87 protein-coding genes, 1 tRNA gene and 1 pseudogene are annotated in these 99,134 nt (G+C 40.6%); 50 read left to right on the top strand and 39 right to left on the bottom strand.

What is annotated here, in order from left to right:
• Positions 1-781: 781 nt before the first annotated feature.
• Positions 782-1,045 carry a helix-turn-helix domain-containing protein gene (locus tag ABIB39_RS20105; protein ID WP_354431971.1) on the top strand — a complete coding sequence of 88 codons (264 nt, stop codon included), beginning with the start codon at positions 782-784 and terminating at the stop codon, positions 1,043-1,045.
• Here ABIB39_RS20105 and ABIB39_RS20100 read toward each other — a convergent pair.
• Positions 1,004-1,174, bottom strand: coding sequence for a hypothetical protein (locus tag ABIB39_RS20100; RefSeq protein ID WP_354431973.1), 171 nt, complete (start codon positions 1,172-1,174; stop codon positions 1,004-1,006). The two genes, ABIB39_RS20105 and ABIB39_RS20100, sit on opposite strands and share 42 nt — an antisense overlap.
• Before the next feature lie 251 nt (positions 1,175-1,425).
• Between ABIB39_RS20100 and ABIB39_RS20095 the strand changes: the two genes are divergently transcribed.
• Entirely contained in the window at positions 1,426-1,656 is a 231-nt protein-coding gene (locus ABIB39_RS20095) for a hypothetical protein (protein WP_354431970.1), read from the top strand.
• A 434-nt stretch (positions 1,657-2,090) separates the two neighbouring features.
• Here the strand turns inward: ABIB39_RS20095 and ABIB39_RS20090 are convergent, their stop codons facing one another.
• The 7 genes from ABIB39_RS20090 to ABIB39_RS20060 form a co-directional block, all read right to left on the bottom strand.
• Complete coding sequence (locus ABIB39_RS20090; RefSeq protein WP_354431969.1) at positions 2,091-3,326, bottom strand: phage integrase SAM-like domain-containing protein; 1,236 nt, start codon at positions 3,324-3,326, stop codon at positions 2,091-2,093.
• A 363-nt stretch (positions 3,327-3,689) separates the two neighbouring features.
• Positions 3,690-3,777: transfer RNA gene (locus tag ABIB39_RS20085), tRNA-Ser, on the bottom strand.
• Between the two features lie 87 nt (positions 3,778-3,864).
• A complete protein-coding gene (locus tag ABIB39_RS20080; RefSeq protein ID WP_354431968.1) occupies positions 3,865-4,845 on the bottom strand; it encodes a YihY/virulence factor BrkB family protein in 981 nt (326 codons plus the stop codon).
• A gap of 11 nt (positions 4,846-4,856) precedes the next feature.
• Complete coding sequence (locus ABIB39_RS20075) at positions 4,857-5,264, bottom strand: acyl-CoA thioesterase (RefSeq protein ID WP_354431966.1); 408 nt, start codon at positions 5,262-5,264, stop codon at positions 4,857-4,859.
• Positions 5,264-6,283 (bottom strand): endolytic transglycosylase MltG, encoded by a 1,020-nt coding sequence (gene mltG / locus ABIB39_RS20070; protein WP_354431965.1) that lies wholly within the window; start codon positions 6,281-6,283, stop codon positions 5,264-5,266. Before mltG ends, ABIB39_RS20075 begins: the two co-directional genes overlap by 1 nt.
• A 7-nt stretch (positions 6,284-6,290) precedes the next feature.
• Complete coding sequence (locus tag ABIB39_RS20065) at positions 6,291-6,611, bottom strand: rhodanese-like domain-containing protein (protein ID WP_354431964.1); 321 nt, start codon at positions 6,609-6,611, stop codon at positions 6,291-6,293.
• Positions 6,595-7,389, bottom strand: coding sequence for a PASTA domain-containing protein (locus ABIB39_RS20060; protein ID WP_354431963.1), 795 nt, complete (start codon positions 7,387-7,389; stop codon positions 6,595-6,597). Before ABIB39_RS20060 ends, ABIB39_RS20065 begins: the two co-directional genes overlap by 17 nt.
• Before the next feature lie 199 nt (positions 7,390-7,588).
• On the opposite strand from ABIB39_RS20060, the gene ABIB39_RS20055 reads away from it, so the two are divergent.
• From ABIB39_RS20055 to ABIB39_RS20010, 10 genes are all read left to right on the top strand, one after another.
• Entirely contained in the window at positions 7,589-10,177 is a 2,589-nt protein-coding gene (locus ABIB39_RS20055) for an ATP-binding protein (protein WP_354431962.1), read from the top strand.
• 127 nt (positions 10,178-10,304) lie between these two features.
• Positions 10,305-11,294 (top strand): D-alanine--D-alanine ligase, encoded by a 990-nt coding sequence (locus ABIB39_RS20050; protein WP_354431961.1) that lies wholly within the window; start codon positions 10,305-10,307, stop codon positions 11,292-11,294.
• A 254-nt stretch (positions 11,295-11,548) separates the two neighbouring features.
• Complete coding sequence (locus tag ABIB39_RS20045) at positions 11,549-12,451, top strand: helix-turn-helix domain-containing protein (RefSeq protein ID WP_354431960.1); 903 nt, start codon at positions 11,549-11,551, stop codon at positions 12,449-12,451.
• Between the two features lie 81 nt (positions 12,452-12,532).
• Positions 12,533-13,375, top strand: a complete 843-nt coding sequence (locus tag ABIB39_RS20040) for an SDR family NAD(P)-dependent oxidoreductase (RefSeq protein WP_354431959.1) — start codon at positions 12,533-12,535, stop codon at positions 13,373-13,375.
• A 100-nt stretch (positions 13,376-13,475) separates the two neighbouring features.
• Entirely contained in the window at positions 13,476-14,312 is an 837-nt protein-coding gene (locus tag ABIB39_RS20035) for an SDR family NAD(P)-dependent oxidoreductase (RefSeq protein WP_354431958.1), read from the top strand.
• Between the two features lie 141 nt (positions 14,313-14,453).
• On the top strand, positions 14,454-15,500 hold the full coding sequence (locus ABIB39_RS20030) for an NAD(P)-dependent alcohol dehydrogenase (RefSeq protein ID WP_354431957.1): 1,047 nt from the start codon (positions 14,454-14,456) through the stop codon (positions 15,498-15,500).
• A gap of 209 nt (positions 15,501-15,709) precedes the next feature.
• Positions 15,710-16,048 carry a toxin-antitoxin system YwqK family antitoxin gene (locus ABIB39_RS20025; protein WP_354431956.1) on the top strand — a complete coding sequence of 113 codons (339 nt, stop codon included), beginning with the start codon at positions 15,710-15,712 and terminating at the stop codon, positions 16,046-16,048.
• Positions 16,049-16,256: 208 nt separating this feature from the next.
• Positions 16,257-16,838 (top strand): C40 family peptidase, encoded by a 582-nt coding sequence (locus ABIB39_RS20020; RefSeq protein WP_354431955.1) that lies wholly within the window; start codon positions 16,257-16,259, stop codon positions 16,836-16,838.
• 377 nt (positions 16,839-17,215) lie between these two features.
• Positions 17,216-18,688 (top strand): PAS domain S-box protein, encoded by a 1,473-nt coding sequence (locus ABIB39_RS20015; RefSeq protein ID WP_354431954.1) that lies wholly within the window; start codon positions 17,216-17,218, stop codon positions 18,686-18,688.
• A gap of 316 nt (positions 18,689-19,004) precedes the next feature.
• Positions 19,005-21,863 carry a M16 family metallopeptidase gene (locus ABIB39_RS20010; protein ID WP_354431953.1) on the top strand — a complete coding sequence of 953 codons (2,859 nt, stop codon included), beginning with the start codon at positions 19,005-19,007 and terminating at the stop codon, positions 21,861-21,863.
• Between the two features lie 213 nt (positions 21,864-22,076).
• Here the strand turns inward: ABIB39_RS20010 and ABIB39_RS20005 are convergent, their stop codons facing one another.
• The 4 genes from ABIB39_RS20005 to ABIB39_RS19990 form a co-directional block, all read right to left on the bottom strand.
• Positions 22,077-22,967, bottom strand: coding sequence for a helix-turn-helix domain-containing protein (locus tag ABIB39_RS20005; protein ID WP_354431972.1), 891 nt, complete (start codon positions 22,965-22,967; stop codon positions 22,077-22,079).
• An 8-nt stretch (positions 22,968-22,975) separates the two neighbouring features.
• Positions 22,976-23,980: an aldo/keto reductase gene (locus ABIB39_RS20000; RefSeq protein ID WP_354431952.1), complete on the bottom strand. Its 1,005-nt coding sequence runs from the start codon at positions 23,978-23,980 to the stop codon at positions 22,976-22,978.
• Between the two features lie 197 nt (positions 23,981-24,177).
• A complete protein-coding gene (locus ABIB39_RS19995; RefSeq protein ID WP_354431951.1) occupies positions 24,178-24,828 on the bottom strand; it encodes an START domain-containing protein in 651 nt (216 codons plus the stop codon).
• An 86-nt stretch (positions 24,829-24,914) separates the two neighbouring features.
• The gene (locus tag ABIB39_RS19990) at positions 24,915-25,364 is read right to left on the bottom strand and encodes a KTSC domain-containing protein (RefSeq protein ID WP_354431950.1); all 450 of its coding nucleotides are present in this window, start codon (positions 25,362-25,364) and stop codon (positions 24,915-24,917) included.
• Positions 25,365-25,678: 314 nt separating this feature from the next.
• Here ABIB39_RS19990 and ABIB39_RS19985 point away from each other — a divergent pair, with 314 nt between their 5' ends.
• From ABIB39_RS19985 to map, 3 genes are all read left to right on the top strand, one after another.
• Positions 25,679-25,915: a sensor histidine kinase gene (locus tag ABIB39_RS19985; protein WP_354431949.1), complete on the top strand. Its 237-nt coding sequence runs from the start codon at positions 25,679-25,681 to the stop codon at positions 25,913-25,915.
• A 97-nt stretch (positions 25,916-26,012) separates the two neighbouring features.
• Complete coding sequence (locus ABIB39_RS19980) at positions 26,013-27,533, top strand: PAS domain-containing sensor histidine kinase (protein WP_354431948.1); 1,521 nt, start codon at positions 26,013-26,015, stop codon at positions 27,531-27,533.
• 110 nt (positions 27,534-27,643) lie between these two features.
• On the top strand, positions 27,644-28,408 hold the full coding sequence (gene map, locus ABIB39_RS19975; RefSeq protein ID WP_354431947.1) for a type I methionyl aminopeptidase: 765 nt from the start codon (positions 27,644-27,646) through the stop codon (positions 28,406-28,408).
• Here map and ABIB39_RS19970 read toward each other — a convergent pair.
• A complete protein-coding gene (locus ABIB39_RS19970; RefSeq protein ID WP_354431946.1) occupies positions 28,405-30,228 on the bottom strand; it encodes a PAS domain-containing sensor histidine kinase in 1,824 nt (607 codons plus the stop codon). The two genes, map and ABIB39_RS19970, sit on opposite strands and share 4 nt — an antisense overlap.
• 235 nt (positions 30,229-30,463) lie before the next feature.
• On the opposite strand from ABIB39_RS19970, the gene ABIB39_RS19965 reads away from it, so the two are divergent.
• A complete protein-coding gene (locus ABIB39_RS19965; protein ID WP_354431945.1) occupies positions 30,464-31,903 on the top strand; it encodes a DUF3943 domain-containing protein in 1,440 nt (479 codons plus the stop codon).
• 26 nt (positions 31,904-31,929) lie between these two features.
• On the opposite strand, the gene ABIB39_RS19960 is transcribed toward ABIB39_RS19965, so the two are convergent.
• Genes ABIB39_RS19960 through ABIB39_RS19940 form a run of 5 tightly spaced genes read right to left on the bottom strand, consistent with a single transcriptional unit; the run spans position 31,930 to position 34,794 of the window.
• The gene (locus tag ABIB39_RS19960) at positions 31,930-32,322 is read right to left on the bottom strand and encodes a hypothetical protein (RefSeq protein WP_354431944.1); all 393 of its coding nucleotides are present in this window, start codon (positions 32,320-32,322) and stop codon (positions 31,930-31,932) included.
• Positions 32,323-32,382: 60 nt separating this feature from the next.
• Positions 32,383-32,793, bottom strand: a complete 411-nt coding sequence (locus ABIB39_RS19955) for an acyl-CoA thioesterase (protein WP_354431943.1) — start codon at positions 32,791-32,793, stop codon at positions 32,383-32,385.
• 36 nt (positions 32,794-32,829) lie between these two features.
• On the bottom strand, positions 32,830-33,111 hold the full coding sequence (locus ABIB39_RS19950) for a type II toxin-antitoxin system YafQ family toxin (protein WP_354431942.1): 282 nt from the start codon (positions 33,109-33,111) through the stop codon (positions 32,830-32,832).
• 7 nt (positions 33,112-33,118) lie between these two features.
• Positions 33,119-33,316 (bottom strand): hypothetical protein, encoded by a 198-nt coding sequence (locus ABIB39_RS19945; RefSeq protein WP_354431941.1) that lies wholly within the window; start codon positions 33,314-33,316, stop codon positions 33,119-33,121.
• A 53-nt stretch (positions 33,317-33,369) separates the two neighbouring features.
• Positions 33,370-34,794 carry an MATE family efflux transporter gene (locus tag ABIB39_RS19940; protein ID WP_354431940.1) on the bottom strand — a complete coding sequence of 475 codons (1,425 nt, stop codon included), beginning with the start codon at positions 34,792-34,794 and terminating at the stop codon, positions 33,370-33,372.
• Positions 34,795-35,286: 492 nt separating this feature from the next.
• Between ABIB39_RS19940 and rpsO the strand changes: the two genes are divergently transcribed.
• The 3 genes from rpsO (at position 35,287) to ABIB39_RS19925 (ending at position 38,266) form a co-directional block, all read left to right on the top strand.
• Complete coding sequence (gene rpsO, locus ABIB39_RS19935) at positions 35,287-35,565, top strand: 30S ribosomal protein S15 (RefSeq protein ID WP_322227586.1); 279 nt, start codon at positions 35,287-35,289, stop codon at positions 35,563-35,565.
• A 132-nt stretch (positions 35,566-35,697) separates the two neighbouring features.
• On the top strand, positions 35,698-37,839 hold the full coding sequence (locus ABIB39_RS19930; RefSeq protein ID WP_354431939.1) for a polyribonucleotide nucleotidyltransferase: 2,142 nt from the start codon (positions 35,698-35,700) through the stop codon (positions 37,837-37,839).
• Positions 37,840-37,996: 157 nt separating this feature from the next.
• Positions 37,997-38,266, top strand: coding sequence for a hypothetical protein (locus tag ABIB39_RS19925; RefSeq protein ID WP_354431938.1), 270 nt, complete (start codon positions 37,997-37,999; stop codon positions 38,264-38,266).
• 35 nt (positions 38,267-38,301) lie between these two features.
• Here ABIB39_RS19925 and ABIB39_RS19920 read toward each other — a convergent pair whose 3' ends face one another.
• From ABIB39_RS19920 to ABIB39_RS19910, 3 genes are read right to left on the bottom strand one after another with little or no spacing between them, the layout of a single operon-like run.
• Positions 38,302-38,937 (bottom strand): uridine kinase family protein, encoded by a 636-nt coding sequence (locus ABIB39_RS19920; protein ID WP_354431937.1) that lies wholly within the window; start codon positions 38,935-38,937, stop codon positions 38,302-38,304.
• Positions 38,930-39,943 carry a LysM peptidoglycan-binding domain-containing protein gene (locus ABIB39_RS19915; protein ID WP_354431936.1) on the bottom strand — a complete coding sequence of 338 codons (1,014 nt, stop codon included), beginning with the start codon at positions 39,941-39,943 and terminating at the stop codon, positions 38,930-38,932. The genes ABIB39_RS19920 and ABIB39_RS19915 overlap by 8 nt, the downstream gene beginning before the upstream one ends.
• A 21-nt stretch (positions 39,944-39,964) precedes the next feature.
• On the bottom strand, positions 39,965-40,720 hold the full coding sequence (locus ABIB39_RS19910) for a DUF4905 domain-containing protein (RefSeq protein ID WP_354431935.1): 756 nt from the start codon (positions 40,718-40,720) through the stop codon (positions 39,965-39,967).
• Between the two features lie 102 nt (positions 40,721-40,822).
• On the opposite strand from ABIB39_RS19910, the gene ABIB39_RS19905 reads away from it, so the two are divergent.
• A complete protein-coding gene (locus ABIB39_RS19905) occupies positions 40,823-41,302 on the top strand; it encodes a Dps family protein (RefSeq protein ID WP_354431934.1) in 480 nt (159 codons plus the stop codon).
• A gap of 117 nt (positions 41,303-41,419) precedes the next feature.
• On the opposite strand, the gene ABIB39_RS19900 is transcribed toward ABIB39_RS19905, so the two are convergent.
• The gene (locus tag ABIB39_RS19900) at positions 41,420-42,898 is read right to left on the bottom strand and encodes a hypothetical protein (protein ID WP_354431933.1); all 1,479 of its coding nucleotides are present in this window, start codon (positions 42,896-42,898) and stop codon (positions 41,420-41,422) included.
• A 26-nt stretch (positions 42,899-42,924) separates the two neighbouring features.
• Positions 42,925-43,785: a hypothetical protein gene (locus tag ABIB39_RS19895; protein WP_354431932.1), complete on the bottom strand. Its 861-nt coding sequence runs from the start codon at positions 43,783-43,785 to the stop codon at positions 42,925-42,927.
• A 106-nt stretch (positions 43,786-43,891) separates the two neighbouring features.
• Here ABIB39_RS19895 and proS point away from each other — a divergent pair, with 106 nt between their 5' ends.
• The 4 genes from proS to ABIB39_RS19875 all read left to right on the top strand — a co-directional run bounded on the left by proS (position 43,892) and on the right by ABIB39_RS19875 (position 48,050).
• On the top strand, positions 43,892-45,364 hold the full coding sequence (proS, locus tag ABIB39_RS19890) for a proline--tRNA ligase (protein WP_354431931.1): 1,473 nt from the start codon (positions 43,892-43,894) through the stop codon (positions 45,362-45,364).
• An 86-nt stretch (positions 45,365-45,450) separates the two neighbouring features.
• Entirely contained in the window at positions 45,451-46,590 is a 1,140-nt protein-coding gene (locus tag ABIB39_RS19885) for a cystathionine gamma-synthase (RefSeq protein ID WP_354431930.1), read from the top strand.
• Between the two features lie 80 nt (positions 46,591-46,670).
• Positions 46,671-47,525: a TIGR02757 family protein gene (locus ABIB39_RS19880; protein ID WP_354431929.1), complete on the top strand. Its 855-nt coding sequence runs from the start codon at positions 46,671-46,673 to the stop codon at positions 47,523-47,525.
• Between the two features lie 156 nt (positions 47,526-47,681).
• On the top strand, positions 47,682-48,050 hold the full coding sequence (locus tag ABIB39_RS19875; RefSeq protein WP_354431928.1) for a DUF5655 domain-containing protein: 369 nt from the start codon (positions 47,682-47,684) through the stop codon (positions 48,048-48,050).
• Positions 48,051-48,108: 58 nt separating this feature from the next.
• Here ABIB39_RS19875 and ABIB39_RS19870 read toward each other — a convergent pair whose 3' ends face one another.
• The 5 genes from ABIB39_RS19870 to ABIB39_RS19850 form a co-directional block, all read right to left on the bottom strand.
• A complete protein-coding gene (locus ABIB39_RS19870; RefSeq protein WP_354431927.1) occupies positions 48,109-49,644 on the bottom strand; it encodes a DUF4394 domain-containing protein in 1,536 nt (511 codons plus the stop codon).
• A 62-nt stretch (positions 49,645-49,706) separates the two neighbouring features.
• Positions 49,707-50,039: a hypothetical protein gene (locus tag ABIB39_RS19865; RefSeq protein WP_354431926.1), complete on the bottom strand. Its 333-nt coding sequence runs from the start codon at positions 50,037-50,039 to the stop codon at positions 49,707-49,709.
• Between the two features lie 74 nt (positions 50,040-50,113).
• The gene (locus ABIB39_RS19860) at positions 50,114-50,404 is read right to left on the bottom strand and encodes a hypothetical protein (RefSeq protein ID WP_354431925.1); all 291 of its coding nucleotides are present in this window, start codon (positions 50,402-50,404) and stop codon (positions 50,114-50,116) included.
• 82 nt (positions 50,405-50,486) lie between these two features.
• Positions 50,487-50,765 carry a hypothetical protein gene (locus ABIB39_RS19855; RefSeq protein WP_354431924.1) on the bottom strand — a complete coding sequence of 93 codons (279 nt, stop codon included), beginning with the start codon at positions 50,763-50,765 and terminating at the stop codon, positions 50,487-50,489.
• A gap of 2 nt (positions 50,766-50,767) precedes the next feature.
• The gene (locus ABIB39_RS19850; RefSeq protein ID WP_354431923.1) at positions 50,768-51,826 is read right to left on the bottom strand and encodes a nucleoid-associated protein; all 1,059 of its coding nucleotides are present in this window, start codon (positions 51,824-51,826) and stop codon (positions 50,768-50,770) included.
• A gap of 143 nt (positions 51,827-51,969) precedes the next feature.
• Between ABIB39_RS19850 and mnmE the strand changes: the two genes are divergently transcribed.
• Positions 51,970-53,355 (top strand): tRNA uridine-5-carboxymethylaminomethyl(34) synthesis GTPase MnmE, encoded by a 1,386-nt coding sequence (gene mnmE / locus ABIB39_RS19845; RefSeq protein WP_354431922.1) that lies wholly within the window; start codon positions 51,970-51,972, stop codon positions 53,353-53,355.
• Positions 53,356-53,635: 280 nt separating this feature from the next.
• On the opposite strand, the gene ABIB39_RS19840 is transcribed toward mnmE, so the two are convergent.
• Positions 53,636-54,334 carry a hypothetical protein gene (locus ABIB39_RS19840; RefSeq protein WP_354431921.1) on the bottom strand — a complete coding sequence of 233 codons (699 nt, stop codon included), beginning with the start codon at positions 54,332-54,334 and terminating at the stop codon, positions 53,636-53,638.
• 841 nt (positions 54,335-55,175) lie between these two features.
• A protein-coding gene (locus ABIB39_RS19835; RefSeq protein WP_354431920.1) for an IS630 family transposase occupies positions 55,176-56,308 on the bottom strand; the annotation gives its coding sequence in 2 pieces (ribosomal slippage) (positions 55,176-55,882 and positions 55,882-56,308; 1,134 coding nt in all).
• A 124-nt stretch (positions 56,309-56,432) separates the two neighbouring features.
• On the opposite strand from ABIB39_RS19835, the gene ABIB39_RS19830 reads away from it, so the two are divergent.
• Positions 56,433-60,434, top strand: coding sequence for a hybrid sensor histidine kinase/response regulator (locus ABIB39_RS19830; protein WP_354431919.1), 4,002 nt, complete (start codon positions 56,433-56,435; stop codon positions 60,432-60,434).
• 462 nt (positions 60,435-60,896) lie between these two features.
• Here ABIB39_RS19830 and ABIB39_RS19825 read toward each other — a convergent pair whose 3' ends face one another.
• Together ABIB39_RS19825 and ABIB39_RS19820 are read right to left on the bottom strand one after the other, a co-directional pair.
• Positions 60,897-62,282 (bottom strand): undecaprenyl-phosphate glucose phosphotransferase, encoded by a 1,386-nt coding sequence (locus tag ABIB39_RS19825; protein ID WP_354431918.1) that lies wholly within the window; start codon positions 62,280-62,282, stop codon positions 60,897-60,899.
• 118 nt (positions 62,283-62,400) lie between these two features.
• The gene (locus ABIB39_RS19820) at positions 62,401-63,720 is read right to left on the bottom strand and encodes a choice-of-anchor Q domain-containing protein (protein ID WP_354431917.1); all 1,320 of its coding nucleotides are present in this window, start codon (positions 63,718-63,720) and stop codon (positions 62,401-62,403) included.
• A 193-nt stretch (positions 63,721-63,913) separates the two neighbouring features.
• Between ABIB39_RS19820 and ABIB39_RS19815 the strand changes: the two genes are divergently transcribed.
• The 6 genes from ABIB39_RS19815 to ABIB39_RS19790 all read left to right on the top strand — a co-directional run bounded on the left by ABIB39_RS19815 (position 63,914) and on the right by ABIB39_RS19790 (position 71,127).
• Positions 63,914-64,708 carry a polysaccharide biosynthesis/export family protein gene (locus ABIB39_RS19815; protein WP_354431916.1) on the top strand — a complete coding sequence of 265 codons (795 nt, stop codon included), beginning with the start codon at positions 63,914-63,916 and terminating at the stop codon, positions 64,706-64,708.
• A gap of 3 nt (positions 64,709-64,711) precedes the next feature.
• Entirely contained in the window at positions 64,712-67,060 is a 2,349-nt protein-coding gene (locus ABIB39_RS19810) for a GumC family protein (RefSeq protein WP_354431915.1), read from the top strand.
• A 171-nt stretch (positions 67,061-67,231) separates the two neighbouring features.
• Positions 67,232-68,428 (top strand): O-antigen ligase family protein, encoded by a 1,197-nt coding sequence (locus ABIB39_RS19805; RefSeq protein ID WP_354431914.1) that lies wholly within the window; start codon positions 67,232-67,234, stop codon positions 68,426-68,428.
• 4 nt (positions 68,429-68,432) lie between these two features.
• Positions 68,433-69,416 (top strand): glycosyltransferase family 2 protein, encoded by a 984-nt coding sequence (locus ABIB39_RS19800; protein ID WP_354431913.1) that lies wholly within the window; start codon positions 68,433-68,435, stop codon positions 69,414-69,416.
• A gap of 60 nt (positions 69,417-69,476) precedes the next feature.
• A complete protein-coding gene (locus ABIB39_RS19795; RefSeq protein WP_354431912.1) occupies positions 69,477-70,589 on the top strand; it encodes a glycosyltransferase family 4 protein in 1,113 nt (370 codons plus the stop codon).
• The gene (locus tag ABIB39_RS19790) at positions 70,582-71,127 is read left to right on the top strand and encodes an acyltransferase (RefSeq protein WP_354431911.1); all 546 of its coding nucleotides are present in this window, start codon (positions 70,582-70,584) and stop codon (positions 71,125-71,127) included. Before ABIB39_RS19795 ends, ABIB39_RS19790 begins: the two co-directional genes overlap by 8 nt.
• 6 nt (positions 71,128-71,133) lie before the next feature.
• Here the strand turns inward: ABIB39_RS19790 and ABIB39_RS19785 are convergent, their stop codons facing one another.
• On the bottom strand, positions 71,134-73,167 hold the full coding sequence (locus tag ABIB39_RS19785; protein WP_354431910.1) for a right-handed parallel beta-helix repeat-containing protein: 2,034 nt from the start codon (positions 73,165-73,167) through the stop codon (positions 71,134-71,136).
• 294 nt (positions 73,168-73,461) lie between these two features.
• Here ABIB39_RS19785 and ABIB39_RS19780 point away from each other — a divergent pair, with 294 nt between their 5' ends.
• The 13 genes and pseudogenes from ABIB39_RS19780 to ABIB39_RS19720 all read left to right on the top strand — a co-directional run bounded on the left by ABIB39_RS19780 (position 73,462) and on the right by ABIB39_RS19720 (position 87,487).
• Positions 73,462-74,199 (top strand): WecB/TagA/CpsF family glycosyltransferase, encoded by a 738-nt coding sequence (locus ABIB39_RS19780; protein ID WP_354431909.1) that lies wholly within the window; start codon positions 73,462-73,464, stop codon positions 74,197-74,199.
• Between the two features lie 622 nt (positions 74,200-74,821).
• Positions 74,822-75,331 carry an oligosaccharide biosynthesis protein Alg14 gene (locus ABIB39_RS19775; RefSeq protein ID WP_354431908.1) on the top strand — a complete coding sequence of 170 codons (510 nt, stop codon included), beginning with the start codon at positions 74,822-74,824 and terminating at the stop codon, positions 75,329-75,331.
• Positions 75,328-75,810, top strand: coding sequence for a glycosyltransferase (locus ABIB39_RS19770; protein ID WP_354431907.1), 483 nt, complete (start codon positions 75,328-75,330; stop codon positions 75,808-75,810). The genes ABIB39_RS19775 and ABIB39_RS19770 overlap by 4 nt, the downstream gene beginning before the upstream one ends.
• 2 nt (positions 75,811-75,812) lie before the next feature.
• A complete protein-coding gene (locus tag ABIB39_RS19765; RefSeq protein ID WP_354431906.1) occupies positions 75,813-76,580 on the top strand; it encodes a polysaccharide biosynthesis/export family protein in 768 nt (255 codons plus the stop codon).
• Positions 76,581-76,592: 12 nt separating this feature from the next.
• On the top strand, positions 76,593-78,956 hold the full coding sequence (locus ABIB39_RS19760; RefSeq protein WP_354431905.1) for a GumC family protein: 2,364 nt from the start codon (positions 76,593-76,595) through the stop codon (positions 78,954-78,956).
• A gap of 177 nt (positions 78,957-79,133) precedes the next feature.
• The gene (locus ABIB39_RS19755; RefSeq protein ID WP_354431904.1) at positions 79,134-80,393 is read left to right on the top strand and encodes an O-antigen ligase family protein; all 1,260 of its coding nucleotides are present in this window, start codon (positions 79,134-79,136) and stop codon (positions 80,391-80,393) included.
• Positions 80,374-81,831, top strand: a complete 1,458-nt coding sequence (locus ABIB39_RS19750; protein WP_354431903.1) for a lipopolysaccharide biosynthesis protein — start codon at positions 80,374-80,376, stop codon at positions 81,829-81,831. Before ABIB39_RS19755 ends, ABIB39_RS19750 begins: the two co-directional genes overlap by 20 nt.
• Positions 81,832-81,895: 64 nt before the next feature.
• Positions 81,896-82,876, top strand: coding sequence for a glycosyltransferase (locus tag ABIB39_RS19745; protein ID WP_354431902.1), 981 nt, complete (start codon positions 81,896-81,898; stop codon positions 82,874-82,876).
• A gap of 216 nt (positions 82,877-83,092) precedes the next feature.
• Positions 83,093-84,376 carry an MBOAT family O-acyltransferase gene (locus ABIB39_RS19740; protein ID WP_354431901.1) on the top strand — a complete coding sequence of 428 codons (1,284 nt, stop codon included), beginning with the start codon at positions 83,093-83,095 and terminating at the stop codon, positions 84,374-84,376.
• Between the two features lie 2 nt (positions 84,377-84,378).
• Complete coding sequence (locus tag ABIB39_RS19735) at positions 84,379-85,428, top strand: SGNH/GDSL hydrolase family protein (RefSeq protein WP_354431900.1); 1,050 nt, start codon at positions 84,379-84,381, stop codon at positions 85,426-85,428.
• Positions 85,429-85,506: 78 nt separating this feature from the next.
• Positions 85,507-86,463 carry a glycosyltransferase family 4 protein gene (locus tag ABIB39_RS19730; protein WP_354431899.1) on the top strand — a complete coding sequence of 319 codons (957 nt, stop codon included), beginning with the start codon at positions 85,507-85,509 and terminating at the stop codon, positions 86,461-86,463.
• Positions 86,464-86,804: 341 nt separating this feature from the next.
• Positions 86,805-86,963: pseudogene (locus ABIB39_RS23310) on the top strand (DapH/DapD/GlmU-related protein); the annotation flags it as partial.
• 26 nt (positions 86,964-86,989) lie between these two features.
• A complete protein-coding gene (locus ABIB39_RS19720; protein ID WP_354431897.1) occupies positions 86,990-87,487 on the top strand; it encodes a serine O-acetyltransferase in 498 nt (165 codons plus the stop codon).
• A 24-nt stretch (positions 87,488-87,511) separates the two neighbouring features.
• On the opposite strand, the gene ABIB39_RS19715 is transcribed toward ABIB39_RS19720, so the two are convergent.
• Positions 87,512-87,715, bottom strand: coding sequence for a hypothetical protein (locus tag ABIB39_RS19715; protein ID WP_354431896.1), 204 nt, complete (start codon positions 87,713-87,715; stop codon positions 87,512-87,514).
• Positions 87,712-88,737, bottom strand: a complete 1,026-nt coding sequence (locus ABIB39_RS19710) for a polysaccharide lyase family 20 protein (RefSeq protein WP_354431895.1) — start codon at positions 88,735-88,737, stop codon at positions 87,712-87,714. The genes ABIB39_RS19715 and ABIB39_RS19710 overlap by 4 nt, the downstream gene beginning before the upstream one ends.
• Positions 88,738-89,156: 419 nt before the next feature.
• Between ABIB39_RS19710 and ABIB39_RS19705 the strand changes: the two genes are divergently transcribed.
• Together ABIB39_RS19705 and ABIB39_RS19700 are read left to right on the top strand one after the other, a co-directional pair.
• Complete coding sequence (locus tag ABIB39_RS19705; RefSeq protein WP_354431894.1) at positions 89,157-90,638, top strand: sensor histidine kinase; 1,482 nt, start codon at positions 89,157-89,159, stop codon at positions 90,636-90,638.
• A gap of 33 nt (positions 90,639-90,671) precedes the next feature.
• The gene (locus ABIB39_RS19700; RefSeq protein ID WP_354431893.1) at positions 90,672-91,097 is read left to right on the top strand and encodes a response regulator; all 426 of its coding nucleotides are present in this window, start codon (positions 90,672-90,674) and stop codon (positions 91,095-91,097) included.
• Positions 91,098-91,148: 51 nt separating this feature from the next.
• Here the strand turns inward: ABIB39_RS19700 and ABIB39_RS19695 are convergent, their stop codons facing one another.
• The 4 genes from ABIB39_RS19695 to ABIB39_RS19680 form a co-directional block, all read right to left on the bottom strand.
• Positions 91,149-92,453 carry a hypothetical protein gene (locus ABIB39_RS19695; protein WP_354431892.1) on the bottom strand — a complete coding sequence of 435 codons (1,305 nt, stop codon included), beginning with the start codon at positions 92,451-92,453 and terminating at the stop codon, positions 91,149-91,151.
• 93 nt (positions 92,454-92,546) lie between these two features.
• Positions 92,547-92,954: a response regulator gene (locus tag ABIB39_RS19690; RefSeq protein ID WP_354431891.1), complete on the bottom strand. Its 408-nt coding sequence runs from the start codon at positions 92,952-92,954 to the stop codon at positions 92,547-92,549.
• A 128-nt stretch (positions 92,955-93,082) separates the two neighbouring features.
• Positions 93,083-94,114, bottom strand: coding sequence for a polysaccharide deacetylase family protein (locus ABIB39_RS19685; protein WP_354431890.1), 1,032 nt, complete (start codon positions 94,112-94,114; stop codon positions 93,083-93,085).
• A 152-nt stretch (positions 94,115-94,266) separates the two neighbouring features.
• Positions 94,267-94,920, bottom strand: a complete 654-nt coding sequence (locus ABIB39_RS19680) for a class I SAM-dependent methyltransferase (RefSeq protein ID WP_354431889.1) — start codon at positions 94,918-94,920, stop codon at positions 94,267-94,269.
• Positions 94,921-95,458: 538 nt separating this feature from the next.
• On the opposite strand from ABIB39_RS19680, the gene ABIB39_RS19675 reads away from it, so the two are divergent.
• From ABIB39_RS19675 to mnmH, 3 genes are all read left to right on the top strand, one after another.
• Positions 95,459-95,671: a hypothetical protein gene (locus tag ABIB39_RS19675; RefSeq protein WP_354431888.1), complete on the top strand. Its 213-nt coding sequence runs from the start codon at positions 95,459-95,461 to the stop codon at positions 95,669-95,671.
• A 212-nt stretch (positions 95,672-95,883) separates the two neighbouring features.
• A complete protein-coding gene (locus tag ABIB39_RS19670; RefSeq protein ID WP_354431887.1) occupies positions 95,884-97,908 on the top strand; it encodes a copper-translocating P-type ATPase in 2,025 nt (674 codons plus the stop codon).
• Positions 97,909-98,016: 108 nt separating this feature from the next.
• Positions 98,017-99,057, top strand: coding sequence for a tRNA 2-selenouridine(34) synthase MnmH (mnmH, locus tag ABIB39_RS19665; RefSeq protein ID WP_354431886.1), 1,041 nt, complete (start codon positions 98,017-98,019; stop codon positions 99,055-99,057).
• Positions 99,058-99,134 lie beyond the last annotated feature (77 nt).

The raw sequence follows: 99,134 nt of genomic DNA, 5'->3' as shown, positions 1-99,134 counted from the left end.
CGTATACGCTGGAAGGTGTACGTACGGTTCGGGGGCGAGTACATGGAAACCTACTATAGTGATATAGCAAGGCGCTGGGTGCTTAGCCTACATTATATCATTACCCAGTCGATTATCCTGCAAATTTGCAAGCTGATGTGTCTAACCTTAAAAAGTACGGATGCTGAAAATGCGACGATCCGGTTCCTGGGAATAGCTAGATCCGACATCATAGAAACGATTAGGGGACGGGTTTTAGCAGCACGGAAAAGGAACCATATTTACGAATTAAATTAAGTAAGTGTTTTGTAAGTTACTAATTTAATTAGTAATTTTATTGATAAGAATAACTATGAAAGCGATCGTACGAAGCATTTTATTGGCCTGTTTAATCTCCATGTTCGCCTTTTTTGGGGCGGTTGGAAGGAAGCATACGAAGGATAAAATGACTGAAGCTCAAAAGGCGGAGGCAAGGAAGGAAACATTAACCTGTTTAGCAGTTGCCTTCATAGCCTGCGGTGCCTGTGCCTGGCGGTGTAACGTGCTTTATAAAAGATTAAACGAAGAGCGGGAGTACCGGCGCAGGTTCAATGACTATAGTCGTAATACTGCGTACAACAGGCATTATTGAATTTAATTATTAATTTGCAAACTCAAGACACCGGCGATCCACCGGTTAATTGTGATAAGGTTTAGACTGAAAATCCCCGGCACGAGTGTTTGGGGGCTTTTATTTTTAGAGCTAATCACTAATATACTGACCTCGATTAGGTCAGTACCAATACGTATTATAATTCACGCAATGTCTTTAGAAATGGTAACCAAAGATGACCTGGAGGTTTTCCGCAGGTCCCTGCTCAACGATATACAGGATTTAATTTCAACGGATAAAAGTGAAAATAGAGAATGGCTAAGGTGTAGCGATGTACGGAAAATACTCAAAATTTCCACCGGAACGCTTCAAAATCTTAGGGTCTCCGGCAAACTTAAGTCCCATAAGGTAGGTGGGATCCACTTTTACAAATCAACCGATATTGATCAAATGATAATCGGTAAACCCAAATAGCATATGTATCCTGAAACATCCCACGTTGGCATGCTGTGTGCCCATATCAGAAATGACTCCAGAATTACCGTCTGGCACATCAGCTTGTACACCTGCCTCATAGACCTTTGGATTGAAAGTGATTTCCAAAGGCAAATAATAGTTAGCCGAAAAATACTAATGGCGAAAGCTCATTTCCGAAGCACAACAACATATCATAAATGTTTAAATCAATTGGTGGAGCATGGTTACATTATCTATCGACCAACTTACGATTCCTATACAGGCAGTAAAATTGAAATATTGCCAAAGAAAGGTTAAAAAATTTGCAGGTATTCAACACGCCAATTGTTCATAAAATTGGCTTTCGTAGTTTACTGTCTGTTATATCTTTGCAATGCATGAGTCTACCGTTACGAATAACATTTGAAAAGAAAGATTATACCTATATCGTGCTAACCCGTAAAATTGATAAACACACCGAAACAATAAAAATTGACTTTTTAGGTGAGGAGTTTACTTTAGTACGTAATCAGCGGAATGAATGGTACGTTTTTGAAAATAGTATTGGCGATCCCCCCGGCTTATTACAGGCCATCGCCAAAAACGTGGCGCTGAGATATCGTTTGTGAACTCTGGGGATTTCCTACAGGCTAAACTATTAATCTTTGATGAATTACGTATAGGATAATCACAATAGTACCCAATAAATGCGGTTAAAAAGTGAAGCAATTATGCGCCCTGCAACTTAACGTTATGATTATAATAGTGGATAGAAACATTATCACCATGTTAATCAATTGGCCGAATGCCAAATCCTCTATAAAGTTAGGCCGCTCTTGAGGTTTCTTCTCCCGAACCAAACGATCTCAGGCAATAACTTTACCAACTATTTTTTTTTACAATCTCTTCCAATGTAGCAAGTCCTTGCTCATCCTTCAATCCTTCGTTATAATACAATTGTGCGTTGCATCGTATGCCTTGCGTGTATAAATGTTTCTACATATCCAGACTTTTCTAATAACATAGGGTAGGATCGTTTAATGCCAACGATCCTACCCGTACATCAATTATGATGGTAGTTTTTCTCTATCAAAGCATCTTCCAGTAAAAGCATGTCTTTACTTACTTTGTAATTTTGCATTTTAGCATAATGTTGCGTTTGCCTTATTGAGGAATGTCCAAGCATTTTGGACACCGATTCCATAGGTACCCCGTTGTTGAGGGTAACTGTCGTTGCAAAAGTATGGCGGGCAATGTGAAAGGTAAGTTCTTCTTTTATTCCGCAGGTATCTGCAATTTCCTTTAAATAAGCATTCATTTTTTGGTTTGTCAAAACAGGCAGAACATTGTCCGTATCAATGCACCTAATGTGTTCTTTGTACCGCATCATAATGTTTCTTGCCTGGGCCAAAAGTGGCAGGTGAGAGGCTGAATTTGTTTTTTGGCGATTAATAAATATCCATTCTTTCCCGTCGATACCAGCTTTGATGGATGACTTTTTTAAATTCTTTACGTCCGAATAAGCGAGTCCTGTGTAACAGCTGAAAACAAAAATGTCTCTTACTAAACTGAGCCGTTCCGAATCGAAATTCTTTTCAATGACTCGCTTTAATTCCGATTCCGTCAACGCAACTTTCTCAACCGCTTTTTTAGTTAATTTAAAGTTTGCAAAAGGATCACCCGGCAACCACCGATTTTTTACACAGATCAACACAACCTTTTTAAAGTTTGCCAGATATTTCATTGTTGAATTATGATTGCACTTTCTCACAGTTTTTAACCAAAAAGCATATTGGGAAATAAATTCATGATCTAATTCTTTAATTGGCTTATCGTCCAACTTATACATCCATTTAATGAAATCCCTGGTATGCTGCCTGGAGATCTCGTACCGGCCAATCGTTCCAGGAGCGAAGTCGATACCCTCCAAAGCTTTCATTTGATCATTATGGTGTTTAAATACATCCAGAATCATCCTGGGTTTTTCAGTTGTACCATTCATGACATCTTTAATGGCTTGCGCAGATACCTGCTTGTCGGAATCATTCAATGACCGTTTAGCCTGATAGACCATTTGCTCTAAAGTATCCAGATAATAGTTGAGTTCCTTCGTCGATTCTTTATTTCCAATTTCTCTACCAGCGGAGGTATTCCACCGCGATAATTCACATTTTCGCTTCGTTGACAGTTCAGTAGCCTTACCGTCAACTGTGATCTTTAGATAGATAGATCTGAGCGTTTCATTTTGATTTTTAGGTTGTTTTAAGAAAAACATTAATCCAAAGCTTTTTTCCAACATGATACATTAATAAAAGTTAACAAAATTACGTTTGTGTATGCTGTATCACAAGATGTCCACCTCGTAAACATGCTGTTATACAGTTTGTTACAAGCCATTCGTAGAGTCTTTTTATTTTTTAGGTCAATTTTGAAAAGACTCTACGAATGACGCAATTGAGTTTTGCGATTGTATGCGAGTTTTGGTAGTTTTTGGAAAAGAAAAAGCCCTTTAATCTTTCAATTAAAGGGCTTAAATCACTTTTTAAATGCTTCTGCGAAAGGTTAGTCTAGAACTAAAGTGCCTTTACGCTTAACTGACGCTGTTTTTGGCAAGTTTTGAACAAATACGCTACGAATCACGTAATTTTTCTTGTTTGCCTTTTGGCGGAGAGCTAGGGATTCGAACCCCAGGACCTGTTACAGTCAACAGTTTTCAAGACTGCCGCAATCGACCACTCTGCCAGCTCTCCGGGGACAAAAGTACAAATCCGGGGCGAATTGCCAAACTTGATGTTAATTTTTTTTTAATTAATTGTAATGGATTGACAGCCATTAGGTTATTGCCTCAAATCCTCTGCTTTTTTGATGCGGAAGGTGTTAAATCGCGGTTTTTCGATACGGATAGTGCGCTTGGAAAGGTCAACGCTGGCGTTTAATTCGAAGCCGATGAGTAAAATCATCGAGTTTAGATACAGATATATCATCACTACGATAAGGGTACCAATGGCGCCGTAAACCGTATTGTAGGATGAAAAATTATTGGTGTAGTAGGTAAATCCTATCGATGTTACTATGGCCAGCGATGTTGCCAGTACCGAGCCGGGGTTGATAAACTTCCATTTGCGCTTGTTTGAAGGCCCGTAACGGTACAATATGCAAATGCTGGTGAAGAATATCACCATAATAATTAACCAGCGTGACAGGGCTATCAGCCATGTCCAAAAGGCTGCTTTACTATCCAGTTCATGCTTAATGAAAAATATTACCGACTGCCCGGCCGTCATGATAACGATAGCTATGAGGAGGGATATACTTATTACTACAGTAAGCAACAGGGCTACGAAGCGACGTTTTAACCAGGTGCGGGTTTCCAGTATCAGTGACGATTTGTTAAACGCCTGCATCAGGTTGCTCACTCCGTTAGTTGCAAAGTATAATGCCGTTAAAAACCCTACAGAAAGTAATTTCCCGTTTTGCCTGGAAACAATATCTACAATGGTGCTTTCAAAAACATTATAAGCATTTGTTGGCATGATCAAAGCGAAAAGATCTAACAAGTTTTTCTGAAACCCCTTAATTGGTATGTAGGCTATCAGCGTAAATAAAAATATTATGGCCGGGAACAGCGCCAGCATAAAGTTATAGGCCAACGCAGCTGCACGGTTAGCTAACGACGTTTTTTGGATCTCAAGGATAAAAAACACAACAACCGTGTATAAAGGCAAAGGCCTAAAGCCGGGAATGTAAACGGTTTTGGCCCAGTCGGTAAGGTATTGGTAAAACTTAAAGTGCAGTAAAAATTTGTGGGCCCATTTCATTAAGGCTAAAATTACTTAAAAAAAGGCTTTAGTTTTTCAATAAAATCGGTAGGGGGCAGGCAGGGACGGTTGCTGTTCATATTTATGAAGGCCAGCAATGTTTCGCCAAGATGTATCAGTTCTTCGCGGTCGTTAAATAATTCGTAACGGAAATGGATCTTTACGCCGGGCATCTTATCCATAATTACGTTTATGGTGATCTCTTCGTCGTAACGGGCAGGTTTAAGGTATTTGCATTTCAGTTCCAGCACGGGCATCATAATACCAGATGCTTCCATGCCGCTATAGGTTAAGCCCAGGCTGCGCAACATCTCTACACGGCCCACCTCAAAAAACTCGGCATAGTTACCGTAATACATATAGCCCATTTGATCGGTTTCGCCGTAGCGAACCCTCAATTTAGTAGCGTTCTGGAACATTAGCGTTTAATATTCCTGTCGTTAAGGGCCTGCTGGAATGCCTTGGCATTAACCTTGTGCTCGGCTTCGTTAGTAGCAAAAGCATGATTGCCGCTAAAATCTGCCTTGGCGCACATGTATAAATAATCAGTCTTCTTATTATCTAAAACCGAGTTTATAGCATTTATCGATGGCATCATGATAGGGCCGGGCGGCAAACCTTTATACATGTAAGTATTATATGGCGAATTAGTAAGTAAATCACGATAAAGCACACGCTTAATAGTATAATCGTTCACCGCGAAGATGACGGTAGGATCGGACTGCAGTTTCATGCCTTTGTTAAGGCGATTAAGATAAAGGCCTGCAATGGTTGGCATCTCGTCATCACGCAAAGCCTCGGCATCAACTACTGATGCTAAAACCGAAACCTCCTGCGGTGTAAGTTTAAGGGCTGCTGCTTTTTGCTTCCGTTCCGCCGTCCAAAATTTTTGGTAGTTGGCATACATCTTATCAAATAATTTCTCTGCCGATGTATTCCAGTATAACTGGTAAGAATTTGGAATAAAAACGGTATAAATATTATCCGTAGTAAAGCCGTGTTGCTCGGCAAATTTGGCCGAATCTAACAGGCGCAATACCGAAACTGAGTCAGCCTCTATTTTCTTAGATACAAAACCTGCAAATTGATCCTTAAGCCTGATGTTATGGAAGGCAAGCGTAACCGGCTCTTGGTTGCCAGATTTTAGCATATTGATTAAGTTACGGTTACTCATGCCGCTTTTTAAACGGTACTTGCCTGGCTTAACCTTTATAAATTTCATACTCTGGGCCGATTGTAAAAACGAAGTGGTGTCTTTCACAATGCCCTGTTGGGTTATCGATCGGTAAACGTCATCAAGCGTAGATCCTGTTTTTATGTACAGGTATTCCTGCTTATCGGTAACGTTTGGCCCAAAAAAACGGAGGTAATAAAATATGCCTGTACCGGCTAATGATAATACGATGATGACCACCAGTGCTATCCAGAATTTTTTCATGCTATGTTTAGGAAGATGTGTTGTTAATATTTAGTTTTTGCAGAGCTTTAAGGCCGCCTGTAAGATTTAGCACGTTGTTAAACCCGTTTTCGGTTAAAATGGCTTGCGCTGTTTGGCTCCTGATACCTGCACTGCAAATAACGATTATCTCGTCGGTTTTGTTGTAGCCTGTGCTATTAATGTTCTGTTCTAACTTGTTTACCGGGATATTTTGCCCGCCAATATTAAAGGTATGGTATTCCATAGCTTCCCTAACATCAAGCAGGTTTAAAGTTTCGCCGGCCCGTAAACGCTCCTGTAATTGTGCCGCGTTAATTTGTTGGGGCATTGTCTGCTTTACCTTGCGATACGGTTAAATTGATTCGTGTGCCGATGCTGGTTTTACTTAACGAATCGCTGTGCATTGGCGATTGCGAAACTACCAATACGTTGGTAGAGTCGCTTATAGAGCCCTCGTAAGTGATGGTACCGATAGTTAACCCCGCGCCCTTGATAGCGAATTTCGCCGCATCAAGGTCAAGGTTCAGCAATTCCGGTATCTCAACCTCGCTTGCGCCTTCGCCGTTACCCAGCACCAGGTCAAGCTTAGAGCCTTTTGGTATTTTGGTGCCCGGTTTTATGATCTGCCCGCCAAAACGTACCTCCAGTACACGGTCGCGCGCAATGTCAGACCGATAGGTGGTGTCGCCAACTTTTAAGCCGTAATTAGATAATATAGCCACCGCCTCGCGGTAAATGCTTTGTTCGGTAGTCAGATCCGGCAGGGACACAGGTGGCGCCAGTTGGGTAACCATCGTAAGATATATGGTGCGGTTCTCTTTAACGTTGGTGCCGGCATCAGGGTCTTGTTCCACAATAGTACCGGGGGCTTGGTCGGGCACGTAAACCGAATCGATCTTAAAGCTGAACCCCTGCTCTTTAAGCAGCTCCATAGCCCTATCAACATTAAGCCCTTTAAGCTTTGGGACAGGGATGCCCTGGCCGTGTCGGGTGTACGAGCTAAGGCTGAAAAAGGCGATCAGCACGATGCTGATAACCGTGGCTATAACCAATAATATAGTGTTTCTGAATTGCCTGGTTTTTAAATAAGCCCAAAAATTACTCATGTTTTTCTGTAGGAAAATTAACTTCAAACATAGCTAATAATTTCCGATTTCGGATTTTCGATTTCGGATTTAGGTAAGATAGATGCCTTTGGTATGTGCTGTTCATTCACTTTTCGGCAAACTAATTCGCATTAACATTGTTTTTCATATTATCAATGTTAAACTGCATAAATTAGCGGTTCCTAATTAATATATATCGATGGAAAATACGTTTGGGAAGAATATAATTCCCGACAATGATGAACAGCGTATTTCTGCGCTAAGGCGTTACCAGATCCTGGATACTCCACCCGAAAATGCATTTGACAATGTAGCACGGTTAGCAGCCCAGATTTTTAAGGTACCCATATCTTTGGTTTCATTGGTAGATGCCAATCAGGTTTATTTTAAAGCCAATATCGGTATGGGCAAAGCAAAATTAACCTCAAGGGGGATTAGCCTTTGTTCCCTTGCGGTTTTAAAACAAGATGTAACCGTTTTTGAAAACGCGCCCGATGAACCCTGCCTGTTAACTAACCCCAACGTAGCAGGCTCGTTCGGCCTTAAATTTTACGCGGGTGCGCCCCTAATCACTCATGACGGTTTCAGGATAGGCACTTTATGTGTAATTGATAAAACACCACGCCCGTTCACAACAGAGGATGAAAAGGTTTTAGAAGGATTGGCTAAAATTGTAATGGACGAGATAGAGCTCAGGCTCTCTGCTATCCAAGAAACAGCTAAGCTGCAAACCGCGATTGAGGAAGCGGCTGCCATTAATGAAGAATTGCTAACCGCTAACGAGCAGTTGGTAAATACACAAGCCAGCCTGCAAGAAAATGTAAAAAAGATTATTGTTAGCGAAGCCAAGCTGAAATATATGATAGCCGATGCGCCCGTAGGCATTGGTGTTTTAAAAGGCCCTCAATTTATTGTAGAATCTGCCAATAACAAGTTAATTGAACTTTGGGGTAAAACAGATGAGCTGATTGGTAAGGCATTGCATATAGCCCTGCCCGAACTGGAAGGGCAGCCTTTTTTAGAGATCCTGAATGGTGTTTTGAGCAGCGGCCAGCCATTTTATGGGAATGATTTTTATGCAAGGCTGGTTAGAAACGGTGAGCCAGCAGATGCTTATTTCGACCTGGTGTATCACCCGTTAAAAGATAACTCGGGCCAGGCTACAGCTATAATGGTTGTTGCCACCGAAGTTACTGACAGGGTACTTGCCCGCCATAAAATAAACGCTGCCGAAGAAAGGTTGCGCCTTGCTGTAGATGCAGCAAATTTAGGATCGTGGTTTATTGACCCGGTGACCAAAGGCCTGGAATATAACAACAAGGTAAAAATTATTTTTGGTTACAACGGCCCCCAAAAAATGACTTATGAGCAAGCTATAGGGCAGGTAACGGAGGAATACAGAGAAAAAATCACTGTGGAGATCAACAAAGCGATCTCAAGCGGTGATGATTATGATATTACTTATACCCAGCGGCGGTTTAATGATAATGAGGTGATATGGCTAAGATCTATAGGTAAGATTGCGCAGGATGAAAAAGGAAATTACACCATGTTTTCTGGAGTGGTTATGGATGTTACCGAGCAGGTGAACATTCGCAGGGAGATAGAGGACCTAAATCAGCAGCTGTCTGCCACTAATGAAGAAATTATGGCTTCAAATGAAGAATTAATTTCAACAAATGACGAATTGAAAGAAATTCAGGATAGCCTGGTATTAGCTAAGACGAAACTCGAAGAAAGTGAAGAATTGAAAGATATCGCTATTGAACAGGCAAAACTTGGCATTTGGTATATGGATGCGGTTACAAGGGATTTTGTACCATCGGTGCGTTTAAAAGAATTTTTTGGCTATGGGCCTGATGAAGAAATGCCTTACGAAGCTGCGGTTAATCAAATACAGGAAGACTATCGCGAACGGGTAACGACGGAAGTAGATATAGCCATCGCCAACGGTAAACCCTATGACATAACGTATCCCATCATAGAATTTAGAACCAATAAGTTACGGTGGGTAAGGGCGACGGGAAAACTTAACCCGGCCCGGAATAGCAGGGCGTCATATTTTTCGGGTACGATTATGGATGTTACCGAGCAGAAAGAGGACGACCAGCGTAAAAATGATTTTATAAGCATGGTAAGCCACGAACTTAAAACTCCGCTAACGTCCATGAACGGCTATATCCAAATGCTGCACATGGTTGCCAAGAAGAAAGACGACACATTTGCCACAGGGGTTTTGGACAAAGCGAACAAGCAAGTCTGGAAAATGAATACGATGATAGACGGGTTCTTGAATATGAAGCGCCTCGAAACCGGCAAGATCCCATTGGACAAACAACCTTTTGATATGGCCGATCTAATCAGGGAAATGGAGGAGGAATCTACCGCGACTATTTCAACCCATAACATAGTTTTTGCACCTGTAGAGCCAACGCAAACCGAGGCAGACCAAGATAAGATAGGCCAGGTGATTAATAATTTGATTGGTAATGCGGTTAAATACTCACCAATTGGGAGCACTATAAATATAGCCTGCGTATCTATTGGTAATGATGTACAAGTGAGCGTTAAAGACCGGGGGATGGGTATTAGTGAGGAGGATCAAAAGCATTTGTTCGGCCGCTTTTATCGCGTGGAAAGTAAGGCAATGGCGCATATAAACGGCTTTGGTATTGGCTTATATCTTTGCGACGAGATAATTACCCGCCATGGCGGTAAGATTTGGGTGCAAAGTGAGATAGGTAACGGCGCAACTTTTTATTTTAGCATTCCAACGCGTTTGCACTAGTAGGTTATTGATGTGCGGGTAATGTAGGTTTGCGATTGTGATAGCTGTAAATAAGCCAAGTGAGCACCGCACAAAATTTTTGCGGGCATATCCTCACATTCAAATTCAAAAACTATCTTTGGCTATCATGAAAACCATAAACGTAGCCCTTTTGGCCGGTGGCTTTACCGGCGAGTACGAAGTATCTATCAACAGCGCCAAAAACATTGCCGCCAGCTTAGATGCCACCAAATACAGGGTTTATACCATACTGATAAACCGCCATAACTGGGTTTACGAAACCGATGGCCGGGCCATCGATATTGATAAAAACGATTTTAGCCTTACCCTAAACGGGGAAAAAATAAAGTTCGGTTTCGCGTTTATTACCGTGCACGGTACGCCGGGCGAAGATGGCAAGCTGCAAAGCTATTTTGACCTTGTGAGTATCCCGTATAACACCTGCGATGCTACCACATCGGCCATCACCATGAACAAGGCCTACACCAAGGCTATTGTGAACGGCATTCACGGTTTGCACACCGCCAAATCTATCCAATTGCATCAAAAGGACGACCATGATACGGCAACCATCGCTTCTGCACTGAAGTTCCCGCTGTTCATCAAGCCAAATAATGGCGGGAGCAGCGTGGGCATGAGCAAGGTTTATAATGTTGGCGGCCTGCACGAGGCTATCCAAAAGGCCTTTAAGGAAGACCCGCAAGTATTAATTGAAGAATTTATTAAAGGCCGAGAGTTTAGCATTGGGATTGCCAGGCTACACGGCAAAATAGTGGTGCTGCCCGCTACAGAGATCATCAGTTCTAAAGACTTTTTTGATTACGAAGCCAAATACACGCCCGGTGTGTCCGAAGAAATTACCCCTGCCGACCTGCCCGAGTCCAAGAACCACGAGATAGCCGAAATAGTTACCCAGGTCTATCTTCGCTTGAATTGCCGTGGTATGGTACGTGTAGACTTTATATTGCTGGAGGGTACGCAAGAGTTCTACTTCATTGAAGTGAACACCACGCCGGGCCAAAGCGCCAACAGCCTGATACCGCAACAGGTAAGGGCTATGGGCATGAGCGTTACAGACTTTTACGGCACGCTAATAGAAGGAACTATGCACGCGTAGTATCAGGTGTCCCACTTTTTTATTCATGTGTAATTTCTAAATTACAAGTATCTGTATATAAGCATTTTGTGTTTTTTGATGCACGAAGGTTTTATCAGCTAATACTTTAAATAAACGCTACGATCATTTGTTATAAAGTTACTTATGTGTTTTCACATGGATGTCGCATTTGTTAAAAAACGGTACAGAGTGGGACAGGGTGAGACACCTCCGATAAAAGTTTGCATTTGGTTTGAATTGTGTAACTTTGCCTTATGGCAACTACAGAAACAATAGAAGATTTCTACAAACAGAAGTTTAATTACCTGCCGGATAACCTGGGCCAGGATATCGGCCACTTCAATGTTTTCCGTTTAGAGGATTGTTATGCCCCCGGCGCCAAGCCAATTGTGTACACCCGCCGCGATTTTTATAAGATCAGCCTTATCCGCGGTAAGCACGTGGTGCACTATGCCGATAAGAGTATTGAGGTAGATGGCACTACGCTCATCTTTTTTAATCCTAACGTGCCCTATACCTTCGAGCATAAAAGTAACGACCAAACCGGGTCCTTCTGTATTTTTAAAGAATCGTTTTTTACAGAAACCCTGCGCACTAATGTGCACGAACTGCCTATGTTTGGCTTAAATGGCAAACCCACCTACACCCTTAACAGTGAGCAGGACGAGTACGCTACCCAGATCTTTAAAAAGATGCTTGACGAGATCAATTCAGATTACCGCTTTAAGTACGACCTGTTGCGCAACTATGTTACCGAACTGATGCACTATGCCCTTAAGCTACAACCACAGGAAACCATTTACCAGCACCCGGATGCCAACTCGCGCATAACATCTATATTCACCGAACTGCTGGAGCGCCAGTTCCCGATAGAAACGCCGTCGCAGCGTTTTAACTTGCGGTCGGCTAAGGATTTTGCCGATAGGTTATCTGTGCACGTAAACCACCTCAACAGGGCTATCCGGGTAACCACGGGTAAAACCACTACCGACCATATTTTTGAACGCCTAACCAGCGAAGCAAAGGCCTTATTAAGGCACACCAACTGGAATGTATCAGAAATTAGCTACAGCCTGGGCTTTGAAGAACCCGCCCATTTCAATAATTTTTTTAAAAAACAAACCAGTTCAACCCCATCTTCTTACCGGGTTGTTTGAATTTTGTAAGTATTGGTTTGAATGATGTAAACGCTTGCCTGTTTTGCTGATGTACTTTTGTTTTATCAAATCATCATCAAAATGGAAAACAAAATTAAAACATGGTTCATCACCGGCGCTTCAAAGGGTTTAGGCCTTAGCCTGGTAAAGCAACTGCTGGCAGCAGGGCAAAATGTTGCCGCAACATCCCGCCACCTTGCCGAACTGGTAATTGCTGTCGGCTCAACCGCCGACAATTTTTTGCCCATTGAGGTTGACCTTGCCAATGAAGATAGCGTGGGCTGCGCTATGCATCAAACTAAAAAAGCTTTTGGCCGCATAGATGTGGTGATCAACAATGCAGGTTACGGCATTGGCGGTAGCATCGAAGAACTGACCGACCAGGAGAGCCGTAGCAGTTTCGACGTAAACGTATTTGGTACGCTAAACGTAATCCGCATGGTTATGCCTTATATGCGTTACCAGCAATCGGGCCACATCATTAACATCTCATCTATCGCGGGTTTTGCTCCGGGCATCGGCTGGTCGGTTTATGCTGCTACTAAGTTCGCTGTGGAAGGCCTTTCAGCAGTATTGGCTGAGGATGTGCGTGAATTTGGGGTAAAGGTAACCGTGGTAGCCCCCGGCGCTTTCCGCACCAGCTTTTTAACGCAGGACTCGCTTACTATCGCTAAAAACCGCATTGAAGATTACAAGGTGGTTGGTCAATCATTAGACCGTTACCTGGGTTACCACGGCCAGCAGGCAGGCGACCCGGAAAAAGCTGCTACAGCCATCATTAACGTAGCTTATGATGAAAGCCCGCCCCTGCATTTATTATTGGGTGCCGATGCATACGACCGCGCCATGGCGCAATTGGAAAAGTTGGAAAAAGAGTTCCGCTTTAACGAAGAGCTTAGCAGATCAATGGCGTACAGCGCTTAATTTTTTAAAGTATTTTTTAAAATGACAAATGCTTCCCAAAAGGGGACAGGGGATGCCTTTGCCACAATTTTATCAACATCTAACATTAAAACATAAAACAATGAGCAATCAAAAAGTATGGTTTGTAACCGGCGCCTCAAAGGGCCTGGGGTTAAGCCTTGTAAAACAATTATTAAACAATGGTTATAACGTGGCTGCCACATCGCGCAGCGTAACCGATCTTGAAAACGCTGTAGGTAAGTCTGAAAGCTTTTTACCGCTGGCTGTAAATATTACAGATGAAAAAAGCGTAAACGATGCCATCAGCCAAACCATTAGTTTGTTTGGTAAGATAGATGTTGTAGTAAACAATGCGGGTTACGGCATAATAGGTGCTTTAGAAGAACTGAGCGATGCCGAAGCGCGTGCTAACTTTGATGTAAACGTATTTGGGTCGTTAAATGTGATCCGCGCGGCGATGCCGCATCTGCGCAGGCAGCAATCCGGGCATGTGTTTAATATTTCATCTATAGGTGGTTTTAGCGGCAACTATCCGGGTTTTGGTATTTATTGCGCAACCAAATTCGCGGTGCAGGGCTTTACAGAGTCGTTAGCTGCCGAGGTTAAATCATTCGGGATAAAAGCTACAATCGTTTCTCCGGGGTACTTCCGCACAAACTTTTTAGCCCCCGATGCCCTGAGCGTACCAAAAAACGAGATTGAAGATTACAAAGCCGTACGCGATGTACAGGCGGCCCACCAAAGCGACATTAACGGACAGCAAGCCGGCGACCCTGAAAAAGGTGTTGCTGCCATCATTACCGTAGCCGAAGCTGCAGAAGCGCCAATGCACTTGTTTCTTGGTCAGGATGCCTATGACCTTGCCTATCAAAAAATGAACGACGTTAAGCAAGACCTGGAAACGTGGAAAGAGTTAACGGTTAATACGGGGTATTAAGAGCCCCTCCCGGCCCTCTTTGAAAGAGAGAGAGCCGAACTCAGCTTTCTAAGTCCCGGCTATAATTATTTACAACAATATTACACGAATAGCTGCATAATGTGCCCATATTCGTATTACGAAAAACAAAAACCAAAAAACATGATACCAGTAAAAGGATACGCGGCACAAGACCCGCAAACCGATCTTGCACCCTGGAGCTTTGAGCGCCGCGACGTTGGCCCTCATGATGTGCAATTCGACATTTTGTTCTGTGGCGTATGCCACTCAGATCTTCACCAGATAAAAAATGACTGGTTCCCTGGCATTTTTCCTATGGTTCCCGGTCACGAAATTGTTGGGCGTGTTACCGCGGTTGGCGCGCACGTAAAAAACTTTAAGGTAGGCGACCTTGCCGGTACCGGCTGTATGGTTGATTCTTGCCAGGTTTGCGAAAACTGCAAGCAGGACCTTGAACAATACTGCCTTGATGGCGGCAATACCCAAACTTACAACAGCTACGAGCGCGATGGCAAAACCCCAACTTATGGTGGTTACAGCAACAGCATTGTTGTGCGCGAGGAGTTTGTACTGCACATTTCAGATAAGCTTGACCTTGCAGCAACCGCGCCATTATTGTGCGCTGGTATTACCACCTACTCGCCGCTTAGGCACTGGGGTGTTGGCAAAGGCCACAAATTAGCCGTATTAGGTTTAGGCGGCCTGGGCCACATGGCAGTTAAATTTGGTGTTGCCTTTGGGGCTGAAGTTACGGTATTAAGTACTTCGCCAAAGAAAGAAGAAGACGCAAAAAAATTGGGCGCCCACCACTTTGTGGTAACTTCAGACCCTGAACAGATCAAAGCCGCAACCGGTACGTTCGATTTTATATTGGACACCGTATCCGCCGAGCACGACTTTAACATGTACTTAAGCTTGTTACGTACAAACGGTACCATGATCTGCGTGGGTGTACCATCCGAGCCTGCCAAGGTAGCCGCGTTTAGCTTGTTGGGTGGCCGTAAAAGCCTTGCCGGTTCGGGCATCGGCGGTATTGCCGAAACTCAGGAAATGCTTGATTTTTGCGCCGAGAACGGCATCGTTTCAGATATTGAAATGATAGACATTAAAGACATTTCTAAAGCTTACGAACGTATGGTTAAAGGCGATGTACGCTACCGTTTTGTAATTGATATTGCAACGTTGTAATGAGCGATAAATAGCATTTTTAAAGGCGGGTAATTCTTTCGAATTATCCGCTTTTGTTTTAGATAAGAACTTAATACTTTACATTTACTGGCCGAAATTAAAAACTTTGATTGAAGTGGGAGATGTTGTTACCAAAAGTTCAAGTGATATAATTATGAAGACTTGTGCCGATTGTTTTTATTTAACAGATTTAGTAACCTTCATAAATAATGGAAATCATAAGAGTGAATTTTGACGATGATGACTTACAATACGCCGGGATTGATGCGGGTGGAGGGAATATGTATGATTATAAAAATCAGCCTTTTACGGGCATTATTGAAGAGTTTTATGCTAATGGGAATTTGGCAGGCGAAATAGAGTGTAAAAATGGATATACTGACGGCCGACATATGGAATATTATGAAAATGGGCATATGAAAGAAGAACTGTATTTAAAATATAATAGATTTTATGGCGCTCATAAATATTGGGATGGAAATGGTAATCTCATACTCCATGTAGAGTATGATAACAATGGGAATGAAATTAACAGGATTGTTGGATAATATGTAAAGTAATTTTTATGGTATTAGCGACCCATCACTGGTCGAAGTTTAGCGATAGCGTAACCTTGGCCAATAATGTTATAAGCTTTCAGCTTGCGTGTATGGCAAGAAGAATTCTTGCGGCATTTTGAGTCGAAGTTAAATGCTTCAACCAGTATCTAACGGAATAACAAAAACTTATTGCCCAATACAATGTAGTGTGTTGTATATGCGCAACATCCCGATGCTTATTGTTTTGGCCGCTCTCGCAATTTCTTGCTCGGACGCCCGCAAGCCAACCTATGTAATTACCGGTACCGGTGTTGCTGTAGCCAAACAAGATAACCTGCCGCCACCTGCGCCGGATAGCGCAGGGCTATTCACCAGAATTAATACGGGCAGCACTACCCCAGAGGAATTACTTGCTTTTGCCAATACATTACGCGGCATTCCATATAAGTATGCATCTATAGACCCGGCTGTAGGTTTCGATTGCTCGGGCTTTATCACATTTGTGTTTAACCATTTCAAGATTGCCGTGCCCCGCCGCTCGGTCGATTTTACTTATATGGACAAACCTGTAAACCTGAAGGATGCCAAAACCGGCGACCTGATCCTTTTTACCGGTACCGATAGCACCATTAGGGTAGTTGGCCACATGGGCATTATTATCAGATCACCGGGCCGGGAGTTGACTTTTATTCACTCCACGTCCGGTAAAGCCAATGGCGTAACAGAAACGCCCTTTAATAGCTATTACCAGGGGCGCTATGTAAAAACAGTGCGCATATTTCCGCAGAATGGCAGATAATAGTATATTTGTAAAGCCTTAATCAATAGGATATTAATACGAAATACGATGAGATTATTTGCTGCACCAATTATGGCTGTCATTTTTTTAGGCTGGGTGTGCTACATTGCCTTTTTACCAAAACTTACAAGCAATATAAGAACGAAGTTTTTGCCGGGTTTTTCTTCATCGCCATATGGGTGGTGTTCCTGGCAGTTATAATTTATTGATCCGATCAACATACAATCAAAAGGCTACTCCTTTTAAGTTTACCTGCCTTTTTGTTACAATGCTATCCTTGCCGCTACAACTATTTTGAGTTTTAAAAACTTATATTGCTCAAAAATTATTATTTAGCAGTTAATAACGGGCTTGTGCTGTTATTGCAAATCTACCTTATGCACGATAAATTAACGCAAGGCGACATTAAGGATATTTTAACCAGGCTTAAACAATCTGAAGCCCGGTTAAATATGGTTATTAACTCAACCAAATTAGGTACCTGGGATTTTAACCCGGTTACACATGAACTTACGTGGTCTAAAGAATGCAAAGAAATTTACGGCCTGCCGTTAGATGCAAAAGTTGATTTTGAGTTTTTTACAGATCACATTCACCCGGATGATAAAGAATTTGCGCTACAGCAAATTCAAGACGCGTTAAACCCGGCGGGCGATGGTACCTACGATGTAACGATCAGGATCATTCGGTTTGATGATAAGACCGAGCGTTGGATCAGGTCGCAGGGCAAGGTTACGTTTGATGTTTTGCGCCAGCCCAATATGTTTATTGGTACTGTACTTGATGTTACGGAACAGCGGGCAGCTGGCGAGCAAAGCGCACGGCTTGCCTCTATAATCGATTCGTCTGAGGATGTAATTATCAGCAAAACGCTTGATAGTATTGTCACCAGTTGGAATGGGTCGGCAGAGCGGACGTTTGGCTACACCGCCGATGAAATGATAGGGCAATCCATCCTTAAACTAATTCCGGCCGACAGGCAGGAGGAGGAACCACAAATATTGGCGCGGCTTAAAAACGGCGAACGTGTGGAGCATTTCGAAACCGTTAGGGTAACCAAGTACAACCAACTGATAAATGTGTCGTTAACTATTTCGCCCATCAAAAATGCGGAGGGGAAGATCATCGGCCTATCAAAAATAGCCCGTGATATAACCGAAAAGAAGCAGGAAGAATTAAGGAAGAACGATTTTATAGCCATGGTAAGCCACGAGCTTAAAACGCCTTTAACATCTATCCGCACCTATATTCAAGTTTTACTTGCCCAGGCTAAAAAAGATGAGACCGGCTTTAGTATGAACGCGCTGACACGTGCAGATGTGCAGGCAAAAAAAATGACCTCCATGATCCACGATTTCCTGAGCCTGGCAAGGTTGGAAGAGGGCAAGATCCGCATCACCAAAGAGGAGTTTGAACTTCACACCCTGATAGAAGAAATAGCCGAAGATGCGCAGTTTTTAACTACAACTCATAAGGTTACAGTTGTTGATTGTAAAGGAATAAATTTAACAGCAGATAGGGATAAAATAGGGCAGGTGCTCATCAACCTGTTAAGCAACGCCATCAAGTACTCACCAAAAGGGGGCGCAATCACGATAGGCTGCAGCAAAACCGGCGATGACGTAAAAATATTTGTAAAGGACGAGGGCGTTGGTATAAACAATACCGACAAAAAACGCCTGTTCGAAAAGTTTTACCGGGTAAAGGACGAAGAAATTAAAATGGTATCAGGTTTTGGTATCGGGCTTTACCTTGTATCCGAGATATTGAGGTACCACGGTAGTGAGATAAAGGTAGATAGTACAGAGGGCGCAGGCTCAACCTTTTATTTCACATTAAAAGCTTCTTAAACAAAAAGCGGATAACTTTTAAGGTTATCCGATTTGCATATTCCATTGCCTGTGGTAGGTGTTGTTGGTGTTTAGCGCCAACAATTTTTACGGTAATATTTTGAAATCCTAAAATGGTAGCTCTTTGTAATCGTGATAGGCGCAGGCGTCATTAAAAACATCCCGGTTAAGCGGTAATTAATTGTCACAAATCTGTTACAGTGTTTCAAAATCTACAGCTATAATATCAACTCATACGTTAATTCATTAATATTATATTTTCCTGCCGGATGCTTCAAACATCAGGAGAAAATAATACTGACTAAACATTAATCATATGAACAAAACTTTAAAATGTGCTTTGCTGGCACAAGTTTTTGTGGTAGCGGCCCTAACTACCAACGCCCAAACTGCTGTACAGCCTAAACTGATCGAAAAGGTTACCCGCAAGGGCACCGAACTGGTTATTCCTTACGAGAAGTATGTGCTTCCTAACGGGTTAACTGTTATTTTGGCCGAAGACCACTCAGACCCATTAGTACACGTGGATATTACCTACCACGTAGGTTCGGCGCGAGAAGAAATTGGTAAATCGGGTTTTGCCCACTTCTTTGAGCACATGATGTTCCAGGGAAGCGACCATGTTGCCAATGGCGACCACTTTAAAATTATTACCGAAGCAGGCGGTACATTAAACGGATCTACCACCCGCGACCGTACCAACTACTACGAAACCGTACCTGCCAATCAATTAGAAAAAATGCTGTGGCTGGAGAGCGACCGCATGGGCTTTTTGCTTGATGCCGTTACCCAGCAAAAATTTGAGGTGCAGCGCGCAACCGTTAAAAACGAACGCGGCCAAAACTACGATAACCGCCCTTACGGTTTAGTTGGTGAGTATGCAGCAAGGGCTATGTACCCCTATGGCCACCCATATTCGTGGTTAACTATTGGGTACATCGAGGAATTGAACAAAGTAAATGTAAGCGATCTTAAAAATTTCTTTTTGAGATGGTACGGCCCAAATAACGCAACCATCACCATCGGCGGCGATCTTAATCCCACGCAGACACTGACATGGGTAAGCAAATATTTCGGCAGCATCCCGCGCGGGCCTATTGTTAATAAAGCAGCATTCCCTATCCCGGTGTTAACCGCGGACAGGTATGTGTCATACACTGATAATTACGCGAAACTGCCGTTATTATCAATTAGTTATCCGGGCGTTAAAGCTTACGATAAAGACGGAGCAGCTTTAGATGCGCTATCAGAGATAATCGGCCAGGGCCGTAACTCTATCCTTTACAAAAACTTTGTAAAAACGCGTAAGGCAGCACAAGCGTCCATGAATTCGGCAAGTCCCGAATTGTCTGGCGAGATCAGCATCCGTGTAGTTCCGTTCCCTGGGCAAACCTTAGCTGATGCTAAAAAACTGGTAGATGAGTCGTTAGTTGAGTTTGAAAAGACAGGCGTGAGCGATGAGGCACTTGTCCGTTTCAAAGGCAGCGCCGAGGCAAACGCCGTAAATGGTTTATCAAGTGTTAACGGCAAGGTATCTGAACTTGCAGAAGCCCAATACTTAACCGGCAACCCTAATCAGATAGGCCGTGAATTGGCCGATATAAGGGCAGTTACCAAGGATGATGTAATGCGCGTGTACAACAAATACATCAAAGGCAAACCGGCCGTTATATTAAGTGTGTTGCCTAAAGGCGGTACTTTAACAGCTGCTGCGCCAGACAACTATACCGTAAATACCGCGGGGTACAAAGCCCCTGATTATGGTTACAACGGCTTAACCTATAAAAAAGCCACCGATAACTTTAACCGCGCCGCTAAACCGGCTACAGGTGCAAACCCTGTAATTAAAGTGCCGGTAATGTGGTCGTCTGTTACACCGAACGGTATCAAAATGATCGGTACCAAAAACAGTGAGATCCCAACGGTATCTATCTCTATGTCGATCAAAGGCGGTGGTTTAGATGCCATCAGCAACCCTGCTAAAGCCGGATTAGCAGGCATTGTGGGCCGTATGATGAACGAGGAAACCCAAAAGTACACTGCCGAGCAATTTAACTCCGAGTTGGATAAACTGGGTAGCAACATCAGCATTGGCGCAGGTGCCGAAGAAATGTTCGTTAGCGTATCAACCCTAACTAAAAACCTGCCTGCAACCATGAACTTGCTGCAGGAGCGTTTGTTTACCCCTAAGTTTACGCAAGATGCATTGGACCGGATCAAGAAGCAGACGATAGAAGGCCTTAAACAAGCCAAAACCCAACCCGCAGGTGTGGCATCAACCGTTTACAGCAAAATACTTTACGGAACGGATAATGTGCGTACCTACTCTACAGGTGGTAATGAAGAAACCGTTGCGGGTATCACGTTACAGGATGTGCAGGCTTATTACGACAAATACTTCACCCCGTCGCAAACATCAATTGTTGTTGTGGGCGATGTTAACCAGGGCACAGCACGTGGTAACCTGGCGTTCCTGAACAACTGGGCTGATAAAAAAGTAAGCATACCAACCCCAACCGAAGGTAAAGGTTTCGACAAAACCACTTTATATATAGTTGATGTGCCTGGTGCTGCCCAGTCAGAGATCCGCATAGGGTATTTGGATAAGCTAAACTACGATGCTACCGGCGATTACTACAAATTGGGTATAGCCAACTATATTTTGGGTGGCGCATTCAATAGCCATATCAACCTTAACCTGCGCGAGAAAAAAGGCTGGACCTACGGCGCGCGTTCGGGTTTTAACTCCGGTAAATTTGGCGGCACTTTTACGGCATCAGCAGGTGTCCTGGCTACGGCTACCGATAGCTCGGTGTACGAATTTATCAAGGAGATTAAGGATTACCAAAAAGCAGGTATCACGCCCGAGGAATTGAAGTTTACCCAAACCTCAATAGGCCAGAGCGATGCCCGTAATTATGAAACGAACAGGCAAAAGGCGGTGTTTCTTTCAGAGATCCAAGAGTATAACCTGAAGCCAACATATGTTGACGAGCAAAGCAAGATTTTGCAAACCATTACCCCGGCCCAGCTTAAACAGCTTACCGACAAATACCTGAACACTGACAATATGGTGATACTGGTAGTGGGCGATAAGGCAAAAGTATTGCCCGGCCTGCAAAAGTTAGGTTACCCAATTGTTGAATTAGACAGCGACGGTAAACCGAAGATGTAAACATCCGCATAAAAATAAAAAGAGGCCGTATCATTGATGAAATGATACGGCCTCTTTTTATTATAGGTTGCCTTTGATTGATGGCAGACCCCAATTAGGGGCAGTTGTTAAAGTGTTGGGCTTGGTGCCTGTTAATATTTGCGTAAAGCTTACGCTGGTTTTACCTTGGTTTCCGCTATATAACGCATTTGCCGGCCCATTTTACAGATGTATTCAGTTAAAAGCCTGACGAAACTCAAGCGGCGATAAATTAGTCTTCTTTTTGAAAAGCGTGCTAAAAGATTGCGCGTGCTCAAAGCCCAGGGCATAGGCGATCTCGCTGACCGAAAGACTGGTCGTAGAAAGTTTTTCTTTGGCTTTCGCGATCAGTTTTTCATGAATGTGCTGCTGTGTGTTTTGACCGGTATGAACCCGAAGCAGGTCACTTAGGTAGTTCGGCGATAGGTTCATCTGCGCAGCAATATAGTGTACCGTGAGCAAACCCTGCACGTCGTTGTTAAAGTAGTAGTCATCTATCAACTGCTCGAACCTGGTCAGTAATGCTGAATTATTATTCTTACGGGTCAAAAACTGCCGCTCATAAAAGCGGTTGGAGTATTTTAGCAGGCTCTCGATCTGTGTCAGAATGATCTCCTGGGTGTGCTTATCGATATGCCGGCACTCATTATCGATTCTATGGAGAATCGTGATCAGGTCATCTTCTTCCCCGGCCGACAGGTGCAGCGCTTCGTTAACCGCGTAATCAAAAAAACCGTACTGATGAATGCTGTTCGCCAGAGCATGCTGTAATAGGAAGTCCGGGTGAAAGATCAGGAGATAACCGGACCCGCATTCCATATTTTGCAGGTCCAGTTGTTGCACCTGGTTAGGCGCGGTAAAACTCAATACTCCTTTATCATAATCATAATGTTGCTGCCCGTACCTGATCTTGCCTTTGGCTTCGCGTTTGAGCGCCACGCAATAAAAGCGGTTTACAAAACCTTTCCAGATCTCATCTTCCAAAAAAACACTTTCCGCCAAATTGATCACGCTTACCAGCGGGTGGCGGGGTTCGGGCAATGACAGCAGCCGGTGAAATTCTGATAAAGAGTTAATAGCGTTCATAAACAAAATTAATCAATTAAGCCCATACTAAACTCATCATAAGCTGCGCCCGTGTCCGTACCCAAAGGTACAATGCTTTCCAGTTGTGAAAGATCCGTCTCCGTTAGCTCAATATTAGTCGCTGCAAAGTTTTGCTCCAGGTACTTTCTGCGTTTCGTTCCCGGGATCGGTAAAATACCCTTGCTCATGATCCAGGCCAAAGCCAGCTGCGAAGAAGTGACGTTCTTCGCTTCAGCCATGGCTTCAATTGCCTTAACCAATTCAATATTTTTATTAAACATCTCGCCCTGGAAACGCGGGATCGCTCTGCGGAAATCGTTCTCCGGCAGGTCATCGATGATTTTGATCTGTCCAGATAAGAACCCACGGCCCAATGGTGAGTAAGCTACAAACCCTATACCCAACTCATTTAATGTTGCTAACACGCCGCGTTCTTCCACCGTTCGTTCAAATAAAGAAAACTCGCTTTGTACTGCGGTGATCGGGTGCACGGCATGCGCCCGCTTAACCGTTTCAGACGATACTTCCGACAGGCCGATGTAACCCACCTTACCTTCTTTAACCAGCTCGGCCATGGCTTCGACCGTTTCTTCGATCGGCGTATTTTTGTCCAGCCGGTGCAGGTAATACAGATCGATGTAATCGGTATCAAGATTCTTTAGCGAACGCTCTAAAGATTTTTTTACATAGTCCTTTTTACCATTGATGGCCCAGGTAACTTTATGGTTGTCATCTATTTCCCAGCCAAACTTGGTGGCCAAAATATATTTATCGCGTTTACCGCTGATGGCCTTCGCAATGAGCTGCTCATTTTTCAGCGGGCCATACAGATCTGCAGTATCCAAAAAATTACCACCCAACTCAAGCGAACGGTGAATCGTCGCAATGGCTTCCTGCTCATCCGCAGGGCCATACATGTGTGCTTCTTCAAAACCCGTCATACCCATACAGCCCAGGCCCATCACCGGCACAACCAAACCTTGGCTGCCCAATTCAATTTGTTTTATTTCCATGATCCAAAGGTCGGTAAGCCAAATCGCGCGTATGTATGCAAACCCCTGAAACTTGTAAGCAAATCAAGGAATGTTTTTTAACGTCTATAAACGTTTTGGTTATGGCGTTACATGCCGATTGCAGGAGCGAAAAATAGCAATGCTCTATATCTCCATAGATAAAGATCCATTGACATTGCCTGGAGAAAGGATATTTATTAGTAGTTCTTAATAAACGGCAAGCGGGCGGTTTTATATTCCGTTTTTTTAAGTTGCTGCCTTAGCGCTTTAAAACTTTCGGTAGGCCCATCGGAAGCAAACATATTGCTTAACCAGGCAGGTATAGCGCCACCCGGATCCAACTGTATGGTATATTCAACTTTAACCTCGTTTTTATTGACAGGGACAATAAGCCATTTGCTGATGGAGTTTTTTACCCTCACAATCCCATCACGCTCGGGCACCATGGTAGGGGCAATGGGGCCATCCAAAGTTACTATTTTGGTTTCTTCGTTTTGCGTAGTTATCAGGTGGGCCACAAAGTCGCGGTTTTGTGCCGGCCATGGTATGCTTATTTCCGAATAATAAAAAAGCTCGGAAGGGGAAACCTGTTTAACCAGGCGGATCGATTTTGTATGATAGATCCACTGCGGGCGGGTTTTAAGGTCAAGCAGTACGGCTACCATCTGTGTAAGGGTACTTTGGTAGCTGCATTCTATCTTTAAAGCCCTAAGCTTTGAATTAGTTACAGTGCTGGTGTATATTTTAATGCCGTCCTTATCGCTCTTTAAAGCCCAGGTATATTGGGCCGATGAACTTTCAGATACGATAAAAAGCAACAGTAAGGCGAAAGCTATTTTTTTAAACATAAATGCAGCAGAAAATTATCCAACAAATTTAAATTATCCGGATTATACTGCATGTCATCCATACAACACAATTACTAAAAAAATAATTAGGCTGTGGCTACCAGTTTGCTTGTGCTGCGGTAAACGTATTCGGTATAAATATGCCTGCGTGCAAACCTGCCCGGCGAATCTGCATTAACCAGTTTTACATAAACGGCTTTTGGCACGTCAAAGTATTCGTAAGAGTTACCGTCAGTAAAATCAACACGTAACACTTGTGATTTGTATTCAAAATCTACAATGGCAGATGTGCCTGTGGTAGCGGTATATTCCGCTATAGATTGCGCGCGGGTTTCGGGCGCTATGCTTACTAAAAAGTGGTAAGCCTCAATAATGGTCTTGCTTTTTTCTTCGGCCTGGTGCTTGCTGTCTTCGCTATCCTGAAATTTATCCGGGTGCCATTCTTTCATCAAACTGCGGTAGGTTGATTTTAATTCGGCCAGCTCGGCAGCTTCGGTAACGTTTAAAAGTTTGCGGTAATCGACGATCTTTTTCATTGTATTGCTATTGTATTGGTTATCGCCGATGGACTTTATCCATTGAAAATAATTTTGCAAAGGTACGCTTTATTAACCATGTGCGCTACTGTGGCGCAAAAATTATAAATGTCGTTGCAGTTGTGCGGAAATACTTTCATTTGCAACAAAAAACCACCCACCCTTTTTGGAGAATATACAGGCAGATATTGATGCAATAGGCAGCATTGAAGCAATAACATCTATATCAGAAGTAGTTTGCCGCACTACGGGCATGGGGTTTTTGGGGGTTGCCCGGGTCACCGACGATAAGTGGATAACCTGCGCAGCGCGCGATGAGATCGCTTTTGGACTTGTTCCCGGCAACTGTAACAAACGCGGGCAAACCAACCCCCGATGCTATTAGAGAAAAGCTGTTCAGGCCGTTTTTACGTGGTAATGAGTGTGGTAATGAAGGGCTTGGGCTGGGCCTTTATATCGCTTCAGAAATCGCACGCGCCCATGGTGGTATGTTAGGGGTACACTCGCGAGAAGAAGAAACTACCTTCACCTTTACTATGCCGATAAAATAATTTCTGGCCGGTCATCTTTTAGCAAATAATGCCTTGCTTATGTTCTTAAAAGTAAATGTTATTATAAGTGGTATTATAAAGGTAATTTAGAAGACCAATGAAAGATGCCTCAAATCCTACTATCAATATCGCCCACTACCAACAAAGAGAAAGGGAACTGCAAAGCAAGTTAGATGAACTGATCGATTTTGTAGAAAACGCATCTTTGCCACTACACTGGGTGGACGGCAACGGCATTATAATATGGGCTAACCAGGCCGAGCTTGATTTGTTAGGCTATACCAAAGATGAATATATAGGTTTCTCCATAACTGATTTTCATACCGATGAGAACGTGATATCTGATATTTTAACCCGCCTCACCAATAACGAAACGCTTCAAAATTACGCTTCAAAACTTAGATGTAAAAATGGCAGTATTAAGCATGTACTTATTAACTCCAATGTATTAACTAAAAACGGCGAGTTTGTGCATACCCGTTGCTTTACGCGCGATATTACTGAGCTTAATGAAGCAAGTATCCGCAGGGATATTATTTTACAGGAACTTGAAAAAAGCGAAGCCAAATTGAAAATGGTGATTGCATCCGTTAATTTAGGTACGTGGGAATGGGAACCTAAAACTGGTCTTTTGACGTGGAGCGATGAATGTAAAAAGATTTATGGGTTGCCACTAGACAAGGAAATAACTTTTGAAATATACGTGCAACACTTGCACCCGGACGATAAAGAGCGTGTGGTGCAGGCGATACAGGATTGTCTGGACGGGGCATACGGCGGGGAGTACGATATAGTTTTACGGATCATCCGTTTTGATGATGGCAGCACACGGTGGGTTAGGGCACAGGGTAAAGTTTATTTTGAAGCGGGCGGTAAGGCAGAACGATTCATTGGAACTGTGGTTGATATTACCGAGAAAAAGCAGGAGGATTTACGAAAGAATGATTTTATAGCGATGGTTAGCCACGAACTTAAAACGCCTTTAACTGCCGTAAAATCATATATCCAGATCTTGTTGGCAAAAGAGAAAATGGAAGGCAACGCTTTTAAACTGAATGCCCTGACCAGGGCGGAGGTACAAACCCAAAAGATGACATTGATGATACAGGATTTCCTGAGCCTTGCACGTTTGGAGGAAGGGAAAATCCGGCTGAATAAAGAGGTGTTTGAGTTGCACAACCTGATAGAGGAAATTGCCGGCGATGCCCAATTTTTAGCTTCGAGCCATACGGTTAAATTACAGGACTGCGAGGATATTATTATACGGGCAGACAGGGATAAAATAGGGCAGGTACTGATGAATTTACTTAGTAATGCTATCAAATATTCGCCTAAAGGTGGCTCAATTGTTATTGGCTGTGTAAAGCTTGGCAATAAGGTAAAGGTTTTTGTGAAAGATGATGGTATTGGTATAAGCCTGGCAGATCAGCAAAAGTTATTTGATAAATTTTATCGGGTTAAAAACGAAAAGATAAAGACAGTATCGGGCTTCGGCATAGGGCTATACCTGGTATCAGAACTATTACGCTACCACAAAACTAAAATTGAAGTGGAAAGCCGCGAAGACGAAGGCTCCACTTTTTATTTTACGATGAATATGCAGCAAGCCCAATTATAAACCAGCGGTACGGTCATTTATATCGGTTTTATAAGGATAGCCAATGCATCGCTAATTTACCTTGTTATGTTGTAAGGCTAAATGTTAATCAGGATTAGTAATTTTGTACCATGTCAATATCAACAGAAGCCGAACGTTTGGGGATGGAAAAAGTAAGTAATGCCGTGGCCAATACGCTTAAGCAAATGCGCCAATATGCCAAACCCGGCATGAGCGCTAAGCAACTTGATGATTTTGGTGGCGAAGTACTTAACGGGCTTGGTGCGAAATCGGCCCCAAAGCTTACTTACGGTTTCCCGGGGTGGACGTGCATCAGCATGAATAATGAGGTTGCGCACGGGATACCATCCGCAGAAAAAATACTACAAGAAGGCGACCTGGTGAACATTGATGTATCCGCGGAATTGAATGGCTACTGGTCTGACAATGGCGGTTCTTTTGTTTTGGGCAAGGACATCCACGGCCACGGTAAACTGGTAGAAGCATCAAAAGCAATTTTGCAGAAAGCTATCAGCAGTATTAAAGGAGGCGTTAAGATCAACGAAATTGGCCGTTTGATAGAAACTGAAGCAAAAAAAGCAGGTTATACAGTTATCAAAAATTTGACAGGCCATGGCGTAGGCCGCAGCCTGCACGAAGAACCACACGAAATTGCTAATTATTGCGATAAGTGGAATGTGACCCGTTTTAAGAAAAACTCGGTTGTAGCTATCGAAACTTTTATATCTACCGCATCGACCATTGCGAATACCCAGGCCGATAAATGGACCCTGGTAGGTAATAAAGGTGGTTTTGTTGCACAACACGAGCATACCATTATGGTAACAGGCGGGCAACCCGTTATACTTACTGCTGCAAACGGCATCTGGGATTAATTTTCAGGAACGGGGATGCTAAACCAAAAGGTGCTGCCTTTGCCGGCTTCGCTGTTAACGCCTATTTTGCCGCCATGGCGCTCCACAATTTCGGCACTAATATATAGCCCTAACCCAAGGCCCGAGTATTGCAGGCCGGTAGCATCTACCCGGTAATAGCGTTCAAACAAGTGGGGGATCTTATCATAGGCTATACCTTCGCCAAAATCTTGTACGGATATTTTTATAGAGCGTTCGCGCTTTTTGATTTCAACAATTATTTTGTTGGATAATGGCGCGTATTTAACCGCGTTGTTAACAAAGTTTACTATAACCTGCTCTATTTTGCTCTTGTCGGCAAAAACATTAACAGTTGTATCGCCTTTTAAAACAAGTTCGTGTTCGCCGGCAAGTCGGATATGGTCGCAGCTTTCCGTAACCATTTCAGCAACATTAAAGTTGGTTTTATTGAGTGCCAGTTGGCCGGCGCTTATTTTAGATACATTAAGCAAGGTTTCTATCAAGTGCTGCATTTTAGACAGGCTGGTATTTGCCTTGCTTATAAACTGGGTCACCTTTTCGGGGTTGCCGTTGGTTTTTATCAGCTTATCCAGGATCTGGATAGATGCCTTTAGTGACGTCATGGGGGTTTTAAGCTCGTGGCTGGCAACACTTATAAAATCGTCTTTCTGCTGTTGCAGGCGTTTAAACTCGGTAATGTCTAACACAGTGCCAAGCATTCGTACAGGCGTTTCGTCGGTATCATAGTAAATTTTCCCCTGTACCCGGATCCAGCGGGTGGTTTCGTCGGGGTTTGATATTCGCGCTTCGTAAAATAGTATGCCGGTCTTCAGGGCTTCTTCATGCGCCTTGCTGCGAATCTCCCTGTCCCCGGGAATAAAAGCGTCTATCAACTTTCGGCGGCCAACAGCTTTCTCAAATCCAAATATGGTGTTGAAACGCTCGGAGGTTACCATGTTTTGAGTAAGTAGATTCAAATCGAAAGTGCCTATCTCGGCGGCCTCAATAGCCAGGCGACCACGTTCTTCAGTATCTTCAATGCTACGGCGGGCCAATACCTTATCGGTAACATCAATGGCTATAACTAATATCGAATTTATGCTGCCATCAAAGTGGCGTACCGGCTCGTACACAAAATCTATATAAATCACCTCTGGTTTTCCGTTGCGGATCATTGTAACCTCGGCCTCTGTTGCCGTGTAAGCCATGCCAGTTGTAATAACCTGGTTCATGACCGGGGCATAGGCGGGCGCGGCCTCGGGCACGGCATCCCAAATGGTGCGGCGTTCCAGTTCCTTGCGTTTTTTACCAACCAGCTCAAGGTAGGTATCGTTCACCACCTCAATCATCAAGTCCTCGGCACGGATGATGCAGATGCCTATAGGTGCCTGCCTCACCAGGTTATAAAGCGTCATCTCGCTTTCTTCTACCGCTTGTTTAGCGCGCTCAAGTTCAGTAACATCGGTATTAAAGGCCGCTACACCATATACATTGCCATCTGCATTGCGCAGGGGCATATAGGTGAATTTGTAGTAAAAGGTTTGTAGTTTGCCTGCCACTAAAAGATCGACCCGCTCACTGCCACTATCAAATGTTTGGCCGGTGCGGTAAACGCTTTGCAGGTAGCCCAAAAATGGTTGATCTTCCAGTTCGGGCAGGGCATCAAAAAAAGTTTTCCCGATAACGGATGCGTCCCTGTCCCAGGCTTTCAGGGTAGCGGCATTGGCAACCGTGATGGTCATATCTTCGCCCGTGCATACATACACCGGGAAAGGTGACATTTCAACAATATCGCGAAAAATATTTCTGGTTGGTTCCAATTGCTTTAGTGTATTACTAATTAAATAATTTGCCCTCTTCAAAAATAAAAAACTTTCGCATACTTAAAATAGCTATTGCAGAATAATCGCCAGAAAGCTACGGGCACGATATTGGCCTTAAAATATTTTTTTTGCAAACCATTTACACCAAAATGCATTATAGTTCACATAACCTTAACCTTAACATTTGCGTAATACAATCTTGTTGATGACTTAACCCTTTAATGCACGCGTATTGAAATTTTTACCTTACCAGTTCACCATGCTGGCTTTAGCCGTGGTGTTATGTTTCCCCGTAACCCTGATTGCTCAAACCGCCCAGGATGCCAACAAGTTGATTGTTGATACATTGCCGAAGCCCATACCAAGGCGTGCACGTACGCCATTTTTTGGACCCGCACCACCCGAGACAAAACGCTTTGGCCGCGCCGCCATCGAGTGGGGGCTTGCGCAAGCCATACCCTTTAGTTATGGTAAGTTTGTAGTGCATGCACCATACTCTAACGTAACCACCTCAACCATTTGGCGCAACTTAAACCCCGGCAGCTGGCAATGGGATAAAGATATTTTTCGTACCAACCAATTTGGACACCCGTACCAGGGGAGTTTATACTTCAGTTCATTTCGTAGCAATGGGTATAACTTTTGGCAATCGGCACCGGCGGCTGTTGCGGGCAGTTATTTTTGGGAAACCTTTGGCGAGAACGAGCACCCGTCGCCCAACGATTTTGTGAACACAAGCTTCGGCGGGATCGTGTTGGGCGAGATGAGTTACCGCCTCTCCAACAAAATAGTAAACAACCGCCACCGTGGCTTTGGCAGGCAGATGGAAGAGTTTGTCGCCTTTTTAGCCAACCCAATGAATGGCCTGAACCGTTTGCTTGATGGTAGATGGGGCAAAGTGTATGGTAACCCTAAGGACAGGGATTCATCGCAAGTATCTGCCGAGTTTGACCTGGGCGCCCGTACTTTCAATAGCATTACAGGTGCAGAAGGCGGCAATAAAAAGGCAGGTATATTTGGCCGTGCCAAGCTCTTTTATGGTAACCGTTATAAAGATTACCATACTCCATTCAGTAATATCATGATCAACCTGGAGGTTGGTAAGGATGATAGTTCGGTAGTGAACGCGATAAATGTGTACGGTTCGCTGGCAGGGTGGGAGCTGGAATCAAACCGAGACTTTAAACACCTGGCTATCCTGAGCGCAAATTATGATTACATTAGTAATGAGTCGTTCTTTTATGGTGGCCAAAGCGTTAAGCTAAACCTTTTCTCTCAATATGACTTGGGTACAAAAGTGAAGGTCAACACCAATATAGGCACCGGCCCCGTGTTGCTGGCGGCGGTGCCCAGCACTTACTCATCAAACGGCCGAAATTATGATTATACGTCGGGCTTTAGCTTTAATGGCGGGGCCGGGATAATTGTAAAAGACAGGTTTTTTGCAAGTTTTGATTACCGCGGCGCATTTCTTTATACAGTAAACGGGAATAAATCTCATTACTATTTGCATACCGTTAACAGCGAATTGCGGTACGCCTTGTCTAAAAAGCTATCGGTTGTTGGCGAATCGGGTTATTTCTTTTTACGTGGAAAATATGACGAACATGGAGATGTGAACAAGCGATACCCGTTTGCAAGGCTATCTATGCGGTATAGCGTGGATTTTTAGGGGGCAAATCGCGCTGTTATCTTACGTTAGGAAAAGGTAATCGGCAAGGAAAGTGAGAATTTTTGACCGTTTATTTCTACTGCTTGCTTTTCCTTTAATGAAGATAGCATTTTGATAAAATTCTTCATAGGTTTTTTGTCGAGATAAATACTGTAAAAATTTTCACCTCGTTTAATTGTTGCAGCGTTTTTAAGGTCGGGCCAATTTTTGGGCCATATCAATGATTTTTCGGGTGCATAACTATACCCGTTGGCCATAATTTCAATGCTATCGGGAAGCCAGACAGTCGCCTTAATGTTTTTATAGGCTACCAAACTATCATAAATAGTAAGAAACGGCTTGGGCGTTTGCAATCTTGCTTTTTCGTCTCCCCGTAGATTGCCATATCCTCTGATATCTGTTAGTGTATCAAAATTCATTAATAGTTCATTTGTAGGCTGGTCTGTACTTGTTGATGCCACAATTTGCTTAGGTAGTTTCTATATCTGGTATTGCTCAATAACATCATCAGGCACTTTTGCGCCGCGGCCGGTAGCCATGTCAATCATCACGTAATCGAAGTAACCGTCGCAGCACACTTTGTTAGTGGCCTTATTGGTTAACGTAAAGGCCACGCGGCAGCCTTTGTCATTTATGGTTTCGATGCCTGTTTTTACGATGAAGTAGTCGCCCATGGTGAGTGCGCGTTTATAGTCAACATGTGCAATGCGCACTACCCAGCCAAAGCCACGCTCCATAAATTTTTCCATAGCCATGCCGTAGCAGCGTTCCATCTGGTCGTAACGGGCGGCAAGTACGTAATCAAAATACTTGCTGTTGTGCACGTGGTGAAACATGTCTATATCATCGGGGCGTACCCGCAGTTCGGTTTCGAAGGTAGCGTAGGGCATTTAAGTAGAAAGTTGAATTCAAAAGTAAAAGTAATATTAGAATAGGTCAGAATGTGAGCCTGTGCGCACCAATTCCAGTAGGTTTATTTCTTCATTTTCATCCCAAATTAATAATAGGTCGGGTTTTACATGGCACTCCCAGTAACCGGAGTAATTGCCGCTTAACTTATGCGGCTTATGCTTCTTAGCTAAACCGGAATGGCCTTTTTCTGCAAGGGTTTCGATGAGTAGTTGCAGTAAATGGAAATCTTTTGCCGAGCGTTTCTTAAGGAGTTTTAGGTCTTTTAAAAACTTTGTAGAGGTAACTATTTGAAACATGATGCAATTAAATGCTATTAAACAGTTCTGCTACATTGTTGAATTTTTTACCTTTCCCGGCCTTTAGCTCGTTTATCGCATCAATTGTATCGGCATTAGGAGTAGTGCTTTGTTTTTTTACTTTCACAGTAATGTTCAATTCTTTTAAAAATTGTTTAACCTGTTGGGTTTTATCGTCCGGTACCTGAATTTCAATCGTCTGCATATACAAATTTACTTATTTGATATTATACCAACAAGTTTGCTGAATCTTGTTTTTTACACCAACGTCTTCTTCCACTTACCTTTCTTAAATAATATATAAGCTGCTATTGTCAGGCCTATTTCAGCTACGGGGATGGAGATGAACACGCCTGTTGGGCCCATTTGAAAGTGTTTAGCCATAAGGTAAGCAAACGGGATTTGGAAGAGCCAAAACGTGCAGAAGTTTATTTTGGTGGGTGTCCAGGTATCGCCGGCACCGTTAAAGGCACTGGTGAATATCATGCCTATCCCAAAAATGATAAAGCCCCCGCTCAGGATCTTTAAGGATCGTGTGGCGACTTGTTTTACCACTTCATCCTCCGTAAAAAACGACGCGAATAAATGGCCGCAGGTTAAAAACAATACACTCACCACACCCAGGAAAACAACGGTGTATTTGATAGTTTGATATACTGACTGCTCGGCCCTGTCAATATTGCCAGCGCCGAGGTTTTGCCCAACAAGGGTAGCGGCGGCGTTGCTTAGCCCCCAGGCGGGCAGTAAAAAGAACATCATTAAACGTAGCGAGGTTTGGTAACCAGCCGACCCTTGGTCGCCGCCGGTGGTGGCAACAAGTTCTGCCAGGAATATCCAGCTGCAACTGGCTATTACAAATTGCAGAATGCCCGGTGCCGCTACTTTGATGATGGCCTTAATCTGTTTCCCGTCGGGCACAAAATAGCTCAGGCGTATTTTTAAGGCGTTTTTGTTGTTGAATAAATTATAAACCTGGTATGATACCCCCAAACTGCGACCAATGGTTGTTGCTATTGCCGCGCCCGTTAAACCAAACGCCGGGATAGGGCCAAAGCCCCTAATAAAGATAGGGCACAAAATAATATTGGCGATGTTAGCTATCCACAGGCTGCGCATGGCAACGGCCGCATTGCCTGCCCCACGGAAGATCCCGTTTATTAGAAATAGCAGTACGATTATCAGGCTGCCACCCATCATGATCTGGACGAAGCGCGTGCCATGGTTGGCCGTTGCTGTTGAAGCGCCCATTAAAAGCAAAAGGTCGCGGGCATAAATTAAGCCCGCAATGCTGATAATTACGTTTATTATTACAGCTATAACAATAGTTTGCATGCCTGCTTTTGACGCAGCTTCGGGGTTTTTCTCTCCAATGCGGCGGGCAACAACCGCGGTTGCCGCCATACTTAGGCCTATTGCTAAAGAATATATTACGGTGAGTACAGATTCGGTTAAGCCAACAGTTTGGATGGCGTTGCTGCTATTGGGCAAGTGGCCCACAAAATACAGATCTACCAAAGCAAAAACAGATTCCATAGCCATCTCCAGCATCATGGGGATAGCTAATAATACAATAGCCCGTTTAATGGTGATCGATGTAAGGTCTACCTGTTCGCCTTTTAAGGATTGCTTTAAAACGCTGAAAAATGATTTTACGGTAGCTTTTGACTTGGCGACTTGTGACATAACAGGTTATTAACAGGTTTTTAAATATACAGTCTTTAAGATATATTGTATAAAGGTATAACTGGTACAAAGTTATACTTAACCTTTGTATCCATACTGTGTAATTATGCCATAATAGCGGGCAGATTGCGACATTGTTGCGATGTGTTTAGCTAAGCGCTTTGTTGCGTTAGTGATTGCAGCGGAAAGCCCACAGCGTGTGTTGGCTTGTGATGGGGCAAAGCGAGGACTTGAAACGGAAAGCACGGGCCGTGGGCAACGCCATGTTTGGTGAATAGTTGATGGATTAAGTGGTGAATAGTTCTTGTATGCTTACAACCTATAAACAACCAATCAATGCTCTCTACTCAATATTCTCTATATTAAAACCACGCACTACTTAACTTAATTAACTACTCACCAACCTCTTAAAATTCATTTTTACTTTTCAATTAAAACCGTATCTTTGCACCCAATTAATTAAGTTATTAACGCTTTAATATTATTCACGTAATGTATTTAGGTAAAGAAGCAAAGGCAGAGATCTTTGCAAAACATGGTAAAAGTGTAACCGACACAGGTTCAACCGAAGGTCAGGTAGCATTATTCACTTACCGCATCGCGCATTTAACCGGTCACTTGAAAAAGAACAAACATGATTTTTCAACCCAGTTATCGCTTCAAAAATTAGTAGGTAAACGCCGCGGTTTGTTGGCATACCTGTTCAAAAAAGACATTGAAAGATATCGTGCTATTATCAAAGCGTTAGCGCTTAGGGATATCATCAAATAACTTTTCTTATTTTTTTAAAAGAAGCCGTCCGCATTTGCAGGATGGCTTTTTTACTTTTGAAACATTATTACACACACACATAAAAAACCGGTGCGCTCCGAAAGATGAAAAGTGCACTACAAAACAAACAAGATGAGTTTAAACGTAATTAAAAAGGTTATTGATTTAGGTGACGGCCGCACCATTGAGATCGAAACCGGTAAACTGGCCAAACAAGCCGATGGTTCGGTAGTGATTAAAATGGGTGATACCATGTTATTAGCTACAGTAGTATCATCGCAGGAAGCAAAAGAAGGTATCGATTTTTTACCTCTTTCTGTAGATTATCAAGAAAAATACGCTGCCACCGGTCGTATCCCGGGTGGTTTTTTACGCCGCGAGGCACGCTTGTCAGACTATGAGGTTTTGATCTCTCGTTTGGTTGACCGTGCATTGCGCCCGATGTTCCCTGACGATTATCATGCTGATACACAGGTAATGATATCATTGATATCTGCCGATAAAGATATTATGCCTGATTGCCTTGCTGGTTTAGCAGCATCAGCCGCTTTGGCTTGTTCTGATATCCCTTTCAACGGCCCTATATCTGAAGTGCGCGTTGCTAAAGTTAACGGCCAATTGGTTATCAACCCAACTGTAACACAGCTGCAATCTGCAACTTTAGAGTTTATTGTTGCCGGTAGCGAGCACGATATCAACATGGTTGAAGGTGAATCTGCAGAGATACAGGAAGCAGAACTTGTTGAAGCAATTAAATTTGCACATACTGCCATTAAAGTACAATGTTTAGCTCAGAAAGAACTAACTGCCGAGCTTAACAAAACTGTTAAACGTGTTTACAGCCACGAGCACAGCAACGACGAGCTTGAAAAAGCCATCTATGCTGCTACTTATGACCAGGTTTACGCTATTGCAGGTGCAGCATCAGGTAAAGATGAGCGTACCGCTAAGTTTAAAGAAGTTAGAGATGCTTATATCGCTACTTTAGGCGAGATTGACGACATCACCAAATCATTAGCTAAAAAATACTACCACGATGTTGAGTATGACGCTATCCGTAACCTTGTATTAGACGAAGGCAAACGTTTAGACGGCCGTACTACTACCCAGATCCGCCCGATATGGAGCGAAGTTGGTTATTTGCCATCTGCACACGGTAGCGCGGTATTTACCCGTGGCGAAACACAATCATTAACCACAGTTACATTAGGTGCTAAGGATGATGAGCAAATGATTGATGGCGCGTTCATCAATGGTTACCAGAAATTCTTGTTACACTACAATTTTCCTGGTTTTTCAACAGGTGAGGTTCGCCCTAACAGGGGTGCAGGCCGTCGCGAGATTGGTCACGGTAACCTGGCAATGCGTTCGTTAAAACGTGTATTACCTGCCGAGGCAGAAAACCCATATACTATCCGTATCGTTTCTGATATCTTAGAATCTAACGGTTCATCATCAATGGCTACGGTTTGTGCCGGTACATTGGCTTTGATGGATGCCGGTATCAAGATCAGCAACCCGGTATCTGGTATTGCAATGGGTCTTATCACTAACGAGATGGGTACCAAATATGCTATCCTTTCTGATATCCTTGGTGATGAAGATCACTTGGGTGATATGGACTTTAAAGTAACGGGTACTAAAAACGGTATCGTTGCTGTACAAATGGACTTGAAAATAAACGGTTTATCATACGAAGTTTTAACCAACGCGTTAAACCAGGCTAAAGATGGCCGTTTACATATCCTTGGCGAAATGGCCAAAACGCTTACCGCACCACGTGAGGACTACAAACCACACGCTCCGCGTATCGTAATGATCAAGATAGATAAAGAATTTATTGGCGCGGTTATTGGACCCGGCGGTAAAATTATCCAGGAAATGCAACGCGAAACTGGTGCTACCATCTCTATCGAAGAAAAAGACGGACAAGGTATCGTTCAGATCTTTGGTGATAACAAAGACGCTATCGACGCGGCTTTATCACGTATCCGCGCTATTGCTTCTAAACCGGAAGTAGGCGAGATATACGAAGGTAAAGTGAAATCAATTATGCCGTTTGGTGCATTTGTTGAGATCATGCCGGGTAAAGATGGTTTGTTACACATCTCTGAAATTGACCACCGACGTATCGAGACCATGGATGGTATCTTTAACGTAGGCGACGAAGTACGTGTAAAACTACTTGATGTTGATAAGCAAGGTAAATTGAAACTTTCCCGCAAGGCTTTATTGCCCCGCCCGGACGGCAACAAACCTGTTGAAAACAACTAAGCAGCACTTTATTTATAATAGCAAAACCCTCTTTTAGAGGGTTTTGCTATTTAATTTAAAAACTTTTAAAAAGTTAAAACAAAAGCCGAACTTTTTAGGTTTGATTGAGTTAAGGATAATACAAAGAGAACACCATCATGCCGGTACTAATTTGCTCATGACATCTACTACTAACGATCCTTTAGATTTTCTTAATAATTCTCAAGGGATACAGACCGGCAACCAGGCAGATCTGATCCAGAAATTATTGTACGAAATTATCAGGGTTAAGGAGCTTATTACCTATTACGATTCCATCCCCAACGGGGCAGGGCAGCTCGGCTCTTCTATTTTGAACGAGCTGGTCACCGAAGCCTACAATTCTCTCGTAAACTACGATACCATCCTCATGAGGAAGTATTATGATCTGCTGCTTAACTGCGATTGATACTTTTTTATCGACTTACCGATTTTTACTTACTCTTAACTTAAAACTTTCTCGCGCAGTTCTTTTGAGATCTCGTCAGTTACCATGATGATGTCGGCAGCTTCCTGGGTGTTGTTGATGATGATCTTATCGCACACTTCGCGGTAGGGTAGTAAGTACTCTTTATAAGTCGGTACAACATGGTTTACCCATTTGTAGTACGCATCTTCGTTAGAGTATCCGCGTTCTTCCAGGTCGCGTTTAAGGCGGCGTTGTAGGGCTATGTGTTCGTCGGCCTCTATAAATATGGTCATATCAAGTACTTCCTTAATTTTACCGAAGTGCATAATAAAAAGGCCTTCCACAATAATTATAGGTGCGGGCTTTATCTCCAGCATCTTGGGGACAGCATTTTGGTTATTAAAGGTGTACTCCTGCTTCATAAAAGATTCGCCCTTTAATAGCTTGAAAATATCATTTTCAAAGTGGTCATGATCTATAGTAGATGGTAGATCGAAGTTATAATCACGGTTCTCCAGTTTGGTCATGTTATGCGCCACGGAGAAGTAGTAATCATCTTGTGATACCAGGCACACTTCGTCATCGCTGAAGTGTTTAAGGAAGGATTTTAAAAAGAAGGTTTTGCCGCTTCCGCTGCCACCGGCAACGCCAATTACATAAGGTTTATTCATTAGGAGTACCGTAGCTGATATTTACATGAAAACGTTTATCAAGTGCGCCTAATGCTTCAGCAACATTTTTGGTCATCACCACTACCGCATCCTTGGTAGACTGGCTATCTGTAAAACGGCCAACTACTTTGGCAAAGGTGGTGCGGTTATTCATAGGGTTAGTTATGCGCATAACGGTGCCTATAGGGGCGGTGCGATGTAAAACGAGTTTCTTGTTAGGGTCAAGGCTGGCATCGTCTATCCATGTAGCTACGCCTTTTTCATTTTTTTCAAACAGGCCGTATTTGTTGCTTCCCGGTTTGCGTGATGCGCTATCAATAGGCGAGGCAACGTAAGTTGAGTCGCGCTTAACGGTATCAACGTGCGCCTGGGCTGTTACAACAGGCTGCACCTGCACTTGCGGGGCAGGTGTACCATTAGGCACAATTAAAATCTGGCCCGGTGTAAGGGTGGTCGATTTTAATTTGTTTAGGGTAGTAAGGACCTCAACAGTAGTATTAAAACGTTTAGCTATGGCATAAAGCGTTTCGTGTGCCGATACTTTGTACTCTTGCGTGTTTGGCGTTGTAGCAGGAACAATTGCAGGCGGTTGAACAGTCTTTTGTTCAGCTTTTTGTACCTGCTGTTGCTGGGTTACTACGGGAGTTTTAAAAGGTGCCTGCTCAACAGGTTTAGCAATAATAGGTGCTTGTTGTACCGGTTTGGTTTGTGGCTGTGATACAGCTGCTGTTGGCTTATCGTTTTCAACTATCGAACGCTCGGTAGGTACTTTAATGATCTGGCCAATTTGCATTTTGGCGTTATTATTAAAAGTTTGGATAACCTTTGGGCTAACACCATATTTACGGCCAAGCGAGTAGTAATTATCTTTTGGGTCGAGTTTATGCAGGATAACTTTTTTGCCGTTTAGGTTCTCAACACCAACAGAATCGGGCAGGGCCGATGCAAAAAGGATAGAAGTGGAGCTGAGCAAAACAGTGGATAATAGTAATATTTTAAATTTCATAATAAATTCTTATTCAGTAATTTATATTTTTAAAACCTTTATTTCGGCCTTGTTTTTAATATAAACCAGTGCGTTTTTATGTAATACAAACGCCTCGGGTTGCAATTTTTGTATGTTTTGGCTTAATAAATCGTGGTACACCATATCATTACCTTGCATCACATACAGGTGCTGTTGTAAAGCCTCGTTTTTTAAAGTGTGCAAAGATACAATTCTGTACCTATTATGGTTTAGGTAATGCACCATATTTCCGTACGGCTCTTCGGGCAAACTGCCGGGCACCATATCAGAAGCAGGCACCATTACAGGTATGACTATATTATTCTCCAAAGGTTTATCCTCCGCAGTATCGTATGGTCTTATAGTTTGCCCGGTAAGCACATCTATCAGCATTAATTTTTTTGGCTGAAAGCTGGTATTATAAACCACCGGGCCGTTTTTAGATAGATGATCGAACGCCAAACTGTAATTGCTCCAAAGCTCTTTTGATGTAATGGCATCAATAGCTATGATGGCCTTGTGCTCGGGGCCGCTTTCGTGCTTATAGTAATGTAAAAGTATAACGCCGTTGTAAATGGCTTCGATGCCCGTAAGCCAGCGTTCGGGTAATGTAAAGTTTGTGAAGTGTACTTCGCCGGTGGCTAAACTGAGCGATGCGATAGTGGTTTGCTTGTCCGCTTCGTTGCGGATCTCGATAGCCATCGTATCTGTAAGCCCGTCTGTTTGCAAGCGCCAAATTGTGCCGGTGAAGGGTTGGGAGATGAATGGTTGTAGCATTGTCATTAAGTGTGCAAATATGGCTATTTATATCAAAACATATTAACTTTGATAAACAAGCCAACCAAAAGGCTGTTATCACATCAAAACTACACACATATCATGGACGCTGAAAAAATTAGCTTAGAAGAAACAAAAGTAAAACCCGTAGTTGACCACTTGAACGAGTTGTTGGCCAACTATCATATCCACTACCAAAAATTACGCGGCTGCCATTGGAACGTTAAAGGCAAAAGCTTTTTTACCCTGCACGTTAAATTTGAGGAGCTATACACCGTAGCTTTAACTACTATAGATGAATTGGCCGAGCGTATCCTTACATTGGGTAAACCGCCGTATAGCACTTTTAACGATTACATCAGCCAATCAACTTTAAAAGAAATCCAAACTATCGGACTAAAAGATACAGATATGGTGAACGCGCTTATCGAAGATATGGCTGCCCTGATAGAAATGGAACGCCAGATCTTGGATATTACTGCCGATGCCGGCGATGATGGCACCAACGACATGGTGAACCGTTTTATGCAGTTTAAAGAGAAAAATACCTGGATGCTACGATCTTTTGTGAACGAAGATTAAGTTGGAGAGATTAGAAATTAAGTCTAATCAATTCAATAAAAAAGGCGATGAGTTTAACTCATCCTTTTTGCTTTATGCAAGATTTTGTCTCAAATCTCACATCCAATACCTCAAATTTTAGAAGCGGTATCCAAAAGTTAAGTAACCGTTATTAGCGGTATTTCTTAACATAGCTGCAGGGCTGCCCGCACCAATATCATAAGGAAAAATGTTTTGTGTGCCGGTAGAGTGAGCGTAGGTAGCATCAACATAATATGCACCAAAACGAAGGCCTACACCGCCGCTTGTGGTTTTAATATCGCTGCCGTTTTCGTTACGGGTATCACCCTGTATGCCGTATCCGCCACGTAATAAAAAGAAGCTGTTTATACGTGCCTCGGCACCTATGTGTGCATTAACGGCCGATTTATATAGGCCTTTAATTTCGGGGTTATCCCTTAAATCTGCATCATAATTATCGTTGCTGCTTAAATGCGCGGTACCATAGTCAACATATTCCACATCGCCGGTTATAAAACCAAAGTTTTTAATAAATACTGCTGCACCACCCGCTAATCTTAGTGGTGTGCGCAGGTTGTAATTTAATTGATAATCCTGAGACTCGTTGTTGTTGGTAGCATTGTTACCAACTTTTGACGATAGGCTTTCGTAGTAAATATCATCTATATTATAAAAAGTCGGAGAAGTAATTGTTGCACCAAGGCGCACAGCTTCAACAGGTTTGTAAATAACACCAACCTTTGCGCTAAAACCTGTACCGGTGGTAGCCTGGTTTTGTGAGTATGCCGAATTATAAGCGCGGTTCACAGATGCACCACCTTCTAAAACTGATACATTTCCATCCTCATAAAACGTGTTATAAGAATTATACTTAATATCTGTAAAGCTTAAACCAAAACCTAAGTATAGCTTGTTACTATAGTTAGCGCCTACCGAAAAATCTACGGACGACTGGCTGCCAGAACGGTTGTAAACAGCTTCCTGGGCAGTTGAGCCAACGTTGTTTGGCCTGTACTCAGATGTGGTTGGCGTGATATTATAAAGGTCGATCAATTGATGATGATATGCCCAGCCTGCCAGGCTACCCTCATCAATACCAAATTGGTTTGCTTGCGATGCGTAATAATTGTTGATAGAATTTGATCCATTGTTGCCGCTGTAGCGGATATTTTGGTTGAAATTGTTGGTACGGCTAAAGCTTACACCATAGTTGGCGCTCAACCAGCCTTTATTTTTATCGGCACCGGCCGGTTTGGATAGCTGGTTATAAATTACAATCGCCGCGTTGTTTAAGTTAAAGTTGTTGCGGGTTGTTGTAGTCTTATTATTAAAATAATTAGCCTCTGTTTTGTTGTTATCATAACCGGGGGTGATGCTAAACTCCGAACGGGTAAAAAAGCCCAGGCCGGCAGGGTTGCCACTTACATTGCTTAAGTCGCCGCCAACCGCGGTACCTGCGCCGCCAACTGCTTTAATGCGCGATGTTGTACCTGTTGTAGTTTGCGAAAACCTTACGGCATCTTGCGAGTATTGGGCAAAAGTATTTTGGGTAAATGCTACTATAGCAATTACACTTAGTATGTATTTAAATTTCATAAAATGAGTTGGGTTGATGTTAATAGTTAGTTCCTTGCAGGCCTGCCGCCACCGCCGCCGCCACCAGAGCTACGGCCACCGCCGCCGCCATATGATGATGTAGATGGTGCAGAACGTTCAACGCTTGGTGTATAAGTAGGCCTGTCGGTACGTACACCACGTGTTGCACGCGCATCTCCGGAAACATTCCTGCCATCGGCAGAGCTAACGCCACGGGAGCCCCTGTTTGGGATATAACCTATACCGTTGGTATTGGTACCACCGCGGCCGCCAAATGCCGTACGGCCCTGGTTGCCGAAAGAACTACCCGGGCTGCCGTTACCCCTGTAAGGGCGCGGGTTGCTGCGGTATGCAGAGTAACCGCCCCAAAAGCCGCCACCATAACCGTAACCTGTTCCCCAGAACGAGTATGGAGAGTATCCGCCGTACCCATAACCACCCCAAGGGTAGCCATAACCAAAACCGCCACCATAACCTAAGCCACCGTAGTATGGTGAACCGTAGCCAAAGCCACCATAACCACCGCCGTAACCAAAGCCTAAGCCAATGTTCCAGCCGCCGCCGTAACCGTAGCCAAGGCCGCCGTAACCGCCATAGCCATAATATAAGTTGTCGTAATAGCCAAAAGGGGAGTAATAGCCAAAACGGTTTATGCGCGATGCATAATCGTCATAGTAAAAGTAATCGTCTTCATCGGTTTCATCGTCGCCGTCCTGGTTGTACTGCTGGTCCCGGGTAATGTACACCGGCTCTTCGGCAGATGTCGCGTGCGAGAAATAAACGTCGTCGTTGTTATTTTTAGAAGTGGATGCGGTTTTGTTAACGGAGCAGGAACTCAGCGCCACCGCGCCGATCAAAATCATTCCTTTAATAAGGTTCCTATTCATTTTTGTAAGGATGTAAAGTTCTAAGGTCAAATAAACGTATAAATTTATAAATTTGGGCGTTATTAATATTAATAACAAAGTCAATTTCTATTTCAAAATCCAATATATGAGCAAAGGTGTTATAAGTAAAGACGAAGATTATTCGAAATGGTTTAACGAGTTAGTAATTAAATCTGACATGGCCGAATATTCGCCTGTCAAAGGTTGTATGATCATTAAACCTTACGGGTATTCTATCTGGGAAAAGATCCAGGCTGTGCTCGATAAAATGTTTAAAGAGACGGGGCATGTTAACGCATATTTTCCGTTGCTTATACCAAAATCATTCTTCTCTAAAGAAGCCGCACACGTAGAGGGTTTCGCTAAAGAATGTGCCGTGGTTACTCACTACAGGCTAAAGAACGATGGAACAGGTAATATTGTTGTGGATGAAGATGCAAAATTAGAGGAAGAATTAATCATCCGCCCTACATCAGAGACCATCATCTGGAACACCTACCGCGGGTGGATCCAAAGCTACCGCGATCTGCCTATCCTGGTAAACCAATGGGCCAACGTAATGCGCTGGGAAATGCGTACCCGTTTGTTCTTGCGTACCAGCGAATTTTTATGGCAAGAGGGTCACACCGCCCACGCAACATCACAAGAAGCCATAGCAGAAACCGAACAAATGCTGGAAGTTTATGCAGATTTCGCCGAAAACTGGATGGCATTACCGGTAGTTAAAGGCCGTAAAACGCCAAACGAACGTTTTGCAGGCGCGTTAGATACTTATTGCATCGAGGCTTTGATGCAGGACGGTAAGGCATTGCAGGCAGGCACATCGCACTTTTTAGGGCAAAACTTTGCCAAGGCATTTGATGTAAAATTCACCAATAAAGGAAACGTACAGGATTTTGTCTGGGCGACTTCATGGGGGGTGTCGACCCGTTTAATAGGTGCGTTGATCATGGCCCATTCTGATGATGCTGGTTTGGTATTGCCGCCAAAACTGGCGCCTATACAGGTTGTTGTTGTACCGATATACAAGCACGACGAAGAACTTGAGAACATTACAACGTTTGTAAATGCATTAACAAAAGAGTTGCGTGCAAAAGATATCAGCATAAAATTTGATAAACGCGATACCCACCGCCCGGGTGCCAAGTTTGCCGAGTACGAATTAAAAGGTGTGCCTCTGCGCGTTGCCATTGGCAGCCGCGATATGCAGAACGGTACGGTTGAATTGGCGCGTAGAGATACCAAAACCAAAGAAACTGTAAATCAAGAAGGCCTTGCCGCACACATCGAAGCATTGTTGGAAGAGATCCAGGCGAATATCTACAAAAAGGCCTCAGATTTCCGTGCAGAAAACACTACTGAGGTGGATAGCTATGATGAATTTAAACGCTTGTTAGATGAGCAACCTGGCTTTATATCTGCCCATTGGGACGGCACATCAGAAACCGAGCAAAAGATAAAAGATGAAACTAAGGCTACAATCCGTTGCATACCTTTGAACAATAAACAAGAAGAAGGAAAATGCATCCTAACAGGTAACCCGTCTACACAGAGGGTGTTATTTGCGAGGGCGTATTAATTTTTAGTGCGGAGTGCGGGGAATAAGGAGCGGGATAAACGCACTTCGTTCCCCCGCACCCCGCACAGTTAACCACTCACCAACCTATGAAATTCGGAACTAAAGCAATACACGCAGGGCAGGAGCCCGACCCAACTACCGGCGCTATCATGACGCCGATATACCAAACGTCAACCTACTGGCAAAAATCGCCGGGCGATAATAAGGGTTATGAGTACTCGCGCGGTACAAACCCAACCCGCAAGGCATTAGAGGATTGTTTGGCTGCCTTGGAAAATGCTCAATACGGACTGGCCTTCTCAAGCGGTATGGGCGCTACTGATGCGGTGATGAAACTGCTGGCCCCCGGCGATGAGGTAATAACAGGTAACGACCTTTACGGGGGATCGTACCGGATTTTTACTAAGATCTACGCTAACTATGGTATCAAATTCCATTTCCTTGATCTGTCGAACCCAGACATTATCAACGAGTATGTGAATGACAAAACCAAACTGGTTTGGATAGAAACCCCAACCAACCCAACCATGCAGGTGGTAGATATCGAGGCGGTGGGCAAAATAACCAAAGCCAAAAATTTGCTGTTTGTGGTGGATAATACATTTGCATCGCCTTACCTGCAAAACCCTATCGATATGGGTGCAGACGTGGTGATGCATTCGGTTACCAAGTATATTGGCGGCCACAGCGATGTGGTGATGGGTGCCCTGATGCTTAATGACGAAGAACTTTACAAAAAACTTTGGTTTATCTATAATGCGTGTGGTGCTACACCGGGGCCGATGGATAGCTTTTTGGTATTGCGCGGTATAAAAACCCTGCACCTGCGTATGAAAGCCCATTGCGAAAACGGCCGCCAGGTTGCCGAGTTTTTGAAAGATCACCCACGGGTAGAAAAAATTTATTGGCCCGGTTTCCCCGATTCTAAAAATCATGATGTTGCCAAAAAGCAAATGCGTGATTTTGGCGGTATGATCTCCATCGTATTGAAAGATGCGACTTTAGAAGATACCTACCGTATTGCCGGCTCATTCAAAGTGTTCGCGCTGGCAGAATCTTTAGGCGGTGTAGAGTCACTGATAAACCACCCCGTAAGCATGACTCACGGCAGCATCCCCAAAGCCGAACGCGATAAAGCCGGTGTGGTAGATAACTTGCTACGCCTGAGTGTAGGGGTAGAGGATATTGAAGACCTGTTAGAAGATTTGAAACAGGCATTGGCTTAATAAGTATCAAGTAGTTAGTATCACGTATCAAAATTTGTTTTGGTCTCGATACTAACTACTTGATACTCGATACTGAAAGAATGAACGATAACCTCAAAGCCTTCCTCGACGCCAAGGTGGCCCAATATAACCGCCCCGAGTTTATCGCAAACGACCCTGTGAGCATCCCGCACATTTTTAGCAAGAAGCAGGATGTCGAGATCATGGGCTTTTGGGCGGCTACGCTGGCATGGGGGCAAAGGGTTACCATCATCAATAAATGCAAGGAACTTATTACCCTGATGGATGGTGCGCCCTATGATTTCATCATCAACCACGAAGACCCCGACCTTAAGAAACTACTTCATTTTAAACACCGCACCTTTAATGATATAGATACGCTGTATTTTATTTCGTTTTTTAGGTGGCATTACGAGCATTTTGAAAGCTTAGAGGACGCGTTTGTGCCCTCAAATAAATTTGTCATCCTAAACGATAGCGAAGGATCCATCAGCACTACAGGTCTCCGCCAGGCTCAGACTAATGTAGGTGCCGAAGTTGCACTTAACCATTTTCGTTCCTATTTCTTTTCCCTGCCCGATTTTCCGCACCGTACAAAAAAGCATGTGTCGTCGCCCTCGCAGAAATCTACTTGCAAGCGGCTTAACATGTTTCTGCGCTGGATGGTGCGTAAGGATGATAACGGCGTTGATTTCGGCATCTGGACCAAACTGAAACCTGCAGACCTCATTTGCCCTTGTGATCTGCATGTAGACCGTGTAGCCCGCAAGCTAAAACTCATTAACCGCAAACAAACCGACTGGCAAACCGCACTCGAACTAACCGAACGCCTCAAAGAATTTGATCCTACCGATCCCGTTAAATATGATTTTGCCCTGTTTGGATTAGGTATCGAAGAGCGCTGGGGGATAGAGGGGATATTGCCGGAGTTTTAGAATAAAGCCTCGTTACCCTGTCATTTCGATGGAAGCGCAGCGACGAGAAATCTTCTACGCCCTATCACTCAAGCAAAAATATTCTATCGAACAAGATTTCTCCTCATACCTCGTTCGAAATGACGATAGTTTTTTATTTTAGTAAAAACTAACGACGTGATATCATCCCAAGAGCAGAACTTATCCGATTTCCTGAACGGAAAAAGCGAGCATACACTTGCATTGTTCAATCATTTCGTGAGCAGCATTAATGCCTTAGGGCCAATTGAAGCAGTGCCGCTTAAAAGTATGATAGGGTTGTATAACGGTTCAAAACGCGTTGCTTACATCACACAGTTGGGTAAAAACTTTATACATGTTGTATTCCCTTTTAAGCAAGAATACCCGGATAATCTATGTTTTCAAAAAATAGCTCAGGTACCGGGGCAGCGGCAGTTCAATCACCATTTCAGGATGCTTATGCCTGAAGATTTAAATGAAGAGGTGTTGACCTTTATGAAATTAGCCTTCGACGAAAAGCCCTAATAAAAGAAAATCCCTGCATTTTTGATGCAGGGATTTTCTTAAAAAGTGCCGGCCAAAATTAAAATCCTAAGCCTAATGTAAATGCCTTAACCGTACCGGTAAGTGTTGCGCCTGCAGTTGCTGCGCCTGTAGTTAAATTAATGGTGTAAACCTTGGTTACGCCACTAACAGTTAGCAAAGCATAAGCTGTACCACTGGTACTGCCAATGTCAAAACCGTTGGCCGCCGCTGCGGTAACTCCCAATGCACCTATAGCGGTAAGTGTACCGTTATTTGGAGGGTCTTGTTTATAAAGCATATTGTTTTGGGTATCTATATCAAACAACAAAGTTGTGGTTGCGCCCGCGAAGTTGTTAGTGTACGCCGCGCCTGTTATAGATGATCCAGCTGTTAAAATGCCGTCTGTAGCGGCCAGGGTGCCATCGTTAGGGTTAAGCCTTAAGTTTTGGCCCAGGTTACTCACCAAACGGATACGATCTACAGTAGGGTTAAAATCAAAACCAAAAGCCGTTCCCAACAGGGGTGCCTGTGCTGTACCTACCTGCGCTGCAACGCCTGATGATGCGTTAATGGTGTACAATCTGCCGGTGCTGCCTATGGCGTAAAGCTGTCCGTTAACGGGGCGCATGTCCATCCCCAGGATGTTCTCGCCCGCTTGTATTCCAGTTATCGCTTTTGCAACAGGGACAGGGTTTGTTGGGTTAAATATCACCAGATCGTTAGCCGCGCTGATGGCGTAAGCCACCGGTTGTGTAGGGATAGCGATTGAAGTAACCACGCTGGTGAAATCGTTCTTGATCTTTGTAGCTTTACCGGTTTCCAAATTAATGCTATATAAACTCGACTTATTATCTTTATTTAATACCGCCAAAGCAGTTGCACCATCGGGGCTAATGTCAAAGCCGCCAACACTTTGTACATCAAAACCCAGTTTGCCTATCTCTACCAGCATGCCGTTGTTTGGCGGGTCTTGTTTGTAAAGTTTATCGTTGGCAACGTCAATTACAAATAATACGGTTGTTGCTGCGCCCGCTTTATTGTTAGTGTATGCGGCAGCGGTAACTGTAGCGCCTGTTGCACCGTTGATTACGCCATCTGTAAAGGCTACTGCGCCGGTCTCAGGATTTAAGCGCAGATTTTGCCCTGTTGTACTCACCAGGCGGATCCTGTCAACCGTAGGGTTAAAATCAAACCCAACCGCCGCGCCATCAATTGCGGGCGTAAATGCTGATGTGCCAATTGCGCGTGCTACAGCAGTTTCGGTATTGATAACGTAAATACGGCTGGTGCTGCCCACCCCATAAAGCTGGCCTGTTGCCGGCCTGAAGTCTATCGCCAGGATCTTTTCATCGGCCTGTAACCCGGTTATAGCGGTAGTTTTTGTTACCGATGGGGCGTTTTTTGCATTCGCGCTGATCAGTTGGTTGTCCAGTGTTATCGCGAAAAAGGGTGCATCGGGTCCGGCAATTGTTTCGTCAATTACTACAGGTGGGGTAACTGTAATTTTATCTTTTTTGCAAGATGTTGCTACAAGTACAATGGCTGCCGCGCATATTATGCCCAGCTTTTTTATAGAAAAGTTAAATGTTTTCATTTTTGATAGGTGTTATTAATTTACAATTTGTTTAAGCCAAAACGGCTTATGATGGGTGTAAACTAAGCCCTATCTGGCGGGGGGATGGTAATAGTTTGGTAGTAAGTTGAACGGTAGTTATTGTTGTACGCTGTTAAGTGTACAATATAAGTATGCCAGACAATATCGCAGGTGTTGTTTGAGTAAAAACTCGCAAATTCTTTTTCGAAAGGTTTAGCATCTGCCTTTTTCTCACTGTCACTGTCATTATCTTGGGTAGTTACCAACGCTTCTTTAACAGAAAGTTTCCCAACTGCGAATATCGGCGCAGCAATTTTGCACCCTATAAACAGGATCAAAAGAATGCTTACCGCAACGCGCAAAAAATTGTACCGGTTAAATAATGCAGCTATCACAAATAATATCTATAGGGTATAATGTTACCTATAGATACGCAAATGCTGAATTGCCGGATTTTTAGAAAAGAAATTTAGGATTTAACATGCTCCACCACAACGGTTGGTTGGCGCTCGCCCTCGTCCATACGCACTAATTTGCCATCAACAAAATAGTAATATACATAGGTGTAACGATCACCATTTTGCCCGGCTATTTTTTTGTAAACAGTACGTTCTTCAGATTGCTCTACCATGGTTGTGAGCCATTTATCTTTGGATTTAAATTCTGCTTCGGACGTTCCAAGTGCAAAAGTTCTGTTTTGCATCATGCAACCCGATAAAACAACAATAGCAAGTAGTAAGGCAAGGAATAGCTTTTTCATAGAATAAGGTATAAATTGTATGTTATACCGATATGACTTATGCTTTAAAGGATGGTTTAAGCTTTAATAATGACTTTTTTAATTAATTATGATGGCCAAAATTGTTAATCGCTATGCCACTCTCGTAGAAATCGTTAGATCGATTTATGTTTTTACGAGCTTCATAAGATTCCATTTCTTTTTTCAAAATAAAATATATCAATACTGACCATATAAACGGGAATATTAGCGTAAGACATATGTTTAAACGCTTTTGGGTTTTAGTTAATACTATTGCTTTGGCAATTCTAAAAATAGCTAGCCCCGCCATTGTTAAGTGAACAGCAACAATAGCTAACAATAAAATTTGCCACCCTGCCATTTTTACGCTTCTTCTTTAAAATACACTTTATAATAATTCATTGATTTATCGTCGTCAAAACCCTTCTCAATCAGTTTATTATCACCATGGATGTAGATATGGAAGTTTTTATCAAGCTTTAAAACACTTTTATATATGCGGGCCTGTTTTTTTACGGCGTTGCCGGAGATTTCAAAATTGTCGGCAATTGGGTTATCAAATTCTTCTTCGTACTGGCTTTTAAATGTTTTGAAAGATGCGATGGCCTCGGGGTTGTTGATCACTTCTTCGCTAAACTCATCCAGGTCAAAGGTTTCTTTCTCTTTGAAGTACTTCATGGAGCGGTTCAGCAGATCTATTTTATCAGCCTTGCTCATGTCAAACTCATCGTCCAGTTTTTGAGTGACAAAGTTTTTGTAAACGCCCAGGGTGTTGCTGGTTTGGTTAAAGCTATCGTTACGGATCTTCAGCTGCAGGAACTCATCTTTCCAATAAACTGCTGCATCCTGCCCGCCGCTTACCTTGTCAACCACTACAACTTTGTAACCATTCTCTTTTTCGATATTAAAGATGAGCACCCCTTTATCAAGCTTATTGATATTGATGGCGTCCTGCTCATAATCTACCGCGAAACCGCCCTGGTCGGGATACACTTTAAGGTAAGTTTCTTTATTCTCTGATTTAAAAATTCCGATGGCATCCAGCGGGTTGCCTTCTATTTGCACATTGTTAAAATATACCACGTAAAGTTCACCGCCCTTGATGTTGGGATGTGTGCTCACTTTATACAGATGTTTTGCTATCTGCTCAGACATCTCGTGGAATTTCTCTTGGTCGTCAAAAACCTTGGTAGCAAAGTTATGCAACTCGTTGAGGGCAAGGTCGCCGCTGCTATGCATTAAGTGGTAAACCTCGTTAACTTTTTCAAAAGGCTTTAAAAAGTATTGCATCAACAGGTTGGGGATGATCTCATCTTTTAACTCGAGCGGTTTTTCTGACAGGGCGTACATTTCACCTGCAGATTGGTTACCCACATGGTGTACAGAAATAGTATCGAGCGAAGCTTCAAAAAAAGTTACCATAATATCGCGAAGGTAAAACTTTTTGGGATCATGGTCGATGATTCGTGGATGAAAGCCGTGTAATAGTTTATGGCATCCGGTCAACATAACATTCACCGAAAATAACGACCTTCGCGCAAGAAAACGGTTTGTGGCTTTTAACTATGAACCATGAACTATCAGCCATGAACCATACCGAAGATACCATAGTTGCGCTTGCCACCCCAACAGGAATAGGGGCCATAGGGGTTATACGCCTGTCGGGCCCGGATGCTATTAACATAGCGCAAAAGGTTTGGAAAGGTAAAGACCTTACTAAACAGGCATCGCATACCATGCACTTTGGCAGGGTTATAGACGGCGATCTGGAACTGGATGAGGTTGTGGCATCTTTATTTGTGGCTCCCCGATCTTATACGCGCGAGAATGTTGTAGAGATCTCTTGCCACGGTTCAAACTATATTATTGAATCTATCATTAAGCTGTTTATTAAAAATGGCGCACGCGCTGCTAAGGCGGGTGAATTTACACTCAGGGCATTCCTGAACGGGCAACTCGACCTTTCGCAAGCCGAAGCTGTTGCAGACCTTATAGCCTCTAATTCAAAAGCATCGCAACAGGTAGCTTTGCAGCAATTACGCGGCGGCTTTAGCAATCAACTGCAACAACTACGCGGGCAATTGGTGCAATTTGCATCATTAATAGAGCTTGAACTTGATTTCGCGGAGGAAGATGTGGAGTTTGCTAACCGCGACCAGCTGAAAAAGCTAACCCACGAAATTACCCGCGTAACTGGTAGCTTGATACAATCTTTTGAGTTGGGAAATGCTATTAAAAATGGCGTTAACACCGTAATAGCCGGCAGGCCAAATGCGGGGAAGTCGACCTTGTTAAATGCCCTCCTGAATGAAGAACGTGCCATTGTAAGCCATATCCCCGGTACCACACGCGACACGATAGAAGAAGTTTTGAATATCCACGGCATTAATTTCAGACTAATAGATACAGCGGGCATTCGCGAAGCTACAGATACAATTGAGCAGATAGGGGTGCAGCGTACCATGGAAAAAATAAGCCAAAGCGCACTGCTTGTTTATGTGTACGATGCGGAACAAATTACCCTTGCCGAACTAAATAGCGATATAGAAAGCCTGCAAAAGCCCGGCGTAACCATGCTGCTTGTAGCAAACAAAGCCGACCTGCTAAACCCGGAACAATTGACCGCTCTGCCACATACCGAAAGGGCAATCATCGTATCTGCCAAAGAAAAGCAGCATATAGATGAACTGAAAAATAAGATCTATGCCGCCGCTATAAAAGACCAGCTAACCGGCCACGAAACATTGGTAACCAACATCCGCCATCTCGAAGCCCTCCAAAAAACCGAAGAAGCCTTGATCCGCGTTCTTGAAGGCATAGATACCGTCACGTCAGATTTCCTATCAATGGACATTAAGCAGGCCTTACACTACTTGGGTGAAATCACCGGCGCAGTTACCACAGATGATTTACTCGAGAATATCTTTAGCAAGTTCTGTATTGGTAAATAATAGACATAAATATTTGATTATTAATTATAAACTAAAAACCGAAAGTAGAATCGTCATTTTAATTTCGTAAATTCCATATGGGTACTCGAAAAAGGGCAGCTAATGGAAATAGGGACGCATGAGGAACTTCTGGTACAGAATGACAAGTACGCCAAGTTGTTCGAATTACAAGCTGCTGGTTATCGCTAGCCTGAATCGCAATTCTTTTTTTGCTGACCTGCTGCGTCTTTTAAGCAAACGCCGGCGTTTTAGCGCAACAACCGGCGTTAACTAAAAGGTATTACATTTTTTTTATGGTAGTTTTAACATTGGTATAAAAAAGGGTGCTCGTCCCTTCGAAACCTGAATCCGTTCCAATAATGATCCAAGCCTCGCCTTTCTCATTTGCCGTTCCGGAAAATTCACCGCTTCGCTGTAATAAGGTGTAATCACTTTTCTGGGTCCCGTTTGCTACGTTACCGATAATTTTCATATCCTTACCACTTTGTGATTGAGATATTTTATTAATATTCATCCGGTAAAATCCCTCAAGTTTAACTTTCTTAGGTTCAATTGAAGTAACTCCGGCGCCTAAATATACGGATTCACCCGGCGCGCCGCCAATCCCTGAAGCGTTAGAAGGAGCATTTGATGCCAACTCGATTTGAAAGTTAAACTTGTAATTTTGATTGGCTTTAAGTCCCGATATTTTCTTCTTAATAAACATGAAGAGATCATCACTATGATTATTCCCCGAGATTTTTAAACCTTTCTTAGTTACATTTAACGGTAGGGGAAGATTGGCAGTATTGAAACTCAGGTTGTATGTTAGAGAATCGGGAGTTAAGGGGTAATCAGCGAAATCTCCTGTCCATCCATTCGCTGCTGTTTCAAAGTTATCGTTGATAACAATTGTAGACAAAGCGTTGTCATTGTCTTTTTCACAAGCCGTAAATATGGTTGCAAAGAAAGCGATTAAAGCTATTGATTTAAAATTCATTTTTGTTTGTGTAATGGTTAATAATAGTTGATGAAAACAGCTTTCCTAACTGTTATTCAGTTTAACTTCTATGGCCGGCTTAGGAAATTCATTGGAAAACCATGCATTGTATTTCCGTAACGTGTTACGCCGCTGGTAAAGAAAGTGTAACAGGCACATTCGGACAATATCTTAACCGGCTGAACGTGTAGTCTTTATTTTATCAGTATCTTTCGTGTTATCTCTGCGGAACCGGCTTACTGTTCGATGGGGCCGCGAAACTGATTCTCGGGTAATTTCGTTGATGACCAATTTATAATAGAGACGTGATAGAGGAGTAATTTGAAGTCAGGGGAAGCAGTGCCTTTGTGTGCACGAAATTATGGCCGGGTACAAAAAAGAAGAAACTAGCTCTTAACGTGTGCTATTTCTTTACAGTTATTTTTACTAACTCGTGTGGCAACTCGGCGAGCGTGTTGCGCAGCCGTCTGCTTTCTGGTAAGTTAAGCGCTTTTAAGCATTAAAGTTCTTTCCACAATGCTCAGGCCAATTTGAAATTATTTTTCAAGGTATATCTTAACAGCGCTAACTGAGGTTTCCGCCGATTTAAGGCATCTTTCAATTCTTTTTTGGTAATGACTAGCTCCTTTGTCTAGTAAGACACTTTATAGTCTTAGTTTAAGTTGATAATCTGCTGTTCGTACTACCTGTTTATGTTTTGTCGTCCATGGCTATATGGTTGGTTATTCATAAGGTAAACTTCCGATGTCCATTCGACTACCACAACGCAGAACCTTTTAAAAAAACAAATCAATGACTGTACTTCATTACAGAGGTTATCGCCAGATCAACTAGTGTCATGTCAGTCTAAAATTGTCGGATAAAGTCTTTTCAATTTTATTCTGGCATCATCATTTGTAAACTGCCAATTGACTACAGCATGTTTGTTGTTCCGGTGTGTTTGCCAGGCAGTAACTTCTTTTTGCATAGTTTGAATGTTATCAATTCTACGGTTTAAGCATTGCCCCATCAAAACATTTAATTCTATTTCAGCCATGTTTAGCCAACTACCATGTTTAGGGGTATAAACAAATTCGAACCGGTCTCTTATTCTTTTTGCTTCCTTTGGTTCAAATGCATCGTATAATGCCCCTGCTTTGTGTGTGCTTAAATTATCCATAACCAAAGTTATTTTGTGTGCATCTTTATACCACTCATCTGCTATTTGCCTAATGAATTTTGCCCAATCTGTTTTTGTTTTCCGGTCAGTTACTTCAACAAATCTTTTCCCTTTAAGTGGTTCCGATGCAAGAAAGATATTAGCTACCCCGCATCGTTGATATTCAAAATCTTCTCGCGCTTCCCGTCCCGGCTGCATAGGTATGGCTGTTCGTGTTTCTCCGATCATTTGTTTGGGTGACTCGTCCATGCAAACTATCGGAAATCGCTCATCATATGGTTTTTTATATACATCCAGTACCTGCTCCATATTTGCTACGAATTCGCTGTTTTGCAAGGGTGGAATAACCCAGCCCTTTACTTTCCAGGGCTTTAATTCGTTTTTTTTAATGTTTGCCTGATCGTCTCGTAAGAGATATCATCGACATACTTCAATTCCACCATTTTGTCGGCCAATAACCGCAATGACCATTTCGAAAACCCTTCCGGTGCCTTGCTACAGCTTAAGGCTATTAGGTGAGCTTCCAATTCTCCGTCTATTTTTTTTGCCTTCGTTTTACTTAATGGCTTGCGTTCCAAGCATGATTCAAACCCCTCTTCTACAAAACGTTGTTTCACCCGGTCTATCATCCGCATACTTACCTTTAATACCCGGCTGATATCCTCGTTAATGATCTTCTCGCCCAGCCCGCTTTCATCGCAGTTCAATAATATATAGGCATTGCGATATTGCTGTGCCGTATGAGAACCCTTGCTAATGATCGCTTCGAATTCATCCCTTTCCTCTTTTGTTAGTACAACTTTATATTTTATCATATCCCTTTTGGGTGATAAAAATATAAAATTCATACGACAATATCAAATTGACATGACACTAGTTATGAATCTAAATAGCAACATATTAATAAAAAATTTCGTATAAGTTATTATAATGTTATTAATGAAGAGGTTCAAAGTAGGAATTGTTGTTGCACAGATTTTCTTTTTATTAGCGTCAATGGCGAATGCCCAAAAGCTTTCGCTAAATACAACTTATTTAAATAGCAACAATGGGCTTTCGCAAAACACTATACTGTGTATTCTAAAGGACAAATTTGGATTTATGTGGTTCGGAACTCAGGACGGGCTAAATAAATATGATGGATTCAAATTTACTATTTACAAAAGCTCAAGAACCGGTACTTCTTCCTTAGGTGCCGATCTTATCAATTCAATTTGCGAAGATAGATATAACAACCTGTGGGTTGGGACCCGGCTTGGCGGGGTAAGCCGTTATGATCGTTCCCATGATTCATTTGTAACTTTCAAAAATGACCATCTTAAAACAAATTCGCTTAGTAATGATAACGTTCAAATAGTTTATAAAGATCGAAATGCGAATCTTTGGGCAGGAACCGAAGACGGACTAAATCTATTTGACAGCAAAACGGGTACCTTTAAGCGCTATCTTCAATTTAAAACTACCGGTAATGATAAGGACAAATACAACATTACGGCACTTCATAGCGCTAGCAACAATAATCTTTGGGTTGGAACTACGAAGGGGCTGTATTTATTAGATATCAAGTCCGGAAAGGCAACCAGATTTTTTGATAAAACTACAACTCGCAATACAGACAACAACCGAATAACTTCAATAATAGAAGATGAGGATAATAACATTTGGATAGGTACAAAGAAAGGGCTGAATTTATTAAACAAACAAACCGGAACGTATTTATATTTCCCAATTGAAGCAGATAAAAATCTATCGGGGCATATTAACTCCATTTTTTGCCTGGCTAGTGCAAAGAGCAACAGATTTTGGATTGGATCGAATACTACTTTACAACTTTTTGATGCTCGCGAAAGAAGGCTAATCCCTATTAACGAAAAAACAAACGGAGAAAACACAATGCCAAATGATGGCGTTGGCGCATTGCTGGAGGATAATGCTGGTATCCTTTGGATCGGCACGAATAGCGAGGGCATTGTAAAATACGATAAAAATTTATCTATTTTTCCGGCATATAAATCTTCATTAGCAGGTAACCCGTCAGCAGTCAACGTCATAAGGAGCATTTCAGAAGATGCGACTGGAAATCTGTATTTGGGAACAGATTTTGGAGTTGATTATTATGACAGAAAAAAAGGCACATCCACACCATTTAAGCATAACGTAAAGAATATCAACAGTCTTTCTAGTAATTACGTTTTAAGCGTTCATGCAAGTAAGCAAACGGGCCTTGTTTGGATCGGTACCTTTGCAAGTGGATTGGATTGTTATAATCCCAAAACAGGAAAATTCAAGCACTTAGGAATAGGGAGCGGCCCTAATAAAATAAAGGGAAAAGGGATATATGCTATATTAGAAGATAAAGACGGCAATATTTGGTTTACCCCCGAAGACGGAGGTGTTTATGTGTATAAAAAATCTACAAAAAAAATTATTAATTATCAGCATGATGCCAGTAACCATAATAGCGTTTGTGATAACACTATTCAAGCGCTGTATGAAGATAGTCATGGCCGTATTTGGATGGGCGGCTATAGTTTTGGTATAAGTATTTTTGATCCTATTAGCCAATCTTTTAAGCATCTAAATACAAAAAATAGCGCGCTTACGAGCAATGTGATCAGCGCTTTTTACGAAGACGCCATTGGAAATATGTGGGTGGGTACAATGGGCGGCGGAATAAATTGTTATGAAACGAAAAAAAAACAATTTAAATCCTATACAGAAAAAAACGGGGTGGTTAACAATACCATCAACTATATTGCCGGAGATGCCGCCGGTAAAATCTGGCTAAGTACTATACAAGGCATTGTTCGGTTGGATCCTATTTCAGGTACGTCAAAAAATTATGGTTATCATAATGGGTTAAAAAGCCTTGAATTCAATTTTGGAACGGGTGCCAGATTGAAAGGCGGTGAAATTGCTTTAGGTAGTATCAACGGCTTCAATATTATCGACCCGGATAACCTTCAATTTAATTTCAATAAACCAAAGGTTGTGCTTACGGGATTTGATCTGTTTGACAAACCGGTAATCCCAGGTGCGAAAGAGTCACCATTAAGTCAAAGCATTGGATCCACGCGGGAGATCAAATTAAACCATTCACAATCGATGTTTTCCATCAACTTTGCTGCACTCGATTACACAATTCCTGAAAATAATACATATGCTTATAAAATGGATGGCTTCGATAATGAATGGCGATATGTAGGCTCAGAACGAAAAGCCACATTTACTAATTTAGACCCGGGGACATACATTTTCAGAGTTAGAGCCGCTAACGAAAACGGAATCTGGAACGACAAGCAAACTACTATTAAAATAATTATTATTCCTCCTTACTGGATGACCTGGTGGTTCCGTTCCATCATTGCTGTTATCCTGGCAAGTATAACTTATTCTTACTTTTCATTTAAAAACAAAGCGGAGCGACTTCAGAAAATAGAACTCGAAAAACAAGTTGAGGCGCGGACTGTAGAAATCGGTAAGCAAGCAAATGATTTGATGAAGTTAAATGAAGAATTAAAAATTCAAAAAGATGGAATTACCGTTCAATCCAAAGAACTACAACAAAAAACAAAGTCTTTAGAGACACTTTTAATAGAGTTAACAGAACAAAAGGATCAGGAGAAGCTTGCGAGATTAGCGGCTGAAAGCGCACAACTAGAAGCAGATAAAGCCAACCGGGCTAAAAGTACATTTTTAGCCACGATGAGTCATGAAATTCGAACCCCATTAAACGGCGTTTTAGGCATGGCGGCGTTGCTTGCAGAAACAGACCAAACGCCAGAACAGGAGGATTACACCAATTCAATTGTTAAAAGCGGAGACTCACTGTCGCTGGTAATTAATGACATTTTGGATTTTTCTAAAATTGAATCGGGAAACTTAAAGTTAGAGCCTAATCGATTCGACATTCGTAAGTGTGTAGACGATGTTTTAGAGTTATTTATTTATACAGCAACTGAAATCGGAATTAAGCTTTATCGTAGTGTCGACGAGCTGTTACCCCAGTATGTAATTGCCGATGGATTAAGACTACGTCAGGTGTTGACAAACTTGATTGGAAACGCCATTAAGTTTACGAATAGTGGTGAAATTGCTATCAAAATTAAACCTGAATACCAAGGTAATACCGGCGGTTTTAGCCTTTCGTTTGAAGTAAGCGATACCGGAATTGGTATTAAAGAAGAACAATTAGGTAACCTCTTTCAAGCCTTTAATCAAGGTGATTCTTCAATAACAAGGAAATACGGGGGCACTGGCCTTGGGTTGGTAATTTGCCAACGTCTAATTCAATTAATGGGTGGCGATATAACGGTTTCCAGCCATTACGGTATTGGTAGCACCTTTAAATTCAATATATATTGTCAGCAAGCAAATGTTGAGTCTGTAAACGATGAAACATTAAATCAAAAATCGTCGCATAGCACGATCGAAAAAAAATCCCTTCTTTCGGAGACGTTCGCATTGAATTATCCTCTTTCAATATTAGTAGCCGAAGATAATTTAATGAATCAAAAACTAATACTAAGGGTCCTAAGTAAGCTTGGTTATAAAGCCGACTTGGCCATTGACGGATTAGAGGTACTAAGATTGTTAAAAAATCACCGTTATGAATTAATATTAATGGACATCCAAATGCCTAACCTTGATGGCTTAGAAACTACCCGGATCATTAGGGATACTTATGGCTCAAATCCTAAAATAGCGGCAATGACTGCCAATGCCTTGAGTGAAGATAAGGAAAACTGTATTAATGCCGGTATGGATGAATATATGTCCAAGCCAATAAATATTGAAATTTTGATAAATCAACTCATTGCTCTTTACAAAAAGATTAATGAGTTAAATACCGTTAATATGACGGAAAATATAATCGACGGACCTTGGGAAGGTAATGACGAAAAGAAAAATAAAGACGAAATCAACTCTGATTTGTCTTAGACTAAGCCAGCTTTCAATGTCGGTTGTACTGCAGTAGATTGTAGCTTGACCTATACGGTTAAGGCTCTCATGAAGCGGTATTCATTTCGGCAGTAATTTCTTCTTTAGCGTAGGTATTAAAGCCAAAGTGATTGGAGTTTAAATGTTCAGCTGTAAAACAAAACTGTGTAAAACAGTAAAAACTTGTAACATTTCTTCCAACAATTCGTAAAAGACAGAATGATTATGAACCCGAATAGAATTACATCAGTAATTATGATTGGCAATACAAGAAAAATAGGGCTTTTAATAATTGCTAACCTAATTGTAATATTATTATTGAGCTTGTTGTGGATATTACTTTAAAGGATACTCTTGATAGCGTGTGGTATTAATTCCTCAATTTGGGGAAATATTTACCGTGTAAAATGGCATCAAATACTAATAAATTAACGTTTAAGTAATTCTAAAAATATTTTTTTTCTAAAATGCATTTTTTTCGCCCCTAAATATATTTATTACCGTTAGAAACATAATCTTTATATCAAACATTAATGACCAATTTGTCATATAGTGAATATCATGTTCTACTCTTTTTTCCATTAAGACGGTTTCGCTAGTCTCGCCGCGATATCCATTTACCTGTGCCCAACCACTAATACCTGGTTTTAAAAATTGCCTAACCATATATTTATCTATCAATTGCCTATACTGTTCGGTGTGCGATAACATGTGTGGCCTAGGGCCTATAATGCTCATGTGGCCATATAATACATTCAAAAATTGTGGGAACTCATCTAAGCTGGTCTTCCGTAGAAACCGCCCGATAGGCGTAACACGGATATCGCTTTTGCTAGCCTGACGCTTGTCTGAGTCGTTGTTAACACTCATACTTCTGAACTTATAACACCAAAAAGGTTTATTATCACGACCAGTTCGCAATTGCTTAAACATCACGGGGCCTGGGCTGGTTAACTTGATGATAATACCCAGTAAAGGGTAAAGCCATGATAAGATAAATATCAATACAGTTCCACTCACAATAATATCAAAAGCACGCTTTTTAAATCGGTTTTCAACAGCTTCTAACGCTTCTTTACGGGCAGAAAAAACGGTGTATTCACCCATCCGGGCAAGTTTGAAATTCGCTTCCATATATCTTGTATCCGGTACAAACATTAGCTTAATGCATTGCTTTTCTGCCTCTACTATCAAGTTTGATACTTCGGTCATTCGATTTGTATCTAATGATACAAACACCTCTTGGATACCAGCGCTGACTGCCGATTTTAACTGGTTGATAGCGCTTGGCATCACCAAGTCGCCATGAGCGTTTACCGATAATGTTTCCTCCTCTAAAAAGCCTGCGAAATTAAAACTGCCTTGTTGTTTAATATAATTGGCAAGTTCTTCTCCCTGGTCATTCATGTTTAATACCGCAACCTTTTTCCTGATATCGAAATTTTCATTAAGCGCTGATTGTAAGGCTGTTCCAGTAAACCTGCTCATCAGAAAACCTAAAAACAACAGACCATAAAATATTATAAAAAAGTGTTTGGGCATATTTAACGAACTGCTGAAAAAGAAATAAGCAGAAAGAAGTGTTAAGTGCAGCACATAGCTTTTCCAGGTAGCTTTATAAATATATTCAAGTATATGAATGGTTGTTTTTGAATATAATTTAAAAATTCCGGTTGTTATTAGCCAAAGCAAGTTGCACAAAATCACATTGTTACTAAACATGCTTTTATCAAGAGGGACGAAATATTTGTTTGATAAATAAAAGCCTAAATAAAAACAAAGATTAACGATTATAAGGTCCGTTAATGCTAATGTGAACCGTAATAAGTAGAAATATCTTGTTTCCATAATGATTACAGATAATCAAATACTGAACCAATAAAATATTATTTCTAACTAATCGTATTCCTATAAAGAATATAGATGTATATGTTACATTAAATAGTAAAATGATTTACCGGCGATATTAATATTCGTAAGCGCCTATATCAGACCTGCTTCCCCTCAGCCTTTTTTTATTATTGTAATCTGATGAACTATAGGTATTTGCATTACCCCCTTCTATGGCAGGGCTGGTATTTTGTAGCTGGAAGTTTGCTTGTAGGCTCCTTAATGGTTTAATAAAAAGTGGGTCGGCATATTTACATGAAGGACTGGTAATACTTATCACAGCTTTGTCCGGGTTTGTTATATTATAGTGTAAATTGTTTTCGTAAACAAGGTTGGTATTTGAGTAATTAGAATTTAAGATCACCAACCCATCTGATATCAGAATGTTATTGATAATGCGATTATTAGCCCCCATCCCGGACAGTATTTGCCCAGCCTTAAGTCCGTTACTTTGCGAATTGCAGTAAGCAGTATTATTAATGATGTCAACATTATCGCTTTGAAATGAATGTATCCCGGTACCGCCGTTATACCAGCAAATGTTATTTTCTATTAATGTTTGCCCGGTATATCTCCCAAGGTTCGAACTTTTTTGCCAGTTTCTAAAATCATCGATAATGATGCCGTTACCATCGCTTATTTCGCAGGTTTTGAACCAGGGTACGAATGAATTATTATTAAAACACCTATTTCTGCGTATATAGTTATGATAACCCTTAGCGCGGTCGTAATTCCAAAACTGGTATAATGATATACCACTGGTACCAAATACGGAATACCAGCTATTATTATATACAAGGTTATCTTCAACAGTAATATAATCGGCCTGTATTGCACCAATCCCTCCACCGCCACAATCATGTACAACGTTTTTAGCAATTACAATATGATGTGAATGTTTTTTGCCCCGTCCTTCAATAGAAATCCCGTTTCCGTTATATTTAGGATCATATTTCCCGCTTTTGTTTTTGCAGCCCCCGGGTTGGTTTAAGGCCTTCTTTAAATTAACCTGGGCATTGTTACCAATTATTTCAAATCCGATTATCTTAATGTAACTCGTCCCACTTTTTACAGATAGCCCGGCCCAGCCGTCGAATTTTACACGCGGGGTGTGGCCCGGATAATTTGTATAAATAATATATCTGTTCCTTTTTCCACTCTTGGTTATGTCAGTAACATTGCAGCTTGGGCAATCGTTAATATAAGTTCCGTTCATAACAAAAACAGTATCGCCGGGTTTAGTAAGATTGGCTGCATCCTGGATAGTGCTTTTTGCTTTGCCTGCGCTTAAGCCATTAAATTTTTTATTACCCGTTGCTGCATTAACGTAGTAGTTTTTTGCATATACTACGCTTAGGTTAAATATAAATACTAAAATTAAGAAAACTTGCTTCATGCTTAATTGTTTGATTGAAGCGACAGCTTAAAATACTGCCGGCTTATGTAATAAAATGACTATAGTTGGCATCAATGTTGAGTAATGTGAAAACTATATCGATTCAGCAAACGTAAGTTGCTTTGGAAAGACATACGAACGTATTAAAAGTTCTAAAAGAAAAACATATTAATATTTATAACTCCCCACATCTATGAACAAAAAACTAAACCTCCAACCGAAGTTTTTATTGTTAACTGTAACGTGCGTTACAATACTTTTAATCCAGTCATCTTGCAACTCGTACAAAAAAATACCTTACTTTCAGGATTTAAGCAGAACGCAAATTACAAAAGAAAATATAGATAACTATACTACTTTTACTATTCAACCTCACGACCAGCTATCTATTAGCGTTGGTAGTAAAAACCCTGAAGCTGACGCGGTATTTGGTAACAACCAACAAAATGCGGGTACTAACCCTGGAAATGCAAATTATGGTTATACTGTAAATGGAAAGGGTGAAGTTAAACTTCCTCTTCTCGGTTTGGTTAAAGTTACCGGGCTATCAACCGACCAGCTTTCCGAGCAATTACAAAAAAGCCTTGCACCGTACTTAAGTTCTCCAACTGTTACCGTAACGGTAGTTAATTTCAAAGTCGCCGTTTTGGGTGATGTGTTAAGGCCTAACATTTATACCAGCAACAGCGAAAGGTTAACCATTCCGGAGGCATTGAGCCTTGCAGGTGATTTGAATATAACAGGTAAGCGTGAAGATATAGTTTTGGTAAGAGAGAAAGATGGTAAAAGAGAATACATTCCCATTGACCTTACCTCAAAAGAGATTTTTAAATCGCCGTATTTTTACCTTAAAAGTAATGATCTTATTTATGTAACACCAAACAAATCTAAACTTTCAACTATTAACGATAAAGGATACCAAAACGCGAGCTTGATAATAGGGGCACTCTCTGTACTAGCTATCGCTATTTCTTTGTTCCGAAATTAATTTATGAGCGATACTAAGTCTTCAAATTATCGAAGAGAAGATGATCCGCGTTTTACGGATCTGCGTGTAATACTGGCTAAATATTTTTATCACTGGCCCCTTTTTTTATTGGGGCTGGTTTTAGCGCTTTCAATAGCTTATATATATATTAAAGAGGTAAATCCTGTTTATAAAATTAGCGCTACGATACTTGTTAAAGATGAAAAGAAGGTTCCACAGGAAAAAGAAGCTTTACAGGAATTAAACCAGTCTAGCTCACCAAAAAATGCTGAAACAGAGATTCAGATCCTAAAATCGACCGAGCTAATACACCGTGTGGTAACTGATTTGTATTTATGGGTGAATTATAGTTACGGTAGGGGGTTAAACGCCAAGGATATTTACAAATCATCTCCGGTAAGTTTCTTACTGTTACAAGAGCCTGATAGGGAAATTGGTACTATTGAGATAGCTATAATTGATAAAAACAGTTATAAGATAGTAGGTGATAAAGGCAATGATCATCTATTTAAATTTAATGAAACCGTAAACGATAAACTTGGAAGATGGGTATTAAAACCAACTTCGTTTATTGAACAATATATTGGTAAATCCATTAAAATAATAGTTAATAGCGCTGATAAGGTTACTAATAATTATGTCAAGGCGCTTGATGTTCACTTATTAGATAAGGCTACACCAACTATCGGTTTATCTTTAAGTGATGAAGTTGCGCAACGCGGAAAAAACATACTTAATTACATCATAAAGTCGTATAACGAAACTACATCGGCCGAGGAAAAGCGCTCAACAGAAAGTACTATTAAGTTTATTGATAACCGTTTGGCTTCGCTAACAGGGGAGTTAAATTCTGCCGAGCAGGATGTGGAGGGTTATAGAAGTAGCCAGGGATTAACAGATATCAATTCACAATCGAAAGTTTACCTTGAAAACGTTCAGACCAATGATATTAAACTAAATGAGGTAAATGTTCAGCTTAATGTTATTGAAGGTATTGAGCACTATGTAAATTCAACATCGAATAACGAAAATCCACCGGCAACCATAGGCATATCAGATCCGGCGTTAAATAGTTTAATTGAAAAAGTATCCCAGTTACAGCTAAAAAAATCGGCACTACTGGCTACCACACCAATTGGTAACCCGGTTTTTGAGCCTTTAGATAAGCAAATAACTACTACCAAAAATGCTATTAAGCAAACAATAGGTAGTATAAAATCATCATTGATTACCACAAAGCGAGAGCTGCAATCATTTAACAACAAATTTGAATCGTCTATTCGGAATATACCCGGCCAGGAGCGCCAATTTGTAGGAAAAAAACGCCAGCAATCGATAAAAGAAAACTTGTACGTTTATCTTTTGCAAAAAAGGGAAGAAGTGTCGTTAAGCTATGCTTCAACCCTGGCAGATGCGCGAATTGTGGATAAGGCTAATCTTGAAGATATAATATGGCCAAAAGCTTCATTGATCCTTATCATTGCTTTTTTATGCGGATTTGGAGTTCCGTTCCTAATTATACTGATCCGTTTTTCGTTAAAAAATAAAATTGGGGATAAACGGGAAATTGAATCTGCAATTAATGCTAAAATTTTAAGTGAAATATCTGATGATGAGCAGGATGCAGATATTATTGATTTTAGCGCCAATTTAGTAGGTGAGCAGTTCAATTATTTACGAACGAATTTACATTACCTGCATGAGAATGTTAAAGGAAGAGGAAGGGTTACCTTGTTTACATCCAGTGTATCTAAAGAAGGGAAGAGCTTCATAAGTTCAAATTTAAGCGTTTCGTTAGCAAGGGCTGGTCGTAAAACGGTAATACTTGAAATGGACCTTCGAAAACCGAAAATATCTTCCATGTTTAACCTGCCAAAGGAAAAACCCGGTATCAGTGATTATCTTTCTTCTGACATTGATATTGCTGACATAATCCAATCCTCAGTTTTGGAAAATCTGGACGTTATTGGAAGCGGGCATACCCCGCCAAACCCATCAGAACTGCTTGAGAAAGACAGGTTAGAGCAATTAATTACGTCATTAAGGGGGATTTACGATGATGTATTAATTGACAGCCCGCCGCTTCATTTGGTTACTGACGCCTTTATAATAGCCAGGGTTGCCGATGTTTCGCTATATGTTATCAGGCAGGGGTATACCGGTAAATCTGAATTATCGTTTATACGCGATGTAAAAGAGGATGGTAAACTGCCAAAAATGAATATTATATTTAACGGTGTAACAACCGGTAAATACGGCTATGGTTATAAATATGATAACAGTTATTATACACAACGTGATAGTAAACTTTCTTTCCGAAGCAAGTCGAAATTATTTCTTAAGCGGTTTTAACCTGCAAAATACAGGATTGCCGGCCAGGCATAAGTTGTCATATAAAAGATGTTAAACAATCTGCTCTACATTTTACCAGGTATAACGTTATTGCTTTTCTTTTTGAATATCTATTTGAAGGGTAATAACGTTAGCTCGTGTATTTTATTTATCCTCACGTTTCTGCCTTTAATGGATCTGAAAGTTACGATTGAAGCGTGGGGAGGATTTAAAACATTCGATGTAATATGTTACTACTGCTTGTTTTTCTTACTAAAGGATTTCATTAGTATTGACCTTAAAAATCATACAAACTTTTATTTTGTGTTGTTTGTACTACTCACTATCATCATCCTGATAGGAGGCCTCTCATCTGAATTTCCGCAACACACGTATTTAAACGTATTAAAAATCCTTCCTGTATTTATTTTCGCGCGTTTTTATGTTAAAGAATGTTTTATTGATCCATACTTTTTTAGAAAGACAATAAATGCTTTAAAAATAAGCTATGCCTTTGCACTTGGATTTTTGCTTATTCAATGGGTTGTGGGGTTAAAGTTTACCTTTTACCCGGAACTTGGCCCAAACACTTTTGATGCGGCAACCGGGGCTATCAGGTATCCTGGTGTGTTTTACGACTCGCAGGCCAGCGGGCAGTTCTTAGCTATGGGTAGTTTTATATTTTTATATAATGATGAGGGTGCGTCAAAAAGAAACCTAGCGTTAAATTACCTGGCATTTGCTATTGCCATAGTTGGGATAGTTTTGGCAGGAAGCCGTGCAGCATTTGGCGGTTTTGCTATTGGCCTAATTGTAGTATTCTTTATGGCAGCCAGGCAATATCGAGTTTATGGGCTTATATTAATTATTCTGGCTGGCTTAGCTTACTCATTCCTTTCAACTAAAACTGTTTTATTTGCCCGTGCCGGCAATGTATCTGAAGATTATCTGTTTCGCAAATCAATTTGGCAAAAGGCATTTGATATATCAAAAGAGCACCCTTATTTAGGTATAGGAGCAGAAAACTATCAACAATATATCAAAAGGCACGCCCAGGATCAGTATCTGGAAGTTAAGGAAGGAGAGCTGCTTTATTTTGACCAGCCGGAAAACGGGTATTTAAAAATTATGGTAGAACTGGGTTTTACAGGATTTGTGATTTTTGTACTTTACTTGCTTATGCCTTTAATTACCGGTATTGTAAATAATATAAAGGGCCTTTATGATGATAGGGTTGCGATATTTATCGCTTCACTGGTTTGTTTTTTAGTTGAATTTAATACGGTTTATTCTATTTGGGATACCCGCATTCTGGTTATGGTAGTAAGTATGATCGTAATTATATTAACTTACCCGGTTACTGAATACGCTGAAAACAGCTCAAATTAATAAGATGCCTTCACTTTCTATAATCGTCCCCGTTTACAATAAGGAAAGATACATTGCAGCGTGTTTCGATTCTATATTGAATCAAACTTATGATGATTTTGAACTTATCGTCGTAAATGACGGGTCCACCGATGGGAGTTACCAAAAATGCCTCGAGTATGCAGTAAAGGACAACCGCATAAAACTTATCGACCAAAAAAATGCTGGTGTTTCTGCAGCGCGAAATAAAGGCCTGAGCCTTGCAAAGGGCACATATATCGGGTTCATTGATAGTGATGATACGATTGAGGCTGATATGTACGAAATGCTGATAAACAATATTAGTGCTGTGGATGGAGATATATCTGTATGTCGTTTGCGTGCTGTATTTCCAAATAAAACTGTTAGCCCTCGTGAAAATGAAGGCAGCATAGTTTATAAACATGATGAAGCCTTACAACTTTTTTTTAAAGGACAGTTTGATGTAAGCGCAAATAACAAAATTTACAATGCCAAACTTCTAAAAAATATACGTTTTGAAGGGCGGATATATGAAGATATATTGTTTGTGTGTAAAGCCTTTTTAGCCGCCCAAACCGTTGTGTTTGAGAATAAGGTGAAGTATAACTACCTTGTTAGGGAAAACTCTGTAAGCATGAGTAAATTTGATTCTCATTATATGGAAAGCATAGTGGTATCAGCTAAGATGGTTAGTTTAATGACTGATGAAAGCAAACAGGCTATTGAGTGTGCTAAAGCTTTCGATGTGATGGCCAATATCTCCTTATTAAACTTGCTACTAATGGCCGGAGAAGGAAAATACCTGGCAGAGTACTGTAAAGTGGTAGGAAATTTAAATGCTTACAAATCTTTCATCTCAACATCTGGCCTTATCAGAAAAAAGCATAAATACGCTTTTAAGATATATTCCGCGTTCCCCAAGTTATATGGCGGCCTGATGTATGCTTATTGCCTTATGACAGGCTCTGAATTAACAAAGCGGACCTGAGTGATAATATGAAAACATGCGAGATAATGGTAAACACTAATTTAGAACAAGCCAATTTAAATGGATAAGGTAAAGATACTTGTAAGCCTGCCAACTAAACATCATGTTGAAATAGCATTAGATGAGGTAACCGGCCTGCAGGAATTGGGTTACCAATGTGGGACATTTAGTTATGCAGCAAAAAGCGGTTATGATTCTAAGATCGGTCGATTAATAATTGTTTTAAAAAATGCTTTTAAGCTCATTAAAATAACCAGGCAGTTTCATCCTGATATTGTCTATTTTAATTCGAGGTTAGAAACATTGGCCGTGATCCGGGATTATTTGACGATACGTTTGGTTAAAACTTTATATCGGAAAAAGGTTCATTTTGTGATCAAATCGCATGGATCGGATATAGAATTGATGGAAGATAAGCGGTATTTGTTGAAAAACGTTATCCTGCCATACTTAAAAAAGAATGTAGCAGGATGGTTATTTTTATCTTCAGAGGAAAAGACGAAGATAAACCAAACCGGTTATTTTAAGCCTGACAAAATATTTACCACAAAGAACGTGGTGCGTGTAAATCAGTTTTATAAAGACCCTGATTTTAAGACAAGGCATGGCATCGCTGCCGATCATAAAGTTTTATTATTTGTAGGGCGCATAATTAGCGAAAAAGGGATATTTGAAGTTGTAGATGCATTTTCAAGAATTAAAGAGAAACATAAAACCACATTTATAATTGTGGGCGATGGTGATGGATTTGAAGCGGTTAAGGAAAGAATCAGTGAGCTTTCAATCGAAAATGTGATACTAACCGGTTTTATCCCCGAACAGGAAGTTGTAGCATATTATTCAAACGCCGATATTTTAGTTTTTCCGACATTTTTTGCGGAAGGGTTCCCGATGGCATTATTTAACTCGGTAGGGGCTGGCCTGGCTATTATTACTACACAGATAAGAGCAGCAAGCGATTTTTTATCGGAACCCCAAAATTGTTTATGGGTAAAACCTCAAAACGCTGATGATGTCTACATAAAGCTTGATGAGTTATTACAATCTGACGATCTAATTAATTCTATGCGTGTTAATAATAAACAAACAGCAAAGCAATTTTCTGGTCAACAGATCGCTTTAGAATTAGGTGCTATATTTGAGCAGATAGTTAAGCAGGAGCGCCATGATTAGATTTTTAAAGCAGTTAAGAAATCTGATCTTAAGAACGGTCGTTTATAGGCGCTATGATATTGCGAAAGGGTTTTATTGCGGTATAAGGGTGAGGTTGTGGGCTAAGAATAAACTCGTTATCGGCAAAAATTTTTATATAGGGCGCGACTCCTTTATAGAGACAGACGCCGTTATTGGCGATAACGTAATATTTGCTAACCGTGTCGGATTGGTAGGTAAGTATGATCATCATTATCAGCAAGTAGGGGTGCCTATACGCCTTGCTTCACAGATAAGGGATGAAGATTATAACTGGCTCGGCTTGAATAGTGTTATCACCATCGGTGATGATGTTTGGATCGGCTATAACAGCACCATACTAAGCGGGGTAAAAATAGGAACAGGTAGTATTATTGCGGCTGGATCAGTAGTTAGTAAAGATGTTGAACCCTATAGCATATATGGGGGGGTACCTGCAAAAAGATTGAAAGACCGTTTTAATGACCCGGAGAGTTTACAAAAGCATATTGAATTATATGCTGCTAATTTTAAGGGTTGAGCTTTACTATCGCTCGAATGTTTTATTTATTACTGCCGAGTATTCAATAGCTTGTAATTTATCTATTTCGTTAGGTTCTGCAGCAAGTAATATCATCGAAGAATAGGGGTTAAGTGTTATTGTTTTTGAATAACTTTTGTTTTGAACGTCTACATAATGTGCATCTAAAGAGATCACTTTAACTGTGTTGGTAGCATTGTATTCAAATAATATATTTCGTTTGTCGGTATTTTGCAAATCTATTCCGTGAGCCTCTTGCAATTTCAACTTAGTAGATGATACTGATCTCTTAGCAGTCATATTTGCAGATATTATAGCGGATGCGTAATGCTTTGCCGGTTTGCAGTAAATATTACTATCAATTTGCCCAAACGATAATATATCATCCTGGTTAGTAGTGAATTTTGCTGCTGCCTGTGCACTCCCAACAGAGAAGAAAGTATTTTTACTAATCTTATTGTTTCTAATATATTCGCTTGTAGCAAGATAATGATCCTGCTCAAGCCTTAACTGAATACCATTGTTGAATACTGTATTACCGTAAATGTTAATAAATTTTGCGTTGTGTATTTTAATTCCATTGTTAGAGCATAAGGAAACAGTATTATCTAATATGCTTACACCTTCTGTATTATCATCAATGTAAATCCCTTCAGCCTGTAGGCTGTTAGGTTGGTTGGTGCCGGCGCTATTCCCAACGCCATGTAAAACGATATTGCCTTCCACCTTTTTATTGGTAGTTTTTGACCAATCGCCCAGATAGATCCCGGCGCCATCATCTTTTGTCATGCAAAACCAGGTAATATAATTGTTTTTTGCAAGAGACGAATTTCCACCAAAGTAGATCCCGTTATATCCTACGCTATCAATCCTGTTTTTTTCTATCTGCGTATTGTCGCCAAATGATGTAATAGCCTCATATGTACCGGTACCGCTTTTTCCCATACCTGCCATAAGGCCGGTGTTTTTTATGGTATTATTCAAAACAGAAGCGTTAGTACAGCCTACATCAATATTGACTCCTCCACTTAAGGAGTTATTAATTATGCAATTCTTAACGGTTAGGAACGGACTAAAAGAAGCGAAAATAGCTTCAGTGCCCGAATATTGTATATTACAATTTGTAATACTTATGCTTTTAGATTGTATAATTTTAAAAGCATTTGCCCCCGCGCCCGAAAACGTTATGTTCTCAAATGAAATATTATTGAATTTGTTTATTTCTACAAGGTTGCTTATGCCACTTGTACTTGTAGTGTAGGCAGACGGTTTTTTAGTCCCGAAATATACTGCCATGGTCTTCTTCTGCGGATTATAAAACCACTCTCCTAATTCATCAAGGGTATTGATGCTGTTTTGGATAAAGTAACCATAGCCATTTTTAGGATTGTTCTTATTTCCGTAGAAAGTAAGTTTATTACCATTGTGTGCTATAATTTGGCTTTTATCAATAATCCACCTGGCTTTTCTGATCACCACATCTGCTGATGTCCAGTTGGGGGCGCCTATAAGATCATTATCTGTCAATTCATTATTTTTTGATGAAATTATAGTTAGATAGCCCTTATTTGGATAACGGCCAATTTGTTGCTGAGCGTTATTTAATATCAGATTATAACCTACAGCATCACAAATACTTTCGTAAATACCTCTACCTATATTTTTCCACGAATTTAAAGTTAACAGACCGCTAATTTTAGGGTTTTCGCCTTTTCCATATGCACCAAAATATATTGGGGCAAAATAAGAGCCTGATTTAGTAACTGTTATTGAGCCGTAAAATATATCGCCTTTTTTTAATAAAACAGAATCGCCAGCTTTGAGATATTTAAAAAAGCTGTTTAGTTTATCAAGGCTTTTCCATGGTGTAGCAGGATTACTAGCCTGGCTGCTGGAGTAAGTATCATTGCCTGCTTTACTAGAAAGATAATAGGTTGACGAATAGCTGTAGCTGGAACAACATATAAGGCAAACGACCATAAGCTTACTGAACCTTGAGGGCTTATTACATTCCTGAACCTTTGGATCAATTGTAAGCATGGTAGATAATATTTAGAAGTTAATTCTTATGGTACGACAATATTCCAATCATATTCGTGGTGGTGTTTACGTCTATATGAATTTAAAAGTTACAAAGCGCATAGTTTATTTTTCTAATAATGGGCGTCGATAAAGAAAAAAAATCCCCATTTTGATGATTTTCGGGAAGTTTATTTCTTGAGATATACTATTCATTAAGCATCTTAAGTGTAGGAGAATTGGATTTTCGTTTAATATTTTAGGTATAGTTATTGTATTGTTAAATATCTTATACAATTAAATACCAATTTGGGAATGAACCCGACTGTAGAATTACTTTCCTATTCTGTTTTTGCCGGAGAACTGAACCAGATAAAATTTAAAGGCAAGTGTGTAATCAATACCATCAATCAATTCTCGTATACTATTGCTGAGAAAGATGAGGAGTTTAAACAAGCTTTGATTCATTCAGATATTTTACTTCCAGATGGGGTTGGTATAACAGCTGCAGTTAAATTCCTAAAAAGGGAATACATAAAGAAGATTGCCGGTGCTGATTTACATATGCATTTTTTAAACCAACTTAATATAACCGGCGGAAAGTGCTTCTACTTAGGGGCATCTAACGTTACATTAGGTTTAATCAAAGAAAAACTAAAGTTGGAGTTTCCTAATATTATAGTCGGCAGTTATTCACCACCATACAAAGCTGAATTTTCGTCTATCGATACTGATTTAATGATTAATGCTGTAAATGCTTTTAGGCCAGACGTGTTATTTGTAGGCATGACTGCCCCAAAACAAGAAAAGTGGATCTTTAAAAATAGCGCAGCATTGCAAGCGCAGGTAATATGCGCAATAGGAGCAGTTTTTGATTTTTATGCTGGTACGGTGACAAGGCCCTCTAAGTTTTGGCAAAACATGGGCTTAGAATGGTTTGTACGAATGATAAAAGAGCCGCGGCGAATGTACAAGCGTTACCTGTATTATGGCCCTTATTTTTTAGGGCAAATTTTAAGATTAAAATTTAATAGGTCGTTCTTAGGCAAATAATAGCCGTCAATACAACTTCAGTGCATAACAACAATGTAAAGTTTGTAACAACAACATAGATATTACAGCTACAGTGTATTAGCTTAAAAAAATTGAGTAAATTGCCTCTCTGAGGATTTTAAGGCACTTTATGAATTGGTTACCTATCCAAATTAAATTGTGCTGATATGGTTGCCGGCTATTAGCGATACTATTAGCTTGGTAATATAATGATTAGCGTGCATAGTTTGCTTGGCACTAAAGTTGTTTAAATGTGAAAATGAAGAAATACATATCTACTCTTTTTCGATTCTTCTTTCTTTTTTGTGACGTTATTTTAATAAATATAGCATTATTGGTTTGTTACTATTTATTTAATAAATACTTTACACCAATACACATAAACCTATATAGATGTATTTCCGTATCTATTATAATATGGTTATTAAGCACAAGCCTGTTCGGGCTATATAGCGAGCAAACTATTGTAAGTAAAGGTGTTGTTTATAGAAGCACGTGGAGGAGTTTAACCGCTTACCTGTCTTTCTTTCTTGTTTATGGCCTGATAGATATGGGGTTAGAAAGCTTTGTTTTTTTGCTTGCATTTTACGTTACGCTAATTGTTTGTTTTTTAATGAGCCGCATGATCAGCAAATTTTTCGAAAATTACCTGGTATCCAAAATAGATAATGAAAAAAAGGTGAACGTTTTGGCTATTGCCTCTATTGGTGGCCATTGGATACAACTGCTTAGGTTAATGCCGCTTTTTAATGTCAGCACAAATGACGTAACGTTTATTTCAACGTGGGCAAATGTTGAAAAAATGGTTGATGGCCATAGATATTATGCTGTACCAGATGCAAACCGCCATAATAAATTTAACCTGTTGCGTTGTGGCTTTGCAGTTTTTAGCATTATTTTTTCGTCCAGGCCGCAGGTTATTATCACTACAGGAGCTGCCCCTGGTTTGTTCGGGATCTTAGCCGGTAGAATATTAGGTATTAAAACCGTTTGGATCGATAGCATTGCTAATGTTGAAAAACTTTCGCTAAGTGGCCATATTGCACTTAAAGTTGCCGACAGGGTTTATACACAATGGGAACATTTATCAAATCGTAAAGTTGTATTTGCCGGAAATATTTTAGAAGAATGATTTTTGTAACCACAGGCACGCAGGAACCGTTTGACAGGCTCGTTAAAGCTGTTGATGAACTTGCCTTAATATTTCCAGACGCTGATTTTCGGGTACAAGCCTTTACAGCGTCTTACAGTGCCGTTAATATTAATGTTTTTAATAGGATGCCTCCCACAGAATTTGAGCTTAATATAAAAAGTGCCGACTTAATTATTAGTCATGCCGGTATGGGAACTATAATATCTGCACTGGTAAATAGTACTCCAATTATCGTAATGCCCAGGTTGCTTAAATATGGAGAGCACCGTAACGAACATCAGTTAGCGACAGCAAAAAAGTTAGATGATATGGGTTATGTATATGTGGCCTATAATGAAGAAGAACTTATTGAAAAGGTTCGGAATATATGGCCGGGTAATTTAAAATCCTTACACAAAGTAGGGAATGTAGCGTCAAAAAAATTGATTAATTCACTTAGTAATTTTATTAAACAGTAGTTATGAATGTTAAGCGTACATTATATGCGTTACTATTAATGGTTTTAGTATCTTCCTGCGGGTCTTATAAAAATATCCCTTATTTTCAAGACCTTGATCAGAACAATATCACCAACCAAAAGGTAGATAACTACTCTCCGCTAACTATACAGCCGGCTGATATCCTGGCAATAAATGTAAACAGCAGAAACCCCGAATCTTCTGCCATATTTAATGGCAACCAAAGCCGCATTGGTGGTTCTGCAACTGATAATTCGTCTTTGGGTTACTTAGTAGATCCTGACGGCCTTATATATTTGCCACTTTTAGGCGAAATGAAAGTGTCTGGGCTTACAACAACCCAACTAAGAAAAAAATTGACCGAAAAGCTGCTGGCATTATATAAAGATCCTGTAGTAAACATAAGGATCACCAATTTTAAAATATCCGTATTTGGTGATGTGTTACGCCCGGACACCTACAGTATCCAAAACGAACGTGTAACTGTAACCCAGGCCCTTAGCCTTGCAGGTGATTTAAATATTACAGCTAAGCGTAAAAACGTTATGTTGGTAAGGGATATTGATGGTAAAAGGACGTTTATTCCAATAGACCTTACCTCAAAAAGTTTATATCAATCACCATATTTCTATCTTAAAAACAACGATGAGATATATGTAACGCCCGATCGTACAAAGTATGCCACTGTTGATCGCGGCTATCGCACAACCCAGTTAGTACTTACAGGTCTTTCTATAATCGCTATCGTCCTGTCTAACCTGTACAGGTAATATTTTAAAACTATGAACACTCGTAAACCGTCAGTTAAAGCCGTTACAATCAGGGAGAAAAACACCCCGATTACCGATTTAAAAAAGACAGTAACAAAATATCTTTATCATTGGCCATTATTTGCAATAGGGTTGGTACTTACATTAACTATCGCATTTATTTACATAAAATTAAGCAGGCCTATTTATGAAATAAGGGCTACACTATTAATTAAAGACGAAAAGAAAACACCTGACCCAAAACCTGCATTACAGGAAATTGATGTTTTAAGTTCATCAAAGATTACTGAGAATGAGATCCAGGTTATAAAATCTAAAGAGATCATTAGTAAAGTTATTCAAGACCTGCAGCTATGGGTAACCTATCAAAAAAAAGATGGTTTGCGTTACAAAGACCTGTATGATGCAAAACCTTTTACATTAGTCGTAATAAAATCAAATGGTAATTATGATGATGAGAAATTAAAAGTTGTTGTAAACAACGGCACTTCGTTTTTATTGACAGAAAATGGCGGAGAGGTCCGCAAGATTCTTTTTAAAGATGTTTTTCAAACAAATCTTGGTACTATAAAATTTCAACCAACTAGGAACGTTGAGCAATATGAGGGAGCTACTATTAAATTGTCTTTTAAAAACCCGGAAGATGTTGCGTTAGACTATCAGGAAGCTATTGGTGCAAACCAAATGAATAAATTAGCTACTACGGTTGACCTTACCCTTAATGATGCTATTCCACAAAGAGGCAAAGATGTACTTAACCGCCTAATTTATAATTATAAACTTGCGGGTGACGAAGAGAAAAACAGGGAGACTAAAAATGCTTTGGACTTTATTGATCAAAGATTAGCATCTATAACCGGCGATTTAACCAGTGCAGAAAAGGGGATTGAAGAGTTTAAAAGCAGCAGGGGCTTAACGGATATTAGTTCTCAATCCCAGATAAGCCTTGAAAACATGCAGGTAAATGATACGCGTTTAAATGATGTGAACGTTCAACTAAGTGTTATTGACGGAATTGAACGGTATGTTAATTCATCTCAAAGCTTTACCAAAGCACCGGCTACTTTAGGGATTACTGATGCAGCTTTGAGCAGCCTGATCGCTAAATTATCTGAATTGCAGTTACAACGCGAGCGGTTGCTGGGTACAACACCGGAAACAAATCCTGATTTTGAACCAATTAACAGGCAAATTGCTTCTACTAAAGATGCGATCAAAGAAAATGTTAAAAGCATAAAATCATCATTGCTTAGCACCCGGAATAAGCTACAATCATTTAACTCGGGTTTCGAGTCGTCAATTAAAAATGTTCCTACCCAAGAGCGCCAATATGTGAGTATAAAAAGGCAGCAAGCTATCAAAGAAAGTTTATATACGTATCTGCTCCAAAAACGTGAGGAAATATCGGTTAGTTACGCGTCTTCACTAAATAATGACCGTATTGTAGATCAAGCTTATTCAGGGCAAGGAAAAGTACCTCAAAAGCCCCTTGCTTTGATGGCTGCATTAATTTTAGGTGTAGCCTTGCCGGCAGGTATGCTTTTCAGAAGGTATAATTCAAAAATCACAGATGTTGACGAAATAAGAGATTCGCTAACTGCACCAGTTATTGGCGAACTGCCCTTTGACTCTTCAGCAAGCCTAATAGCCATTAGTACTGCAGGGCCTACACCACTTAGCGAACAATTCAGGTCGTTGCGTACAAAATTATTCAATTTGAGCCAGCCTGACGAGAAGGCAAAGGTTTACCTGGTAACCTCCAGTCTTCCTGGCGAGGGTAAAAGCTTTGTAAGCTGTAATTTAAGTGCGACAATGGCCTTCTCTGGTAAAAAAACGGTATTGTTGGAAATGGACATGCGCAAGCCAAAATTGGCCAAAACCCTTGGTCTTTCTCAAACGCATGCCGGGATAAGCGACTTTTTAAATAACAAGTCGGCACTTAAAGATATCGTACAGAAATATGGCGTTGAGGGCAACCTGGATTTTATCAGTAGTGGCGAACCTATACAAAATCCTTCTGAGTTGTTGGAGGGAAGCCGCCTGGAAGATCTGATCAACGATTTAAGAAATGCTTATGATAATATTGTTATCGATAGCCCACCCGTTAGGCTGGTATCTGATGGTATGATCCTTTCCCGTTTGAGTGATATCAATTTATATATCATCAGGCAGGGAGTAACCGAAAAAGCAGAAATTGGCTTTATCCAACAACTGATAGATGAAGAACTGGTGCCCGAAATTCAAATTATTTTCAATGGTATTCAGCGAATAAAATACGGTTACGGCTATAACTTTAGTAACACCGATTATTATAATATTAGTAGTAAACAGCAGGGAGCAGGATCTATTTTTGGTAATTTTTCTGAGAGACTTTAGCTCATGACCAAGATGGAATTAACAAATCGCCGAAATAAATTTTAATTTTTAATAGTTAAAATGGATATAAACCATCTACTTGCTATTGCTGCTGTTGTAGTATTTATTATTTTATTGTTTTACAGTAATAACCCAAAGAGGTTTTATATCCTTTATGTGCTATGCCTTTTACCAATAATGGATCTGGCAATTACCACAGTTGAATGGGGCCGGCTAAGGGTTTTCGATTTTGTTTCCTATATATTTTTCGTCGCATTTTTTAGCGACTTTGTTAAAATCAGAAGAGTGTTTCTAATTTATAATATCCTATTTTGTTTGTTCATACTTGTCTTAGTATTTGGGAGTTTGAACTCACCATACATTAAAAATTCGCTCATCGCGCTCTCTGCTGTTTTCCCGGTATTTATTTATGCGAAAGCCTTGTTGACAGAGTGTTTTGCCGATAGGGAATTCCAAAAAAAGGTAGTGCAAACACTGAAAATTGTATGCCTGTTTTCAGTGTTATTTCTTGTCATTCAAATGATCGTTGGGTTAAGGTTTACCTTTTACCCCGTATTAAATAGAAATACCTCAATTGAAGAGGGCGTGATTAGATACCCAAGCTTTTTCCATGATCCGCAGATGTATGGGCAATACTTAGTAATGACAAGTTTCTTGTTTTTTATAAACTATAAGGATGAGACAACTCTTGTAAATATAAATGCAATAGGGCAAAAACTAACGGCCGCTTTTCGCAATAACAAACCGATCGGTTATCCTGACATAAAAAATTACTTCTTTTTCTTGGTCATAATTGTTGCGCTGCTGCAAACAGGGGGCAGATCTGCACTTGTAGCGATTTTTGCCGGTATGATTTTCTTATTTTTTGTTTTTGGTACACATTACAAAATGATTATCGCCTCCATCCTTATTGTTGGAGCCGCTGTTTTTCTTTTTTTCTCAAGTTCTTTAATGATATTGAACCGTGCAGGGCACTTGGACGAAGATTATGCTTTTCGCGAAGCTTTATGGAATGAGGCTCGCGGCATATATTTGAAGCATCCGCTTTTAGGTATTGGAAGCGGCAATTTTAAACCTTACAATGCTAATTATTCTAACAATTACACCATTAATGAGGATAATGAGGTTTTGTTTTTTGGGTACGGACAACCCGAAAGCGGATATTGGATGATACTGACTGAGACCGGGGCACTTGGCTTTATAATAACGTTCTTATTTATACTTAGGCCGGTTTATACAGGGATCAAAAGTTACTTGAGCGGCCATGCAAGCATTATTGTTTTTATACTTACGGCAGGGCTTATAAGCTGGCTAATTACCTTTATTGCCGCTTATTCACTTTTCGATAAAAGGATATTACTGACCCTGATTACATTTATTTGCATTTTAATTTTAGAAAGCAACAATAAACTTACTTATGAAGCTGAAATTCAGTAATATACGACTGATAGGTAAGTCGAGTTTTGTCAACAACAGCTTTTGGGGGTTGTTATCTACCGTCTTTCAGACACTGTTTTTAAGTTTATTTTTTATCATTGTATCCAGGTATTATTCCATACCAGACTTTTCAGACTTTCTTATCGCTAATACCATTTACCAGCTAATAGTAGGATTTTCTTCTATGGGCCTGGGGCATTGGTTCATTCGCGAATATGGTTATAAACTTGAAGATCAATCATCCCTTGCCTATAGGTTTATAAAGATCCAAACCATATTAGGATTTTTATTTTACGTTATAAATATCGGCCTTGCATTTATCATATATCCCAGCGAACAAATAAGGGTACTCGCAATAATTTTGGGTACAAACATCATATTTGATAACATTATATATGCGCTTAAAAGCTTAAATGTAGCCCAGTTTCAGCAAAAGAAAACAGCTATTATAATGGCCGCAGATGGTCTGTTAAGATTAGCAATTGGCTGCATTTTATTTTTTCATCCTCTATCACTTATCTATCTATCCGTGCTTCTGGTAATTATCAGGTTGGCTACGGTCAATGTTTTTATCAGGATAGGATCGGAAGGAAGCATTACTTTTTCAAATCTATGGAAGTTTAAAGTGACCATGCTTGATTTTAAGAAGAATGTGCTTTTAAATTGGAATTTTATCCTTATCGTAGGTTCCTCAATCATATTTTGGCGTAGCGCAACCATAATAATTTCCAAATATCTTAATGCTGCCGATGTAGCAAATTACGAGATCGCTTATAAAATATTTTCTATATTCACTCAGCTGTCCATTGTCGCATCAGTTACCATCTATCCCAAGTTTGTTGGGTTTATTGCAGCTAAAGATGACGAAAACGTAAGGAAATTCTATAACATCGTTTCGTTTGGCTATGCCATTTTTGTAATAAGCACTTACGCGTTTATACAATCATACGCGCAAACTATTATACCATTTGTTTTTGGGCTAAAATTCCTGTTGGCAGCGGGTTGTATGAAGCAAATGTTTTTAACACTCCTGATGTTTCCTGCTGTTTTTTTGCAAGCCAATTTATTGGTTGCAATGAAAAAAGAACGGTTGGATATGCTGCTAAACTTTTTGGTGTTGGTAGTTAACTTAACCGGGTGTTTAATAGGCCTGCATTACAGCCGTTCGTTATCAGTAATAAACTATTCCATTTTTGGATCATTTGTTGTTTTCCATGTTGCACAGAATATTGTGCTGATTAAACTGAAAGTTACTAATCTTAAAAACGCGCTAACCTTTTATGTTTTGGTGGCTTGTTTTGTATTGGCCTATAAGTACTTGTCAGATGGGTTTAATCCAAATGTCGTCTTTATCGGTTTTGTTGTGGTTATCGTTCTTCCGTTGTTATATATATTCTATAAAAAGGTCAGAAATCACTTTGTTCGGAGTCGGATTTGAAGTGCCGTAGTGTTGGATGTTACAGCATTAAATATTTTAAAATTAATACGCATTTAAGAAGGTTATGCCAGTATTGTCAGTAATAGTCCCGGTTTATAATAAGGACAGGTATATCCGCCTTTGCCTGCAATCTATTTTAAACCAAACGTTTACTGATTTCGAGTTGATATTGGTTAACGATGGCTCAACAGATAGCAGCGCTGAAATATGTGAGGATTTTGCCAGGCAGGATAAAAGAGTATCTGTTATTCACCAAATGAATAAAGGCGTATCGGAAGCCAGAAATACAGGTGTACTTCATTCTTCAGGGAAGTACATTGGCTTTGTTGATTGTGATGATACACTCGCTGCTGATATGTATGAAACCCTAATCAACAATGCTTTTAATTATAGTGCGGATATATCGATTTGTGGCGTTAAAAAAGAGATTTTGGGTATTGTTGAATTGTATTACGGTACTAAAACAACAAAAACTTACGATACAGAAGAAGCTTTAGCTGCTTTATTGAAAAAGGAATTTCTTAGAAGCGTGTACGATAAGATCTATGAAGCCGGTATTGCCAAAAAAATTAAATTCGAAGGAGCCATTTATGAGGATATCCTTTATAACTTTTTGGTATTTGGCGAAGCTAAAAGAGTGGTATTTGAAGACGTTATTATGTATAACTACATAATCAGGGATAACTCGGTGAGCATGTCAAAATTTAACGCAAAGTATATGGATACCATTCTTGTATCCAAAAAAATCCTTGAGGGCTGTCGTGATCGGTTCAAAGGATTATTAAACGAAGCCTTAAATTTCGATTTAGTAGCAAACATTTCATTGCTCAATACCATATTGATATCAGGCAAAAACAAGCACCGATCAGAATATAATATTGTAGCCCATAACCTGGGCACATACTTTAACGCTAAACAAAATAGCTGTGTTAGCGCCAAACATAAGTACTCTCTAAACCTGTTTAAATTTAGCCCTGCTTTATATGAACTGTTTATGAAATTGTACTGTAAGATAACTGATGCCGACGTTTCAAAAAAAACATAATTATATTTTAATAAACATTTAATCTCTCTTTATTCGATTTTTAATCTAAGCCCCACAAAATATATGTTGTTTAATTCATTTGTGTTTTTCTTTTTTCTGCTGACGGTTTTACCTATATATTATTTATTAAAAACTAAACGGCACAGAAATCTTTACCTGCTTGGTGTTAGCTATATTTTTTATGGCTACTGGGACTGGCGCTTTTGTTTTTTGCTATTGGCCTCTACTATTATAGATTATATACTTGGCTTAAAGATGGGTGCCGTTACCGAACCTAAAAAGAAAAAGCTATTTCTATATGTAAGTATAATTGTGAATTTAGGGATACTCGGATTTTTTAAGTATTTCAATTTCTTTATCGAAAGCTTTCAACATATTGGATCGCAGTTTGGCTATAATGTTGACTTTCTGCACCTGCACATTATTCTTCCGGTAGGCGTATCCTTTTATACTTTCCAATCTCTATCGTACACATTCGACATTTATAAAGGTAACTTAAAGCCCATACGTGATTTTTGGGATTATGCCCTATTTGTGGCATTTTTCCCGCAGTTAGTAGCTGGGCCAATTGAACGTGCCGTAATACTTATTCCTCAGGTCAGCAGGAAAAACCATGCTACCAAACAGCAATTTTTAGATGGTACGATATTGATTATCTACGGCTTATTTAAAAAGGTACTGATTGGGGATGCATCTGGAAGGTTTGTAGACCAGATCTTCACTCACATGGATAGGTACTCATCCTGGGAAGTGGTTTTTGCCTGGGTACTATTTTCTGTTCAGATCTACGCAGACTTTTCGGGTTATTCTAATATTGCAAGGGGCACGGCCAAGCTGTTTGGTTTTGAGCTAATGAAGAATTTTAATCAGCCGTACCTTTCTACAAATATTACTGAGTTTTGGCGAAGATGGCATATTTCTCTTTCATCCTGGCTTCGCGATTATTTATATATCGCGTTAGGTGGCAACAGAAAAGGAAAGGGGAGAACCTATGTTAATCTTTTCCTTACTATGCTTATAGGGGGCTTGTGGCACGGCGCAAGCTGGACGTTTGTTATATGGGGTGGGTTACATGGAATATATCTGGCTGTACATAAGCTAATGCTGGGTAATAAAAAGATTACTGCAGTTCATCATCCGTTAAATTCTATACGTAATGTCCTGAAGGTTTTGCCTGGCATGGTATTTACTTATTTATTGGTACTCATAGCATGGTTGTTTTTCCGGGCTAAGGGTATGCACGATGTTTATGCGGTAGTAGGGAAGCTTGAAAACTGGACTTGGGGAACTTACCCATGGCGCTTTGCTACAATTTTACTTGGGTTTGCCGGGGTAAGCTTTATTTGCGACTTGTTTGAATACAAAACGCAAAGTCATGTATTCTTAAACAGAATAAAATATCCGCCGCTTATGTATGGTTTGTTATGTGCTATGTTTATTGGTGTAGCATTATTCCTTATCAATTCAAAACCGGCTCCATTTATTTATTTTCAATTCTAACCATGATTAAAACTATCTTACGATCAGGTTTATTTATTGCCGGCCTTATTGCCGGACTAATATTTCTTGAAACTTATTTTCAGCTGATAGAATTTCAGATGCCTTATTTTGAGCTTAGCCCAATACAAGGAAAAAAGATGTTACCGTCAAAAAGGATCGTGTATTTTGGCGAAGGTTTTTATATGGGTACCACAAACCAATACGGGTATCTTGGAACTCCTTATCCGAAGAAAAAAGACCCCAAAAAGATCAGGATAGCGATGATTGGCGATTCATACGTTGAGGGTTTTCAACTTTTTGATAAGTATCATTTTGCCCGGATAGCAGAGCGAAAGCTCAACCTTGGATTGCCATCGCCCAAATATGAAGTTTTAAACTTTGGGGTGGGTAATTACGATTTTAACGATATGATGATAGCTTACATGAATTATGTAAAAGAGTTTAATCCTGATGTTTTAGTGTTCCTGGTTAAATATGATGATTTCATGTCGTCAAATAATTTTGTCCCATCGCCGGTAATTAAACCCTTTAAGGACTCTGTTATTATTGATTATTCCTTTACAAAGAGCAAGATATATAAGGTTTATAAAAAACTTTCATTCGCGTTTGATAACAGCGCCCTTGTGTACGCAGCAAATAACGCCTATAAAATTTCTAAGAGAAAAGATGAGATAGATGGAATTTTGTTTGACAAGTTCTATACGGCATTCAGGAAACCAAGTGCCCCGCCCGAAGGCATGAGTCCCTCTTTTGAAGCTGAAGAACGGTTTATCAGATCGTTTGCCTGGGTAAAAGATAAGCGATGCATTTTTTTATTCAGAAGCGATATACCTAAAGGGCTTACAGAGAAAGCTAACAAAATGAACATTGATGTATATAACGTAGACCAGGCCCTGAAGAAAGAATTTACACCCAAGGGAATTGAATACGATTATTGGGATGTAACCCGCGAACATGGACATTGGAACTATGTAGCGCAGGACTTTGTGGGGGATTATATTTATAAGATCATATTATCAGAACGGCAAAAAATGGAACAATCAAAAAGGTAGCCTTAATCATATAGGGTTATCATGCTTTTTAATTATTCTGCTCACATTAATATTCAACAGACTTAACCTTTTTCACAAATGAGGGTATTATTCATAACAAACATGTATCCTGTTCCGGATTATATTTATTTCGGGATACATGTTAAAGAACAGATAGAGGAAATAGAACGGATATCAGGCATTCAAAAGAAAGTTTATTTTATAAACGGACGTGCCGATAAAACAAATTATTTAAAAAGTATCGCTGCAATCAAAGATCTTGTAAAAAACGGGGAGTTCGACCTTATCCATGTGCATTATGGCCTCTCCGCTTTATTTTTATTGTTCTATACACCGCCTATCCCTGTTATAATGACATTGCACAGCGGTGAGCTGTTTATGAAAAAGGGTTACGTTAATCATATAATGCAAAAAAACATAACATTGGCCGCAGTAAAAAAGGCTGCTAAAGTAATTGTATTGAATGATGATATGATAGCGCTTTTACAAAAGCACAAGGATAAATTGGTAAAGTTACCGTGCGGAACGGATATTGATACTTTTAAAGAAATACCGAACATTCAGAGATCGCCTAAAATAGTAATCGGGTTCCCCGGGAATAAAGATCGAAAAGAAAAGAATTACCCATTATTTAGCGCCATAGTCGAATGTTTGCGTGCTGATTATGAAATAAGGGTAATTGAATTTCATGGGATGACCCGCGAAGAAGTAACTATTAGCTTGAATAAAATCGATCTGTTACTAATGACCTCAACTATAGAAGGTTCTCCACAAATCATTAAAGAAGCCATGGCTTGCAACAAAGCTATCGTTTCAACTGCAGTTGGTGATGTTAAAGACCTGCTTGACCGTGTTGAGAATAGTTATGTAGTAGATTCATTTAACCCTGATGATTTTATCTCAGCTATTAGGCAAATTTTGTCGCTGCCGGCGGAGCAAAGGCGATCAAACGGCAGGGAAAGATTAATTAATATAGGGCTAGATGCTACCAGCGTTGCCAAGTCGGTTTTTAAACTATATCAAAACATTGTATGAAACGTATTTTACTGTTTTTGTATTTTTTTATATTTAAGAACCTGCCCTCAAGCTATTTCCCAATGGGGCATACATTTAATGCTTTAAGGATAGGGATACTTCGCCAATTGGTAACCATAGGTAAGAATAACGTGATACAAAACGGGTTTCGGTTTGGGATGAAAGATGTTTTAACCATTGGGGATAACTGCCAAATCAATGAAGACGTTTACATCCAGTCGGCAATAATTGGCAACTATGTATTGATTGCGCAAAATGTAGCCATACTGGCCGTAACACATAAGTTCGATTCTATAGACATCCCCATCATCAAACAAGGATCAACCAAGAATGAGCCGGTTATCATAGAAGATGACGTTTGGATAGGGAGGAACGTTGTTGTAATGCCGGGTATAAGGCTGGGTAAAGGTTCAATCATAGGTACAGGAGCAGTTGTCACGAAGGATGTTGCGCCTTATGCAATCGTTGGCGGCGTCCCGGCTAAATTAATCAGGTACAGAAATAATAATATAGCAGAGGAATAGTAATGGGTTTTTTAACACAGGATTGGGAAAGAAACAAAGGTTATACAAAAGGCAAACTTATTACCTTTACATACCGGTTGGCAAGTTGCGCAAAGAAAAACAAGCTCTTCAAAATTGCAATGATCCCTTACTTAGGTTTATACAAGTTTTGGGTTGAATGGGTATATGGTATAGAAATACCTTATGCAACAAAAATTGGCAAAGGTCTAATTGTTTATCACGGCGTAGGGCTTATTATAAATAACGCAACAATTATAGGCGAAAATTGCACGCTTAGGCATAACACCACTTTAGGTAACAAGGGCCATGCTATGAAGAATGACTGCCCGGTAATTGGTAATAATGTTAACATCGGTGCCCAGGTTTGTATATTGGGCCAAATTACAATAGGGGATAACGCGGTAATTGGTGCAGGGAGTATCGTAACTAAAGACGTTCCCGCGTACGCTGTAGTTGCAGGCAACCCTGCAAAGGTTCTGAAATATTTAATACCGGAATAGCTTAAGAACATACCGACAGGTCGCTTATTTACTTAATGAGACCGTATCCGATATTGTTGTATCTGCATTTGCAGTTATAACAAGCAGATATGCTGTCGCAATTTCGGTAGAGGGAATTTCGGGTGTACTAACTATAGGATCAGGCTTTGCCATAACATTCCCCGCAACCTCTTTTTTACAGGAAAGTAACCCTGTACATAATATGAACAACAATAATTTTATCTTCATTTTGCTTTGAATATCAATGTGTATTTTTTGTCTTTTACCAAGCTTACCGTTGAAGCCGTTGTGGTTGGTATATAGTTTTTACCGTTATTTACTGAGATGTAAAGTACAAATTTGGAGAGTTGAGTGACATTGCCGGCAGCGACAAATGTAGCTGAGTAGGTACCATCCTTATTTTTGACAACTTTTAAACTGTTCGAAACAATAGGTAGTACAGTTGCAGCTGCACCCGGGAATACATCATTATAGGTAGCCAGGTTGTTACCAACCCTTACCTCATCAATATAGTATGACCTTTCCTTTGACGTAGATAGGGTTTTAGGGTTGCTCCATTCCCATTTGTATATCCCCACCTTTAAATAGGGGTATAAAACATCATTGTATCCAATTGGTTTGTTCAAACGTTCTAATATCAATTTTCCGTTTTTCCAGATCTGCAGGGTTCCGGATTTATAACCCCATTTAATATGAAATACCCAGTCGTTCCATTTGTTATGCTCTATAGGCCCTAAATCAACGTATTCAACCTTGGTATTTAAAACCGTATTTATTTTATCTGCGGCCCATCTTATTGCTACCCTGTACCTATTCAGGCGTAGTTCCAAGCCTAATGGCGGACTTCTCCAGGCTTCCCCTATAGCAAGATCGGGCTTTCCCTGCCATTGGTTTATAATCTCCGGTGCAACATCACTTTCATATTTTGTCGGAAAAAAATTAGAGAAACCGTACCACGATTCCCCCGTAGCTTGAGGTGCCATCCCCAATTCCGCCCTCGGGCCATTTAAAATGTCTTTTCCACGGATCAAATCGACCTTCAAACAGCCTTTTCCGGCCCTAACTATATCGGTTGCGATTATCGCCGACCAGGGCTTTGTTATACTTCTTTCATACCATTTAGTTATGGATGCGGGAGAATCAAATGTCGATTCAAAAATGAGATGTTTTCGTTGCGCTGATGCAGTGTTAAAGCCAAAGACCAAAGCTAACGACATTATAATTTCGAGTTGAAATCCTATCTTTTTCATGGCATAACGTATATAACACAAACAGCCGTGTTTGCATTTTATTACTTTGTTATACGGTTTTACCCCGGATTAAGTTGCGTACAGAATGTGTTGCAAGATTCAGAGAAGGGCATCATATTATTAAAATCCTTATGAATACGATGAGGATGGTAAGCAAATAATTGTACAACTTTGAGCTATAGTGATGGTTTTGAACGGCTTACACTAACAGATAATAATATGTTATTCAAACATTAAAAAGATATAGATGTTAATTTCTGAGTTCACGTAAAGAAATGTTTTTGTTACTTACTACAAATGATTGAATAAACTTGTTTATTTTTAGCTATGTATAAACTGTAGTTATAAATGTCTTTAAATCAGTTTAAATGCATGCGGAGATCAAGGCAAATACCCTTGGGAATTAAAGGTGGAGAAATATGAGTTTATTTGAAAGTTATCTGTTTACGGATGACACACCTAATCTCGCCGAAATAATTAATAGCACTAACGGAGGGGTCTGGGAGATTGACCTTTACACCAGAAATGTTATATGGTCGGTTGGCTTTTATAAAGTTTTAGGCTATGAACCCGGCGAGATAGAATGCTCGTATCAATATTTTGTTGATCACCTGATCTATTATGAAGATAAAGGCATTTTCTTAGAGTCGCTAAACCATACCGGCTTAGGTTCGCTAAGGGTATACGATGTACGCTTACTTACCAAAATTGGTTACCAATGGTATCAAAGTGCTATCCAAAAATACACCGATGGTAAGTTGGTTGGTACCCTTATCAATATTCATCAGTTTAAAATTTCGCAACTGCAGCTTGCTACCGATAATATTTTTGTAACCGACACCAACAAACTGATTAAACTTGGGCGATGGGAGATAGTTGTAGCTACAAACAAACTGGTAACAAGTAAAGAGGCACTTGATATTTTTGAATTACAGCAAAGCATCTACAGCCTAAATGAGTTATATAACCTTTTCCTCCCACAGTATAAGAGCCTGGTTGCAGATGCTGTCCAGATCTGCGTTACAATAGGGCGGCCTTTTGATCTTGACGTGCAACTCAAGACAGGAAAAAATAGAATAGTATGGGTTAAGATGAAGGCCGTTGCGGAAATTGATAAGTATGGAAAATGCTTTTTGGTTAAGGGGGTGGTGCAGGATATCAGCCTTAGCAAGCAATATGAAACTGAATTAAAATCATCACTAACTTATGTTAACGAACAGAACAAGCGGTTAGAAAACTTCGCGCACATTGTATCACATAATTTACGCTCTTATGTTGGCAATTTGCAAATTATGGTAAACCTGCACAAGGAAAGTAATAATGCAGAGGAGCGCCTTGAAGTGTTTTCTCATATTGAAACAATTAGCGCGACCCTGGGTACGATGATCGAACACTTAAATGAGATCGTCCAGGTCGATTCTGAAAAGAATAATAACAAAACGGTTATTTTTTTTGAACTTCTTTTCAGAAGCATTGTCAATGCGCTTCAATCTAATATTCAATCGGCTGATGCAATAGTCCAATACGATTTTTCCCAATGCCCGGCTGTGAAATACCTACCTGCATATCTTGAAAGCATTTTCCATAATTTGCTTAGTAATGCTATAAAATACCGCCATCCCGATCGCAGGCCCATCATAAAATGTGAGAGCAGGATCGAGAATAATGATATACACATTACTTTTGAGGATAACGGGATGGGTATAGATTTGGAAAAATATGGAAGCAAGATTTTTGGGATGTATGAGACCTTCCACAGAAAATCAGATTCGCAAGGGATTGGGTTATATATCACCCGTAACCAGATAGAGGCGCTTGGGGGGACGATAAATGTTGAAAGCATCGTAAATGTGGGTACCAAATTTATTATAAAACTTGCATCTAGCCGAGATTTATTGTAACCCTATGGCTCCCATATTCGTAAAAGCCTTAACATGGGTAACGCTTTGCAAACAGTTTGGATAGTTGATGACGATGAAATCTACAAATACGGGTTTCGTAAGTTTGTGGCTATGAAACAATTATGCGGAAATGTTGTGGATTTTAACAACGGCCGTGATGCGGTTGATTTTTTAGCTGACCCTCGTAATAACGAGTCGTTACCTGACGTAATTTTCCTTGATATAGATATGCCCCAAATGAACGGGTGGGATTTTATAAAGGCATTTGAATACGTTAAGATCCACCTAAGCAGAAAGATATCCATATTTATGGTAACCTCTTCTTTATCATACAAAGATATCGTGAGGGTCAAAAACCATTCGGACATCACAGAATACATTATTAAACCAGTAAACTCCCAGCAATTTTCCCTGGTTTTTAGCGATGTATTAAACAGCCAAACTCCCGCGCATTATTAACAAGCTTTTCTGATTCTTTACTTTTGTTATAACGGCAATTTTTCGTTGCAGCTACTGTATAGCTAAAGCCCCTTGACGATAATATGCCCCTACAGCTTTTCGCAAATACCCGCCATCATCATCTGCTGCTTCGCCGGCACCTGTAATGCCATCTCTTTTACTATCCAGGTAACTTGTACAATTGTTTAGCCCATTACCAAACAGAAACGCTATTACGCCCGCTTCTCCATAAGCTTTTATATTTCCCATATTACCATTTGAAAGCACCGGCTGCAAAAAGTATTCTGCTTTGTTATCCTTATAATGGCCGCTTTTGTTGTTACAAGTTGCAGTGGCGGTGTTGCCAACCGGGATTTGCCACAATATTATTTTTTGACCTGTTTGCTGGTTTAATTTTTTCAGGAAACGTTGAAAACGGTCAAAATCGTTTATGTCATTATTAGCTGGGAACTGGGTAGTAGACCACCATGCTGTGTTAAGCTTATTATTAACAAACTGGTCATAGCCGCTATCACAATCAGAAAATTCAGAGAAGATAAGGTCAAATGGTGCCTGTAAAGATTCGTAATAGTTGGCCGTTTCGGTAGCCATTTGTTCTGGGTTGGGTTTGTTTAAAATTAAACCTAAGCCTGCAGCCCATTGTGAGGCATGCCATGCTAATAATACATTTGGTGCATACTTATCGCGCATGCTGACTATAGTTTGCGCCAGGCCTTTTAAATCGTTTGTAAATGGCTTTGCATCCGGGTAATCGCTTTGGCTTACTTTTATGACGCTTTTTATTGGGTCTTTTTTATAAAATTGCATATAGCCGAATAGATCGGGCTCGTAATGGATAATTACAGTTTTGCCGAATTTATTGCAGATTTGTAACAGCAATTTCCAGTCAGCAAGATATTTATTCATCACTTCACTATCATTTAAATTGGCGAAAGCTGGATCTTGGTAACGGTTTTTGGCGGGAACAATGTTGTAGTAAGTAAAAACCGGAATCTTACCCATGTTATCGGTTTTCTCCAAAAACTTTTTGGCAAATTCGCCGGTAGGGGAGTTCCAGGAAGCCCAGCCGCCTGTAAATATATCGTCAGCTAAATATTGATACTGATAGTCACTTTCTTTTATGTAATTAGCACTTTGCGTATAGTCTCCGTTTGTACCAAAAGCAACCCGTTTTGGCAGCGCCACAAGTGCTTTCGGCCAGGTATTAGATGGTGACTCGTTTCCGGTAGGTTTTCCATTACCGGTGTTAGAGCTGCCAGTTTCCGTACTTATCGCAGGACTTTCAGGGGCCTGTAAATCACTTTTCTTGCAACTATAGAGCAGGACAATCAATACCAAAAATACAAGTCGACGCATATACGCTGAATAATTACAATAGCAGCGTTTACGTCAATGTGGTGGTATTAGTTACATTGATGCTATTTTAAAAAAAGAATGAGGACGCAAATCCTAACTGGCAATACGGTTTAAATAGCTAGCATATAACGAATCCAGTAGGTCTCTTTTTACTGGTTTTGTGATAAAATCATGCACAAACGGATACTTTTTGGCCCTTGCTATGTCTTCTGGATTAACAGATGAAGAAACTATATAAATCCGTACCGATTTTTTTAGCGATTGTTGCAATTTTTCAAACTGTTCCAGGAAATCCCAGCCGCTAAAATCGGGCATATGGAGGTCAAGAAAAATAATATCTGGGATCTCGGTTGTGTGGATTTTTTCTTTACTCAACAGATCGATTATAACCCTTCCGTCCGAAGCGTGGTCGGCATTGTGGAACAATTCGTAACGGTCAAACATTTTTTGCATAATCAGATGTTCTATCTGATTATCATCAATCATCACTAATCTTCGCATATCAAAAGATGTGTTTGAAAGTAAATACTTGTCAATAATCGCACCATAAGTATTATCAGACACAGAAACGTTATAATGCTTTAGATGTTAGTTTTAGAGATTGTTTAAGATGACTTAAACTCGAAAGATTAAAATTCAATTACAATATTATCATTGCCGGGTAGGGCATTAAACACTATTTTGTTTTTGTCTGCAACAAAATTAATTGCCTTTCCTTTTTGGCTAACAGATCTTATTTTTCGACTGTTAATATTTAAATTAATGGTTAAAGGCTGGTCAAAGTTTTGCCCGTTGCTCAATGTGTCTGTAAGGGCTAATCTCCAGGTTTTACTTGTGCGGCTTGTTGCTGTTAATTTGGCGCTATTACGTTCTTTATGATATTGTAGCACATTTCTAAAAGGTGCTATCCAAACATCAGCTTTACGTTGCTCCAGTTGGGCTAAATGTTTTTTAAACGTAGCTTCCGGAGTAATTATCCACCCATCAGCAATACCATGGTAGGTTGGGCAAAACCAACCGCCATCGGCAATGGTCTGATCAATATATTTACCAAAGTTATTCATGCTGCCCAAATCGGCTATCATAACACTGTTCACTTTGTAATAATCATCGTTGGTTTTTGCAAAATCATACTTGTTATAAGCGTATGGCTTGTTTTGCGTGGCCCTTGCTCCAATATAAAATTTAGTGATGGTTTGCCTTATTTGTTGATCCTTTTCGGTATTGCCGCCGCCTTCGCCAAACGGATATGCAAGGGTAATAACTTTTTGCGATGTTAAGCTGGTATTTATCAACTTGTTTGATACTATACTTTCTATAGCAATACTGTCAAGCGGCATGTTTTTAAAATGCGGATGAGTGATGCAATGGTTTCCTATTTCATTACCGGCCAACACCGCTTTGTTTATCACATCCCAGTTCTTTACCTGATTATTAACGGTGTTTACAGTGACGAAGAAGGTGGATTTGAACCCATATTGCATAAGCAACGGCAACGCTATATAATATTGGCCATGCAAGCCATCATCAAACGTAAGTGTTACCGCTGCTTTTTTATTATTGAGCCACGGCGCAATAGTGTAATCAAGTTTGTTAGCTTTTTGGGCAAAACAACCAATACTACTTAAACCTAATGATATAAAGCACACTAAAAATCTCATCGTCAATAAATTATATATAATAACTACCAGCTGAGTTGTTGCTTGAATAAAATGCCATTATCGGAAGAACGGTTTAAACTTTTAGTTATTAAAGAACTACCTAACCGGAATAATCAGGTAGTTTTAATAATAATATTTTTTGTCTCTTCGGCTTAGCGATACATCGTGATGGACTTTACCAAGCCGGCAAATTTCTCCCTGTAAACATGTCCATCAGGAAAGAGGGCCTTCATTTCGCTCTCTTTAAGTAAGCTAACTTCATTTACAACATCAATTGCTTTTTCCTTTGGTAATTTGCCAATATGGCCCAGTTTAAAGTTAGTGGTAAGAAAAACTTTTAAACCTTTCGGCAAAAACTGAAACATCGGAAATAACCAATGGGGTTCGATAGGGAAGTAATAATTTGGTGTTTGCACATGATAACTTTTACCAACCCTTCTTATTTCATCAGCCATTTTCTGCTGATTTTCTTTTGTGTACAAATGCTCTATTACAGAGTTTGAAAAAACCATGTCAAATTCACCGTCAGCGTAGCGGCTAAGGTCGGTTGCATCGCCCACAACACTGGTTATATTGTTATAACTTGCCGGGTTTTCAAATAAATTATATAAGGTAATATGGATCTTCGCAGGGTCTAAATAATTCATCCTTTCCCAATAAATCTCCATTCCTCCCACATCTAAAATGCGTATTGGTTTGTCAGTTTTTATTTTTTCTAAATGTTCAACAAAAAATTTAAATCTCTTTTCTCTGAATTTCTGATTAAGCGAAAATTTGTTACCGGGGTCAAGATATTTGTTAGCCATATTTGGTAGTAAACTTAATTAAATATTTTTAAAAAGCAGAATTTTATGCACTAAACAGCACACTGATATACATCGATCGCAACAAATTTTAATATAATTAAACACCGCCAGGTAGAGCCGAAATATATTTTTCGTTAGCAACTATGCTGAACAGTATGGATCAACGACATACGATTTTTGAATGGCACAAAAAGTCGCGCCTGGATACTTAGATTGTGTAAATTTAAAATACATTAGTTCAAATTTCACGGCCCAAAGAAAATGTGTGCATTGTAAACAAACTTCAATGCCAAAACCGTTGTAACTCGATTTTGCGGCAAACTGTCTAATATTGGAGAAACGATAGTCTGTGAAATTGACTATTGTAATAGAGTAAGTCCTTAATGAGTGTATAGAATCCCTATTTTAGCCCCCCTACAAAATACAATGTTTGATAAAGGATTTTTGTGATAGTTAACACATACTTCCACTAAAAAAATGATCTAAAAAACTGCATCTTCTATAATTGATGGTACTAACGCGCACAACCTTCGTTGCAATGAGCGCGTTTGCACAAAAAGCAAACGATACGACCGGAATTTTTTTTATTAATGCCAGTGGTGGGATACATAACCACGCGGGAACTAAACTTGGCTATATTGATAAGAACAGTATGGTTAGGGATAATACCGGTAAGGAATTGTATCTTATCGACAATACGGAAACTTTATCGGTGCTGGCGGCGAAAATCAGGTATGGTCAAAAAGAATAGATCATATTATATATATGGCGAAAACGTTTTGATTACGAAGATATTGACAAGGAGAACTGCGCCATTTTAGATCCGCAGTGGCATAATTTTGGAACCCACGTACAAAAACTTTAAGCTTCATGCTTGAGCCGCACATTGCTATTGGTTAATGAAGGCAAAAGAAAAAGCGGCGAATAAAGCATAATTATAATTACCAATTTAAATCAAGACCTATGGATATGAGCAAAATGCCGGAAGGTATCGATCACAGTAAAATGCATAAAGGGCATGATGCCCACATGGGCATGTCGGAGTATGACCACCATGCCATGATGATCGCTGATTTTAAAAAGCGGTTTTATGTGGTGCTGATATTGACCATTCCTATTATGTTGTTATCTACCATGATACAGCACTTTATGGGGATAAACTGGGAATTTACAGGCTCTTCCTATATCTTGTTTGTTTTATCCTCTATCGTATTTGTTTATGGTGGCTGGCCTTTTCTAACCGGTTCGGTTACTGAAATAAAAACCAAAAGTCCAGGCATGATGTTCCTCGTCGGCTTTGCCATTACCGTTGCCTACAGCTATAGCGTTGCTATCGTATTCGGTTTGAAAGGGATGGATTTCTTTTGGGAACTGGCCACCCTTATTCTGATCATGCTGTTGGGCCACTGGATAGAAATGAGGTCCGTAATGGGCGCATCAAAGGAACTGGAGTTATTGGTTCAACTCATGCCAGCCGAAGCACACATGGTTATGCCGGATATGGTGCATGACGTAAAAACAGACAGCCTGAAAGAAAAGGATATCATCCTCATAAAGCCTGGTGAAAAAGTGGCAGCCGACGGGATCATACTGGAAGGAGAAAGTTACCTGAACGAATCGATGCTGACCGGTGAATCTAAGCCGGTATTAAAAGTAAAGGGGGATAAGGTAATCGCCGGTTCTATCAACGGCAATGGCTCCTTTAAAGTAACGGTTTCCCATGCAGCTAAAGATTCCTATTTGTCCCAGGTGGTCAAACTGGTAGATGATGCGCAAAAATCTAAATCTCAGACACAGTTATTGGCAGATACTGCAGCCAAATGGCTAACCGTAATTGCGTTGGTTACAGGCATCGGTACATTTCTATACTGGTACTTAACAGGGCAGACTTTGGCATTCGCGATGGAAAGAATGGTAACGGTGATCGTTATTTGCTGTCCTCATGCTTTGGGGTTAGCGGTACCGCTTGTCGTAGCCAAATCAACCGCTTTGTCTGCAAAACACGGCCTTTTGATCAAAAATAGAACTGCTTTTGAAAATGCAAGGAAAATTACCACGATTGTATTTGATAAAACGGGGACGCTCACCGTTGGGAAGTTTGAAATATCGAAAGTGGTATTGTTGGATAAAGATATTAAGGAGAACGAGTTGATCCGCCTGGCATCGGCTTTAGAACAAAAGTCAGAGCATCCCATTGCCACAGGAATCCTGCAAAAAGTTAAAGACCTGAAACTAACGATCCCACAGGCCGAAAACTTTAAGGCGATTACTGGGCAGGGTGTTGAAGCCACTGTAGAGGGCAAAAAACTTTTGGTTGTCAGTCCCGGTTATTTAAAGGATAATGACATTACGCTCCCGGATGGTTTTAGTGCTAATGAAACCGAAACAGTGGTGTTTGTATTGATCGATCAAAAACTGACAGGCTATATAGCCTTATCAGATGAGATCCGTCCCGAATCAGCGGAAGCTATCAAAATATTGAAAGAAGAGAACATCAAGTCTATCCTTCTTACTGGTGACAACAAAAAAGTAGCTGCCAGCGTAAGTAAAACATTAGGTATGGATAGCTTCATTGCCGAGGTATTGCCGCATCAAAAATTAGAAAAGATCAAAGAACTACAAAGTAAAGGCGAGTTTGTAGCGATGACCGGGGACGGTGTTAACGATGCGCCTGCGCTGGCACAGGCAGATATCGGTATAGCTGTAGGGTCGGGAAGCGATATTGCGGCGGAAACGGCTGGGATTGTTCTGGTTAACAGTAACCCCAAAGATATTGTTAGCCTGGTATTGTTCGGTAAAGCAACTTACCGTAAAATGATACAGAACCTGATCTGGGCAACAGGTTATAATGTAATTGCATTACCATTGGCTGCCGGTGTGCTCTATAACCATGGTATTGTGTTAAGTCCGGCCGTAGGTGCCGTGTTAATGACTGTCAGCACCGTGGTTGTTGCTATCAATGCCAGTTTATTAAAAGTAAGGGCTTAATTATTATTAGTAAGAAAGAGATAGTGTTTGCGCAGTGGTTAAACATATTTTAGCACGAATGCCTGTAAATCAGCGGGGAATTAAATACAACTGTATATTTGCACCACGATGGTAAAGCCAATATTGATCAACGATTTTCTGCAGGTGCAGGTTGACATCCCTCTTATTGATGTACGAACATCTGCGGAATTTGAGCATGGCCATATCGCGGATGCGTTTAGCCTGCCACTTTTCAGTAATGAAGAGCGGGTTAAAGTAGGTACAACTTACAAGCAGGTTGGCCGTGAAGAGGCTATCCTTTTAGGGTTCGACCTCACAGGCCCTAAGTGGTCAGGCTTTATTAAGCAAGCTTTATTAATTGCGCCGAATAAAAAGATAGCAGTTCACTGCTGGCGCGGCGGTATGAGGAGTGGGGCCATGGCCTGGGCGCTTGATCTCTATGGCTTCGAAGTTTACGTTATACAGGGCGGTTATAAAAAATATCGTGGCTGGGTGCACCAGCAGTTTGAAAAACAATACCAGCTTCAAATTCTTGGCGGCATGACCGGTTCAGGTAAAACCCGGCTATTACATCAACTTCAGCGCATGGGCGAGCAGGTGATTGACCTGGAAGATCTGGCACAGCACCAGGGTTCATCTTATGGAAGCATGAATAAAATGCTGCAGCCGACACAGGAGCAATTTGAAAATAACCTGGCCAATCAGCTCAGAAAGTTGGACAATCAAAAAAAGATTTGGGTGGAAGATGAAAGCCTGACCATAGGTAAACGTTCGATACCTAATTCCTTCTGGCATCAAATGCGGGATGCGCCAATGATTAATATCACTGTTGACTTTGAACAACGGGTTGACGCATTGGCAGCTGAATATGGTTGTTTATCCAAAGAGTTTCTAATAGAATCTACCGAGCGCATCCGTAAACGGCTCGGTCCGGAGCAAACCAAGTACGCTATAGAAGCTATCATGGAAGGCCGCATGAAAGACTTTGTAAAGATCGTTCTGGTTTACTATGACAAAACCTACCGAACCGGTTTAAGCAAACGAAATAAAGCGCGGGTATTTTCATTGGAACTAAAAGACGCCAACATTGCAAAACATGTTCATCACGTTTTAAATTTTACTCCTAATATACTTGATACTAATGGATAATCAAACCATAAGACTGACTCAATACTCGCACGGTGCAGGTTGCGGCTGTAAAATTAGCCCCGCAATCCTTGATAATA

It is taken from the genome of Mucilaginibacter sp. UYP27 (assembly GCF_040547175.1).
Classification (GTDB): domain Bacteria; phylum Bacteroidota; class Bacteroidia; order Sphingobacteriales; family Sphingobacteriaceae; genus Mucilaginibacter.
Note: the sequence above shows the minus strand (reverse complement) of the source record. Positions and strands in the feature narration are given on the sequence as shown.

Bases quoted from the DNA above. Each gene is read 5' to 3' on its own strand.
- ABIB39_RS20105 (WP_354431971.1), top strand. From the start codon at position 782: ATGTCTTTAGAAATGGTAACCAAAGATGACCTGGAGGTTTTCCGCAGG.
- ABIB39_RS20095 (WP_354431970.1), top strand. From the start codon at position 1,426: ATGAGTCTACCGTTACGAATAACATTTGAAAAGAAAGATTATACCTAT.
- ABIB39_RS20090 (WP_354431969.1), bottom strand. From the start codon at position 3,326: ATGTTGGAAAAAAGCTTTGGATTAATGTTTTTCTTAAAACAACCTAAA.
- ABIB39_RS20080 (WP_354431968.1), bottom strand. From the start codon at position 4,845: ATGAAATGGGCCCACAAATTTTTACTGCACTTTAAGTTTTACCAATAC.
- ABIB39_RS20075 (WP_354431966.1), bottom strand. From the start codon at position 5,264: ATGTTCCAGAACGCTACTAAATTGAGGGTTCGCTACGGCGAAACCGAT.
- mltG (WP_354431965.1), bottom strand. From the start codon at position 6,283: ATGAAAAAATTCTGGATAGCACTGGTGGTCATCATCGTATTATCATTA.
- ABIB39_RS20065 (WP_354431964.1), bottom strand. From the start codon at position 6,611: ATGCCCCAACAAATTAACGCGGCACAATTACAGGAGCGTTTACGGGCC.
- ABIB39_RS20060 (WP_354431963.1), bottom strand. From the start codon at position 7,389: ATGAGTAATTTTTGGGCTTATTTAAAAACCAGGCAATTCAGAAACACT.
- ABIB39_RS20055 (WP_354431962.1), top strand. From the start codon at position 7,589: ATGGAAAATACGTTTGGGAAGAATATAATTCCCGACAATGATGAACAG.
- ABIB39_RS20050 (WP_354431961.1), top strand. From the start codon at position 10,305: ATGAAAACCATAAACGTAGCCCTTTTGGCCGGTGGCTTTACCGGCGAG.
- ABIB39_RS20045 (WP_354431960.1), top strand. From the start codon at position 11,549: ATGGCAACTACAGAAACAATAGAAGATTTCTACAAACAGAAGTTTAAT.
- ABIB39_RS20040 (WP_354431959.1), top strand. From the start codon at position 12,533: ATGGAAAACAAAATTAAAACATGGTTCATCACCGGCGCTTCAAAGGGT.
- ABIB39_RS20035 (WP_354431958.1), top strand. From the start codon at position 13,476: ATGAGCAATCAAAAAGTATGGTTTGTAACCGGCGCCTCAAAGGGCCTG.
- ABIB39_RS20030 (WP_354431957.1), top strand. From the start codon at position 14,454: ATGATACCAGTAAAAGGATACGCGGCACAAGACCCGCAAACCGATCTT.
- ABIB39_RS20025 (WP_354431956.1), top strand. From the start codon at position 15,710: ATGGAAATCATAAGAGTGAATTTTGACGATGATGACTTACAATACGCC.
- ABIB39_RS20020 (WP_354431955.1), top strand. From the start codon at position 16,257: ATGCGCAACATCCCGATGCTTATTGTTTTGGCCGCTCTCGCAATTTCT.
- ABIB39_RS20015 (WP_354431954.1), top strand. From the start codon at position 17,216: ATGCACGATAAATTAACGCAAGGCGACATTAAGGATATTTTAACCAGG.
- ABIB39_RS20010 (WP_354431953.1), top strand. From the start codon at position 19,005: ATGAACAAAACTTTAAAATGTGCTTTGCTGGCACAAGTTTTTGTGGTA.
- ABIB39_RS20005 (WP_354431972.1), bottom strand. From the start codon at position 22,967: ATGAACGCTATTAACTCTTTATCAGAATTTCACCGGCTGCTGTCATTG.
- ABIB39_RS20000 (WP_354431952.1), bottom strand. From the start codon at position 23,980: ATGGAAATAAAACAAATTGAATTGGGCAGCCAAGGTTTGGTTGTGCCG.
- ABIB39_RS19995 (WP_354431951.1), bottom strand. From the start codon at position 24,828: ATGTTTAAAAAAATAGCTTTCGCCTTACTGTTGCTTTTTATCGTATCT.
- ABIB39_RS19990 (WP_354431950.1), bottom strand. From the start codon at position 25,364: ATGAAAAAGATCGTCGATTACCGCAAACTTTTAAACGTTACCGAAGCT.
- ABIB39_RS19985 (WP_354431949.1), top strand. From the start codon at position 25,679: ATGAGATCGCTTTTGGACTTGTTCCCGGCAACTGTAACAAACGCGGGC.
- ABIB39_RS19980 (WP_354431948.1), top strand. From the start codon at position 26,013: ATGAAAGATGCCTCAAATCCTACTATCAATATCGCCCACTACCAACAA.
- map (WP_354431947.1), top strand. From the start codon at position 27,644: ATGTCAATATCAACAGAAGCCGAACGTTTGGGGATGGAAAAAGTAAGT.
- ABIB39_RS19960 (WP_354431944.1), bottom strand. From the start codon at position 32,322: ATGAATTTTGATACACTAACAGATATCAGAGGATATGGCAATCTACGG.
- ABIB39_RS19955 (WP_354431943.1), bottom strand. From the start codon at position 32,793: ATGCCCTACGCTACCTTCGAAACCGAACTGCGGGTACGCCCCGATGAT.
- ABIB39_RS19950 (WP_354431942.1), bottom strand. From the start codon at position 33,111: ATGTTTCAAATAGTTACCTCTACAAAGTTTTTAAAAGACCTAAAACTC.
- ABIB39_RS19945 (WP_354431941.1), bottom strand. From the start codon at position 33,316: ATGCAGACGATTGAAATTCAGGTACCGGACGATAAAACCCAACAGGTT.
- ABIB39_RS19940 (WP_354431940.1), bottom strand. From the start codon at position 34,794: ATGTCACAAGTCGCCAAGTCAAAAGCTACCGTAAAATCATTTTTCAGC.
- rpsO (WP_322227586.1), top strand. From the start codon at position 35,287: ATGTATTTAGGTAAAGAAGCAAAGGCAGAGATCTTTGCAAAACATGGT.
- ABIB39_RS19930 (WP_354431939.1), top strand. From the start codon at position 35,698: ATGAGTTTAAACGTAATTAAAAAGGTTATTGATTTAGGTGACGGCCGC.
- ABIB39_RS19925 (WP_354431938.1), top strand. From the start codon at position 37,997: ATGACATCTACTACTAACGATCCTTTAGATTTTCTTAATAATTCTCAA.
- ABIB39_RS19920 (WP_354431937.1), bottom strand. From the start codon at position 38,937: ATGAATAAACCTTATGTAATTGGCGTTGCCGGTGGCAGCGGAAGCGGC.
- ABIB39_RS19915 (WP_354431936.1), bottom strand. From the start codon at position 39,943: ATGAAATTTAAAATATTACTATTATCCACTGTTTTGCTCAGCTCCACT.
- ABIB39_RS19910 (WP_354431935.1), bottom strand. From the start codon at position 40,720: ATGCTACAACCATTCATCTCCCAACCCTTCACCGGCACAATTTGGCGC.
- ABIB39_RS19905 (WP_354431934.1), top strand. From the start codon at position 40,823: ATGGACGCTGAAAAAATTAGCTTAGAAGAAACAAAAGTAAAACCCGTA.
- ABIB39_RS19900 (WP_354431933.1), bottom strand. From the start codon at position 42,898: ATGAAATTTAAATACATACTAAGTGTAATTGCTATAGTAGCATTTACC.
- ABIB39_RS19895 (WP_354431932.1), bottom strand. From the start codon at position 43,785: ATGAATAGGAACCTTATTAAAGGAATGATTTTGATCGGCGCGGTGGCG.
- proS (WP_354431931.1), top strand. From the start codon at position 43,892: ATGAGCAAAGGTGTTATAAGTAAAGACGAAGATTATTCGAAATGGTTT.
- ABIB39_RS19885 (WP_354431930.1), top strand. From the start codon at position 45,451: ATGAAATTCGGAACTAAAGCAATACACGCAGGGCAGGAGCCCGACCCA.
- ABIB39_RS19880 (WP_354431929.1), top strand. From the start codon at position 46,671: ATGAACGATAACCTCAAAGCCTTCCTCGACGCCAAGGTGGCCCAATAT.
- ABIB39_RS19870 (WP_354431927.1), bottom strand. From the start codon at position 49,644: ATGAAAACATTTAACTTTTCTATAAAAAAGCTGGGCATAATATGCGCG.
- ABIB39_RS19860 (WP_354431925.1), bottom strand. From the start codon at position 50,404: ATGAAAAAGCTATTCCTTGCCTTACTACTTGCTATTGTTGTTTTATCG.
- ABIB39_RS19855 (WP_354431924.1), bottom strand. From the start codon at position 50,765: ATGGCAGGGTGGCAAATTTTATTGTTAGCTATTGTTGCTGTTCACTTA.
- ABIB39_RS19850 (WP_354431923.1), bottom strand. From the start codon at position 51,826: ATGGTAACTTTTTTTGAAGCTTCGCTCGATACTATTTCTGTACACCAT.
- mnmE (WP_354431922.1), top strand. From the start codon at position 51,970: ATGAACCATGAACTATCAGCCATGAACCATACCGAAGATACCATAGTT.
- ABIB39_RS19840 (WP_354431921.1), bottom strand. From the start codon at position 54,334: ATGAATTTTAAATCAATAGCTTTAATCGCTTTCTTTGCAACCATATTT.
- ABIB39_RS19830 (WP_354431919.1), top strand. From the start codon at position 56,433: ATGAAGAGGTTCAAAGTAGGAATTGTTGTTGCACAGATTTTCTTTTTA.
- ABIB39_RS19825 (WP_354431918.1), bottom strand. From the start codon at position 62,282: ATGGAAACAAGATATTTCTACTTATTACGGTTCACATTAGCATTAACG.
- ABIB39_RS19820 (WP_354431917.1), bottom strand. From the start codon at position 63,720: ATGAAGCAAGTTTTCTTAATTTTAGTATTTATATTTAACCTAAGCGTA.
- ABIB39_RS19815 (WP_354431916.1), top strand. From the start codon at position 63,914: ATGAACAAAAAACTAAACCTCCAACCGAAGTTTTTATTGTTAACTGTA.
- ABIB39_RS19810 (WP_354431915.1), top strand. From the start codon at position 64,712: ATGAGCGATACTAAGTCTTCAAATTATCGAAGAGAAGATGATCCGCGT.
- ABIB39_RS19805 (WP_354431914.1), top strand. From the start codon at position 67,232: ATGGATCTGAAAGTTACGATTGAAGCGTGGGGAGGATTTAAAACATTC.
- ABIB39_RS19800 (WP_354431913.1), top strand. From the start codon at position 68,433: ATGCCTTCACTTTCTATAATCGTCCCCGTTTACAATAAGGAAAGATAC.
- ABIB39_RS19795 (WP_354431912.1), top strand. From the start codon at position 69,477: ATGGATAAGGTAAAGATACTTGTAAGCCTGCCAACTAAACATCATGTT.
- ABIB39_RS19790 (WP_354431911.1), top strand. From the start codon at position 70,582: ATGATTAGATTTTTAAAGCAGTTAAGAAATCTGATCTTAAGAACGGTC.
- ABIB39_RS19785 (WP_354431910.1), bottom strand. From the start codon at position 73,167: ATGCTTACAATTGATCCAAAGGTTCAGGAATGTAATAAGCCCTCAAGG.
- ABIB39_RS19780 (WP_354431909.1), top strand. From the start codon at position 73,462: ATGAACCCGACTGTAGAATTACTTTCCTATTCTGTTTTTGCCGGAGAA.
- ABIB39_RS19775 (WP_354431908.1), top strand. From the start codon at position 74,822: ATGATCAGCAAATTTTTCGAAAATTACCTGGTATCCAAAATAGATAAT.
- ABIB39_RS19770 (WP_354431907.1), top strand. From the start codon at position 75,328: ATGATTTTTGTAACCACAGGCACGCAGGAACCGTTTGACAGGCTCGTT.
- ABIB39_RS19765 (WP_354431906.1), top strand. From the start codon at position 75,813: ATGAATGTTAAGCGTACATTATATGCGTTACTATTAATGGTTTTAGTA.
- ABIB39_RS19760 (WP_354431905.1), top strand. From the start codon at position 76,593: ATGAACACTCGTAAACCGTCAGTTAAAGCCGTTACAATCAGGGAGAAA.
- ABIB39_RS19755 (WP_354431904.1), top strand. From the start codon at position 79,134: ATGGATCTGGCAATTACCACAGTTGAATGGGGCCGGCTAAGGGTTTTC.
- ABIB39_RS19750 (WP_354431903.1), top strand. From the start codon at position 80,374: ATGAAGCTGAAATTCAGTAATATACGACTGATAGGTAAGTCGAGTTTT.
- ABIB39_RS19745 (WP_354431902.1), top strand. From the start codon at position 81,896: ATGCCAGTATTGTCAGTAATAGTCCCGGTTTATAATAAGGACAGGTAT.
- ABIB39_RS19735 (WP_354431900.1), top strand. From the start codon at position 84,379: ATGATTAAAACTATCTTACGATCAGGTTTATTTATTGCCGGCCTTATT.
- ABIB39_RS19730 (WP_354431899.1), top strand. From the start codon at position 85,507: ATGAGGGTATTATTCATAACAAACATGTATCCTGTTCCGGATTATATT.
- ABIB39_RS19720 (WP_354431897.1), top strand. From the start codon at position 86,990: ATGGGTTTTTTAACACAGGATTGGGAAAGAAACAAAGGTTATACAAAA.
- ABIB39_RS19715 (WP_354431896.1), bottom strand. From the start codon at position 87,715: ATGAAGATAAAATTATTGTTGTTCATATTATGTACAGGGTTACTTTCC.
- ABIB39_RS19710 (WP_354431895.1), bottom strand. From the start codon at position 88,737: ATGAAAAAGATAGGATTTCAACTCGAAATTATAATGTCGTTAGCTTTG.
- ABIB39_RS19705 (WP_354431894.1), top strand. From the start codon at position 89,157: ATGAGTTTATTTGAAAGTTATCTGTTTACGGATGACACACCTAATCTC.
- ABIB39_RS19700 (WP_354431893.1), top strand. From the start codon at position 90,672: ATGGGTAACGCTTTGCAAACAGTTTGGATAGTTGATGACGATGAAATC.
- ABIB39_RS19695 (WP_354431892.1), bottom strand. From the start codon at position 92,453: ATGCGTCGACTTGTATTTTTGGTATTGATTGTCCTGCTCTATAGTTGC.
- ABIB39_RS19690 (WP_354431891.1), bottom strand. From the start codon at position 92,954: ATGCGAAGATTAGTGATGATTGATGATAATCAGATAGAACATCTGATT.
- ABIB39_RS19685 (WP_354431890.1), bottom strand. From the start codon at position 94,114: ATGAGATTTTTAGTGTGCTTTATATCATTAGGTTTAAGTAGTATTGGT.
- ABIB39_RS19680 (WP_354431889.1), bottom strand. From the start codon at position 94,920: ATGGCTAACAAATATCTTGACCCCGGTAACAAATTTTCGCTTAATCAG.
- ABIB39_RS19675 (WP_354431888.1), top strand. From the start codon at position 95,459: ATGAGCGCGTTTGCACAAAAAGCAAACGATACGACCGGAATTTTTTTT.
- ABIB39_RS19670 (WP_354431887.1), top strand. From the start codon at position 95,884: ATGGATATGAGCAAAATGCCGGAAGGTATCGATCACAGTAAAATGCAT.
- mnmH (WP_354431886.1), top strand. From the start codon at position 98,017: ATGGTAAAGCCAATATTGATCAACGATTTTCTGCAGGTGCAGGTTGAC.